Below are 113,332 nucleotides of genomic sequence, written 5' to 3' on the forward strand. Positions count from 1 at the left end.
CCGTCAGGATCAGCTTGTCCAACGTCAGATCGGATACCGCACGTCGCAGTCGCTCATTCTCTTTCTGAAGCCGTTTCAGTTCTTTCAACTGATCTACGCCCATTCCGCCGTACTTCTTGCGCCAGCGGTAATAGGTTTGTTCAACAACGCCGATCTGCCTGATCGCATCAAGACGGGACATGCCTTGCCCCATCAGAACTTCAACCTGCCGTAACTTCGAGACAATCTCTTCGGGCTTCGGTCGCTTGTTTGCCATTCGTGGTCCTCCGTTTCCTAAACATAGCGGTGGACCAGTTCAGTTGGGGAGGCTCAGTTGCCGTTGCAGGGTGTGGTGAACACACCATTCTTTGCGGCAGATGGCACTCTTGTGACGGAGAACGGGTATCACGCTGCGTCTGAGGTCTATCTGGATAGCGATTTGGTTCTGGACCGCGTGAGCGGTGAACCGACCGTGGAAGAGGCACAGGAAGCTGCCCGCTTTATTGTGGAAGAATGCCTAGCAGATTTCCCGCTGGGCGGTTTGACACGTCAGGAAATCATGGATCAGGCCTTCACGCCGTCAGGCGTCCCAGCCGTCGCCAATACCTTGGCCCTCATCCTGTTGCACTTTGCGCGCAATATGATTTCCGGCAACACGCCAGGACACATAGTCAACAAACCAGCACCGGGCACAGGGGCAGGCTATCTGGTGGACGTCTGCACGACGATCCGCAGCGGCGCGTCAGCGCCCGCACTCGCTATGCCCAAGAACAAAGATGAATTGTCGAAGACGCTCGTCGCTGTATTGATGGACGGTGAACCGGCAATCTTTTTTGACAATATCAATCACGAGATGGACTCGGGCGAGTTGGCATCAGCGATGACCGCCCCACCAGAAAGGGGATACATGGCACGTGTTCTTGGCAGGAGCCAAACGGTTTCGGTGCGTATTCGGTCTTCATGGATTTTTGCGGCAAACACATTGACCATGAGTCCCGAACTTCTGCGTCGCTGCATTCTCATTGATCTAGACCGCAAGACCACGGACCCCGGCAAATGGACGCCTAAGGACGGATGGCGGCACGATGATGTGAGGGCGTGGACGCGAGACAATAGGGCAAAGCTTGTCCATGCCTGCCTGACAATCATACAGCGGTGGGTGTGTGGCGGCATGAAGAAGAGCAACGACACGCTTGCCAGTTTCGAAAACTGGGCGGGTGTCATGGGTGGCATTCTTGAGTCCTGCGGTATCGGCGGACTCATGGGCAATCAGTCCGAATTGGCGGAGCTTTCCGATGGGCGGGACGATGAAGTGACGACTGTCATTCAGGCCATTGCGGATGTCATGCACAATGTAGACGGCGCTCGCCTATATGTCGGAACGAAGTCTGACAAGGAAGTGGCGCGGGGTAGGTTCGGATTGTTCGACATCCTGCACGACATGCCGGACACGCCCCGGCTGGATAAGTGGGGTTATCGGGATGTATTTGTCGGTGATGACGTGGACGTTCAGTATTACAACACCCGTAGCGCCGGGGCGAGGTTCAAGGCGGCGGCTAAGAGGACGTACCGCGTTCGCCTGAATGACATGGATTACGATGCTCGGTTTGAATGTGAAACCGACACGTCAACCAATTCGAACTGTTATGCCCTGTTGTTGGATGCCCGCTAACGCGGGCACAAAAATGTAAGCTATATCTGCAAAACTCGAATACGCGCGAAAATGCACGGCATATCTGTGGTTTCACCGGGAGTTCCGAAAACTCCCGGCAAACTCCCGGAAGTGTGCCCGCATTAATGTGTAAGTAAAAACAATCACTTAAATAAGTTCGCCGGGAGTCCGGGAGTCCGGGAGTTGTTTTCGCTCTTTTCTATATATTTTATTATTTCTGCGAATGAGGGCGCAGATGGGCCTCAAATAATTAATTAGTTTTCCCCCTTTAAAGATTGGAAAAAACTCCCGGACTCCCGGAAATATCAGGTAAGTATCAGTAATATAATGAGAAAATATGGCCGGGAGTTTGTTTTCAACTCCCGGCAACTCCCGGAACTCCCGGCGCGGCAGTCAGTCCCCGCCGTGCCTGTTGGCAAGTTCGTTCCTTTCACGCTCATCAGCACAAGCTTTGATAACAGGGGCTATGACACGGTCGTACAGAACACGTTGTTTCGGCGACAGGCTGTCATCGCCTAGATCAATGACCCGGCGCGCTACACCGATAGCGGCACGGTCTTCTTCTTCGTCCAAAAGGTTGCCGTCAATCGCCTCTTGTAGAAGCTCGCACAGCACTTCGTCATAGTTGGTATTTGCCATGGTATACTCGTTCAGAGATGGAAGGTGGACGATAACCCGCGTTAGCGTGCCGATACCTAGGACAGCTCGACGTGCCCCTTTATTCCGTTGCTGAGCTTGTAATTCACCCGAGAAAAGAACTCGCCCTGCGGCACGACGGTTCCTACGGCGGATTTTACCCAGCCCCGGCAGTCCATATTGAAGTTCTGGGCGACCAGTTTACCCTCCGGAAACTTGACGCGACCGGCGCAGGTCCACGCATTTCCCTGCACGGTGATGCGGATGATTCCATATCCCGGATTCTGTTTGTCTGGTAGAACGTATGCAAAGGCCCGTGGGTTTATGAATGCGTTTGCGGGTGCAGCGATAAATGCGGCTAACACTAAGATCGAAAATAGTTTTTTCATAAATTTTCCCCTTCTACAAATAAGGAAGTGCAAGGCATGTATGGCGCTAATGCGCAACCAATGAGGCAACATTTTGATTAAAAGTTCGCCCCATTGGTGAACCGTATGTTGTGCCCGCTAGGGGGGCGGTTTACCCCCGAGCGGCACTGACTAACGAGAACAAAAAATTCAAGGAAGGCAAATCAATGAAACTATCCGGTGGACTAATTTATACAGAGTCCGGCGAGCGCGAGATGAGAGATTTTCTAAAGTCTCAAGGGCTTACTGACGAGCAGGTCGTCGCCGTTCAAGCATTTTCTCGCAGCAAAATCAGTAATGCTGTTAATCTCTGGAGTCCCGTTACTGCTATTGCAGGCGCTGCCTGCGGTATTTGGTTGGCGACAACCTTTGGCAGCAACTGTGTGCTGTTCTAGCCCGGATCGGATTACAACTTGAGACAAGTTCGGGGGCATTAGCTCCCGAACTCAGAAACGGCATACGTGGCCTATGTCGCCTCGGTGTTCTCCTTACTGGCAAGGTTCTTTTCCCGGTTTTGGTGAACGTCGTAGCTGACTATGCGCCATGATTTGTGCGCCATTCCGCGATGGCGAAGCACTTCCCAGTTGGCAACCCCGATATAGTCTAATCTGCAAAGAACTAGTTGACCGACTGGTCCGCTGTCCCGAGCTATCATAAAGGTACCGTTTGCAGTGTGGAATATTGAACCTAGATCATTGGCGGTGTCTTCGCCATTTGACAAACGACCACTCGTTGAAAGTGTCCAATCAGTTCCATAGCTAAGGACGTCCATTCCGTGCTGAAGATCATTCAGAAGGTACTTACTTTCCTCGTCATCACTGTCCACGTTCAGTACGCTTCTGCGATCATCTTCTTCGAGAATGCAAATTCCAACATGGGTTTGCTTTTTCAAGACGTATTGAAAGATTTCACCATGTACGCAATCGGAAAAATTCTTAACTTCTGTTTTCGGGAATAGCTGCACAGTTTGCCTCTTTTGCATTGGTCTAAATGGAGCCAAAATGGTCCAGTGACTCACTTACACAACAAGTCATGCCCAGTGCCAGTAGGTTTTAGGTCCATGATCAAATTTTTCTTTCAAATATACATCTTAACTGCAACTACTCCCAACAGCCGCCGCTGACGCGGCGCACACCAACTTCCTCGTTTAGTATATGCAATGTATATACATATGTGAAATCAGCATGACTAACAACCTCCCCGCTAACGCGGGGACGGGGATATCTAGAAAATAAGGATAATTGTCCAATATCAACGAGTTATGCAGTAGACCGTTGGGTAATAAAATTACGCGGAATTCTCAAAAGTCTGGAAAGAATCACATCCCTTATTGGAGTGAAGATAAGGTATTGAAAATAAACGATTAAAAGTAATTCCGAGAGCAATTTGCCAAAAATCGAATTTAACATAATGGTCATTATGAAGCGTTTGTGCCGCGCATCCGGCGGATCAGCGTAGCATGTGCAGGGGCAAAACACGACATTGAAGCCATTTTGTCGTTGTCCATCGTCGCCGCGTTAGTGGCGAGTTTGCAGAAAAGTGTTTAAAAACAAAGCATTAAGGGGACCCAGTAGGGGGTATCTGGGTACCCCAAGTGGGCGCGCAGGTACTGTCTGCGGCTGGTTGTACAACCTTAATACAACCACCTGCAACTTTCGACGAAATAGCGCAACTTTCCCTGTCTTTTGTACAACTCGACGGAGGGACCCAGCCGAAAGAGGCTACCCCCTGTTTCGATTCAATTCGGGCTTCAGTTAGATTCCAAAATTTGACCAAAAAGGTTGCATTCGACAGCAACTTTTCAGTTGAGAACCGTTCCGCCAGATCGCTTCGGATAACCCGCCGTCTGTGGTAAAATCGGGTTATCCAAAGTCAGAGCGCGCGGTTTTTCTTCCTTTGGCCGCGCGCAACTTAGGCGAGGGTCAGGGCGTCATGTCTGCCCCTGTCCCCTGACCCTCGCCACCTCCTTTCCGAGCAGACAAGAAAGAACCAGAATGGCTGAGAACCATACCCTACGTCTCGACATAGACGCCTCTTCCGCAAAACGCGGCGGTCGCGAATTCACCGCTGCTGTCAATGCGGTAAAGCAGGCTGTTCGCGATCTTGAGCGGGACAGCGCAGGCGCATTTGCCAAATTGAGCAAAGTCAATCCTCAGGTTGACGTGAAACCGCTAACGCGGGCACGTGCCGAAACCGAAAAGCTAGGCAACGCGACAGACCGCGCAACCGAACGTATTCGCACCCTAGCTATCCAGTCCAGCAATGCCTTGCGGGTTTCGACCGATCAGGCATCCCGACTCCGAGACCGCTTGTTGAGCGTCGGCGATACCGCTGGCCTTGCCCAGCTTGAGCGGGGCCTCGTTTCACTCAAAGCGTCCTTGACCAATGCCACGACCGGACTCGACGTCAGGGAAGCACGCGCCGGATACGCGTCGCTTGCCAGCGAGTTGAACCGAACAGCACGGGAAGCGGAACGTCTGCGCGCCGAAACCATCGCGTCAGCGAACGCTCAAGAGACAGCCGCTAACGCGGCTGCACGCCGTGCTGCCAGCCTTGAATCTCTCCGGGCTAAGCACGACAGCCTGTTCGCCACTTCTCGCGCATACGAGCATTCACTAGCCGAAGTACAGCAACTAGAAGACGCCGGTGTGCTGAGTGCGCAACGGGCGGCTCAGGCGCGTGAACAAGCCGCCGCAAGCCTCATGGCGGCAAGCAACGCGGCAGACGTGTATTCCGGAAAGGCCCGCGTCAGCGGGCATGAAACGGCTTATATGGCGGCGCAGTTCAACGATATCGGCGTCATGTTGGCGCATCAATCACCACTCGTGCTGGCCCTCCAACAAGGTACTCAGATATCGCAAATGCTCAATCAGTTGGGCGACAGAGCGTCTATCCTTGCGACCCTGCGTTCTGGCTTCATGAGCATGATTAACCCGGTTTCCTTGGCGACGATTGGCATCATTGCGGGCGGTGCCGCGCTGACGCAGTGGGCAATGAGCGCATTGGACGCCGGGGAAGAAACCAAATCGTTTGAAGACCGGCTAACCGATCTTTCAACGGCTGTTTCCACCTATCGTGGATACGCCGACGCTGCATCGCAAACTACCAGTGAGCTAAGCGCTAAGTTCGGGGTATTCGGTTCTCAGGCGGGTACAGCCAGCGCCGCCTTGGCTACTATCGGTCGACTCGACGCGATCAGGGCGGCGGACTCGGCTGTTGACGATCTGACTAAGCGTTTCGGCGGGCTGTCCCGCACAACCCTGACCTATGCCGACGCCGTGGTACCTCAGATCGAAGCTACGTTCCTGAACCTCAAGGACTCGTTGGCGCTGACCGACGTGCAGGCCGCTACCGTGGTCAAGTCTCTCGAAGGCTTGGCGACTGCTGACACCATGCAGGAGAAGGTCGCAGCGGCGAATTCGCTGAACGAAGCGTTCGTTAGTGTGTTTGGATCAGTGGAAAAGATTCTTGATGAACTTCTGAACGTCCAGAGAGAGGCGCTTCTAGTCGCTCTTCAAGTGGCAGAAATCGGCACCCAGACCGACAAGGCTGCTGAGAAAATTTCCCGTATGCACGAGGGCTATGCGCGGTCCCGGATCGAATCCGAGAAGGCTATTGCGTCCGCGCAGGAATTGCTGACTGGCCTGCGTCAGCAGGCGGAATTGAATAAGCTCATTGCCACCCACGGACGCGACTCTGTTGAGGTGGCTGAAGCCCGTATCCGGGCTGAACGCGCCGCGTTTGAAGAAACGACCCGTGCCCTTGATGTATCGGAGTCGATGAAGTCCGAGCTTATGAAAGCGTGGGAAGCCGCCAATGGAGTGGCATCGTCCAACATGACCGGGACGATTTCAAGCGCGTCGCAGGCCGCTGCTACCCTTGCGCGAAATCTGGGAATTGCTGTCGAGGCAGCCGCCTCACTGAATAACGCTCGGGCCTCCAAGGAATACGGCGGCAGAGGTCAGGACCCGCGCTTGTTTGGAGACGGCGGGCGGCTGTCTAGCTCTTCGTATCAGGCTGATCTCAACTACGAGTCAGTGAACGACCAGATTAAGCAGTTGACCAAGTCCAGCAGTGGTGGCGGAAGAAGCGCAGCACTGTCCGAAGAGCAGAAGGCCGTTGAAAACCTGAACAAGAGTCTCAAAGATCGTCTGACCAGCTTGCAGGCCGAAAAGCTGGAACTCGAACTCGTGGCATCCGGGCAGTTTCAGACCGTCGAAGCCGCTCGACTGATGGCTGAGGCTCAGGCCTCCATGGGCTCTTCGGTGGACAAGACCACTGAGGCGCTCATTCGCCAGATTGACGCAGCGCAAAAGTCAGCAAACGAAATGCGGAACGCCGCCAACAGCGGCGCTGCTGGCTGGATGAACGCAGTACCTAGCTACAAGGAAGCTGCGGACAAGATTCAAACCGATGTATTGGACAGCCTCAGCAGTGAAATCGCGAGTTTCGCAAAGACAGGCGAATTCAATTTTGAGCGCCTTGCTGACTCGATACTGTCCACGATGATTCAGCTTGCTGCCAAGCTAGCCGTGAAAGAGTTGTTTGGCGGGCTTCTCGGGGGCGGTGAAGGCGGCGGAGGAGGAATTCTAGGTAGCCTCCTCGGAGCCGCAGTCGGATCGTTGGCCGAAGGCGGCTACAGCACCGACGCGCCTGCGCAGACGGTCGCACCCATCTCAGCATTTCGGCACGCGCCTCATTTTGCCGAAGGCGGATTGACCAGCGGGATTCCGGCAGCTCTGCACCCGAACGAGGCGGTGATTCCGCTCAGCAAAGGGCGAAAGATTCCAGTTGATCTGGGCGGCACGAACGGTGCGGCAGGCGGTACAGTCATCAACCAGCCGCAGACATTCAACATCACAACGCCTGATGCTGACAGCTTCCGCAAATCACAGAAACAGATTCAGAACGACGCATTCCGCGCAGGGCAGCGAGCTGCAGCGTCAAATAGCTAAATGGAGGCAATGAATGGCATACGAAATGAAGAGTCCGGGGCATCCGACCGGCATGCATTACCCAAAGGTTCTCAAGCGGCGTCAGGAACTCGGGTTGGATGAAAAAGGTTTCCCGATCCCGCGTGATGATCAAGATGCAGACGAAGAAAACGACGACTCCGATGCCCGCTAACGCGGGCAACGATTCGACGTGCCACTTTGCACAAAACTAGGTCTGACTTTGCACAATTCTAAAAATCTGCGTTCCGGAAATACATGTAAATCATTGTAAAATAATGTAAATATTTTTGTGCGGTGGAATAAACCGACAATCGAGTCTTCCCGAGCGCACCAAATCTTTTCGCATCCTGTGAAGCGCGATCAGCTTTCGCGAAGCTGACTTTGCCGTTCTAGTCTGTTCTCTTGCATTGCAAATCCGTGGCCCGTAACTAAGCCAGGTGTCGGGAAGCGCGCCATACCTCTGCAATGATGCGATTTTTCCCTTCGTCCTGAATTTGCGGGCCGTAATTGCGGGTAGGTGCGATGAGACTTGTCATATCAACGATGAAAGACGAGGGGCCGTTCATCCTTGAATGGATCGCCTATTACCTTTCGATCGGGTTCACACATTTCATCGTTAACTCGAATGACTGTTCTGACGGCACCGACGCGATCCTGAAAAGATGCGAGGAGCTGGGTTTTCTGGCGCATATCGATAACCCCGGTCCCTGGAAGCATGGGCCGCAGGCGTCGGCCTATGCGAACGCTATGGAACATCCCTGGTACGCTGAAGCCGAGTGGATTCTGGTTTGTGATGTGGATGAGTTCTTAGACATCCGTGTTGGGGACGGCACGTTGGACGATCTGTTTCGTGCTTTTCCTTATGCCCATGGGTTTGTCGCCCTTTGGCAGTTGTTCGGACATAATGGTATCGTTGATTTCGAAGATCGCTTTGTGACCGAACAATTCACGCGAGCTGCCGAGCTTGGCGTCGTAACCCCGCATAACTTGCGAGCGTTTAAATCACTTTACAATAACAACGGTTCCTATCGAATGATCGACACGCACCGACCGCGCTGGCCTGTAAAGGGGAAAGCCGATCGTTTTGTCTGGCTGGATGGGGATGGTGATCCCTTGCCTCCAGCCGTGCGACGGCATGGATGGGCGCATTGGACAACCGGCGCCGCTTTTGGGCGACAGTTTTTCAGGATGAACCACTACGCGGTCAGGTCTATCGAGAGCTATCTGATGAAGCGTTTGCGTGGAGATGTGAGGACGACAAAGTTTCACCCGAAAATGGAAGGGACGGGGCAGGCGTATTGGCACATGCACTGCTTCAACGTGGTTGAGGAAACCTCGATTCTGTCCAAGATTGAACGCCTTTCCCAGACGTATGTAGGATTGTGTGCAGATCCTGTTTTGCTAGATTTGCACGAAAAAGCAGTAACTTATCATAAAACACGCATTGCGGATATCCGAGAAACTGAGGCTGCTCAGAAGTTCATAAAACGCTATAGGAACTTTGGTGGGGGGCGGTATGTAAAGGCGCTGGATCTAGGCGTGATGGAAGAGGCCGATCTGTCTTTTGATGCATCTACATACGAAGACCCCGAAGTTACGTTCGCGCAGGTCGCGAAATGGACGCGCCTTGGTAAAATGTCCAAGGCGACAAACTCAAAACCTAATAGCTTTCCTTGGTTCGTGCGGCTCGATTCTTTGGGAACATCCATGGATCACGAGACAGCAGCAGCGCAGCACGCGAGTATCACCGATGCAAAGCAGGTTGAATTGCCGTTTGACCCCAAAGATCCTGCTTTCCTGCCCGCGGTGTCTCCGGAAATTGAAAGAACAAAAGTCCAGCGCCAAAGTTTTCTGAGCTCGATCAGTGGCAAGAAGAACTGGGTTTTGATCGGGCATGTTGAAACCGAAATCGTTGAAGAAATACTCGCATTGGATGCAGTCGCGCAATTGACGATCATAGGGCCGTGGGGGCTGTCCTGGGACAGCTTTACCTGTGAGGATGCGACGCAAGATCCTAAACTTCAGGCCCTGGATCGCACGTTCTATGCATTGCTGGAGTACTTCCGAGAACCGATCATCGCGGGGCGTCTGAGGGTCTACCGGGCGCTGCCGCCTTTGATGCTGAAGCTGTTTGAAGATCAAAGCGTTGGCGTTGTGATCATACGCGGGGTTCGGGCCGAGCGTGTCATGTTGCAGCTGTTGAACCGGATCGACAGGGTTCTGGCTCCGGGCGGAAGTATCGCCTTTACATCCTACAGGCGGGGCAAAGGGTCTTATTCCGGCATGTCTTCGGCGATTAACCGTTTTCTCGCGAGCAAAGCGAGTGACTATCGGATTACAAGCCTCGAGCCTCCGTGGCTTGGTATCGACAAGTTGCCACCACTTTCCAAAAACGACACATAGCTTCTGGTTCTTGAAGCAACGACATGTTAGCCATTGCCCAATAAACAAAACGGGTTTCGCGAGAAATCAATACCCGTCTGCAAGTGAGGTCGAGATGTCAAACGAACCCAGAGTGATCGGTGCTGTTCCCGGCAGCCAGAATAAACCGAACGCAGACAAGGCAACCAAACGCAAGAATACAAAAGACGCGATCCGACGTACGTTCCTGACGCGCCTTCCCAAGGGTGGGGTGGCTGTTGAGATCGGTGTCTGGCAGGGCGAGTTTTCTCCGACAATCCTGAAATTGCTTGAACCCAGTCAGTTGTTTCTGATCGACCCTTGGAAACATATTGGCGAGGAATCGCATACAACGGCGTTTGTCGGCAGGACCGAAGACGAAAAGATGGAAGCCATCTTCCAGAAGGTCGTCACGTCCTTCGAAAAAGAGATCGAGGAGGGCAAGGTTGGCATTATTCGCGATTTCTCGGTGCCAGCATTAAAGCTTTTTGACGATGAGAGCATTTCATTTGCCTATGTCGATGGGGATCATTCTTACGAAGGTGTTACTGCTGACCTGGAGGCGTTGTTTCCCAAGATCAAATCGGGTGGGATCATGGCGTTTGATGATTACCACCGCCGGGGGTGGTGGGGCGACGGAGTGATCCGGGCTGTCAACGAGTTTCTGGGCAAACACCCTCGTGAATTGCGTATCCGGGCAATTGCCGGTGCGCAGATCGCCATAGAAAAAATCACTCCACAAGATGACAGCAAGAAACAGGACGACTAAGCGTCTGGGGTGAATGGCAGTGACGAACAAGCCTGAAAAAATCCTCATCTCTGCGATGAAAAATGAGGGCCCGTATATTCTGGAATGGGTGGCTCATCATAAGGTGCTGGGCTTCGACAGGATCATTGTTTACACTAACGATTGCACGGACGGTACGAACGGAATTTTACGCCGCCTTGAGGCCCTGGGGCATGTTGAATTTCACAGGAACCGCGTGGGCACGGGCGGTATTCACAGATCTGCGCTGCGACAGGCCCGCCGTCTACCCGTCGTGAAAGAGGCCAAATGGGTCTATGTCTGCGATGCAGACGAGTTTCTGAATATTCACGTCGGAAACCACAAGGTGGACGACCTGATCGAGGCGACACCCGGCGTGGACGTCATTTCGATTCCCTGGAAGATATTCTCGAACAGCGGTCGCCATGTGTTGCGCGACGCGCCTGTGTCGCATCGGTTTTTCGATGGTGAGTTGGATTATGAGCAGGGCGGGGCGGGGCGCCGGTTTGTCAAATCTCTGTTCCGGCAGGATGACATTTATCTCCGCTATGGTTTGCATAACCCGCATCCCAGGTCAGAATTTCAGGCGGGTGTGTTCCGGTCGGTTTCCGGCGGGCACGCAAAAGAACCCGCGCCCTTTGGGAACCATGTTGCACCGCCTTTTGGATTTGAGATTGCCCAGATCAACCACTACGCGGTTCGGTCGACGCAGGCCTATCTGGTCAAGCGCAGCCGAGGGCGGGCCAACCACTCTTCCCAGACGCTGGGAACGGAATACTGGGACCGCTGGAACCGGGGTGGCGCGAAGGATGAGACGATCCTCAGGTACAAGGACGAAGTTGACGCGCTGATAGCAGAGTTTCAGTCCGACGGACGGCTTGCACGGCTGCACCGAAAAGCATTCCTGTGGCACAAGGCGTTGATCGAAGACCTTCTCAAACAGCCAGAGTACAATGCGCTTTACCAGACGCTTCTTAATAAGCCGGCTGTTGAATTTGTTGCAAAAGACCGCGGATTGCACGCGCGCCTTTCGGCGGACACTCAACCGTCCTCTAACGAAAATCTGCCCGAGTCCTGAAAGACTTGCCTTCGGAGAAACAGCATATGGCTGCGGAAAGCACTCTTCCTACAATCGGAATGCTCTGGTTGGAAGGTCCTCTCAGTTTTCTGGAACAGATGTGCCTTTTGTCCTTTGTTGCGAACGGACACAGGGTCGTGCTGTTCCACTATGGCGAGGTCGAAAACGTACCCGAAGGTATCGAACTGGTTTCGGCGAACGAGATTCACGAACCGCAGCAGTTCATCATGAACAACCAGTTCAAAACACCGGTCCCGCAGTCTGACATTTTCAGGCTGCAACTGATGCAAAAAACCGATTTCCTCTGGTGCGACACGGATGTCGTTGCTTTGAAGCCTATCCCGAAAGCGGATCACGTGTTTGGTTTTTTCAATCGCAGCACAATCTGCAACGCGATCATGCGGTTGCCATCCGATAGCCCTGCTTTGAAAGCATATACGGAATACAGCCTTGATCCATTCCCGATCCGTCCGTGGGTAGAAGGTGAGGAACGCGAAAAGCTGGAAAGCCTGAAAAAGGCTGGTGAGTTGCCTCATGCCTCGGATCAGGCGCACAGTGTTTATGGACCCGAGGTCATGACATGGTTTTTACAGCATCATGGCGAGATAGAGCATGCCAGCCCACCTCCGGTCTTTTACCCTTTGCCGTTTCGGCAAACGGGTCAGGCAAACGACATTCATGCACGGGAATTTCGCGATAAGTACCTCAAGGATGAAACGCTGGCCGTCCATCTATGGGGGCGGCGGATGCGTTGGTGGATTGCAAAAGGTGTAAAACGTTATTCATTCCTGGACCGCAGGCTGCGCAGCTTGGGGATCCGACCCACCGACGCACCACTGCCACGCGGCGGCAGAAGGGCGCCGAAACCTGTTAGTTTCCCAGATGCGCTTCCTGAATTACCGACGACGAAAGAAGAGATCAGTGCAGCGTCTGGCGGATTAATGTCCATTGCGTTGTTATCCGGGCGGGAAGAGTACCTCAAATTCGCGCAACTCGAGTTGGACAGAATTCAAGATCGTGGTCTTTACGGAGTGCAGGATCAGTCGCGCGACGGCTTTCTGCGAGGGTGGGATCACTTTGCCAACAACCCGGCGCGTCTGAATGCGCTGATGCTATCAATCTTTGGGTTTTCTGAAACGCACCGCTGTTTGCCAGACTTGACGGCGCCGAAGACGTTTACAGAAAAACTCCTGGTCATGAAGATGTTTGGCGAGATGCCTGAAGTGTCGATGGCAGACAGTTTCACAGCGCAGAATTACATCCCAGAACCAGCCAGGAACCTTGTTACACCGGTGAAGCGCTATTGGGTTTCATCGTCGCCTGAGTTGCCGGAAGACCTTGATCTCGAGCCCGGCAGCTATTGGCTCAAATGCAATAACGGGCAGGGGCAAAACCACAGGATCACCTGGCCAATGAATGCAGAAGACCGAAACCTGGCCCAGGAAAAGCTTGCCAACTGGAGCAATGGATCCATTCCCCACGGGTTTTGGACGGCAGAATGGTGGTATTCCACGATCGACACGCGCTATTTCCTCGAGGAAGATTTGGCGGTTGAAGGTCAGGACATCATCGACTGGAAATTCTGGGTTGTCGCCGGAAAGGTCCAGATTGTTCAGGTCGACCGGGACCGCTCTCGGGGGCATGTGCAGATGATCCACGACCGGGATTTCAACTTTATCCCGAAAGAGCTGTACTTCCAGACAAGCGATGACACCGAGCCCAAGCCAGAGGTCTTTGACGATATGGTCGCAATAGCCGAAGCGGTTGGGCAACGTGTCGAGTTTGCGCGGGTGGACCTTTATGTAATTGGCGACAAGATATATCTTGGCGAAATTACGCTCTGCCCGTTTGGCGGAAAACGCAAGATGCGTACGCCTGAACTGGATGTGCAGTTGGGTGAGGCCTGGGTCGGCACCCGTCTGTTCCCGAACTGATCAGGTTACTCGACGGCGATTTCCTGACGCAGCTTTCCTGTTGTCTTGTCAAAGATCAGGACGCGGTTGTCGTCGGTCACGACCGCATACCAGTTGGACCCGATGGTCAGGGCCTGTGCCCGGGCACCGTCGGGCAGGTTGATTTGATCTGGCAAGGCGGGTGTGCGGTCCGATAGGCGGATGACAATCAGGGCGAATGTCACTAGAACCCCGCCAATCATCACCGCGGTCAGCAGCATGACCATCCGCCGCAGCAATCGCAGCTGCGGGGTTTCCTGCGGTTCTTGGGGTTCGGAAGGGACAGTCATGGGCACCCGCCAGATTGAGTTTCAGATCGCGGCTGATCCGCCGCTTCGCCTTGATAAGGCGCTTTCCCGCGATGTGCCAGACGGTGAAAACCTGTCGCGCACGCGGTTGGCGCGCCTGATCGAGGACGGCGCGGTTTGGATTGACGGAACCCGGACGCAGGACCCAAAGGCCAAGGTGTCCGAAGGGGCTCAGGTCGCCATAACTGTAGCCGAAGCGGAAGACAGCCATATCGGTGCTGAAGACATCCCGCTTGAGGTTGTTTTCGAAGACGCAGACGTGATCGTCGTCAACAAGCCAGCAGGCATGGTGGTGCATCCCGCGCCGGGCTCGCCCGGGGGTACGCTGGTCAACGCCTTGTTACACCATTGCGGTGACGCTTTGTCAGGTGTTGGGGGGGTGAAACGCCCAGGTATCGTTCACCGGATCGATAAGGAAACCAGCGGTCTTCTGGTGGTCGCCAAATCAGACGCCGCACATCACGGGCTGGCCGAGCAATTCGCAGCACATAGTGTCGAACGCTATTACCGCGCTGTGTGTTACGGGGTTCCGGATGCAAGTGATCCCCGTTTGCGCGGCGTCAAAGGTGTCAGCTTTGAACTGGGAAACATCATGCGTGTGACCACCCAGCTTGCGCGGCACAAGACCGACCGTCAAAGGCAGGCGGTGTTGTTTCATGGCGGGCGCCACGCGGTGACACGCGCGCGGGTTGTTGAAACATTTGGCACGCCTGCTGGCCTAGCTTTGATCGAATGCTGGCTCGAGACCGGGCGAACGCACCAGATCCGCGTTCATATGGCCCATGCCGGGCATGGGCTTGTCGGGGATCCGGTCTATGGTGGAAAGCGGAAACTGGCGACCAAGGCGTTTGCGCCTGCCGCCGCCGAATGCGTGTCCGGCTTTCCCCGGCAGGCGCTTCACGCTGCCGTGTTGGGGTTCGAGCACCCGGTGACGGGCGAAAACCTGCGGTTTGAAGCCGAACTGCCGCAAGACATGGAGAACCTGATTGCCGCGCTTCGCGCACCGCTGACATAATAAGCAAAGTCCTGTGAGTAAGAGTTTCTTATCTTTCCTTCATGAAAGATTAATTTCAGACTGTTAGCAGCACCTCTTGAACAGGATGGGTTCTTTACCCATATCCCATGTTAAAGACTTAAACATTTGTCGGAGGGACATCATAATGGCAAATTACGCAAATCTCCCCGCGCCGACGCCCGAGGGCGGCCTGAACCGCTATATGCAGGAGATTCGCAAGTTTCCCCTGCTTGAGCCGGAAGAAGAATACATGCTGGCCAAGCGCTGGGTTGAAGAGCAGGACACAGAAGCCGCGCATAAGATGGTGACATCGCACCTGCGGCTGGCGGCCAAGATTGCCATGGGATATCGCGGCTACGGTCTGCCGCAAGCCGAAGTGATTTCCGAAGCCAATGTGGGCCTGATGCAGGCGGTCAAACGTTTTGACCCTGAAAAGGGTTTCCGTCTGGCCACCTATGCCATGTGGTGGATTCGCGCCTCGATTCAGGAATATATTCTGCGGTCATGGTCGCTGGTGAAACTGGGCACAACCTCGGCGCAGAAAAAGCTGTTCTTCAACCTGCGCAAAGCCAAGGCGCGCATCGGCGCACTGGAAGAGGGCGACTTGCGCCCCGAAAACGTCGCGCAAATTGCCAATGATCTTGGCGTGACCGAAGAGGAAGTCATCAGCATGAACCGCCGTATGTCCGGCGGGGACGCTTCTCTGAACGCCACGGTCGGGTCCGAAGGCGAAGGCACGATGCAATGGCAGGACTGGCTTGAGGATGAAGACGCCGACCAGGCCGGAGATTATGAGGCGCGCGATGAACTGGAAGCGCGTCGCGAGTTGCTTGCTGCGGCGCTGGACGTGTTGAACGACCGTGAAAAGGACATCCTGACCCAGCGCCGGTTGCTGGATCAACCGGTTACGCTGGAGGACCTCAGCGCCCAATACAATGTCAGCCGCGAGCGGATCCGTCAGATCGAAGTTCGCGCGTTCGAGAAGCTGCAAAAGAAAATGCGGGATCTGGCACGTGAAAAAGGGATGCTGGGTGTCAGCTGACCACAATACCAGCCTGCAATAGCTGCGGGCTGGTTTTTACACTTGTGCGAAGAAACCGCCTCTTCGCGCACATGCCCGGCGCGTCCTGACAGATCATTTCCTGCTGAACGCGTATGACCGCTATCCAGACTGTGAAGCCAAAAGAATGGCCGCAGGGCCAAAGCTATGGTACTGCAATGACGCGTTTCATTTCGATGACGGTGTAACAGGTCGATCCTGCGGACCTCGGAGGGGCACGAACCCTTTGGGGTTCGAACATCTATGGAGAGCGTTATGCAAAAACCGGTTCAGTTTGGCGTGTTAGGTGCCGCGAAATTCGCGCGTGAATACATGGCACCGGCGATACATGCCGCCAACGGGGCGCGACTGGCTGCACTGGCGACGTCAGACGCGGCAAAGGCTGAACCGTTTTCGTCTTTCTGTCCCGATCTGAACGTGTTCAAAAGCTATGATGCGCTGTTGGCGGACCCTGGTATTGATGCGGTCTACATACCACTGCCCAACCATCTTCATGTGGAATGGAGCCTGAAAGCGCTGGATGCCGGCAAGCATGTGCTGTGCGAAAAGCCGATGACAATGAAGGTGGACGAGTTTGACGCATTGATCCAAAAGCGCGACGAAAGCGGCTTGCTTGCCGCCGAGGCGTATATGATCGTGCATCACCCCCAGTGGCAACTGGCACGTAAACTGATTGCGGATGGTGCAATCGGCAATCTGGTGCACGTAACCGGAGCGTTCAGTTTCGACAATCGGGCAGATACCCAGAATATTCGAAACCGCGCTGAAACGGGCGGCGGCGGATTGCGAGACATCGGTGTTTACGTAATTGGCGGAGCCCGGTTTGCAACGGGGCAGGAACCGGTGGCGATACAGTCAGCCATCCGTTGGCAGGATGATATCGACATCTTCACAGAAATTCGCGCGCAGTTCCCCGGTTTTACCTACTCAAGCTACGTGTCCATTCGGATGCATCCCCATCAGGAAATGGTGTTTCACGGGGACAATGGCCTGATCCGCCTGACAACACCGTTTAATGCGCGAGTGTTTGGTGAAGCCCGGGTCGAGTTGCATCGTCCGGGGCTTGAGGTGCTGGTCACCCGGTTCCCCGGCGCAGACCATTACAAGCTTCAGGTCGAGGCCTTTTGCCGCTCGGTCAGGGAAGGGGCAGAATATCCCTGTCCGCTGGAATTCTCTCGGGGGACGCAAGAGGTGATTGACCGCGTGTTCGAGGGCGCAGTTTCGCTGTAACTTGCCCTTTGCGCGCAGGCTCGGCTATCCTTTTGCTTACGTTTAGCAGGAGATGACCCATGGCAGGAGGCTGGGCGCGCGACGGCGCAGTGAGCGAACAGATCGAAGCGTCGATTTCGGATGAGTTGGCGCGGATGCAGGCGCAAAAGCGCCCTGTTGGTGAAAGCCTGACCCATTGCGCCGAATGCGAAGAGCCGATCCCTGAGAAACGCCGCGTTGCTTTGCCGGGCGTGAAGCTGTGCCTTGATTGCCAGCAGGAACGGGATGGTGCGTTCAAGGCACGTGGCGGCGTCAATCGGCGGGGGTCGAAGGACAGCCAGTTGAAGTGATCTCAGGTGCGGCTGCTTTGAGCCCAAAGTTACCTATTGATTTTGGGAAGATTCCCAGTCTTCAGCGTATCTGGCCAGGACAGCATGCTTGTCCAATTCGTCGAGTGAAAGGGTTTCCGAGAAGTGCATCGTAACGATAATCGCATTCGACATAACACAATGCTGAAAGGAGTATTTCTGTGAACCTGCCAGCCTTTGATTTTCATAGAGAAGTTCGCAAACAAAGAAAAAATCAGACGTAACATCCGATAGTGCAACGAGCTTTTCCCTGAAGTTATCGCAACTGTTCAAAAAACTGGAATTCAGCAAAATTTGGAATACCGCTTTAGTTTCTGCGTAAACCGTTTTAATATCCATTGCTTCCAACCTTGCAGATACAGGTTCAAAAAACACATCTCACCAGGAAAGACGAGCAATCTTTTGTAAGTTGGTTTGACAGGCAGCTTTGTCCGCTTAGCGGGCATTCAGGAGCCCCTTGGGCGTGACATTGCCAGGCATGGTAGGTTATTTCAGCAAGGCAGATGTCGCCACCCTCTGTCGAGGGCGTCTCAGCCCTCCATCGCCTCCAGCTCGTCAATGAAGCCTGAGATCATCGACAGGCCTTTGTCCCAGAACTTGGGATCGCTGGCGTCCAGGCCGAACGGGGCCAGCAATTCCTTGTGGTGCATTGAACCACCAGCGCGCAGCATGTCGAAATACTTGTCCTCAAACCCATCCGCGCCGCTTTCGTAAACGGAATAGAGCGCGTTCACCAACCCGTCGCCGAAGGCGTAGGCATAGACGTAGAAGGGCGAGTGGACGAAGTGCGGGATGTAAGCCCAGAAGGTCTCGTACCCGTCCATGAATTCAAATGCGGGGCCAAGGCTTTCGGCCTGAACGCTCATCCACAGGGCGTTGATGTCATCCGGGGTCAGCTCGCCCTCGCGCCGGGCGGTGTGCAGCTTGCATTCAAAGTCGTAGAAGGCAATCTGGCGGACCACCGTGTTGATCATATCTTCGACCTTGCCGGCCAGCAGTACCTTGCGCTGTTCCGGGGTTTCGGCCTGGTCCAGCATCTTGCGGAATGTCAGCATCTCACCAAAGACCGAGGCGGTTTCCGCCAGTGTCAGCGGGGTGGATGACAGCATCTCGCCCTGACCGGCGGCCAGCACCTGATGGACGCCGTGACCCAGTTCATGGGCAAGCGTCATCACATCGCGCGGTTTGCCCAGATAGTTGAGCATCACATAGGGGTGGACATCGGTGACCGTCGGATGGGCGAAGGCCCCCGGCGCTTTGCCCGGTTTCACCGCCGCGTCGATCCATCCTTTTGAGAAGAAAGGCGCCGCGATTTCACCCATCCGGGGGTCAAAGGCATTATACGCGTTCATCACCGTCTTTTGGGCCTCTTCCCAATTCACGATACGCGTGTCTTCCATGGGCAGGGGCGCGTTGCGGTCCCAGACCTGCATGACGTCCAGTCCAAGCCACTTGCGCTTCAGCTCATAATAGCGATGGCTCAGCTTGGGGTAGGCGGCCACGACCGCCTCGCGCAGGGCCTCGACCACCTCGGGCTCGACATCATTCGACAGGTGACGCCCGGTCTGAGCGGTCGGCATCTTGCGCCAGCGGTCGACGATTTCTTTCTCTTTGGCCTGCGTGTTGTGAACGCGGGCAAAGGTTTTGATATTGTCCTGAAAGACCGAAGCCAGTTCACGCGCCGCGGCCTCACGTTTCGCGCGGTCCTGTTCCGTCAGCAGATTCAGGGTGCCTTCGATGTTCAGTTCTTCACCGTCGACATGAAAGGCCAGTCCGGCAATCGTTTCGTCGAACAGACGTTCCCACGCGTCGCCGACAACCCCCAGATCATGAAGGAACTTTTCCAGTTCATCAGACAGCTGATAGGGCTTCATTGCGCGGATGCGACGGAACACAGGTTCGTAGCGGGCGAGATCCGTGTTCGCCGCAAAATGCGCTTTCAGAACAACGTCTTCGATCCGGTTGATCTCGAGCGTGAAGAACACAAGCGGAGTGGTGAAGATCGTGATCTTTTCCTGCATGTCCGACAGGAATTTGGCGCGCTCTGCATCTGTGGTCAGTTGATAATAGCGCAGACCGGCAAAGGACATGATACGCCCGGCGATGGCGTTAATCTTTTCGTTGCGATGCACACAGGTCAGCAGGTCTGCGGCCTCCAGACCGGCCAGCTTGCCTTCGTAATCAGCAGCAAACGCGGCACATTCACCTTCCAGCCAATCCAGATCGCGCGCTAATTCGGGTGCGTCTTCCGAGGTATAGAGATCGCTCAGATCCCATTCCGGAAGATTGCCCAGATTGCCGGAACCACCGGTTGCGTTCGCGTCACGGACAGGGAAGGGAAGGTTGCGCATGGGTCACCTTTAGTAGACTGCTTTTGCAAACATCTAGGGCTGGCGCGCCCGGATCACAAGCGGCCAATCCCAAAGGTGAAAAGGTTTACGAGGAAACCAGCTTGGAAGCGCCATTGGCCTGGTTGGCCAGAAAATGCGCCGCGATCTGGTCCAGAACAGGCCCTCGAACCTCGGGTGCTTCCATCAGCACCTCGTGTTCACCATCCGGAATTTCGATCAGCGTTCCGTTGGGCCAATTGGCCATGCGCGCACGAATTGCCTTGCGGTCCACAATTTGCTCATGGCTGCCCAAAAATGTCAGGCACGGAGTTTTCGGGGCGGGCTGTTCCATCAACCATGCACATTCGTCCAGCGACTCGCGCAGCCACAGGTTTGAAGGGGCACCCAGCGCGAGTTCAGGATGTGCGTTCAACTGATCCTGCATCATCCGGTACATGTCCGGGTCACGGGTCAGCATATTTCCCTCGAAAGGTTGCGACAGAACATAGCTTTTGAGCGTTGTGGTGGGGGGTGTGCGCTCGCCCAGGCCAAGTGCTGTGCCCCAATAGGCTGTCACGCGGCTTAGGGGTTTCATGACCGGAGTGAAGAAAATTCCCCACATAGGGCCCGTGAAGGCACATGCGGCAAAGCAGCCATTCTCGATGACGGCACGCAACCCGATTGCACCGCCCATCGAATGCCCAACCACGTACCACGGTTTCGGCAGGTCCAGCGCGCCTGCAAGTTTCAGGGTGACCTGAACGTCCTGCTGGTAATCGGTGAACTGATCGACATGTCCGACCCGAGCATCGTCCAGCAACCGATCTGCAAGACCCTGACCGCGCCAGTCGACGGCCAGCATGGCGAACCCACGCTCTACGAATTCGCTGGCAGTATTGCCGTATTTTTCAATGTATTCCGTGCGTCCCGGAAACATCATGACAGTGCCATGTGCCTTTCCGTCCGGAAGCCAGTGAGCAACGCGGATGCGTTTTTGATCCGACGTCGTCAACCAGTGGGCCTTACCACCGGCGGGGCCGCCGGCCACGTCTTCAAACAAAGGGGCCGGCGAGAACTCCATCAGGCCAGTACCGATGCCAGCTTCATGGCAACACCCATGTCGCCATCAATGCTCAGCTTGCCGGACATGAACGCACCTGTCGGGTTCAATTCACCGCTGAGGATTTGTTCGAACGTGTCGGCATCCGCGCTTAGGGTGACATCAGCATCATCGTCGCTGACCCGCGCGCCGTTGGAATCCAGGACAATGGCACCCAGATCGGCGATATCAAACTTGGCCGAGGCATCAAACGCGCCGCCTTCCAGTTTTTCATTCAAAGCGGCGGCTGCCTTTTCAAGTGTCTCGCTCATGTTTTTCCTCATATTGTTAGTGCGCCGTGAATGGACATCCCCGGTCGCAACGCTACACTGACTATTGTTATGAGCATTGCAATCCACAATCTCAAAGGTACCGTCGCGGCACTTTTTGTCCTAGTCACGATTTCCTCCACTTGCCTTGCGCAACAGGCGGATTCACGGGACGAGGGCGAATTGCTGCAACAACTTGCCCAATCGACGCCCGAGCAGGCCATTGCCCTGGATCGGCAGTTGCAAGTTCTGTGGGCCCAGTCCGGTTCAGCATCGGCCGATCTGCTACTGGAACGTGGCCGCGAAGCGTTGGATGACGGTGACGTAGGTGCGGCACTGGAACATCTGACCGCCCTGACGGACCATGCGCCCGATTTTGCTGAAGGCTGGCACCTGCGCGCTTCGGCCTTTTTCGGGATCGAACGGTTTGGCATGGCCGCTGCCGATCTGGAACATGCCCTGACCCTGAACCCCAACAATTACGAGGCAATCTATGGTCTGGGCCTGATCTTTGAGATTATCGGACAACCCGACAAAGCCTACGACGCCTATTCACGGGCATTGGCTATACATCCCCACCACGAAGAAGTAACCAATGCGGTGAATCGACTGAAGCCGCAGATCGACGGCGCAGCGCTGTAAGGTCCGGGCAGGGGGCAAAGGTGAGCGGGTCATCCCGAATAGTGGCCGTATTGGGCCCTACGAACACAGGTAAAACCCATTACGCAATCGAACGGATGCTGGGATACCGCACAGGTGTCATCGGTCTGCCGCTGCGTCTGCTTGCGCGTGAGGTCTATGACAAGATCGTCGCCATCCGCGGGCCATCGGTTGTTGCTTTGGTTACCGGCGAAGAGAGGATCGTGCCGCCCCGGACTCAGTATTGGGTCTGCACGGTCGAGGCGATGCCCGAAGGTATGGGTGCGGATTTCGTGGCGATTGATGAAATCCAGCTGTGTGCCGATCCCGAGCGCGGCCATGTCTTTACAGATCGCCTGCTTCGGTCGCGCGGAACAAACGAGACGCTTTTTCTTGGTTCTGACACGATGCGCGGCCCGATTGCAGCGCTGGTGCCCGAGGCGCAGTTTGTCCGACGCGAGCGGATGTCGCAGCTGGTCTATTCCGGTTCGAAGAAACTCAGCCGGATGCCGGCCCGCAGCGCTATTGTCGGGTTTTCGGTCGAGAATGTGTACGCCATCGCGGAGCTTCTGCGCCGCCTGAAAGGTGGTGCGGCGGTGGTCATGGGGGCCCTGAGCCCACGGACGCGGAATGCTCAGGTGGAACTTTATCAAAATGGCGAGGTTGATTATCTGGTTGCCACAGATGCCATCGGCATGGGCTTGAACCTGGATGTAAACCACGTTGCATTTTCATCCCTGACCAAATTCGACGGGCGGCGGATGCGCCCGCTTGCCCCGAATGAACTGGCCCAGATCGCAGGCCGGGCCGGGCGTGGCATGTCGGACGGCACCTTTGGCGTGACCGGAGAGGCGCCGCCGCTGGACGAAGGTGTCGCCCAGGCAATCATGGACAGCCGGTTTACGCCGATGAAAAAGCTGAACTGGCGGAATGCCGCTCTCCGGTTTGGTTCGATTGATGCGCTGATCAGCTCGCTTGAGGTCAGCCCGAGTGACGAACACCTGATCAAAGCCCGCCCTGCTGATGACCTGAATGTGTTGAAATCGCTGTCACAACAAGCCGAGATTGCCGCCCGTGCAAGTGACGGTCCATCCATCCGATTGCTGTGGGATGTGTGCAGAATCCCTGATTTTCGCGGCATCAGCCATGCAGAGCACGCCAGCCTGCTGGAAGTGATCTATGGCCACCTGCACGAACGCGGCAGTATTCCTGATGATTTCATGGCCCGGCAGATACGGCGGATTGACCAAACCCATGGGGATATCGATGCGTTATCCAAAAGGTTGGCATATATTCGCACCTGGACATATGTTGCGCAACGAAACGGTTGGGTGCGTGACGAATCACATTGGCGTGACGAAACGCGCACTGTAGAAGACAGGCTGTCTGACGCACTACATGAGCGACTGACTCAAAGATTTGTGGACCGGCGTACATCGGTTTTGTTGCGGCGGCTCAAACAGAAGGAGGCCCTTTTGGCCGAAGTAAATGACAAGGGTGAAGTGACCGTCGAAGGCGAATTCGTCGGTCGTCTGGAAGGGTTCCGGTTCAGCCCGGACAAAAGCGCGCAAGGAACCGAGGCGAAAGCGCTCAAATCGGCATCCCTGCAAGCACTCGCGCCGCAATTCCATCTGCGTGCCGATCGCTTCTACAATGCGCCCGATACCGAAATTGATTTCACCGATCAGGGTGGCCTGATGTGGGGCGAATATGCCGTTGGCAAATTGGTTGCCGGGGCCGAACCTCTCAAGCCCGTGGTCGAGGTTTTTGTGGACGAAGCCGCCGGTCCGGATGTTGAACAGAAGGTGCGGCGCCGGTTGCAGCACTTCATCGACCGCAAGATCGCTGCGCTGTTCGAGCCATTGCTAAATCTGTCGCGCGATGAGGAACTCAACGGGCTGGCCAAAGGATTTGCCTTCCGCATGGTCGAGGCGCTGGGTGTTCTTCCGCGCGCCGGTGTCGCGCAAGAGGTCAAGGATCTGGATCAGGACGCCCGCGGCGCCTTGCGCAAGCACGGTATCCGGTTTGGCCAGTTCACCATCTTCATGCCGCTCTTGCTGAAGCCCGCACCGACGCGTCTGCGCCTGGTGTTGTGGGCGCTGTATGGCGGTTTGCAGGAATTCCCCGAAGCACCGCCTCCGGGGTTGGTAACAGTGCCGGTCGCCAAGGATGCACCGCAGGGTTACGATACCATGTGCGGCTACCGCGATGCGGGCGACCGATCGATCCGTATCGATATGCTGGAACGTCTGGCGGACATGCTTCGTTCGGAAGATAGCCGTGGCGGGTTCGAAGCCAAACCGGATATGCTGTCGATCACTGGCATGACGCTTGAGCAGTTTGCAGACCTAATGCAGGGGCTCGGCTACAAAGCCGAGCGCGGCGAGCGTGGCAAGGTCAAACCGGCACCGGCAGAGCAGCCTGTGACAGAGGCGGCTGAACAAGCCGTTATCGATGAGACGCCAGCACCTGACGCGGCCTCAGAAGAGGTCGCCGCGCCCGCCGAGGCGACAGCCGAGGCCACCGAAAGCACCGAGGCGGCAGCCGAGGCTGTCGCAGAGGGTCAGGTTGCGGAACCTGCGTCGGATGAACCCGAAGTTGAAGTGTTTTACACCTTCACCTGGGGCCGTCAGCGTCAGCCGAACCGTGGCCCGCGCCGCGAGCCGGGGCAGGGCAAGGGGAAACCACGGGGCAAACCGCAGGACGGCCGTGGCAAACCGCACGGCAAGAAGGGCGGCAAGCCGCAGGGTGCCAAGACCTTCTCGTCACGGCCACCGAAAAAGGAAAAGGCCATTGATCCCGACAACCCGTTCGCCGCAGCGCTTATGGGTCTGAAGGACGGCAATTGACGCAAGATGGCCGAGGCCAAACTGCGAATTGACAAATGGTTGTGGCAGGCGCGGTTCTTCAAGACCCGCAGCCTTGCCGCCAAACAGGTCAGTGGCGGCCATGTCCGGCTGAATGGAAACCGGGTGCTGAAACCGGCCCAAGCCGTGGCCCCCGGTGATGTTTTGACCTTCTCGCAGGGCCGCATTGTCCGCGTCATACGTGTGGAAAAACTGGGGGAACGCCGCGGTCCGGCGCCCGAGGCGCAAACGCTGTACTTTGATATGACCGAAAAGCAGGAAGCGCCTCTTGTAAATCCGGGTTTCGAGGGAAAAGGTCGGCCAACCAAGAAAGATCGACGTGCTATTGATCTTTCTCGCCCGGAAGATCACTGATCCTGTCTTGAAGAGCGGGCCAGACTGAATTAGCTAGTCGCTCAAACCGCAAACAGGAATCCGACCATGACCTATGTAGTCACCGAAAACTGTATCGCCTGCAAATACACCGACTGTGTCGAAGTGTGCCCGGTGGACTGTTTCTACGAAGGTGAAAATACGCTGGTCATCCATCCTGACGAATGCATTGACTGCGGCGTGTGCGAGCCCGAGTGCCCCGCCGACGCGATCCGCCCCGATACCGAGCCGGGCATGGAGGAGTGGGTCGAGTTCAATCGCAAGTATTCCGAACAATGGCCGGTGATCGTCACCAAGAAAGACCCACTGCCAGATGCGGAGGAGCGTGACGGTGAAGAGGGCAAGATGGAGAAGTATTTCTCGGAAGCGCCCGGCGAAGGCGGCTGAGTGATTCGTTCCAAGCGGCCTGTTTTGGCATAAAGACCGCGGCACAACCTGTTGAATGCAGGTTGAATATGATAAATTCCCGTAAGGTAAACTTTCGGGCGTCGTAAATTTGTGATATACTGCACCTACATGATGACCGAGATTGGGATGCGCTCCGTAAGTATGCTCACTTTGGAGTTCTGAATTTGTGACAATATCGCCGCCTGACGGGGCTGAGACAGTCCCCGCATGTGGTGCTTTTGTTGTCCGTGTCCCGTCCGCAAGCAAGGAAGAAACTGAATGACAAAGTCGAAAAAGCTCGAGTTCCGCCCGAACGACTATGTTGTCTACCCCGCCCATGGCGTGGGCCAGATTATCTCGATCGAGGAACAGGATGTCGCGGGATTCTCGCTTGAGCTGTTCGTCATCTCATTTGAGAAAGACAAGATGACGCTGCGCGTGCCGACCAACAAGGTGACCGAATCCGGTCTGCGGTCGCTCAGCTCGCCCGATGTGATCAGTCAGGCGATGAAAACGCTGAAAGGCAAGGCCAAGGTGAAACGCGCCATGTGGTCCCGCCGTGCGCAGGAATATGAACAGAAGATCAACTCGGGTGACCTGATCTCGATCGCCGAAGTGGTCCGTGACCTGCACCGCACCGATGATCAGCGCGAGCAGAGCTATTCCGAGCGCCAGCTGTACGAAGCCGCCTTGGAACGTCTGACCCGTGAGGTCGCAGCTGTTTCAGGCGCTGGCGAGGTGTCAGCTGCCAAGCAGGTTGACGAGGTTCTAACCTCACGCGCTGCCTGATCGAAGGTACTTTGACAAAACGGGCCGCTCCGGATTTGGGGCGGCCTTTTTCGTGGCTTGGTGAATTGTTCAAGTGGCGCTAATTTCACTGTGTATGCAGCAGATTACCGGACGGACATGAAGCAGACAGTGAAATACCTGTATATCGGGCACGATCCAATTTCGGTCTGGTTTAGGTATGCACTGATCCTGTTCGATGTTGCGACAATCATTTTCTTTGTCGGGACGGCGCACATCCCGCATGGGCCGGGCTTAACCGTTGCAAGCCAACTGGTCGGTGTGCTGATTTTTCTGGATTTCTCTGCGCGGCTCTGGATCTCAAAAGACCGCTGGAGATTTTTGCGCCAGATTTACACAGTGGCGGATATCGTGGTCATCCTCTCGCTGGTGCTTGATCCGTTTTTGACAGGCAACCTCGCTTTCCTGCGGATTTTACGTGCCCTGCGTCTGATCCATTCATATCACCTGCTCTGGGATCTGCGGCGCGACAGCCGTTTTTTCCGCACGCACGAGGACGCAGTTATTGCGGCGATCAACCTGCTGGTCTTTGTTTTTGCCACCTCGACGGCCGTTTTGGTATTTTTTATCCCCGAAGACGCGCAAACGCCTTACATAGACGCGCTGTATTTTACCATGGCGACGCTCACCACGACCGGGTTTGGCGACATCACTTTGGTCACACCGGGCGGCAAAATGTTTTCCGTCTTCATTATGGTCGTTGGCGTAGCCTTGTTCGTCCGGCTGGCGCAGGCGATTTTCGCGCCACAGAAGGTCCGCCACAAATGCCCCAGCTGCGGGCTGTACCGGCACGACCCCGACGCCGTGCATTGCAAACATTGCGGCGATACGTTGCGAATTGAAACCGGGGGCGCGTCTTAGATCTGGGCGCTGATGGCAAGCAGAAATGTGATTTCCGCCAATTGTTGTGATGCGCCCAGAATGTCTCCGGTTTGACCGCCGATCTTGGTCTTCGCGACGAGCCCCAAAACAGCGACGATCAAAGCCGCGAAGAGTATCGCGGTAAGCGCCAGACTTCCGCACAAGCTGTAAGCGACCAGAATCGCGATGCCCACAGCGATACAGGCTGATCCTGCGCCGGGGGTGCCAACTGAATGGCTCAGGCCCGACTTTCTGGCGTTTGGAAGAAGAACCATTAGAGCTGGCATCAGGGCGCGGGAAAATACGCAAGCTGCAACAACCATCCAGATCGGACCAACAGCCAGCATGGTGGAAATCGCGGATATTCGTAAAATCTGCGAGATCATCAAGGCAACCACGCCGTACGTTCCAATCTGGCTGTCCTTCATGATCTCCAGCCGACGTTCAGCGGTGAAACCGCCCCAAAGCCCGTCGAACGTGTCGGCCAGACCATCCTCGTGCATAGCGCCCGTCAACAGGATCAGTACCGCGACCAGCAACGAGGCTGCGACAAACGGGGGCAGTTGAAACCCCATCGCCAGCCAACCGGTCAGGCATGCCAGCCCGCCAACGACCAGCCCAACCAGTGGAAATGCCCATACCGATTGTGCCTGCCGGGCAAACACGGCTTTGGGCAAACGGGGCAGGGGCAGGCGGGTCAACAGCACCAGGGCCAGCGGAACATCCCACAGGGAAAACGGTTTGGTGTCGTTTTTTTGCACGCCCGTGCCTTTCGGGGTCTTGTTGGTTTCGATCCTTCGGTTAAACACGCAGGACCACTCTGATGCAATGAGGCTTTCATGCTGCCTGAACTGAATGATTTGAACACGTTCCGTGCTGTCCTGGCGGGGGCTCCGGGCCCGGATGCCGCTGCGGTGCAGGGCGCGGCCGAACGAAATGGACAATTGACCAAACCCCCTGGTGCGCTTGGTCGGCTTGAGGATCTTGCGGTCTGGTATGCAGGATGGCGAGGGGACGCCCGTCCACAGATCAGCGCGCCTCAGGTCATTGTGTTTGCCGGAAATCACGGTGTTACCGCGCAGGGTGTTTCGGCCTTTCCACCGGAAGTGACCGTGCAGATGGTGATGAATTTCGAACATGGCGGGGCGGCGATAAATCAGTTGGCCAGGGCCGCAGGCGCGAAGATGGATGTACACGCGCTGGATCTGGACAAGCCGACCGCGGATTTCACCCAAGCCCCAGCCATGACAGAGGATGAATTGCTAGCCGCGTTGCGCACTGGCTGGCAGGCCGTTGATCCGCAATCTGATCTTTTGGTGGTCGGCGAAATGGGTATTGGCAACACCACCCCGGCTGCGGCTATTGCCTGTGCTCTGTTTGGTGGCGACGCGTCCGATTGGACAGGTCGCGGAACTGGTGTGGATGACGCAGGTCTGGTCAACAAAACCCGTGTCGTGGCCGAGGGTGTCGCCAAACACGCGTCAGATGATGGTCTGGACATCCTGCGCTGTCTGGGTGGACGCGAGATAGTCGCAATGGCGGGTGCAATTGCTGCTGCGCGGGTGTTGCGCATCCCGGTGATCCTGGACGGGTTCATCTGTTCGGCCGCCGCAGCCTGCTTGTGGAAGTTGTCCGATGGCGCGCTGGATCATGCCGTGGCAGGCCACCAAAGTGCCGAAGCGGCCCATGGTGCCGTGCTGGCGAAATTGGGCAAAGAGCCGTTGCTGAGCCTTGGCCTGCGGTTGGGCGAAGGGTCCGGCGGGGCGCTGGCGATCAACATTCTGAAAAGTGCCGTCGCCTGTCATTCCGGCATGGCAACCTTTGCCGAAGCTGGGGTTTCGGACGGCTGAACTCGCATCTGACCCGGGCAAAGGCTTGGGTCAGGCCGATTTCTTGGCGTGCTCTTCAGCCAGTTCCAGCAGCGCGGTTTCCAGATCCTTTTCCAGCGCCTGCGAACGCTCGATGTATTTCTTGTTTTCGGCGATTGGCATTCCGGGGACCCAAAGCTCGGCCAGATCGCGCACCGCCTTCCTGTCATGGTGGTAAAACGTCTGTTCAGCCTGGGCTGCTTCGTATTCACTCAGTCCGATATTCTCCAGAACATAGCGACCTGCGCGCAGCGAACTGTCGAACATTTCCCGCACGATGTCATTGGCACCCGCCTGATACAACTCGTATACATGGGTCCGGTCGCGGGCGCGGGCGATGATGTGAAGGTCAGGACGCTGCCGTCGGGCATAGCTGACAAGCCGTGTGACTTGCTTGTGATCATCCATAACGGCGACAAGAACGGATGCTTTGTCCAATCCCGCCGCGCGCAACAGTTCCGGCCGAGTGGGATCGCCCAGAAAGCCTTTGACGCCAAATCGGCGCATCAGCTGAATCGTTTCAATATTGTGGTCCAGAACGACTGTCTTGAAACCGCTGGCCCGCACCAGCCGGTTGACGATCTGACCAAAGCGACCAATGCCGGCGATGATGACCGGGCCCTTTTCGTCAATCACGTCAGGTTCGGGGCTGGCCGCGGAATCGCCAATCTTCCGCGACAACGCATCGTAGACGATGAAAAGAAGCGGCGTGATCAACATCGTCAGAGCAACGATCATCAGCAGTTTCTGCGACAGGTCGGGCGGAATGACATTCTGTTTCGTCGAAAATGCCAGCAGGACAAAACCGAACTCACCAGCCTGCGCCAACCCAAGGGTGAACAACCAGTGATCACGTCCCCGCAGTTTGAAGGCCTTGCCCACCAGAAATAGGATGATCCCCTTGGCAAGTATCACAAGCAGCGCCAGTCCAATCAGGTCCAGCGGGTCGTTGAAAAAATAACCGAAGTCTATTCCGGCACCGACCGTGATGAAAAACAGCCCCAGAAACAATCCTTTGAACGGCTCAAGGTCGCTTTCCATTTCATGTCTGAATTCAGAACTGGCCAGAACAACGCCTGCCAGGAACGCGCCCAGGGCAGGTGATAGGCCGACCAGTGTCATCAGAAACGAAATGCCCACGACAATCATCAGTGCCAGTGCGGTGTACATCTCGCGCAGACGGGTTGCGTGGATGAAGCGAAACAACGGTCTTGTCAGGTAGACACCGGCCAGAATGACAAACACCACCGCGCCGATTGTGACAAGGGTAACGGCCCAGCCCGGCAGCCCTTCGACCAGCGACAGGCTGTGATCGCCTGCACCATGTGATCCTCCGGCCCCCCGGTCAATCGATCCATCTGCTTGGAAACGCGGCATGGCGGGCAGCGCCAGCAGTGGCAACAAAGCCAGAATTGGGATCACCGCGATGTCCTGCGTCAACAGAACCGAAAATGTCGCGCGGCCGCCGTTTGTCTGCATCAGGCCTTTTTCTGACAGGGTTTGAAGAACGATCGCAGTCGAGGAAAGCGAAAGGGTCAAACCCACCGCTAGGGCAACCGACCATGGATGGTTGGCGTACATAGCCACGGCAGCAATCGCGACTGTTGACAGCAACACCTGCAAACCGCCCAGACCCAATAGCTTGTCGCGCATATCCCATAAGGCGCGTGGCTCCAATTCCAGACCAATGAGAAACAGCATCATCACCACGCCAAATTCGGCCACATGCTGAAGATTTTCGGTTTCCGCTCCGACTAACCCCAGTACGGGTCCGATTATGATCCCGGCTGCAAGATAGCCCAGCACAGATCCCAACCCCAGTCTGGCAGACAGGGGAACGGCAATGACTGCCGCTGCCAGATAGATCGAAGCCTGGTATAGAAAGTCGTCCATGTGTGTCCTCGGAACCTTTTCAGGTGGGAAGGGGGGCGTCGCGTTTAAGTTGATCCATTACGATCTGGCTCTGTACTCGTGCAACGGCAGGATGCGGCAGGATCACCTGATGTAGCAAGCTGTTGAGGGCGGACAGGTCGTCACAGTAGATGTGCAGCAGATAGTCTGCCTCGCCCGTCATCGTCCATGCGCTGGTAATCTCGGGGCGGGTGTCGACCATGCGGGCAAAGCTTGCGGATTGCTCGGGGCCATGGGTGCCCAGATGCACCTGAACGAACCCCTGCACCTGCAGGCCCAGTTTCAGCGGGTCCAGCCGGGCAGCGTACCCGGTGATGTACCCTTCGACTTCAAGCCGCTGTCGGCGGCGTCCCGCTTGGCTGGGCGACAGGTTCAGCATTTCACCCAGTTGATGGGCCGTCAGATGCGCGTCTTTTTGCAGCGCGGAAAGCAGTCGCTTGTCGGTTGCATCCAGCATGTGCGGAAGAATCCTGGTTTTATTAACTTATATGCGCGTTTTGCGCGTCATCTTCCAGTTTATACGAAAACAATGCGCAGAAACAGCGTCAGAAAAGTCGTATTTTTGAATCAGCAAAGAAATTCCTGTTTTCGTAGGAGACGCGCCATGGGTCCTTTCCCGCACAATGCCCCGAAATCCGTGATCAGCGAAGAAAACCCTGCCGGTACAGATGGGTTTGAATTCGTCGAATTCGCCCATCCAGAACCGCAGGAGCTGCGTGACCTGTTCGCAAAGATGGGGTTTGATCTGGTGGCCCGCCACAAGGAAAAACCCTCTGTCGAGCTATGGCAGCAAGGGGATGTGACGTATATCCTGAATGCTGACCCGGACAGTTTTGCGGCTAAGTTCGTGGCCGAACATGGGCCCTGTGCGCCGTCGATGGGCTGGCGGGTCGTGGACGCGCAAAAAGCGTTTGAGCATGCCGTGTCGAAAGGTGCGGAACCTTACGACCACGCTGACAAAACCATGAATGTGCCTGCGATCATGGGTATTGGCGGGTCGCTGATCTATTTATTTGATCAGTACTACGACACATCGCCCTATAATCAGGAATTCAACTGGATCAAGGAATCCAAACCTCGGGGCGAGGGGTTCTTCTATCTCGATCATCTGACGCACAATGTCTACAAGGGCAACATGGACAAGTGGTTCAAGTTCTATGGCGACCTGTTCAATTTCCGCGAAATTCGTTTCTTTGACATTCAGGGAAAATTCACCGGCCTTTACAGCCGCGCGCTGACATCACCCTGCGGTCGTATTCGTATTCCGATCAACGAGGACCGCGGTGAGACCGGGCAGATCGTGTCTTACCTGAAGAAATACAAAGGTGAAGGCATTCAGCATATCGCGGTTGGTAGCGATGACATCTATGCCTCGACCGATGCCATTGCTGAAAACGGCCTGAAGTTCATGCCGGGTCCGAATGAAGCGTATTACGAGATGTCCAGGACCCGCGTGGTCGGCCATGAAGAGCCGCTGGACCGGATGATGAAACACGGCATCCTGATCGACGGTGAAGGTGTCGTTGACGGGGGCGAGACGCGCATTCTGTTGCAGATCTTCTCGAAAACGGTGATTGGCCCGATCTTCTTCGAGTTTATTCAGCGCAAGGGTGATGATGGTTTCGGCGAAGGGAACTTCCAGGCGCTGTTTGAATCCATCGAGCGCGAACAGATCGAAAGCGGCGAGATTTCCGCGGCTTGATCCAAATGAACCAATAAGTCGGGGGCGGTTCTGCTGCCTCTGACGTGCCTGTCTACAGGTGATCGGTCACGGTTTTGAGCGCCTATGTCAGCTGCGTGGCATCGCCAGGGTCACGTTGCGACCTTTCTTTTGATAACGCAGTTCACTGTCACTGATAGCAATGACCTTACCGCCGTCAATACTGTCCCCAACTTTCAGTTTTTTGTAGCGCCCGCTGGGAAGCCGGACCAAGGCGCGCCGATTTGCGGGTGTGCCGTAAACGCCGATCAGATTTAAGCGACGCAAATTGATCGCGTTATCGAGCGTGGCCTGCCGGGCTACAGATGCGGTTGTGGGAATCTTGGGTGCAACCGATTTCGCCTGAAACGATCCTGCGTCGTCTGAACTCTGGTCCAGCGCGGCCGTTGATCCAAGATTGGAGTTACCAGAAGCAGGTGCCTTTGCCGTGTCCAGACCCGCCGGTCGCAACCTGGGGCGCGGGACGCGGACAACGGCCAACGCGGTTGGCGTCTCGTCGACTTCCGTGCGCGCTTGCAGACTGTCTGGGCGTGCTTTTGGTCGCTTGGCCGAAAGCTCTGCCAGCGACCGCCCCCCCAACTGCCCGCGTTCGAAGCTCTCGACCAGATCTGCGGGGCGAGGTTTGGGGCGAAGACCGGCCAGTCTTTCGTCGACCTCGTCAAGTACGGGTTCATCCTCGAAACGCACTGGCGTTGCTGGCGGAACCTTCGACGGTCGGCCCTGATAAACGACAATCCCATCCGGGTTCAGCGTCCCTTCCGGCGTGGGCGTTACCAGCCCGCGATCATCCAGATTGAACCGCGCTCCTGCTATGCCATGTTGCACGTCCCGAACAAAGGGTTCGTCAGTATCGAAACTGGAAGCCGGGGGCAGGGCAACCGCATCGCTGGACAGGTCGGATTTGTCAATCGACGTCAGATACAACTCGTCCGGTTCCGGGGCTTCTGGCACGTCCAAAGCGGCCGGAGGCGTTACATTCACACCGGAGGCAGCGCTGATATCCTCATCTGCCTCGGGGTCCTGAGCCACAGATTCAACAGGGGTCGGGGCCACCTTGAGCGCCTCAAGGATTGCCGCGTCGGTAGGCGTGAGTTCCGGTTGTTCTTCGGCTTCGGCGTCAGTAGGTTCTGGTGTTGGGGGCACGTCCCCGTCCAGAGCAGGCTCAGGCGGCAATTTTTCCGAAGGCGCAATTGCTGCAACTTCGGGCACTGTCGGTGGCAGGGCGTCGATATCCGGCGCGGAAACACCTATCTCGGTTGGAGTTGGGCTCAGTGCGACCTGATCTGTTTCTCCACCGCTGTCCAAGGCCAGCCAAACGCCGAAAACGCCGCCAAGAAGAACCGCCGCGGCAAATGCCGGGATCGCAATGCGCGGTGCCTGCGCTTTCGTATTCGCAAACTTTTTGTCAGGTGTTTCGGGGGTCAGAAACACGTTTGGTGCTGCCGTGCCTGCAATGGGATGCGCTGGTTTCCCAGCGGATTTTGCCGGTTCGGGCTGGTCTGTGTTTTTTACCGGCAGCGGGGGCTCTGTTGGTTGGGTTTTCGATGCGCCCGAACGTTCTGTGAACAATGCCTCTCGGGGGAATGCGTCTGCGTCTTCCTCGGCGCAAAACAAAACCGGTACGAAACCATGGTCCGAGGCAAAGGCCCGCGCCTCGCTCAGCGTTTCCTGCGCGACAGCTGCAACATAGGTGGTGCCGCCTTCGGTCTGATAGTCGTAGCTGAGCTCGGACAAAGCGTAAGGCGTTGCGTCGGCAAGTGCGCTCTCAATACGTTCGACCGTGTCTTCGGGGAGCAAGTCATCGGTTGCAACCTGAAGGTATCGAACCTGTTCGGAAGGCAAAACAAGCTTGCAGCTTAGGTCGTTTTCCAACGCAAAGGCGTTTTCCCGCAAAACCTGCATCTGACCGGACAGGTCCGGCGAATCCAAGGGAATCGAGCCGATAACGAACCATTCGTCATCCGAGTGATGATACAGTGATATTCCGGTCGCAGAAAAAGACAGCGCAAAGGCAGGTTTCATAATCCGCAGGAACCATAATTATCAACGTCAATGCAAACACCATGGCGTTCGCAGACCGACATTAAAGCAGGAACTTGCCGAGGGAAAGAAAAAGGCAAACTCTCCTCTTGTATGGCAATGCATCGCCGACCCATCTTTAACCCAAGCAAATCGGAGTGATAACATTGAAGACATTCGCTTTTCTGGCCGCAATGATGGCCGCAACGACCGCTGGACTTGCCCATGCGGAAGAACGTCGCATCACCGTTGACGCAACCGGAACCATCGATGTTGCCCCCGATATGGCGACGATCACATTGGGTGTGACAAATGAAAATGCCGAGGCTTCGGCAGCGATGCAGGCCACCTCGGACGCAGTTGCGAAGGTTCTTGCGCGCCTGACCGGGATGGGGATTGAAGACCGCGATATTCAGACCCGCGATCTGTCGCTTTCCCCTGTTTGGTCCGGGCGGCACGGGCAGAATGGGGAAACACCGGAAATTTCGGGGTTCGCTGCCTCGAACCGCGTGTTTGTACGTGTGCGTGATCTGTCCAAACTTGGAAGCATCATGGATGCGGTCATTCAGGATGGCGCCAACGATTTTGGCGGATTGAGCTTTGGGGTGCAGGATACCAAACCAATCGAAGCCCAAGCGCGCGCGCAAGCTGTCGGCGAAGCTATGGCCAAGGCCGAGCAGCTGGCACAGGCGGCGGGTGTAACCCTTGGCGCGGTGCAAACGATTTCGGAACAATCGGGGGGCGTGCGCCCGATGCCCGAGATGCGCATGATGAGCATGGCTGACGCAGGGGGTGTTCCTGTGGCAGGTGGCGAGGTTTCGGTGTCTGTCAGCGTCTCGATGGTGTTCGAGATCTCGGAATGAATTCAACCTGTCGCACGGGCCGTCAGCGGTTTTCGTTGCTGGCCCGAAGCGTCGAAATTGTCGGGTGACAACCAGGCCTCGAAAGCATCACGGATGCGTGGCCATTCGGTATCTATGATTGAATACCAGGCTGTGTCGCGGTTGCGCCCTTTGTAGTGGGTTGCTTGGCGAAACACGCCTTCGAAGGTGAACCCAAGCCGCTCTGCCGCACTGCGCGACGGACCATTCAGCGCGTCGCATTTCCATTCGTAACGCCGGTAACCCAGTTCATCGAACACGCGCCGCATCATCAGATACATGACTTCGGTTGATTGTGGTTTGCGCTGAAGCAGGGGTGAAAAGTGGATATGCCCGACCTCAATCGCTCCGGCGGCGGGTGCTATCCTGAGGTATGAAGCCATGCCCAATGGTATGTCATCACCGTCCAGAACAGTATGGAACATCGGGTCCGCATCCATGCAGTTGGCGCGCGCCCAGTCTTCGAACTCAGACTCGCCAGCAAACGGGCCGTAGGGCAGGTAGGTCCAGTTGTGGCCATCCGTGTCCTTTGCAAACGCCCGGAACAATCCGGGCGCATGTCTGTTCACATCAAGGGGCACGACAGAACAATACCGGCCCACCATCGACGTATAGGGTGGCGTCGGGCGTGGAAAGTCACCCGAAACCGGTAAACCGATAGGCTGGCCAAGGTTGTTTGTGTCGTGCTGGGTCATGGTCAGGCGGTTGCTTTGGCCAGGGCTTGATCAAGGTCGGCAATCAGATCGTTCACGTCCTCGATCCCGATGGACACGCGCACCACGCCCGGACCTGCGCCTGCGGCTTCCTGCTGTTCCGGGGTCAACTGACGGTGCGTGGTCGATGCCGAATGAATGATCAGCGAGCGCGCGTCGCCCAGATTGGCTACGTGGCTGAAAATCTCCAGCGCATTGACCAGCTTGATACAGGCGTCATAGCCGCCCTTCACTGCAAAGGTGAACAATGCGCCTGCACCACGTGGATACTGAGCCTTCACCCGATCCTGATAGGGTGAAGAGGGCAGCCCGGCGTAGGTGACGTAGTCCACGCGATCATCCGCTTCCAGCCAGGCCGCGATTTTTTGCGCGTTTTCAACATGACGCTCCATCCGCAGCGATAGGGTTTCGATCCCCATCAGCGTGTAGTGGGCTGCCTGCGGGTTCATGGTCATGCCCAGATCACGCAGACCGATGGCGATGCCATGGAAGGTGAAGGCCAACGGGCCAAAGGTCTCGTGGAACTTCAGTCCATGATAGGCCGGTTCGGGTTGGCTGAGCGAGGGGAACTTGTCATTTGCCGACCAGTCAAACTTGCCCGAATCCACGATGCAACCGCCGGTGACCGTACCGTTGCCGGTCAGGTACTTGGTGGTTGAATGCACGACCAGGGTCGCGCCGTGATCGATCGGGCGGCACAGGTAGGGCGTGGCCGAGGTGTTGTCGACGATCAGCGGAATGCCCGCTGCATCAGCCACGTCCGCCAGCGCGCGGATATCCGTCACATAGCCGCCGGGATTGGCGATGGACTCGCAGAAAATCGCACGGGTATTCTCATCGATTGCGCCCTTCGCCGCGTCCAGATCATCGGTGTCGACAAACTTGGCGGACCAGCCAAAACGTTTGATCGTCTGGCTGAACTGCGTGACCGTGCCGCCATACAGACGGGTCGAGGCGACCACGTTGCAACCCGGACCCATCAGCGGGAACAGCGCCATGATCTGGGCCGCGTGCCCAGACGAACAGCAAACAGCACCAACGCCACCTTCAAGTGTCGCCACGCGTTCCTGAAGAACGGCCACAGTTGGATTGGTCAGGCGGGAATAGATAAAGCCTACCTCTTGCAGGTTGAACAGGGCCGCTGCGTGATCTGCATCGCGAAACACATAGGCTGTGGTTTGATAAATGGGTGTCTGGCGCGCTCCGGTCGCCGGGTCGGGGCGGGCGCCCGCGTGAATTTGCAACGTGTCGAAACCGTAGGTGGGGCCGTCAGACATCTTGAAATCTCCTGTTGGAATTTGTCTTGCGAAATCTGTAGGCCATTGCCCGCCTGCGCACAACGATCCTGTCAGCGCAGCCAGAGGCCCTTGCTTTTGATCGTGTTGCGGATGGCCTGTTCGCGTCGTGGCAGATGATCCCGGTCAAACAGGGCGCGGACTTTTGCGCCTTTCCCCTGCAGAACCATCTTTTTCAGCGGCTCATATTGCTTGAGAACCTTCTTGACCTTGTTTGGAGCGACGACGGTTTCCAAAACATCAATCACATGGTTGCTTTCACGGGCGTAAAGCAAGGGAAACAGGCGATAGTGGCAACTGACGGACCCGTCCAGTAAACCGGGGGGCAAAACATCACGACCACCGCCGAACGAGTGAATGACAAGGGGCAGGGCGGCCTGATCCAGCCAGGGGTCCAGGCTTTGGCCCGTCAACTCCGGAATGTTTTCGTCGCGGATTGTTCTGGCGTAGTCCAGAAAACGCTCACCAAACTTCCGCGGGCATTTGTAGAAGTAATAGCCTGCATTGAAATACAGGTACCGCCGCCAGTGGTCATGGGGTTGATCGGTGTCCAGCGAGCTTTCGAAATCCAACCCGAACCGGGCGTAAAGCGCGCGCCAGATACCGTCAAAGCCGGGGCCATACAGCGTTGGTTTGGGCCATGTCCCTTCAACCTTCAGTGATGCGCTGGGGCGGTCGAAGTCAAAAGGTACAGATGTGATCTCGCCAGTGATCAGCGTGTCGGTGTCAAAGAACACAAAGGGCTCATCTTCCGGCAGAGCCATCAGCGCTTCGATCTTGTTGCCGTAGGGATAGCTTTCACCGAATACATGCGAGTCGAAGGGCAGAATTTCGGCATCCAGTTGTTTCAGGGCTTTCAGAACTTCTTCGTCCTGAATGCGTGGGTCCTGTTTCCAGCGTGGCCCCGGATTGGGCGTGGCGACAAACAGTTTGCCCTCGAATTGCGGTGAAGAATGGCGCAGTGAAGCCGCAAACAACAGGGCTTCGTATTGCAGGCGGTTGTTTTGACCGACGACCGCGATGTTGAATTTCTGTGACGTTGCCTGCATCTATGCCCGTTTCCCGACAGGTGTTTGACCGTGCACCTTGAAGTTCGGATTACAGCAAGCGGCCCAAGGCGTCAAAAGCGGATAATTTGAAATTTCATCACGCGATCCCATTTCTTTCAGGGGTCGCTTCAGAAAGGGATACACATGCGGATCAATGCGGATTTCACCAAACGGGTCGCAGTACACTTTGACGAAAGTGAATGGGTCGCTTCTCCCGCAGCAGGGGTCGAGCGCAAAATGCTGGACCGGATTGGTGATGAGGTGGCCCGCGCAACAACCATTGTCCGCTTTGCGCCCGGCAGCACCTTTTCCGCCCATACCCATGACGGCGGCGAGGAATATCTGGTGCTGGACGGTGTATTTCAGGACGAGACCGGAGATTTTCCCGTCGGCAGCTATGTGCGCAATCCACCGACGTCCTCGCACACTCCGTCTGCAGCGGAAGGCGCGACCATTCTGGTCAAGCTGCACCAGTTTGACCCGCAAGACCGTACCGAGGTGCGCCGCTCGATAAATGGCGATTCTGACGTACAACTGTTCAAAGATGATCATGAGGACGTTTTTGTGCGGACATGGGCGGCGGGGGACGTGGTCGAACTGGACGCGCGCGACGGACTGGAAGTGTTTGTCATAAGCGGCAGTTTCTCTGAATCGGGGGAGGAATTTTCGACATGGGACTGGTTGCGCTTGCCGCCCGGAACGCACTCGCGGGCCGTTGCAGGGCCTGACGGCGCCCGGGTTTGGACCAAGTCCCACCATCTTGGCGAAATGGTCTGAAAGCTTTTCGGCCCTGAAATTAACCAAAATGCCAATGAATCCGGGTTCTACGGCCCGGATTTTCAATTTTTTGACCATTTGGCAAATTTTACCAATTGATAAAAATTTTATTTGTGGCAAGCTGAGGTCATAACAAACATATCTACAGGGAGTAGAGTGATGGCACAGGGCCAGATGGCACCCGGCATCGTCGCCGGGCGGCTTTCAAGCGATGAGCTGACCTCGAATTTCACCGATCTGCATCCGCCATTGGCCCCGCATGAGGCCGCAGTTGCAGCAGACCGTTGTTATTTCTGCTATGACGCACCTTGCGTGACAGCGTGTCCGACAGACATCGATATTCCGCTATTCATCCGTCAGATTCAGGCCGGACAGCCGCAGTCAGCCGGGCGAACGATCTTTCAACAGAACATCTTGGGCGGGATGTGCGCCCGTGTCTGTCCGACGGAAACACTGTGCGAAGAGGCCTGTGTTCGCGAGACGGCAGAAGGCAAGCCGGTCGAAATCGGACGGCTACAGCGCTTTGCGACGGATGATCTTATGTCCGCGGGCGCGCATCCGTTTGAACGTGCGGCATCAACCGGGAAGACGGTTGCTGTCGTGGGGGCAGGGCCTGCCGGTCTGGCCTGCGCGCATCGTCTTGCCATGCTGGGTCATGACGTGGTGATCCACGAAAGCAAGCCCAAACCGGGCGGTCTGAACGAATACGGGATTGCCGCCTATAAATCGACCAACAATTTTGCGCAGGCCGAGGTTGACTGGCTGTTGAAAATCGGTGGTATCACGGTTGAAACCGGGTCGGTTCTGGGTGAAGGCATCTCGCTGGATGGTCTGGTCGAAAACTACGACGCGGTGTTCCTGTCCATCGGACTTGCCGGGGTGAATGCCCTGCGCGCGGATGGTGTTGACAAGGACGGCGTGCGGGATGCCGTCAATTTCATCTCGGACGTGCGGCAGGCTGGTGATCTTGCACAGCTTCCTGTCGGGCGGAACGTCGTCGTTATTGGCGGTGGCATGACTGCCGTGGACGCAGCGGTAAAGTCCAAATTGTTAGGTGCCGAGAATGTCACCATTGCCTATCGCCGGGGCCGCGACGCCATGGGTGCCAGCCGGTACGAGCAGGATCTGGCAGCCTCGCACGGGGTTCAGATCTTGACCAACGTGCAGCCGGTGGCGGTACACGGCAATGGGACTGCCGCCGAGATTGAGCTGGAATATACCTCAAGCCAGAACGGCCAACTCACCGGAACCGGTGAAACGGTCCGGCTGCGGGCAGACCAGATTCTCAAGGCCATCGGTCAGACGCTGGAAGGTGCGCCGGAAGGGCTGAAGCTGGACGGCAACAAGATCGCTGTCAGCGGTGCGGGACGCACTTCTGTGGCCGGTGTCTGGGCAGGCGGAGATTGCGCGGCGGGGGGCGAAGACCTGACCGTTACGGCTGTTGCCGAAGGCCGGGATGCAGCGATGGACATCCACGCGACGCTGGTTTCGTGATAGGATGGGGTATTCACCCCATTCCTTTCGCTGCTGAGGTATTCCCATGTCCCAGATCGAACAAGCCGTAGCGCAACACTACACCACCGGAGCACTGACCGACCGCGTCCGCGCGGCGCTTGAGGCCAGCGGTATCGATCCGGATGCGGCCACGGTCGCAGACCTGAAAGCAGGGGACGAGTTCCATACGGGCGGCGTTCTGGCGACCAACAACCTGTTTGCGCAGTTGTCGCCGACCCATGCGACCCGTGTTCTGGATGTCGGATGCGGTATCGGCGGGACCTCTCGCTATGTCGTGGATCGCTATGACTCGACAGTAACAGGCGTCGATCTGACACCGGAATTCGTTGAAACCGCCAAGGTGCTCAGCGATATGGTCGGGCATTCCTCGAAAACCAGCTTTCATGTGGGCAGCGCATTGGACATGCCGGTGCCGGATGCTGGGTTCGACCTGGCCGTCATGATGCATGTGGGCATGAACATTAAGGACAAGGCCGGGCTCTTCGCCGAAGTGTCGCGGGCGCTGGCCAAGGGCGGTACTTTTGCCCTGTTCGATGTGATGGCCGGAGACGTGGACGAGCCGCTGGCTTTCCCTCTGCCGTGGTCCACTGTTGCGGAAACCTCGTTCGTGGATGTGCCGGATGTTTACAAGTCTGCGGCAAGCGCCGCGGGTTTTGAACTGGTGAAAGAAACGGATCGCACCGAATTCGCGATACAGTTCTTCGAGGACGTCTTTGCAAAGATTGCCGAATCCGGCCCGGCACCGCTGGGCATTCATCTGATGATGGGCGAGACGGCACCCGAAAAGTTCCAGAACTATGTCAAAAACCTCAAGGCCGGGCGCATACGTCCGACCGAAATGATATTCAAAAAATCCGGCTGAGCCGGGAAGGGAGAAGCCATGGCCGATCTGACGACTAACTTTCTGGGCATTTCCAGCCCCAACCCTTACTGGCTGGCCTCTGCGCCGCCGACGGACAAGGAATACAATGTTCGTCGTGCGTTTGAGGCCGGTTGGGGCGGTGTTGTGTGGAAGACACTGGGGTCCGAGGGACCGCCGGTCGTAAATGTGAACGGCCCGCGGTATGGCGCGATCTACGGTGCCGACCGCCGTTTGCTGGGACTGAACAATATCGAACTGATCACCGACCGCCCGCTTGAGGTGAACCTCGAGGAAATGGCGCGGGTCAAGTCCGACTATCCGGATCGCGCCCTGATCGCTTCGATCATGGTGCCCTGCGAAGAAGAGGCCTGGAAAGCCATTCTGCCGCGCGTGGCTGAAACCGGCGCGGACGGAATCGAACTGAACTTCGGTTGCCCGCACGGGATGAGCGAGCGCGGTATGGGGTCCGCCGTAGGGCAGGTTCCGGAATATATCGAAATGGTCACCCGTTGGTGCAAGCAATACTATGACCGTCCGGTCATCGTGAAACTGACACCGAATATCACCGATATCCGGAAACCTGCGGCGGCGGCCAGAAATGGTGGCGCGGATGCGGTGTCGCTTATCAACACGATCAATTCGATCACCAGCGTAAATCTGGACACGTTCAGCCCGGAACCCTCGATTGATGGCAAGGGCAGCCACGGAGGATATTGCGGCCCTGCCGTGAAGCCGATCGCCCTGTCGATGGTGTCCGAAATCGCTCGGGCCGAGGCGACGCATGGCATGCCAATCTCGGGCATCGGGGGTGTCACCACATGGCGTGATGCGGCCGAGTTTATCTCGCTGGGATGTGGCACGGTGCAGGTCTGTACCGCTGCGATGACCTATGGGTTCAAGATCATTGATGAATTGACTGCAGGTCTGTCGGAATGGATGGATGAAAAGGGGTATACCAGCATTGATGAGGTGATCGGACGCGCGGTGCCCAATGTCACCGATTGGCAATACCTGAACCTGAACTACATCGCCAAAGCCAAGATTGATCAGGACCAGTGCATCAAATGCGGCCGATGCTATGCCGCCTGTGAAGATACCAGCCATCAGGCGATTTCAATGTCGGATGAGCGTGTGTTCGAGGTGATGGATGACGAATGCGTCGCCTGTAACCTCTGCGTTGATGTCTGCCCGGTGGAAGGCTGTATTTCGATGGTGCCGATGGCGGCAGGTGAAATCGATCCGCGCACCGGGAAAGAGGTTCAGCCGACCTACGCGAACTGGACCACGCACCCGAACAATCCGATGGCCAAAGCAGCGGAATGATCGAGACAGGGAATATCCCCGAGGGGCCGCTGACGCGGCCCCTGCATTCATGGCGTCAGGAGCTTTCGGTACAACGTCTCTACAAAGGGTTCCGCACCTTCAAACGGGTTTTCGTCACCCAGAATAGCCCGCACCTGAACGTCGAAATCGGCATAATGCTGTGTCAGCGCCCAGATCGAAAACATCAAATGATAAGGGTGCAACCGCGCGATTTTGCCTTGATCCATCCAATTGGTGAGAATGGTGACCTTTTCGTCAACCAGTTGTTTGAGATCATGGGACAAAGCGTCGTGAATGCGGGGCGCGCCTTGCACAAGCTCATTGGCAAAAAGGCGGCTTTCCCGTGGTAGCACCTGACTCATTTGCAGTTTCCGGCGAATATAGGCCAGCATTTCCTCCATCGGATCACCGGTCTCATCCAGATCGTGCAGGGGCGCCAGCCAGGTTTCCAGCAAGCCCGAAAGCAATTCGGTGTGGATCGCCTCTTTCGACGCGAAATAGTAGAGGAGATTGGGTTTGCTCAACCCCGCCTCGGCAGCAATCTGATCGACGGTTGCCCCACGAAACCCGTATGCGGAAAACACATTCAGGGCAGCCTCGAGAATCGCGGCTCGGTTCTTCTTCTGGATTCGAGTCGGTGCGCGGTCATTCGGCATGATTTCAGTGTGTCTCTTTTTTCGTCGGATAGGCGCGGATTACACTGAAATATCAGGCTTTGCCGCGCAATTTCTTGACTGATACCGAACCCGTGATAGCGTGAGTTTGACCAGTTGGTCAAATCAAGACACCAATAGCGAGCAAAATCGCAAGCAAACAGGGAATAAGACAATGGCAGCTCCGGCGCAGAATCTCAGGATCAATGGCGACAGGTTGTGGGACAGCCTGATGGAGATGGCCAAGATCGGTCCCGGTGTTGCGGGGGGGAACAACCGGCAAACTCTGACTGACGAGGATGCCGAAGGCCGCGCCTTGTTCCAGAAATGGTGTGAAGAGGCCGGATGCACCATGGGCCTTGACCAGATGGGCAACATGTTTGCGCATCGTGAGGGCACCGACCCGGACGCTTTGCCGGTCTACGTGGGATCGCATCTGGATACGCAGCCGACTGGCGGAAAATATGACGGCGTTCTGGGCGTTCTGGGCGGGCTGGAGATTATCCGCACGCTCAATGACCTCGGGATCAAGACAAAACATCCCATAGTGGCGACCAACTGGACCAACGAGGAAGGGACGCGATATGCGCCTGCCATGCTGTCGTCTGGTGTCTTTGCGGGAATGCACACGCAGGACTGGGCGTATGACCGTGAAGATGCCGATGGTAAGAAATTCGGGGATGAACTGAACCGGATCGGTTGGCGCGGTGAAGAAAAAGTTGGCGCGCGCAAGATGCGCGCTTTCTTTGAGTTGCATATCGAACAAGGCCCGATCCTTGAAGCCGAAGGAAAGGATATCGGCGTCGTCACCCACGGTCAGGGTCTGAGCTGGACACAGGTCACGGTGACCGGCAAGGATGCTCATACCGGTTCAACCCCGATGCCGATGCGCAAGAATGCCGGGCTTGCGATGGCGCGCATTCTTGAGAAAGTGGACGAAATCGCCTGGTCTCACGCACCGCATGCGGTCGGTGCCGCGGGGCATATCGACGTTTTCCCGAATTCTCGCAACGTAATCCCGGGCAAGGTGGTGTTCACGGTCGATTTCCGCTCGCCCGAGCTGGAGGTGATCACCGATATGGAAAACCGCCTGCGGGTGGCGGCGGAAGATATTGTCGAAGAAATGGGCCTGCAGGTCGAATTCGAGAAAGTCGGCGGTTTCGATCCGGTGAAGTTCGACGACGATTGCGTGTCTGCCGTGCGCGATGCGGCTGAAAGGCTGGGCTATTCGCATACCAACATCATCTCGGGCGCGGGGCATGATGCCTGCTGGATCAACCGTGTTGCCCCGACCGCCATGGTCATGTGCCCCTGTGTGGACGGGCTGAGCCATAATGAGGCTGAAGAGATCAGCAAGGATTGGGCGGCAGCCGGGGCAGATGTCCTGCTGCATGCCGTGGTCGAGACTGCCGAAATCGTGGAATAGGGGGCGCTGCCCCCGTCGCCCAAGGGCGACCCCCCGGGATATTTTTGGCCAGATGAAGCAAGCGGCGCAGACCGCATCAGGGAGTTTAAAATGAGTACTGTTATTAAAAACGGAACCGTTGTCACCGCGGATTTGTCATACAAGGCGGATGTATTGGTCGAAGGCGGTGTCATCACCGGGATCGGGATGGGTCTGAAAGGGGATAGCGAGCTGGACGCGTCAGGCTGTTATGTGATGCCCGGTGGGATTGATCCGCATACCCATTTGGAAATGCCGTTCATGGGCACCTATTCCAGTGATGATTTCGAAAGCGGTACACGGGCGGCCCTGGCAGGGGGCACGACGATGGTTGTTGACTTCGCGCTGCCCAATCCGGGCGAAAGCCTGCTGGATGCCCTGAAGCGCTGGGACAACAAATCGACACGGGCGAATTGCGATTATTCGTTCCACATGGCGGTGACATGGTGGGGGGAACAGGTATTTGATGACCTCAAGACCGTGATTGAGACGCGCGGCATCAACACCTTCAAACATTTCATGGCCTATAAAGGCGCGCTGATGGTGAATGATGATGAGCTTTATGCCTCGTTCAGGCGTTTGGCCGAACTGGGCGGCATCGCAATGGTGCATGCCGAGAACGGAGACGTCGTTGCCGAACTGAGCGCCAAGCTGCTGGCCGAGGGGAACTCTGGCCCCGAAGCGCATGCCTATTCCCGACCGCCGCAAGTAGAGGGTGAGGCCACCAACCGGGCCATCATGATCGCTGATATGGCGGGGGTGCCGCTATATGTTGTTCATACATCCTGCGAAGAATCTCATGAAGCCATTCGTCGGGCCCGAATGCAGGGCAAGAGAGTGTGGGGCGAACCGTTGATTCAGCATCTGACTCTGGATGAAAGCGAATATTTCAATCAGGATTGGGACCACGCCGCGCGGCGGGTCATGAGCCCCCCGTTCCGCAATAAGCAGCATCAGGACAGCTTGTGGAATGGCCTGCAATCAGGATCGCTGAGTGTTGTGGCAACCGACCATTGCGCCTTTACGACCGAACAGAAACGCTTTGGAGTTGGGGATTTCACCAAGATCCCGAACGGGACCGGCGGTCTGGAAGATCGGATGCCGATGCTGTGGACGCATGGTGTGAATACCGGACGCCTGACGCCCAATGAATTTGTTGCGGTGACTTCAACAAACATCGCCAAGATACTGAATTGCTATCCGAAAAAAGGCGCGATCCTTGTTGGAGCGGATGCAGATATCGTCGTGTGGGATCCTGAAAAAACGAAAACGATCAGAGCCAGTACGCAGCAATCTTCGATCGACTACAACGTGTTTGAGGGCAAAGAGGTCAAAGGCCTGCCGCGCTTTACGCTGACCCGCGGACAGGTTGCGGTACATGATGGTGAAATCCGCACGCAGGAAGGCCATGGCGAGTTCGTTGCGCGCGAGGCAAATACGACCGTCAACAAGGCTTTGAGCGCGTGGAAAGAACTAACCGCCCCTCGGCCAGTTGAGCGGACAGGTATCCCGGCGACGGGGGTTTGATCCGTTGGGCCGCTGTCTGGGCGGCCCCGGCACCACTCTTTTCAAGGCAGTAGAATGACCACTGAAAGCACGACCCAGCACGTCATCGAAGCAAGGCAGCTTGACCTCACCTTTCAAACCAATGACGGGCCTGTTCACGCGTTGAAAGACGTGAACCTGACGATCGACAAGGGTGAATTTGTTAGTTTCATTGGCCCCTCGGGCTGTGGGAAAACCACTTTCCTGCGCTGTATTGCGGCCTTGGAGACACCGACCGGCGGGTCGCTGACTGTCAACGGAATGACAGCGGACGAAGCACGGCGGAACAGGGCCTATGGGTATGTCTTTCAGGCAGCGGGCCTTTATCCCTGGCGCACCATAGCAAAGAACATCAAGTTGCCGCTTGAGATCATGGGCTATTCCGCATCCGAGCAGGAGGAAAGGGTGAGAAAAGTCCTGGAACTGGTTGATCTTGAAGGATTTGGAGGAAAGTTTCCCTGGCAGTTATCCGGTGGGATGCAGCAGCGCGCCAGCATCGCCCGGGCTTTGGCCTTTGATGCTGATATCTTGTTGATGGATGAGCCGTTCGGCGCTTTGGATGAGATTGTGCGAGACCACTTGAACGAGCAGCTTCTGGCGCTTTGGGCCAGAACAGAAAAGACCATCGGCTTCGTGACGCATTCGATTCCCGAAGCCGTATATCTGAGCACCAAAATTGTCGTGATGAGCCCGCGGCCGGGGCGGATTACGGATGTGATCGACAGCCCGCTGCCAAAGGAACGGCCGTTGGACATTCGTGACACTCCGGAATTCATCGAAGTGGCCCATCGTGTTCGCGACGGGTTGCGGGCGGGGCATTCTTATGACGACTGATCCGGCGGCAGAAACCATCAGACGGGCTGTGGTAAGTGACGTGCCGGCTTGTGCCCGCGTGATTTACAACTGGGCCTCGCAGACGGAATGGATGCCTGATGAATTGCCGGTGGAGGAATTGGCGACCCTGATCCATGAAGCGTTCGACAGTCGCGAGATCTGGGTCGCGGGTGATCCGGTTGATTGCTACATGTCCTTAGATCCGGCGCAGTGTAAAATCGGTGCGTTGTATTGCAGCCGGACGGGGCAGGGAATTGGCAAGCGTTTCGTTGCCAAGGCGAAGCAGGGTCGGACCCATCTTTGGCTGACAACACACAAACCCAATCAGGCAGCGCAGAGGTTTTACCGCCGTGAAGGGTTCGAGGTAACTGCCGAAGAACCACCCGTACCGCCGGATACAGTGCCCGTCTATCGAATGGAGTGGCACGCATGAAGCAGATCATAGCCGTTTTCACCGTCGTCGCCGTGATCGTTCTGTTCTGGTATGTCGCTTGCGTTCCGATGAACATCAAAGGGGTTTTGACCGAGCTTGAACGTGGCGGTGCCGAGGTTCAGCCACCCACCGCAAGTGCGCGCCGGGATCTGGGAGAGTTCGGTCTGGTTCTGAATAATTCGTTCGCGATTCCAGCAACTTGGGAGCAAGGCAAGCCCCGTTTGCCATCACCTCATCAGGTGGCGATTGAACTGTGGGATACAACTGTTCTGAAGAAAATCAACTCGAAAAGATCGCTGATCTTTCATGGGTGGGTGACACTCAGCGCTACGATGCTGGGCTTTGTCATCGGGACCGGGCTGGGTGTCCTGTTGGCCGTTGGGATCGTGCATAGCCGCGTGATGGATTTGTCGGTCATGCCATGGGCTATCGTTAGCCAGACGATCCCGATTATCGCTCTGGCGCCGATGATTATCGTGGTTCTTTACTCGGTCGGGGTTCAGGGGATCATTCCCAAGGCGATCATATCAGCGTATCTGAGCTTTTTCCCGGTTGTCGTCGGTATGGTCAAAGGGTTGCGCAGCCCTGACGCGATGCAACTTGACCTGTTGCGGACTTATAATGCCAGCCAATCGCAGGGGTTTTGGAAACTGCGCCTGCCGGCGTCGATGCCATACCTGTTCACCTCGTTGAAGATCGGTATCGCGGCGTCGTTGGTCGGCGCAATCGTGGGTGAGCTGCCGACAGGCGCTGTCGCAGGATTGGGTGCTCGGTTGCTGGCAGGCAGTTACTATGGTCAAACCGTGCAGATATGGTCAGCGCTGTTTGCTGCGGCCATTCTGGCTGCCTGCCTGGTCGGTTTGCTGGGATTGATTGAACGGTCGGTTCTGAAGCGGATGGGGATGGCGCAATGATGTTGGTTGTCTTTGCTTTGCTGCTGTGGGCTTTCGGCTGGTGGTTGAACAGCCGATTGGCCAGTGGCCGGCAAGCCGACAGCCAGATGGTACGCTTTCTGGCACCGGTGATTTTTGGTCTGACCATTGTTGGAGCCTGGGAGCTGGTGGTCCGTGGGCTTGAAGTGCCGCTGGTCATTCTGCCGGCACCGTCTGCCATAGCGGTGCGATTTGCAGGTAGCCTTGACATTCTTTGGTCCGACTTTGTTCAGACAATCCTGAAAGGAGCGCTCAGCGGATATGTCATCGGCTGTGGATCGGCCTTCCTTATGGCGATTGCCGTCGATCGGTGGGATTTCCTGCGTTTGGGGCTATTGCCAGTGGGAAATTTCGTCGCGGCTTTGCCCATCGTGGGGACGGCACCCATTCTGGTCATGTGGTTCGGGTTTGATTGGCATTCCAAAGCGGCGGTGGTCGTTGTGATGGTGTTCTTTCCGATGCTGGTCAATACCGTGGCCGGTCTGCGCGAGGCCACCGCAATGCAGCGTGACTTGATGGAAACCTATGCTGCAAGCTATTGGCAGAGCTTTCTGAAGCTGCGGCTGCCCGCAGCGATGCCTTTCATTTTCAACGGGTTGAAGATTTCGACAACTTTGGCTTTGATTGGCGCCATCGTGGCTGAATTCTTCGGTTCGCCAACGCTCGGTATGGGATTTCGGATTTCCACCAGCGTCGGTCAATTGTCGTTGGACATGGTCTGGGCCGAAATCGTTGTTGCCGCTATCGCGGGTACGGCCTTTTATGGCCTGGTGGCGGGAATCGAAAAATTGGTGACGTTCTGGCACCCCTCACAACGCGGATAAGACGAAGAAAATCAACAGACCCTGAAAATCGGGGCGCAACAAGCAACTAGGAGAAATGAAGATGAATAAGCTATTCAGCGGGGCGGTTGCCGCCTTTGGTCTGGCAGCCAGTACGGCGCTGGCGGCGGATGAAGTGACACTGCAACTGAAATGGGTCACGCAAGCACAATTCGCGGGCTACTACGTTGCCAAGGACAAGGGCTTTTACGAGGAAGAAGGCCTGGACGTTACCATTCTGCCCGGTGGGCCTGACATCGCTCCGACACAGGTGATTGCGGGCGGCGGTGCTGATGTGACCGTTGAATGGATGCCTGCCGCTCTGGCCGCACGTGAAAAAGGGTTGCCGTTGGTGAACATCGCCCAGCCGTTCAAAAGCTCGGGCATGATGCTGACCTGCTGGAAAGATGCCGGTATTTCGTCGCCTGAGGACCTGAAGAACCGCACGCTGGGTGTCTGGTTCTTTGGCAATGAGTTCCCGTTCATGAGCTGGATGAGCCAGTTGGGCATCAGCACTGATGGGAAAGGCGACAACGGTGTGGAAGTTCTGAAACAGGGCTTCAACGTCGATCCGCTGCTGCAACGTCAGGCGGATTGCATCAGCACCATGACCTACAATGAATACTGGCAGGTCATCGATGCCGGTGTCAGCCCAGATGAACTGGTGACCTTCAAATACGAAGACCAGGGTGTCGCGACGCTGGAAGACGGTCTTTACGTTCTGGAAGAAAATCTCAGCGATGCGGCCTTCACCGACAAGATGCAGCGGTTTGTTCGCGCCTCGATGAAAGGATGGAAATACGCCGAGGAGAACCCCGACGAAGCAGCGGATATCGTGCTGGAGAACGATGCAACGGGTGCGCAGACGGAAGAACATCAGAAACGCATGATGGGTGAGATCGCCAAGTTGACCGCAGGTTCGAACGGCGCGCTGGACCCGGCGGATTTTGATCGCACCGTTGGTACCCTGCTGGCCGGAGGTTCTGACCCGGTGATCACCAAGACACCTGAAGGGGCCTGGACGCACCAGATTACGGATGCTGCTCTGAACTGACGCTAACCGTTAATTTGAAGGTCAAAAACGCGGTCCCAATCGGGGCCGCGTTTCGCATTCGTGGTGTCGGAATTGTGTCTGTACTTGGCACCGATATAAAGTAGTATTTCCCTGTAAACTTACGAGTATCTATACGAAGGGTGGATTGCAGGGAATAAAATGCAGGAATTTTCAACAGAATTCAGTGCTGCGATTGCCTTGATCCTTGGGGGAGATTCTGAGCTGTGGGCAATTGTGCTGTTGTCTCTGAAAGTGTCCGTTTTTGCGGTGCTGGTTTCTGCTCTGATCGGAATGCCCGTGGGGGCTGCGTTGGCCGTCGCCCGGTTCCCCGGCCGCCGGATGCTGATCGTCCTGATGAATGCACTGATGGGGTTTCCACCGGTTGTCGTGGGCCTGCTGGTCTATCTGATGCTGTCCCGTTCGGGCCCCTTGGGGGTGCTTGACCTTTTATACACTCCGACCGCGATGATCATTGCGCAGGTGGTGTTAGTCACTCCCATTGTCGCGGCTCTGACGCGCCAGGTTGTTGAAATGCTGGCTGAAGAATATTCAGAACAGCTGCGGTCCTTGGGAGTGTCACGGCTGGCCTCGGTTCCGGTTTTGTTGTGGGATGCGCGACTGGCACTTGTCACGGCCCTGCTTGCCGGTTTCGGACGCGCCATCGCCGAGGTGGGCGCGGTTATCATCGTTGGCGGAAACATCAATCATGTGACCCGCGTGATGACCACAACCATTGCGCTTGAAACGTCGAAGGGAAATCTGTCGCTGGCACTGGCGTTGGGGGCGATCCTGATCGGGATTGCAATTGCCGTAAACGCGATGGTCAGCGCGGTCAGTTTGCGGGCCGAACAGGAGGGGTTGCGCCATGCGTGACGTGATCTGTGACATGTCGAACTGTCTGACGGTTGAAAACGTGCAAATTCGCAGCAACGGCAAGGTTTTGCTGGATGTTCCTTCATTGGTTCTGGATGGTCCGGGGCCGACGTTGCTTCTTGGCCCTAACGGTGCGGGCAAAAGCCTGTTGCTGCGGTGCTTGCATGGCCTGATTTCGCCGGATCGCGGGCGGGTGGTGCAGGATGGAAACCCTCTGGGCGCTGCGCAGAAAGCGCGCCAAGCCATGGTATTTCAGAGACCGGTTCTGTTGCGACGCTCTGTTGCTGCAAACCTGGGCTTTGTCCTCAAGCGTCAGGGCATGGGGCGAGCGGCGAGAAAGGCACGTATCATCGAGTTGCTGGCCGAAGGCGGGCTGGAGGGGAAGGCCTGGCAATCTGCCCGGTCGCTTTCGGGGGGCGAGGCCCAGAGGCTGGCCATTTTGCGTGCCTTGGCGCTGGAGCCCGAAACACTGTTTCTGGACGAACCGACCAGCGCCCTTGATCCCGGCGCAACACAGATGATCGAACGTATGGTTCTGCGCGCCTCGGCGCGGGGTGTACGGATCGTGATGGTGACACATGATATTGGGCAGGCCCGTCGTTTGGCCTCGGATGTGGTCATGATGCAGGGCGGTCATGTGGTTGAACACGGCCCCGCAAAACAGGTTTTGGATACCCCCGAAAGTGAAGCATCGCGTCGCTATCTCGCGGGTGGATTGGTTACCTAAAAGATAAAACGGAGAAAATGATGTTCCGCGCAATACTTCGGGCGGCAGTGATGGCCCTTGGTCTGTCGGCAAATGCGGCCTTGGCAGAGACACCGTTCATTGTCGTGCAGTCTACGACATCCACCCAGAACTCGGGGCTGTTGGACTATATACTGCCGTGGTTCGAGGCCGAGTCGGGCATTGACGTGCGGGTTGTGGCCGTAGGAACCGGTCAGGCAATCCGCAATGCGGTCAATGGTGACGGGGACGTCCTGCTGGTTCACGCCAAATCCGCCGAAGAGAAATTCGTCGCTGATGGATATGGCGTGGAGCGGAAGGACCTGATGTATAACGATTTTGTATTGGTGGGCCCCAAGGCAGATCCCGCCGGAATTCGCGGTGGTGCCGACATTCTGAGCGCTCTTACAGCGATTGCAAAGGCTGAAGCCCCGTTTGCGTCGCGCGGTGATGACAGCGGAACGCACAAGGCCGAGCTGCGGCATTGGTCGGCTGCGGGGCTGGACCCAACCGGCGCGTCCGGCAGTTGGTATCGGGAAACCGGTTCAGGTATGGGTGCGACTCTGAACGTGGCCAGCGGCATGGACGCGTACACTCTGACAGATCGGGCGACGTGGCTGTCCTTTGGTAACAGAGGCAATCTTGAGATCCTGGTCGAAGGCGACCCGCGTCTGTTCAACCAATATGGTGTGATCCTCGTAAATCCTGAAAAGCATCCGCATGTACGGGCGGCCGCTGGTCAGCGTTTCATCGACTGGTTGACCGGGCCGGACGGGCAGGAGGCGATCGCCTCTTTCCGGCTGGACGGTCAGCAGGTGTTTTTCCCCAATGCGCAATAAGCTGGCCTGCGGCCAGCCCCTGCGGGGCGAGTATTTTTGAAAAGATGAAGGCGCAGGTGGATTTTCACCCGCTGGCCCCATTGTGGTGGATCGTGCCAAGACCAGACAGGTCATAGCCGCCGAACTCGCGTGCCCGCTGGGCGAACTGACCCGAGCGCAACAGGGTTAGCAGTTTCTGTATCGGCGGATCGAAAAAGGCCCGACGCCAGATGGCAAGATCCAGCCGCTCGGAATGAGTGGGGACAAAACCCAAGTTGTAGAGACCGGCTAGTGCGCCAAGCCCAAAACCGGCCTCGGCCTTCCGGTCATGCAGGGCGATCGCCAGCTCTTCTTCTGTACGTGCGCAGCCGGGTCGAATGTCCAGATCATCCCGGCGCAGGCCGTGGGCGTCCAGTTGGGCGTCAAACAGGCGCTGGCTTGCCGCACTGTCCTGACGCAGTATGACGGTGCGTGACTTGAGGTCGTCAAAAGAATTGATGTCGGATATGCCCGGGGCAAGAAGCAATCCACGCTCACGTCGGGCGACTTCGTATAGGATCACCGGGGCTTCGCCCAAAGTGTCTTGCAGGGATTCCTTGTTGAATCCGCCATTTTCGTGGATGTGTAACACAGCGCCCTGCGCGCTGCGTTCACTGAGCCTGATCAGGCCATCAAAAGAACCGTCGTAATAGGTGGCCAGCCCCGACCCACTTTCACGCAGCGCCCAGTCCAGCAAGGGATCGTGGCTGCCTGCTATGATCGGGGGCAGGGGCGGTTCTGCGACCTGAGGGCCGGATCGCGACGCGTTGAGCCAGGCAATGATCTCGGCCCGCGGAAATAACAGCTTGCCCATGGCGCGCACACACGGCACCTCGCCTGACGAGGCAAGGTCATAGGCCTTCCGCTCGCCAATGCGCAGCAGATCGGCCAGTTCACGGGTGGTCAGATATTGCGCCATTCAGTCGAGGCGCACGGCGATGCCGGACGTAGTGTCAGCGGTGCTGAACCCGATCTGTTCCAGCACAAGCGGGGCTGCGCCTGCAATAACGACCATCGCGGCGACGGCGGCAAGAAAGGCTTTCATGGGCTCCTCCGGTTCAGTTCCGGTCAGTTGTTGCGCGACGCAAAAAAGCAATAAGATCCTGGCGATCCTGTGCTTTGGCAATTCGCTGCATCGGCATTTTCGACCCCGGAATGTAGTGGTCTGGCCCCTCGTCGAAAAGGGCATTTATTGTCTCGTCATTCCAAATGATATCAGAGCCTTGCAATGTATCCGAGTACAAATATCCACGAACCGTGCCGGCCTGACGTCCAAATACACCGTGCAGGGTTGGGCCTGCACGTCGCGCGTTATCGGAGGACAGGCTGTGACAGATCGAACATTTGCGCGCAAACTGGCGTTCCCCGTTGTCCATCTCATCAGGATTTTTCAGGAAACTCGGTTCTGCCGAGGCCATCTGGTGTTGGTCGGACAGAGCGTCCACAGGCCAGCTGTACATCGCCTCGTCAAGTCCGCCCGCATGGATGTTTTTACCGTCTTTGGAAAATGCCAAAGCCCAGACCGGACCGCGCAACGTGGCGCGAAAATCCTGTGCAATGCGCCAATCGACGGTGTCGATGACCATAATATACCCTTCGCCATCGCCTACGGCCAAAAGTTTCCGATCCGGGCTGAGCGCAAGGGCAAGGATCGGGCGGCGGTCCAGAGTGAAATCGCGCTCTTCACCGTTGGAAAGGTCAAGGATACGTGTGACACCGTCTACCGCACCATAAGCGAGCCAGTTGTCCTGTGCATTCAAGGCCAGTTCATTGATGCCGAACCCGTGCTCGACCAGACGCCTTGTTTCTTGCCCGCTGGACACATCCCATAGACGCAAAGCGCCGTCGACGCCCGCCGAAAATAGCTGCGTGCCGTCAGGTGAGAATGCGACCGCGTTTACGCCACTGCCGGTCGGTCCAAGCCGCGCGGGTTCTGTGCCATCGACAGGCCACAGGCCGATTGTTCCATCCCAGCTGGCCGTGGCAATAAGGGTTTCTGACGCGGCAAGGCCAACAATCTTGCCCTTGTGTCGGCCAATGATTTCACCGCTGGGCCATTTGCGCAGGGTGAAATCGTCCCCGGCAGAATAGAAAGCGGAGCCGTTGAACGCGACTGCGTTCACGGCGGCTTCGTGCCCTTCGAACCAATTTGGCGTTTGCCCGGTCCAAAGACCCACAGAGTTATCGAAACTGGCTGTTGCGATGCGACCGTCTGGCGCGGTGGCGATGCCCATGATGGGGCCGCCATGCCCTTTCAGCGTGAAGAATTCTGCCACGGCGGGCAGGGGCACCATCGCCAGCGCCAGAACCAGCCCACGCATCTATTCAGCGGGTGAGGCGGCTGCTTTGCCAGCCTCTTTTTCCTGCACCTCTTCCAGCCAGAGCGAGTGATGCTCGCGCGCCCATTGTTCTTCGACCTCTCCGGTTCCCATGGCGTCAAACGCGCCCTCCATCCCGACCGAGCCGAGATAGATATGCGCGACGATGATCGCGATGAACACATAGGCAATCATGACATGCCAGACTTGGGCGAATTGCATCTCTTCCTGCGGTGACATCTGCACTGGCAAGGTCAGACCCAGCGCCTGCGGAATGCCCGTGGCGTTTGCGACCGAGAAGGTCTTGGCGAACAGGGGCATCTCGAACGGGAACAGCAGTGACAAGCCGGACAGGCTGATCGACACGCCCAGCAGGATGCAGGCCCAGAAGATGATCTTTTGCCCCGCATTAAATTTCCGGGCGGGCGGGTGGTTGCCCTTGGTGAACAGGCCCCCGCCGGCGGCCAGCCATTTCAGGTCAGTGCGGTTGGGGATGTTATGAGCAATCCAGTTCACCGTGACAATGATCAGACCCAGCATGAAAGCCCAGGCCAGATTATTATGCAGCCACTTGCAACCCTGTGCGATGGTGGCGAAACCTTCCTTGCCGAAGATCGGGATCAGGAAGTCGCGGCCATAGAGCGTGAGCAAACCAGTAATGGCGAGGATCAGGAACGATCCAGCAAACAGCCAATGGCCAAAACGTTCAATCCCGTTGAAACGGGTGACCGTGCGGCCTGTTTTCTCTCCATCGATGCGGATTTTCCCACGGATCAGGAAGAACAGCAGAATGATGCCCAGCATCCCGGCGATGATGTAAGTGCCATATTCGCGCAGCGGTCCGCTGCGGAAGTTCAGCCACCACATGCCGCCATCCTGTATCAACACGCTTGCAGCGGGGCCGTTTGATGATACGGTCACATTGGCCGAGCCATAGCGCAACGCACGATATACATCACTGTCCGACGCGACACCACGGGTGCCAAGCTGACCCATCAGACCCTCGACATTGCTCTGGCCGGTATTGCCGGAGCGATATCCGTTATCCACCTGCTCACCACGTTGCCGGGCGAGAATATCTTCAAGGGTCGTCGCTCCGCCGGTTCCCGCCCTTTCAGGCGTGGCGTTGCTGTCATCGGTCGTTTGGGCGGCTGCCGAAAAGGTCAGCCCAAGGGTGAACAGAAAAGCGATGAGAAAGCGGAGCATCTGAACCTCGGTCAAATTCCAAGATCGGACAACCCGCGCCGAGCGGGTTGTCCATTGCTTTGTGCAGACAGCGGCTTAGCCGTCTTTCTGGTCGTAGGCAGTACCCCAACCCCAGGCGCCCGAGCCGAAACCGCGCGCCACGACGCGTTCACGGTAAACAGCCGACACCACGTCGCCGTCACCGGCAAGCAGGGCCTTGGTGGAGCACATCTCGGCGCAGATGGGCAGTTTGCCCTCGGCGATCCGGTTGCGACCGTATTTGGCGAACTCTGCGGTCGAGTGGTTTTCTTCGGGACCACCGGCGCAGAAGGTGCATTTGTCCATCTTGCCGCGTGAACCGAAATTGCCTGCCTGCGGGTATTGCGGCGCGCCAAACGGGCACGCGTAAAAGCAATAACCGCAACCGATGCACAGGTCCTTGGAGTGCAGGACAACACCTTCTTCGTTCTGATAGAAGCAGTCGACCGGGCACACCGCCATGCAGGGCGCATCCGAACAATGCATACAGGCCACCGAGATCGAGCGTTCGCCCGGATTGCCGTCATTGATCGTCACCACCCTGCGGCGGTTGATACCCCAGGGTACCTCATGCTCGTTCTTGCACGCGGTTACGCAGGCGTTGCATTCGATGCAGCGTTCAGCGTCGCAGAGAAACTTTGCTCTAGCCATTAATCGTCCTCCTTACGCTGCCGAGATCTTGCAGAGAGTACACTTGGTCTCCTGCATCTGGGTCACTGAATCATAGCCATAAGTCTGGGCGGTGTTGGAACTTTCGCCCAGAACATAGGGGTCAGCGCCTGCGGGGTATTTGTGCCGCAGATCCTCGCCCTGGAAATGGCCGCCAAAGTGGAAAGGCATGAAGGCGACACCGGCACCGACCCGATTGGTCAGCATCGCCATCACCTTGACCTTACCGCCTTCCGGACCTTCGACCCAGACCTGTTGACCGTCCCGAATGCCAAGGTTGTTGGCATCGCGCGGATTGATCTCGACGAACATATCCTGCTGAAGTTCAGCAAGCCATGGGTTAGACCGGCTTTCCTCGCCGCCGCCTTCATATTCGACCAGACGACCTGACGTCAGGATTATCGGGTAATCCTTTGAAAAGTCGTTCTTCTGGATCGAAGCATAAAGGGTGGGCAGGCGATATGCGTGCCGGTCCTCGTAGGTTGGATAGTCCGCCACCAGATCGCGCCGGTTCGTATAAAGCGGCTCGCGGTGCAGTGGGATCGGATCCGGGAAGGTCCAGACAACCGCGCGGGCTTTGGCGTTCCCGAAGGGCGCACAGCCATGAGCGATCGCGACCCGCTGGATACCACCTGAAAGGTCGGTTTTCCAGTTGGTCTCGGGGCCTGCAACGGCATCGATTGCGGCGCGTTCTTCAGCCGTCAGGTCACCATCCCAGCCAAGGTCCATCAGCATCTGCATCGTGAATTCAGGGTATCCGTCCTGAATTTCTGATCCAACGCTATAGACCCCTTCGGCCAGCAGGTTGTCGCCATCGCGTTCCACTCCGAACCTGGCGCGGAAGGTCAGGCCGCCTTCGGCCACCGGTTTGGACATGTCATAGAGGTTCGGAGTCCCCGTATGACCCATCTCAGCGGTTCCCCAGCACGGCCAGGGCAGACCATAATATTCGCCGTCGTTTGGTCCACCAATGGCTTGCAGCGTGGTTCGGTCGAACGTGTGCTGATTGGCCATATGGCTTTTCAAGCGTTCCGGCGACTGCCCGGTATATCCAATGGTCCAGAGGCCTGAGTTGAATTCACGCGTGATGCTTTCAACATTCGGGGTCTCGGGGTCTTCCATCTCGATATTGCGGAACAGGCGATCCGCCCAACCGAACTTATTGGCGAACTTGGCCATGATGACCTCGTCCGGCAGGCTTTCGAACAGCGGATCAACCACCTTGTCACGCCACTGCAACGAGCGGTTTGACGCGGTGACCGAGCCACGGGTTTCGAACTGCGTACAGGCGGGCAAAAGGTAGACGCCATCGGTGCGGTCATGCAGAACGGCCGAGACAGTGGGATACGGGTCGATCACGACCAGCATGTCCAGCTTTTCCATTGCCGTTTTCATTTCCGGACCCCGCGTTTGCGAGTTCGGCGCGTGACCCCACAGAACCATGGCACGGACATTGTTGTCCTGATCCATGTTCGCAGGATCTTCCAGAACACCGTCGATCCAGCGAGAGACCGGGATACCGCTTTCATTCATCAGCGGTTTGTCCTTGCCGTCTTTGCCCTTGATCGTGGCGAACTGGCCCTTCAGCCAATCCAGGTCTTCACCCCAGACGCGGCTCCAGTGACCCCATGCGCCCGCAGACAGGCCGTAATAGCCGGGCAGGGTGTGGGACAACACACCAAGGTCTGTCGCGCCCTGCACGTTGTCGTGGCCGCGGAAGATATTGGTGCCACCACCCGAGGTACCCATGTTGCCCAGCGCAAGCTGAAGCACGCAATAGGCGCGGGTGTTGTTGTTGCCGTTGGTGTGCTGCGTGCCGCCCATGCACCAGATGACCGTGCCGGGGCGGTTGTTGGCCATTGTTCGGGCAACACGTTTCAGTTGCGAGCCAGGCACGCCAGTGACGCGTTCTGTTTCTTCAGGCGTCCATTTGGCCACCTCATCCTGAATCTGGTCCATACCCCAGACACGGGTGCGGATGAACTCTTTATCCTCCCAACCGTTGTCGAAGATGTGCCACAGGATACCCCAGATCAGCGCAACGTCTGTACCCGGGCGGAAACGGACATATTCATCCGCATGGGCCGCGGTGCGCGTAAATCGCGGGTCGCAGACGATCAGCGGTGCGTTGTTCTGCTCTTTCGCGCGCAGAACGTGCAGCAGAGAGACAGGGTGCGCCTCGGCCGGGTTGCCGCCGATGATGAAGATGGCGCGCGAGTTGTGGATGTCGTTATACGAATTGGTCATGGCGCCGTAGCCCCATGTATTCGCAACACCCGCAACAGTGGTCGAGTGACAGATACGGGCCTGATGATCCACGTTGTTCGTGCCCCAGTAGGCAGCGAATTTGCGGAACAGATAGGCCTGTTCGTTATTGTGTTTTGCTGAGCCCAGCCAATACACGCTGTCGGGCCCGGATTCTTCGCGGATCGACATCATGCCGTCGCCGATCTCGTTGATCGCCTCTTCCCAGCTGATGCGCTTCCACTCGCCGCCTTCCTTTTTCATCGGATATTTCAGGCGGCGCTCGCCATGGGCGTGCTCGCGAACCGAAGCCCCCTTGGCACAATGTGCACCCAGGTTGAACGGGCTGTCCCAGCCGGGTTCCTGCCCGACCCAGACACCGTTCTGTACTTCGGCAACGACGGTACAGCCGACCGAACAGTGGGTGCATACGGATTTGATGTTTTCGACGGCCTGATTGGCCGCTGTCTGGGCACTGGCTGGCGTCACGGTTCCACCTGTGGCGCTGATCGCGGCAAGGCCGCCGATCGTCAGGCCCGAGCCACGCAGGAATGCGCGGCGATCGACGGTTTTCTCGCCGACCTGGGACAGGATACTTGTCCGCTGGGGGCGTCTCGCAACCCCGTTGGTCTTTTTCCTAAGCATGTCTTTCCTCCCTTGCGCGCCGTGTCAGCCACGGCTGGCTTGGTACTGCTGAAACCGACGTCAGGGCCAATCGCAACCGTCTGCCGGGTGTGAAAGCGTCCGGTCCTAGAACCGGGTGCTCTCGATGTAGGCGCGTGTATGCGCAGTATCCTGAATGCGGGTTTCGTCGGTCGGCAGCGCGGCGGCTTCGGCCTTCCCGGTCAGGCTGGCGGCGGCAACGGCAGCAGGTGCTGCGGTTCCGGCCAGTTTGAGGAAGTCACGGCGGGTGGCGCCTTCTTCCTTGGTCTTGCTCATGGGAACCTCCTTTCCCAATTGCAGTGTAACGCCCGTTTGGGCGCTGGCGAATGACAGCGGTTCACGCTGTCGTCATCCGGAACGCTTCGCGCTCGATCTCCATGAACACCCGACCGGCAGTGCCGACGGATGCATAAAGAACCGAGTTCTCGGCTGCTTCCAAATCCGAATAGAAATGCGTGGCCCACGGGCCGATATGCTTGCTCCAGAATGCCTTTTGGTCATCCAGGGATGCCGGGCTGCCAAAACGCCCGACGATCATTCCGGCCATCATCTCCATCAATGAGGCGATGTTATCTTCGGGCTCGAATACGTTCTGGGCACGTGTGATCCCGCGAACCGCCATGTCATTGCGCAGCTGAGCCAAGGGTTTCTCGTTCAGGAAGCCCGTCAGGTAGAAACTGGCGTAAGGCAGCAACTCACCCCGGCCCAATCCGATGAACAACGCATTGAATTCCCGTTCGGCAGCGGCTGGCTTGGTCACCTTGGCAACCCGCGCCATGGATTGAATGGCCTTGCCAAGATCCGTGTCATCTCCGACCAGACCAGCCATTTGGTTCAGCAACATCTGGTCTGGAGGACCTGCCAGTAACAGACCCAGAAAGTTATAGAAATCCGCGCGCAGGCGATCCTCGGCTGAAACATCCAGAGTGTGCGCGTCACTTGCGGTCATTCGGTCATCCTTCAAATTCAAATGTCATTCGACGTGGCGACGGGGAACGTTCGAGTTCTTCGGGCTCTTCTACCTGAACCACTGAAACCGGATCTGGGGCAGGGTCGGGGTCAACTGATACGACCTCTGGTTCTGTGAGCGTCTCAGCTTCGATTTCGTCTACTTCTGATTCTTGCGCGCCGGCGGCCAGTGCTTCGACATGCGCCAGCATGCCTTTTCCAACCTGATAGGCGGTTTGGATGTTTTCGATCACGCAGGCGGCATCGGTGTAGTCCTCGCCGTAATCAACCAGCCCGTCGACATTGGCCAGAACAGGGTTCAGCCGCCACAACCGCCGCAGGGCGCGGCGCCGCAGGCGATCAGGCACTGCCTTGGACATAAAGCCCGAAACATCATCGCCGGGTCCGAGGGTATCGGGATCGGGAAGGTTGAATTCAGCCAAAATCTCAGCGTCACTCTTTTCTTCAAGTTCGGCGTGATGGGCTGCGATCACCTGTTCTTCAAGGGCCAGCGCCTCGGCTTCAGCTTCGGCTTGAACGGCAACCTTTCGGCGCGACCAGAAATCACGCCGCTCTGTCATTGCAGCACCCGTCTCGGGGCGCGGAAAACATCCGATGCCTGCCGGATACGCGCGTCGCCCTTACCATCCTCCACCAAATCGGTTCGCTTTCTGTCGCGACGGCGCTTGACGAACACTTCGTGCTGGTGATGTTTCAGGGTGAAATCCCGTACCCAGGCGATCAACCCTTCGGTCATTGGGATTTTCTCGACAATCTCTTCGCCGGTGTCCGCGTAATCCTGTCCCTGGAACGGAGAAGCGGTGATCAGAACTGCATTCAGGGGCGTGTCGCCCTTCAGCTCATTCCGCAGTACAAGATAGATCGAGGGCTGCCCGTCCGACAGGTTGACCAGGTAGGCTTCGGTCTCGTCCGCCCAGAGGGTCAGGGGAAGGGTGGCAGCGTGGTATTCGACAGCCTCGCCTTCGCGGCGCAGTTCCTGCCAATCGGCTGGCCCTGCACCGGGCAACACGGCGACCGCGCGCCAGTTCCAGCGGGCCCAACGTGTGACCCCGGGTGTTTTGCGCACAATGACGCCAACCGGCATGTCGATCTGGCTTGCGGCCTTGGCCACTGGATCCTCCCCGAAAGGCTCTCCCCTGCCTTTCCATGTCCACTATGGTACACAAAATAGCCACGTGCCAAGCCTGCGCTTTAATACTTTGGTCGTAATCCCGGTAGCGTCTTCGTGATCAAAGCCTGAGAAGGCTTTTGTTTTATGGGATTTTGCCGCGAAACTCTGCCGGGCGCGCTGTGCACTTCGCAGGGTTGAAGTTGCCTCATCGGGAATGCAGCCTAAAGTGCAAAGGATCGGGACTGCTTCCCGAGGGAGGGGACATGGGCACGAAACTTTTGCTCTGCGATTGCGCGGGAACTCAGGCGCTGGATTCGGTCAGGATCGCAAGCGCCTGCGGAATTACCTGTTCAAAGGTTCATACCGCGCTTTGTACAAAAGAACTGCAATCCGCTGCGGCGTTGATGCAAGAGGGCGATATCGTCATCGCCTGTCTGCAGGAACAAGAGGTATTCCGGTCGCTTGCCGAAGATATGAATGTCGAAATCCCCGGCTTTGTCGACCTGCGGGATCGCGCCGGTTGGTCCGATCAGGGCGCGGATGCGGCGGCCAAAATGGCTGCCTTAGCTGCCGAAGCGTTCCTGCCGCAACCGGTGACGCCCAGCGTTGATGTTATCAGCGAAGGCACGTGTTTCATCATTGGTCCTGGTACCGTTGCCTTTGGACTGGCGGAAAGGTTGGCCCGAACACTGGCTGTAACCGTTCTGGTCACGGATCAGGCTGAGCCAGACTCTCGGGCCTTCGATGTCATTCGGGGACAATTGCGGTCTGTTTCGGGTGCTCTGGGTGGGTTTTCCTTGCGTCTGAACAATGTGCAGCAAGTGGTTCCCGCAGGCAGGGGTGCTTTCAATTGGACGGAACCAAGAGATGGGGCGCAATCGGCCTGTGATATCATCGTTGACCTGACGGGGGGCACGCCCTTTGTGCAGGCTCCGGCCAAGCGCGAGGGGTACCTGAGGGCTGATCCCAAGGATGCGGTGTCTGTAGAACGTCTGGCTTTTGACGCCGCCCAACTGGTCGGAACATTCGAAAAACCCCTGTACGTGCGACTGGAGGAAACACTTTGCGCCCATTCGCGGGCGGAACAGGTCGGATGCTCAAACTGTCTGGATATTTGCCCAACCGGTGCAATCACACCCTCGGGCGAGCATGTGGCGATTGATCCGATGGTCTGCGCCGGGTGTGGCGAATGCGCGGCGGTCTGCCCGTCAACGGCGATAACCTATGAAGATCCACCTGTTTCGGCCCTGTTGTCACGGATGCATATTCTGGCACGCACGTACCGAAGGGCAGGCGGTATCGCACCCCGGTTGCTTGTGCACGACGCCTACGGGGCCGAAATGATAAGGCTTACAGCAAGGTTCGGCCGGGGATTGCCTGCGGATGTTATCCCGCTGGAATTGAAAGTGATATCCGGGTTCGGCCATTCGGAAATGCTGGCCGCGCTGGCACATGGATTTGCGCGTGTGGATGTGTTGCTGGCCCCGAAGACCGAACGGGATGCGCTGGATCGCGAAATTGAACTGGCACGTGCCATAACCAGTTCGGATGCGATCGGGCTGATCGAGGAGGTGGACCCTGATGCGATGGCAGACTTGCTGTATGCGCAAAATGTCCCCGAACCGTTGGCAAATCCGGTCTTGCCACTTGGCAACCGCCGACAAATCGCGCGGCTGGCAGCACAGGCCCTGAACCCGCAGGCCAAAGCCCCGCTGCCATTGCCTGAAGGTGCGCCTTACGGTGCCGTTGCTGTGAATACAGACAGTTGCACGCTCTGTCTTAGTTGCGTGTCGCTGTGCCCGTCCGGAGCTTTGATGGATAACCCTGACAAGCCCCAGTTGAACTTTCAGCAGGATGCGTGCCTGCAATGCGGAATGTGCAAGACGATCTGCCCCGAAGACGCGATCACCTTGGTGCCGCAACTGGATCTGAGCGATGCCGCTCTGTCTCAGCAGGTGTTGAACGAGGAAGAGCCATTTGCCTGCATCGAATGCGGGGCTTTGTTTGGGGTTAAATCAACCGTTGAACGGATCATGGAAAAGCTTTCGGGCACGCACCCGATGTTTGCCACTACGGATCAGGCACGAATGATCCAGATGTGTGACAATTGTCGGGTGAATGCTCATTTCCAGCAGCAGGACAATCCGTTCCAGTCAAAACCCAAGCCTCGGGTCGTTACCACCGAGGATTACTATTCGGACAGAAAGGATCACTGAAGCTTTAGCGGCGCGCCCAGATCTGCGGCGTCAATGCGCGAAACAAATGCCAGGATGGCTTCAAGATCGTCCAATGTCATCTTGACCGGGTAAATTGGGGATGGACGTTCGGGATCAAAGGGGGGTGTCAACCCGTCGATCTGCGTGAATGCGGGGTGAGGGTTAAGGGCAAAGAACGCCTCGAACCGTTCCGACCAATCAGGCATCGCGCGCAGAACCGCGAAAGAGGGGGTTGATCCAAGCCCGCTCATCCGGTTGCGGGGGCCAATCACGTGACATCGACCACAATGGGTCACCGATAGTTCTTCACCCAACACGGTGTTGCCGTCCAGGGTATCGTCCGACTGGGTGATCTTGGGATCAAAACTGGCGCTGAACGGTTCACCCACCGCAGGAAGAAAACCTTCGACAGTGCGCTTGCCGATATCTGATTGCAGCCATTCAAGAAAACGGCCCTGGCGGTCGTTGTCTTCGATCCGCAGGTGATAGATCACGTCGTCGCGGGCAAAGACAGGATCGCCGGGCGGCGCGGTTTCCAGCACCATGACACCGGCATCATCTGCGACAACGCGTATCCCGGTCTTGAGAGAGAAGCGAGGAAGGATATGTTGCAACAGACCGGAGTCGTTAACCTCTGCCGGGGCCGCAAGGCCGATTGCCTCCTGCGACAAGGAGGGGGTGGCGGTGAGCGTCAGGCTCAGGCACAACAAGACAAGGCGCATGGTTTAGCCTAACTATGAAGGCCATTACGCGTCAAATGAACAGAAAGAGACGGAGACACATGCAATGAGCGGCGACCAATACATGTCGGCACGCACGCCCCTGTCGGCGGGGCAGATAAAGGAGAGAACAGCATGAGTGTTCGTGACGCGGTTCTGGCGAACCTGAAAAAGATCACTGATCCGGTATCCGGGCAGGACATTGTAAGCGCGGGCATCGTGCGTGCGCTGAACGTCGAGGGCGATACGGTTCGCTTTGTCCTTGAGATCGACCCGAAGCATGCCGAAAAGATGGAACCTGTGCGCGCAACAGCCGAAAAGGCCGCACAGATGGTTGAGGGCGTCGTAAATGTTTCGGCCCTGATGACTGCGCATTCCGATAAGGCGCCGCCGGACCTGAAGCCGAAACCCAAGCCTTCGCAAACTGGACCGCAGGCCGTTCCCGGTGTTGACCGGATCATCGCGGTTGCGTCTGGCAAGGGGGGGGTGGGCAAATCCACCGTGTCGGCCAATCTGGCCTGTGCACTGGCCGCAGAAGGGCGGCGCGTGGGTCTGCTGGACGCGGATGTTTACGGGCCGTCGCAGCCTCGGATGTTGGGTGTCTCGGGCCGTCCGGCCAGCCCTGATGGCAAGACTATCCTGCCGCTGCGCAACCACGGCGTCACCATGATGTCGATGGGTTTGATGACCAACGAAGGGCAGGCGGTTGTCTGGCGGGGTCCGATGCTGATGGGCGCGTTGCAACAGATGATGAGCCAGGTGCAATGGGGTGCCTTGGACGTGCTGATCGTCGACCTGCCGCCCGGCACCGGTGACGTGCAACTGACGCTGAGCCAGAAGTTCCAAGTGGACGGCGCAATTGTCGTCTCGACGCCGCAGGATGTGGCGCTGATTGATGCCCGCAAGGGAATCGACATGTTCAATCAGCTCAAGACGCCTATCGTTGGGATGATCGAAAACATGTCCACGCATATCTGCTCGAACTGTGGGCATGAAGAACACGTCTTTGGTCACGGTGGTGTCAAGTCCGAGGCCGAGGCGATGGGCGTGCCGCTGCTGGGTGAAATCCCGTTACATCTGGACATTCGTGTCGCCGCAGACGGTGGCGCGCCTATTGTGGTCAGCAAGCCAGACAGCCCTCAGGCCGAGGCTTTCCGCAAGATCGCCCGCGACATGATCGCCACAGGCACCGCATGAGCCAACCGGTCTTTCCCCCTTTGTTGACGGGCCACCCGGTTCAGGGTGGCGAAGACCCGTTTGAACGCGCCCAGGCTATGGCGGCTTTGGGCTGCGATGCGGGGGCGGTTATTTATAACATTCAGGCTGATTACCTGCGCGTTGCGATCGTATTTGCGCCCGAGGTGCCGCTTCGGGACGCGATGGCGATGCTGCCGCTTTGTGCTGTTGGGTTTCAGAATGCGCTGGGCGCTCTGGCCCCACCCGAAGTGGCGGTGCATTTGGGGTGGGACGGTCTGATCTGTGTGAATGGCGCGAAATGCGGTGTGTTCCGTGTTTCGGCCTCCGGTGAAAACGCGGAAGAAGAACCGGATTGGTTGATTGTCGGCTGGGAGCTCGCATTGATGCAAACCAGCACCGCGCCCGGCGAAACGCCGGATGTCACAGCCCTTTATGATGAAGGCTGTGCCGAGGTTTCGGCCACGCAACTGGTCGAAAGCTGGTCACGCCATATGCTGACCTGGCTCAACCGCTGGCAGGAGGATGGCAACGCGCCCCTGCATGCCGAATGGATGGGCCTGCTGCGTGGCGTAGGTGAGCCACTGGTCGATGGCGGTGTATTCCTTGGTACGGATGAGCGGTTTGGAATGCTGATCCGCGACGGGGTCAACACCCGTCTGCGCCCGCTGACGGAACTATTGGAGAACGGACGATGAAACTGGCCCGCGCGATCCATTTCGATGAAAGCGACATGAACGTGTTCCATTCTCCGGCACGTACCGGCGAATGGTGCGTTTCGGGCGGATTCGAGTTTTCGAACTGGAGCGGCGCAGATCTGGAAGGCAAGGCGCGTCAGGCTTTTGCGAATGGCTGGCTGGGGCTGGAAACCTTTGGCCGAGTGACGTTTGTGGCGGTAACCCAGATCGAAGCGGCTGAAAGGGATCAGATCACCCGCAATCTGGCAGAACATTTCGTGCAGTATTACGGAGCGCCCTCGGTCGAAGCTGCATTGATCGTGGCACAGAACGAAATCGATCACATGTCAGAGCTGTGTGAAGACCATGCCGCCAACACGCTGCTGACCGTCGCCAGAGAATTGTCTGAGACAGGAGTGCACGAAGCCTTTCGTGTGATCACTCCGCAAGACGCACAGCTAGAGGTTCTGGCGGTGCATGGGTCGCTGGACGACTAGAAAGGGTCGACAAACCCGCCGAACTGACCACGCTTGAAGATCAGACCCTTGCCGGTGCGGTACATGACCTGATCCACATGACCGACAATGATCAGATGATCTCCGGCTTCGTGCCGGGCATGCAACCGGCAGTCAAACCGTGCCAGACAATTGGCCAGCTGTGGGCGATCAGCCTCGTCCGCCGTCCACTCGGCATGGGTGAAATCCACACCGTCGCGGGCAAATCTAAGCGCCTGGTCCTGTTGATCCTGAGCCATCACGTGGATCGAGTAATGCGTGCAGGTGCTGAACGTGTCGAAGCGGTTTGACTCTCTGGCCAGACACCAGAGCACCAGCGGCGGGTCCAGGGACACCGACGCGAACGAGTTTACGGTGATTGCACGCGGTCCGTCTTCGGTTTGCGCAGTTATCACGGTGACTCCCGTTCCGAAACATCCCAGCGCCTCACGAAAGGCGTGGCTTTGATCCGGGGTCGGTGTGAAAATCTTTTCCGTCATATCGCGCGCGTGTTCCTTGGCCGCGCATCAGGTGCCATGCGTGGCCCGGATTGTCCACGAAAAGCTGAACGGCGTTTGCAAATTTCAGCGTTAATTCAGGTCTTCCAGAAGACGCCCGTGTTTGCGGGTCTGGACGATGACTTCGCCAAAGGTGTTCAACCCGCGGGCCTGCAGGATGGGCAGCATCTTGACCAGTGCCTCGGCTGTTGCCACTGCGTCACCCAATGCCGTATGGCGCAGCGCCTCGGGGATCGTGATGTCCAGCCGTTCACAAAGTGCGTCCAGTGTATGTGTATCGCTCGCACCGAACAAAACAGCCGACAACAGAACAGTGTCGAGTATCGGGTGATCCCATTCGACTTCCATACGCATGGCATGGCGGCGCAGGAACGCCATGTCGAACGGGGCGTTATGGGCCACGATCACCGCATCGCGTGAGAATTGGTGAAACACACGCCCGGCTTTGACGATATCCGGTGCGCCCTGAACCATGCGATCACTGATCTTGTGCACGCGGGTCGAGGCGGCAGGGATCGGAATGCCCGGATCAACAAGCATGTCCAGATGCTCGCCCGCGACGATCTTGCCTTTCACAACGCGGACCGCGCCGATTTGAACAATCTCATCCTTGTGTGGCAGCAAGCCGGTTGTTTCCGTGTCGAAGACCACAAAACACAGATCCAGCAAAGAGCGGTTTTCGAACGCGCCGTCACCCGGCGTGTCCAGCAACTCGAAATCATAGACCAGCGGGCGGGCCTCATCTGGCGACATACGGGCAACGCTGTCTTCGAACACCAGCATGTAACCGGGTGCGTCCCCCAGTGGCTTCATGCGGGCCGAATAGGTTTGTCGGCCGTCCACGCTGGTCAGGGTGCAGAAGACATCCTTACCAGATTTGCACAACTTCCCATACGCGTCCGTCAACCCGGTCGATTCGATGTATTCGAAGAGCGAGGCGTTCAGGCGGGGATGCGCGATCTGGGCCAGCACCTCGGCCGCCTGTCCGTCATACAAAACGATCTGGTGTTTCGGACTGGCCAGCAACATGGCGACCGGGATTTCGGTCAGAAGGGCAGTAAGGCGCTGTTTTTCCGCCGCCAGATGAGCGGTTTCGGCGGCCACCGCCTCGGCTGTGTGCATGGCATTTGCGGCAAGTTGCTCGGCCAGGCCAGCCGCTGCTGGGGCCAGATCGCCCAGGTATCGCGCGGCTTGCATGTCCAGATCGGTGCTGACACCGGCATGAGCGCGGGCCCGCAGTTGTGCTGAAAGCCGTTCGATCGGTTTGGCGACATTGTCGTCAAACAACAGCCAGATACCGGCGATCAAAGCCAGTAATCCAAACCCGATCAGAACCTCGGCAAAGATGAAGTCATCAAACAGGTCAGGTTGCGCTGCCCGGGCATAGGTGATCCACAGGGCGGCGGAACTGATTGATATCCCGCCGAGCGCGAGCAGACAGAAAAACAGAAATATCCTGAACCTCAGGCTTAACCCTGTGAGCATGGTCAAACCCCGCAGGTGGCGTCGATGATGGGGTCGGCAGGCCCGGCAGATATCCAGTCTGCATTCAGCAGACGTCCGTCATCGGAAAACTCAGCACCGTCCGCCAGATTGGCGCGACGATTCTCGGCACAGTTTACGGCTACGGGCAGTTTTGAAACCGGGGCCCAGCGGCCGAAGAAGTAAAGATCGACAAGCCGCTGGTCGGGCACGTTTTCGTTTGTGCGCACCGACACGGTGTCGATGGCGGCAAAGCGGTCGACGAAGGGCATGGCGTAGGTCCACGGGCGGTAGAGGGCGCGGCTTTCAACCTCTTTTACGATTGCCATTTCCTCGGGAAGCTGTTCGCGCGTGCGGTCATACCAGGAATACTCGCTGGAAATTGTCACAGCGATCATCCCCAAACCCGCCGCGACCGGAGTAACCCATTTGGGCAACCGCCCTCCGGTCAGCTTGTTCAGCACAAGTACGATGCCCGCAAACGCGAAGCCCGCAAAAACAGTGCCGATCAATTCCAGAAACATCGTGTCACTCCGTTCTTCAGATACGTGTCAGCCCAGCATTCCCTTGCCGTGGCCGACCGCCGATTGCATCGTTTTTACCACAACGAAGGCGTCACGAAGATGACTTCGCTCAAAGTCCGAAAGATCGGAAGGTGGCAGATAATTGTCTGGTTTCTTGCCTGATTTGACCAGTTGGACCTGATGTTCCAGCCGGGTTTCGGCGATCAGATCATAGGCGTCCAGTAAATCGCGTGCACCCGACGCGCTGAGAACGCTATTGGCCTCAGCCGCTTTAAGGCGGGCGCGGGTATTGGCCTCGGGCAGTTCGCCTTGCAAGGCGTAGATCCGCGCCAGATCCACGACCGGAACAACACCATTGTGTTTCAGATCCAGCGTATTGCGGTGTTCGCCCGACCGGATGGTTGCAAACCCACGCAGCAACCCCAGCGGCGGGGTGTGTTTCAACGAGTTCGAGATCATATGTGCGACGAAGATCGAATTGGACCTGGCCGCCGCCAATGTGTCGGCCTGCAGGTCGGCGAACAGGTCGAACGCGCCGCCAATCGGACGCAAGTCAAACATGACCGAGGCCAGCATCTGCGCTTCGGGGTTCGGTTTGGCGATCCATCCCTTGAAATAGTCGCGCCAGACACGCACCGGCTGACACCAGCGCGGATTGGTCGCCATCATGTCGCCGGGACAATAGAAATAACCACAGGTATCCAGCCCGTCCGACACGAACCTGGCCAGCTTTGTAAAGTATTCCATATCCGCATCGGTCACTCTGTCATCCAGCATCAGGCAGTTGTCCTGATCCGACACGCCTGTCTGCTCTTGCCGCCCTTGCGAGCCGCAGGCCAGCCACAGATACGGCACCGGGGGCGGGCCCAGTTTCTGTTCAGCAAGGGCCAGAAGGCGCCGGGTAACCGTGTCGGCAATGTCGGTGATCAGGCGCGTGACGATTTCGTGCCGGTTCCCGCCTGCAACCAGTTGCACCAGCAGCTGTGGGATTTCCGCCGTTACCCGCGCCATTTCTTCGGCGGTATGTGCCTGTGCGATGCGTCGCACCAGTTCGGCCGAGTTCACGGCCTGGTAGTGTGTCAGGTCGGTTTGTGTGACAATACCGACCAGCCGACCGCCCTCGCAAATCGGGACGTGGCCGATGCCGCGTTCCATCATGATGTGCAGAACGTCGGAACCGATGTCGCCGGGTGATAGGGTGACGGGGTTCGCGGTCATGATCTCGGAAATTGGCGTGGAAGGAGGCAGGCCGTCCGCAACGTATTTGCCCGAGATATCCCGCAGCGTCGCGATGCCCTGCAACGTGTCGCCGTCCGTGATGCACAGCGACGAGATGTGCTTGTCGCGCATGATCTGCGCCGCTTTCTGAACTGGCGTATCCGCGGGGCAGGTGGCCGGGTTATGTGCCATCAGAATATCAATGGAACTGGTCGCAAGGCTTTGCGGGCCACTTCTGTCGCCACGTGTCCGGTCGAAGAATTTGGCGACCACATCGTGACCATCGATCAACTCGCGCACCAGATCCGGTGGCAAAACAATCAGGACTGACGGAGTGTGCGCACGCGCCTTGGTGGCTGCCTTGCCGTCTTTCAGCAGCCCGCGCTCTCCAAAAGAATTGCGCAAGCCCAGTTGAGAGACAACGGCACCATTTTCATCGGTGATTTCAACCTGTCCTTCATAGATCACGAACACACCGGGAAGCGCATGGCCCAGTTCATAGACTGAGGTGTCTTCCTCGACTTCCCAGACCTCGATCTGTTTTACGATCTGATCCAGGGCATCAGCCGGTAACGCGTCATAGGGATGAACGGATTTCAGAAACCGGGCGATTTCATCGTGGGACAGGGGCATCTGATGTCTCCGATGTTTTGGTGAAAAAATCCCGCCCAGTGGTATGCCGGGCGGGAGTAGTGGATCGAAAGACGCGGGCGAAGGCAAGAGCCAACGACCGCATCATGCTCACTTGTTCTGAGCTGCACCCGCACCACGGGGAATGCGAACGCTTTCGACCAGTTCCTTGATCTCCTGCGGAGTTTCCTTGGTCATGCCAGCCACAACATAGGCGACAGCGAAGTTGACCATGGCACCGACAGCGCCGAACGAGGTCGACTGGATCGGACCCAGCAACGGATCAGCATCGGTGAACGAGTTGGTGTCCGGAATGAACAGCCATCCCTTGTGCAGGAAGATGTAGACCAGTGTAACGACCAGACCTGCCAGCATACCGGCAACAGCACCGGTGTTGTTGATGCGGGTCGAGAAGATCCCCATCATCAGTGCCGGGAAGATCGAGGCTGCCGCCAGACCAAAGGCCAGAGCAACAGTCTGTGCCGCAAAGCCCGGAGGATTCAGACCCAGCCAGGTCGCTACAGCAATCGCCACAGCCATCGCAATCCGTGCCGACAGAAGCTCGCCTTTTTCCGAGATCTGCGGATTGATTGCGCCCTTGATCAGGTCGTGAGACACGGCCGACGAAATCGCCAGCAGCAAGCCGGCAGCAGTCGACAGAGCAGCCGCAAGACCACCAGCAGCGACCAGACCGATCACCCAACCGGGCAGGTTGGCAATCTCGGGGTTGGCCAGAACCAGGATGTCGCGGTTGAACTTGGTCAGCTCGTTACCGACCCAGCCTTTTTGTTCCGCAATCGCCTGCATCGATTCAGACTTGTCATTGTAGTACTGAATCTTGCCGTCGCCGTTCTTGTCTTCCCAATCCAGCAGACCGGTTTTCTGCCATGTGGCCATCCAGTCGTACCGAGCATCATTGTCGATCTGTTCGACTGTAACGGCACCACCTTCGATGCCACCATTGGGCCACATCATGTCGGTGATATTCAGGCGGGCCATTGCGCCAACAGCCGGAGCGGTCAGATACAGCAGCGCGATGAAAACCAACGCCCAGCCAGCCGACCAGCGTGCATCAGCAACTTTGGGAACGGTGAAGAAGCGCATGATAACGTGCGGCAGACCGGCGGTACCGATCATCAGCGACAGGGTGAACAGCACCATGTTCAGCGTGTTCGAGTGATGGGCCGTGTATTCGTTGAAGCCCAGCTCTGTCACGATGCTGTCCAGCTTAGTCAGCAGCGGTACACCGCTTGCAGTGTCGCCAAACAGACCCAGCGCCGGAATCGGAGTGCCGGTCAGCTGAAGCGAGATAAAGATGGCAGGGATGGTGTAGGCGGTGATCAGCACGCAGTACTGAGCGACCTGTGTATAGGTCACGCCCTTCATCCCTCCGAACACCGCGTAGGCAAACACAACGCCTGCACCGATCAACAGCCCGGTGGTGTTCGACACTTCCAAGAAGCGGCCAAAGGCAACCCCAACACCGGTCATCTGACCGATAACGTAGGTCACCGATGCAACAATCAGACAGATCACCGCAACGATGCGTGCTGTCTGGCTGTAGAAGCGGTCGCCGATGAACTCCGATACGGTGAACTTGCCGAACTTCCGCAGGTAAGGCGCAAGCAGCAGGGCCAACAGCACGTAGCCACCCGTCCATCCCATCAGGAAGGTCGAGTTGTCATAGCCGGTAAAGGCAATCAGGCCCGCCATCGAGATGAACGAGGCCGCAGACATCCAGTCTGCCGCTGTCGCCATACCGTTGGTGACCGGGTGTACGCCGCGACCGGCGGCGTAGAACTCTGATGTGGAACCCGCGCGGGCCCAGATCGCGATGCCGATGTACAGCGCAAAGGATGCGCCGACAAACAGCAGGTTGATGGTAAACTGATCCATTATCCCCGCTCTCCCTTACTCTTCATCCACGCCGTGTTCGGCGTCCAGCTTGTTCATGCGCCAGGCGTAGTTGAAGATCAGCACCAGAAAGACCAGGATCGATCCTTGCTGAGCGAACCAAAAGCCCAGATCAGTACCACCGACGGCGATGCCCGACAGCAGCGGACGCAGCAGGATGCCGAATCCAAATGACACCAGCGCCCAGATCACGAGGCTGATGTAGATGAGGCGCAGGTTGGCCTGCCAATAGCCCTTATCGGCTTCGGCTGCCTGCGCGGAGTTTGTAGATTGATCCGCCATTGCGGGTTCCTCCTTCGCTTCCTCGTTTGGCGGCCCGGTGCCCAACTCCTCCAGTGCGTCGGTCCGCTTCTCGACAATGCCCAACACCGTGTGGTGTCAGGCAAAACTCCACCAGTCCGCCAAAGCGGTCTTTTGAAGTATTCTTTTTAGGATCAAAGCCTTGCGGCTTATCTCCTCCCCTTAACTCATTACGTCGCCGACGATCCCTTCGAGATCGCCCGCGATATCCTCGATCCTGCCCATGGCATTGATGCGTTTCAGAACACCGTGACCGTCGTAATAGGTGATCAGCGGCGCGGTCTGCGCATGATAAGCTGCCAGACGCGAAGCCACGGTTTCAGCGTTGTCATCCGCGCGGCGCTTGAATTCGGTGCTGCCGCACTTGTCGCACTTACCGTCTTCGGCAGGCTTCTTAAACTGGTCGTGGTACCCTTCACCGCAGCCCGCGCAGGTGTAGCGGCCCGAGATGCGGATCACCATTTCTGCATCTTCCACTTCCAGGCTGATTGCTGCGTTGATCTTTTGGTCATTGGACGCAAGCAAACCGTCCAGTGCCTCGGCCTGAACCGTTGTGCGGGGGAACCCATCCAGAATGACACCTTTGGCGCAATCTGGTTGCGCCATACGGTCGCGCAGGATCGCAATGACGATCTCGTCACTGACCAGATCACCGGCTTCCATCACGGCTTTGGCGGTTTTGCCTGCTTCGGTACCTGCGGCAACGGCTTCGCGCAGCAGGTCACCCGTGCTGAGTTGAACAAGTCCGAATTTTTCTTCCAGCATCCGGGCCTGCGTGCCCTTCCCGGCGCCCGGAGGGCCGAGAAGGATAAGAACTGCGGGTGTGGTGATTGTGGCAGCCTCCATCACATCCTCACTTGTTCGCGCGGTTTTCGATCAGGTCTTCGACCACAGATGGGTCGGCCAGCGTCGAAGTGTCACCCAGCGAACCGAAATCGTTTTCGGCGATCTTGCGCAGGATGCGACGCATGATCTTGCCCGAACGTGTTTTGGGCAGGCCCGGGGCCCACTGGATCACATCGGGGCTGGCGATCGGTCCGATCTCGGTCCGGACCCAGGTGCGCAACTCCTTGCGGAGCTCTTCGCTTGGTTCACGGTCGTTCATCAAAGTGACATAGCAATAGATGCCTTGCCCCTTGATTTCATGAGGATATCCGACAACAGCGGCTTCTGCGACGGCGGCGTGTGCTACCAGTGCGCTTTCCACCTCGGCCGTTCCCATGCGGTGGCCGGACACGTTGATCACATCGTCCACGCGGCCGGTGATCCAGTAGTCGCCATCTTCATCGCGGCGGCAGCCATCACCAGTGAAGTAGTAGCCTTTGTAATCCGAGAAATAGGTCTTTTCGAACCGCTCATGATCGCCCCAGACGGTGCGCATCTGGCCCGGCCAGCTGTCTTTGATGCAGAGCACACCCTCGACACCATTGCCTTCGATCTCGACGCCGGACTGCGGGTCCAACACCACCGGTTCGATGCCAAAGAACGGCTTCATTGCCGATCCGGGCTTCATTGCATGGGCACCGGGCAGGGGGGTCATCAGGTGACCGCCGGTTTCCGTTTGCCACCATGTATCCACGATGGGACATTTGCCCTTGCCGACGACATCGTTGTACCAGTTCCAGGCTTCGGGGTTGATCGGCTCACCCACGGTTCCCAAAGTGCGCAGATCGCTGAGGTCGCATTTCTCGACAAACTCTTTGCCCTGACCCATCAGGGCGCGGATCGCTGTAGGCGCGGTGTAGAATTGGTTCACCTTGTGCTTTTCGCAGACCTGCCAGAAACGCGAGGCGTCCGGGAAGGTTGGTACACCTTCAAACATCAGCGTGGTCGCACCGTTGGCCAGCGGGCCATAGACGATATAGCTGTGGCCGGTGACCCAGCCCACATCCGCAGTACACCAATACACGTCGCCTTCATGATAATCGAAGGTGATCTCATGCGTCATTGCGGCGTAAACCAGATAGCCGCCGGTTGTGTGAACAACGCCTTTTGGCTGACCGGTCGAGCCAGAGGTGTATAGGATGAACAGCGGATCTTCAGCGCTCATTTCGGCTGGTGCGCAGTAGTCGTCCGCCTCAAGGGCCATTTCGTTGTAATCAAAGTCACGACCGTCGATCCAGGTGGTCTGACCACCGGTGCGTTTCACGACAAGGCACTTGACGGTATCCTTGCAGTGCAGCAGCGCCGCGTCGGCATTGGATTTCAGGGGCGTTTTACGACCACCGCGCGGAGCCTCGTCCGCAGTTATGACGACCTTGGCGTCACAGCCATTGATCCGGGCCGCCAACGCGTCCGGCGAGAAGCCTGCAAAAACGATAGAGTGAATTGCGCCGATCCGCGCACAGGCCAGCATGGCATATGCAGCCTCGGGGATCATCGGCAGATAAATGACAACGCGGTCGCCTTTGCGCACACCCAAAGATTCAAGGACATTTGCCATGCGGCAAGTGCGGCGGTGCAACTCCGCGTAAGAGATATGCTGAGCCGGATCATTTGGATCGTCCGGCTCCCAGATGATTGCCGTTTGATCACCGCGGGTTTTCAGGTGGCGATCCAGACAGTTGGCCGAAACATTCAAGGTGCCATCGGCATACCAGTTTATCTTAACCGAACCGAAATCGTAGTTAACGTCTTTGACCTGGGTGAAGGGTTTGATCCAGTCAACGCGCTTGCCTTGCTCGCCCCAGAATGCGTCGGGGTCACTGATCGAAGCGGCGTACATGTCGGCATATTTTTCGGCATCAACATGCGCACGGGCGACGGTTTCTGCGGATGGCGGATAGGTCTTGGCATCTGCCTGGGCAGCGGTGGTCATTTTTGAGGCTCCTCCCTCTGGACTGGATTGCGTTGGGACATTTTTTGCCACTTGGTCCGGCAATGTCGATCCCGTTCCTCCCCGAGTTCGAATATTACCGAGTTCTGAAAATAAATAAATAAATTGCCGGAATCCCTGAATTTATTTGTAAAGAAATTTCTTACTGCGACCATTTCTAGTAAAGAAAACGCACTAATTCCGTAAAAATTCATTTAAAATATATGGATAGGTGTAACACATGTCCTACTTGCAGTTCCTAACACAAGCAGGTGTCAGTCCACGGATGTCGGGTTTTTCTACATGCGCAATCCAAGCGGGAACTGCTTCTGATACCAGCGGAAAACCAAGGCAGGGTTGGCACAGTAGAATGTTGGCGCTAGCTTGATCCTCAAGCGCCTCGGGAGGAGGCGCATCAATGGGAGATCAAATGATGAAAAAGATGTTGAGCGGCGCCGCTGTCGCCGCCCTGAGCTTTGCCTTTGTCGGTGAAGCTTTTGCTACTGAGTGGAACGCATCGGTCTGGGGCAAGCGTCGAGCCTTCACCGAACATGTTGAAAAACTGGCCGAACTTGTTAGCGAAAAAACCGGTGGTGAATTCACCATCAATGTCAGCTATGGCGGGTTGTCCAAGCCGCGCGAAAATCTGGACGGCATTGAAATCGGCGCCTTCGAGATGGCTCAGTTCTGTGCAGGTTACCACCGCGACAAAAACCGCGCGATTACCGTTCTGGAGCTGCCTTTTCTCGGCGTGAACAACCTGCAGGAGGAGGTGGCGGTCAGTCATGCGGTTTATGACCACCCCGCAGTCAAAGATGAGATGGCGCAATGGAACGCCCGCATCATCATGACCTCACCGATGCCGCAGTATAATCTGGTCGGCACTGGCGAGCCGCGCGATGAACTGGCCGATTTTGATGGAATGCGGGTCCGCGCCACTGGTGGTCTGGGGCAAGCCTTCGAGGCGGTCGGAGGTGTTCCGACATCAGTTCCCGCAACCGAGGCTTTCAACGCCATGGAATCCGGTGTCGTCGACACAGTGGCCTTTGCCCAGCACGCACATCTGTCTTTCGGGACAATCAACGAAGCCGACTGGTGGACGGCAAACCTGAACCCGGGAACGGTAAATTGCCCGGTCGTGGTCAACATTGACGCCTATGAGGCCCTGCCAGCCGCGCATCGCGAGGCGCTGGATAGCTCGATTGATGAGGCGATTGACCACTACCTGACTAATTACGACGGATTGCTCGAGCAATGGGACAGCGTTCTGCAAGAAAAGGGTGTCCAGAAAGTCATGATTGATGATGCCGTGATTGCAGATTTCCGCACCAAAGCAGCCGACCCGATCCGTGAAAAGTGGATCGCGGAAATGACGGAACAGGGGCTGCCAGCGCAGGATCTTTATGATCTCGTGCAGATGACGCTGACGCAACAGCGCGGCGGCAACTGATCCTGAGCCCGGGTGCCTGCTAGGCACCCGGTACACCAATATTGGGGAAAACTGGAATGGCAGGACAGGCCACAGTGCTGGTGGACGGAAGTCGTCTGAGCCAGCTGGATCAGCAGTTGTTGAAACTGGAGCGTTTTCTAGCGCTCATCAGCGGTTTGGCAGTATTTGGCCTGATGGTCCTGGCCGTTATCTCGGTCAGTGGGCGCAATGCCCTGAATGCCCCATTGCCAGGATATGTTGACTGGATCGAACAGGCGATGCCATTGATCGCATTTCTTGGCATTTCTTATGTTCAACGCGACGGTGGCCACATCCGCATGGACATCGTTCTGTCGCGCCTTCACGGCAGAGGGTTGTGGTTGTTCGAACTGATCTCGGTGGTTTTGATCCTGCTTCTGATGCTTGCACTGGTTTGGGGCAGCTGGTCTCACTTCGACCGCTCCTTTGATTTCGGTGCACCATTGTGGAGCCGCGACAGTTCCATTGATATCGGGATTCCATTGTGGCCCGCCAAACTACTGGCCCCCGTTGCGTTTTCCGTACTGTGCCTGCGGCTTGCCTTGCAGGCTTGGGGCTATGGCCGCGCATTATGGCTGGGATTGGAAACTCCGGTGGCCGTTCCGTTGATACAGAACGCGGCAGCACAAGCAGCGGCTGAGGCCGAACAGTTCGAAGGGCAGGACTGATTTATGGACACGATAGAAATTGGCCTCTGGGTCACGGGCGGGCTTCTGGTCTTTGTCGTGGTCGGCATGCGCGTGGCCTTCGCTGCGGGCTTGGCCGGGCTAATTGGACTTGTTTGGATTTTTTGGGCCAAGTTTGGGTATGATCCGGCGCGGTTCGGTAAAGCGCTGACTGTTGCGGTCAAAACCGCCGGGCAAGTGCCGCATTCCAAAGTTGCCTCTCATACTCTTAGCCTGATCCCGACCTTTATCCTGATCGGGTATCTGGCTTACTACGCAGGTCTCACGCGGGCATTGTTTGAGGCTGCAAAACGCTGGGTCGCATGGGTTCCCGGAGGGTTGGCGGTTTCAACCGTATTCGCCACCGCTGGTTTCGCCGCGGTATCGGGTGCCTCGGTTGCCACCTCTGCCGTCTTCGCCCGCATCGCGATCCCGGAAATGCTGAAGGTCGGCTACAACAAGCGCTTTGCTGCTGGTGTGGTGGCCGCCGGAGGAACGCTGGCATCACTGATTCCACCATCGGCTATTCTGGTGATCTACGCGATCATCGTCGAGCAGGATGTCGGGAAGCTGCTGTTGGCGGGGTTCATTCCGGGCGCGTTTTCAGCGATCATCTATGCCGTGCTGATAGTCGGGATCGCTGTGATCTTTAAATCCGTCGGTCCTCCGGTCACAGGCTTTACATGGAAACAGCGCTTTTCGGCCCTTCCCGGAGCCATTCCTATTGTCGCCGTCATCCTGATCATCATCTGCTTTGTCTATAACCCGTTTGGTGAAAAAGCGTGGGGCACACCGACGGAAGGCGGCGCAATCGGCGCCTTTATTGTCTTCTGCTTCGCGCTGTTTCACGGCATGCGTTGGAGCGAGTTCAAATCCGCGTTGCTAGAGACGGCCAAGCTTACTGCGATGATCTTTTCGATCATCTGGGGCGTTCTGATCTATGTGCGGTTTCTGGGGTTCGCAGACCTTCCCGGCGCCTTTTCTGACTGGATAACTGGGCTCGAGATGGCGCCCATGTTGATCCTGATCTGTATTCTTCTTGCCTACGCCGTGTTGGGCATGTTCATGGATGCGATTGGAATGCTGCTCTTGACCTTACCAGTTGTTTATCCGGCGGTCATGGCGCTGAACGGTGGTGAATCTGTCAGTGCCGCAGACAGTGCGTTTGGCATGTCTGGCCCTATGTGCGCGATCTGGTTCGGAATTCTGGTAGTCAAAATGGCCGAATTCTGCCTGATCACACCGCCCATCGGACTCAACTGCTTTGTCGTCGCCGGGGTGCGCCCGGATTTGAGTGTTCAGGATGTCTTCAGGGGTGTGACACCCTTTTTCGTGGCCGACGCCCTGACCATAGCAATGCTTGTGGCATTTCCTGGTATTGTACTCTACCTGCCATCTCTTGCGGGGTAGGTAGGATGCGAGGCTCTGCCTCGCGCTCCGGGATATTTAGAGCCAGATGAAGAACGGATCCCCTGCTTCATCTGGCCAATAAATATCCCGGGGGAGGCGCCCGGCACGGGTGGCGGGGGCAGAGCCCCCTTAGGCGCGCCTAACCGGCCCGCATCAGCATTCCGAACAGGTCACGCGGATCGTCCGGGTCGGCCAACATGTCCAGAGGCTCAAAGAATGCAGTGCCTTTGATCGCCTGCTTGACATAGCGTAGGGCTGAGAAATCTTCGATTGCGAAGCCAACACTGTCGAACAGGGTGATTTGGCGGTCGTCTGTGCGCCCTTTGGCGGCACCGGTCATAACCTGCCACATCTCGGTCACGGGATGATCAGCATCCAGCGCTTGAATTTCGCCCTCGATCCGGGTTTGCTCGGGGTATTCGACGAAGATGTCAGAGCGCAGCAGGATATCGCGATGCAATTCTGTCTTGCCGGGACAATCACCACCGATGGCGTTGATGTGGACGCCGGGACCGACCATGTTGTCGGTGAGGATGGTGGCGTATTTCTTGTCGGCCGTGCAAGTAGTGATGATCTGAGCACCTTCAATAGCGTCTTCCGGTGTCTTGCATGGGATGACCGTCAGGCCTTTGCCTTGCAGGTTTGCGGTGCATTTCGCTGTTGCACCGGGATCGGTATCGTAAAGCCGGACAGTGTCGATCCCGCACATTGCCTTGAAAGCGAGGCATTGGAATTCGGACTGCGCCCCATTGCCGATCATGGCCATGGTCGTGGCATTCTTTGGGGCAAGATAGCGCCCGACCAGAGCCGACGTTGCCGCTGTGCGCAATGCAGTCAGCATCGTCATTTCGGTCAGCAGAGTGGGATACCCGGTGTAAACATCCGCCAGCAATCCGAATGCGGTCACAGTTTGCAGACCCTCGGAGGTGTTTTTGGGATGTCCATTCACGTATTTGAATCCATATGCCTCCCCATCCGAGGTGGGCATCAGTTCAATCACTCCGTGGGGTGAATGTGCCGGAATGCGCGGGGTCTTGTCAAAGCTTTCCCACCGTTTGAAATCGGATTCGATCTGATCGGCGATCTGTACGATCATCTGTTCGACTCCTATGTGGTGAATCAGCCGCATCATGTTGTCGACGGACACAAAAGGCACGAGCGCCTTTTCAGAAGGTTGGGTCATCAGAAACTCCGGGTGGGGCGGTCAAAGATGCGACGGCCCATAAGTGAGGCGGCCAGATCGACCATCAGTTTTGCGGTGCGGCCACGTTCATCCAGGAACGGGTTCAGTTCGACAAGATCCAGCGAACTGACCAGTCCGCTTTCATGCAGCAGTTCCATGACCAGATGAGCCTCGCGCTCGGTCGCACCGCCGGGAACAGTGGTGCCGACGGCAGGGGCAATGGCCGGATCCAGGAAATCAACATCCAACGAGACGTGAAGAATAGCGTTTTCGGCTTTCACGCGATCCAGGAACGCCAGCAACGGCGCCTTGATCCCATGTTCGTCAATGCTGCGCATGTCGGCCAGCATGGCGCGGTCCTGTTCCAGCGCCAAACGTTCCGCCGGGTCGACAGAGCGCAGGCCAATCATGCCGACTCGATCGGTTGGCACGACAGCGGGTAAGGGCGGAAGCGCCTCGAATCCCGACCTTCCTGTGAAATAGGCGACAGGTGTGCCATGCAGGTTGCCGCTGTCTGTACTGTCGGGGGTGTGAAAATCACTATGCGCATCCAGCCACAGAACGAATAGCGGGCGGTCGACCTTAGCAGCATAGGCGGCCATCCCGGTCACGGTTCCCATGGACAATGCGTGATCGCCGCCCATGAAGATTGGAATGCCCTGTTTAGCTGCTGTCAGTGCGGTCTTGCTCAGCGCTTGCGTCCATCCGACGCATTCGGGCAGCGCGAACAGGTGCGGATGCTCGGGCAGGTCCGTTTTTTCAGGTTGCACGTCGCCCCAATCGCAAACGGAGTGACCAAGATCGGCCAAGGCCTGATCCAGCCCGGCCACGCGATATGCGTCAGGACCCATTCGGCAACCCTGACGCCGTTTCCCGGCGTCCATCGGCGCGCCGACTAAAATGATGTTTTTGCGTTCCATGTGGTCCATTTAGGCCGTCACTGTGTCTTGCGTGAAGAGCACAAAATGCTCAAAATGGATCAGGAAACTCCTTAATGAGAAGGTAATATGGACGAATTGGATAGTCGTCTGCTGGGCGCCTTGCAACGTGACGCGCGCGCCAGCCTGTCAGAGCTGTCAGAAACACTTGGTGTGACCCGCACTACGGTGCGCAGCCGTTTGCAACGGCTCAAGCAATCCGGAGAGATCGTTGGTTTTACCGTGTTGACGCGTCGGGATCTGGCGCAAAGCCCGGTACGTGGGCTGATGATGCTGGAAATCGAGGGGCGCGGCACCGAGCGCGTGATGTCCCGGATCGGAGCCATGCGGCAGGTCACGGCGGTCCATTCGACCAACGGCAGTTGGGATTTGATTGCCGAAATCAGTACTGAAACTCTGGCCGAACTGGACGAGGTTCTGTTTCATATTCGCAGGATCGACGGCGTTACACGTTCGGAAACGAACCTGCTGCTGTCAACACGCAAGGGGCGGCTCTAGTGCTTTGAGATGAATGCGACTTGTGCCAGAGTTTGTGAGTAGACAGGGTGCGACTTACCCTTAGGTAGGCCGCTTGCTGACTAAGGGTTCAGTATTTCCGGAAGGCTTGCGGCATGACCACATCTGAAAATGGTGACGAACCTTTGGCCGGTCAGTGGGCGGAACGACTTGCTGATCTGCTGGAAAAACCCTGGCTGCGCATCGCGATACCTGTCGTTATTACCGGGATTGCCCTTTCGGTTTTGCACGATCTGTCGGCCCATGTGAAATGGTCGGATGTCCAGACCGATATTTCGGCGACATCATGGAAATTGATGGTTTTTGCGATGTGCTGGACAGCGTTCAGCTTTTTGTCGCTGTCGCTCTATGATGTGTTCGCGGTACAGAGCGTGGCAGATGGCAAGGTGCCGTTACCTGTGGCGGGGATGGCCGGAGCCAGCGGATACGCGGTGTCGAACTGCCTTGGGTTTTCCTACATCACGGGAACCGCGATCCGGTATCGGATATACGCGTCGCTTGGCTTGGACCTTGGCCGGGTGGCTGGTGTAATCGCGACCTCGTGGGTGGCGTTCTGGATGGGTCTGATCCTGATTTTGGGCTTATTGCTGACCCTGCACCCGGATGGAATATCCAAGGTGATGCCCGTCAGCGAAACGGTCGAAACCACCATAGGGTTGTGCTTGCTGGCTGCATTTGTTGCGATGTTCATTTGGCTGTCCAGCGGTGGCCGGCGGTTGGCCGTTGCAGGCGTCGGTTTCGATCTGCCCGGAGGGAAACTGGCGGGCCTGCTGACGTTGGCTGCTATTGGCGACCTGTTTGGCGCATCCATGGCGCTTTACGTACTGATGCCGGATGATCTGGGTGTCGGGTACCCGTATTTCTTCACGATCTATATCGCTGCCATTGCCGTTGGAATCCTGAGCCATGCGCCGGGTGGGATCGGCGTGTTTGAGGCGACATTGATTGCCGGTCTGGGGGCGTCAGGCCGTTCGGATGTGATTGCTGCGTTGCTGCTTTATCGGGTGGTTTACACTTTTCTGCCATTTGCAGTCGCCAGCCTTTCCATTGCCGTTGCATCTGCCTTGACCCAAAGACACATGATCGGCGGTGCCGCCATCTGGGTCTATCGCGTGATCCGTCCCATGGTTCCGATGGTCGCGGCCGGGGTTGCCGCGGTGGCCGGGGTAATCTTGCTGGTGTCGGGCGCGCTGCCAGCGGGGGCGCAAAAGCTCAGCACACTGAAAGATATGCTGCCGCTTTCGTTTGTCGAGGCTTCGCATCTTGCAGGCAGTGTCGTTGGGGTGTTGCTATTGCTGGTGTCGCGCGGGTTGTTCCGCAAGCTCTACCGGGCATGGGTCGTTGCGATGGTGTTGATGGGGGTGGGGTTCTTTGCGTCGCTTGCAAAGGGGCTCGACATCCACGAGGCGTTTTCGATGCTGGGAACGATTGGGCTGCTGGCTATGTTTCGTGGCGCGTTCTACCGGGTCAGTGGTGCGTCGATATTTCGGCTGAACATCCCATGGCTGATCAGTGTCGTGGTTCTGTTGGCGGTGATATTCTGGATCGGGCTGTTTGCATATTCGCATGTCGAATACCAAAACGATCTGTGGTGGCAGTTTGCCTGGAACGGTGACGCCTCGCGCTTTCTGCGGTCCAGCCTTGTTGTAGCCGTGATCGTGGGCATTGTTGCCGTGAACTCTCTGTTCGGGCGTGAGATTCCGACACCACAGCGGGTTGAAATCCCAGAGGTTGTCGAGCGGCTGGTGATGGAGAGTGAGGATACGGAGTCGCAAATCTCGCTCACCGGTGACAAGCAATTCCTGATCTCACCGGATGAGACCGCATTCTTAGCGTATGCAGACACGGGCAATGCGCTGATTTCAAAAGGAGAACCGGTTGGTGACGAGAGGGCCGGGCAGCAACTGATCTGGCAACTTCGGGAAATGGCGGATCGCGAAGGTAAACTTTGCGCGTTCTACAGTGTCTCGACCAAATATCTGCCGACTTTTCTGGATCTTGGACTGTCGATCCTGAAGATTGGTGAGGTTGCGCGGGTGTCATTGCACGACTTCTCGCTGGACGGAAAGTCGCGCAAGCGGTTCCGGCAGGCCAAGAACCGTGCTCAACGCGAAGGATATGTGTTCGAGATCATTCCGAAAGAAGAACTGGCGCCTCTGTTGCCAGACTTGCGTGGGATTTCAGACCGCTGGCTTGCGCAAAAGGCCGGTGCAGAAAAGGGCTTTGCGCTGGGTGGATTTGATGATCAATACCTGTCCTATTTCGATCATGCGATCCTGCGTGATGGCAACACCGGCAAGATCATGGCCTTTGCCAACCTGTTCCAAGGGGGAAATAAATCCGAGTTATCACTGGACCTTATGCGCTATGAACCCGATAGCCCAAGTTTCGTCATGGACGCTCTTTTCGCCGACATGATGGATTGGGGTGCGCAGCAGGGTTTTCACTGGTTTTCACTGGGTGCCGCACCGTTCTCAGGGATTGAGAACCGTCAGCTTGCCTCGCTTTGGAACCGGATTGGAGGGTTCGTTTACGAACATGGCGAACAGTTCTACCATTTTGAGGGTCTTCGTGCGTTCAAGCAGAAGTTCGATCCGGAATGGAGCCCGAATTATCTGGCCAGCCCCGGCGGGCTGGCCGCGCCCCGCATCCTCTATGAGGTCAATATCCTGATCTCGGGCGGGTTGCGCGGGTTAACCAAATAGCACCTAATTCAGGCTCGCGCGGGTTGGGGTTTTCTGCAGCAGATCGCCCCAATCCGTGCGATAGGCCATCTCGGCCAGAACGGTTTCAGGCAGGAATTCCTGATTTTGACGGATTTGCCATCCGCCGCCCAGGCCCTTGTAAACCGCCACCAGGTTGCTGGATACTTGCTGCCGCGCCTCGATCAGGTTGGCCTGTGATCGCAATAGCGCGGTCTGGGTGTTCAGAACACGCGAATAATCGGCAATGCCGTCTGTATACTGGTTGACGGCGATTTCGGCAGCTTTGCGTGAGGCCTCGACACTTTGCTGATAGAACCCGACCTGCTTACGTGCCTGCGCATAAGCGACCATGGCACTTTCAACTTCGGAATAAGCGGTCAGCACAGTGTTCTGATAATTCGCAATCAGCGCCTGGTAAGCGGCGTCTTGCGCGCGAACATTGTTCTTGATGCGGCCATAGTTCAGCACATTCCAGACCACACCAGCACTGGCCAATCCGGTTGTGCTGCCACCGCCGAACAGATCGCGCCCGCCGGATGCCTGCAGACCGATCGCGCCCGACAGGATAAATTGGGGATACAGATCCGCCATCGCGATGCCCACCTGTGCTGATTGCGTGGCTGCCGCCAGTTCAGCCGCGCGCACATCCGGGCGGCGGCGCAGCAATTCAGCGGGAACGCCCACAGCCACATTTGCTCGGGCCGATGGAATGCGTCCGGTATTGCCCAACAGACCGGTCATGCGTGAAGGTGTCGTGCCCAACAACACCGCAAGCGCGTTCTTGGTCTGTTGCAGGTCGCTTTCCAGTTCCGGTACCAGCGCTTTAGTGTTGTTCAGTAGGGCGGTGGATTCTTGCACATCCAGTTCCGTGGTGACGCCATTGTTGAACCGCAGCTGAGTCAGGTCTGCCGAGTCCTGCTGCAATTTGATGTTCTCGCGCGCAATTGCCAGCGTCTCCTGCAACGCCCGGATATTGACGTAAAGCGCGGCGACATCCCCGGTCAGCGTCACCAGCGCGTCGTCGTAGTTTGCTACTTGCAGGGCCAGATTGGATCGCGCGGCCTGAACGCCGCGCCGCTGCGCGCCCCAGACGTCCAACTCCCACTGGGCATCGAAGCCGACTTGCGAGGTCGAGAACTCGGTATCCAGCGGGATGACGCGATTGACATCCGAAATTGGCCCTAGATTGTCGCTGATCTGGCGCCGTTCAAGCGAGCCGCCTATGGCCTGCGACTGTGGATAAAGCTCGCCAAAGGCGATACCCAGTTGTGCGCGGGCCTGCAAAACCCGCGCGCCAGCGACCTGAAGTGTCAGGTTCTGGGCGTAGGCCTCGGCAATCAGTTTGTTGAGGGTCGGATCATTGAATGTCTGCCACCATTTCACGACAGGCGCACTGCGCGAGGTCAGCCCGCTTTGACCAGTGCTGGGGTTGTTGACCTCGATCCACTGTTTCACGACCGGTGATTTGGGGCGCACGAAATCCGGCCCAACGGGTGTGCAGGCCGCAAGAGTGGCGGCACAAATGGCGGTTCCCAGCAATCTGCGGAGTGTCATGGCGTGCATCCTCAGATATCCAGAGGTCGGATGAAGTTGGCGAAAGAATAGAGGCGGATGTTGATGCGCCTCAGAAACTCAAAACTCTTGCCTTGACCTGTATAGATCGCCACAGCGGCATGGCCGCCCGCTGGGAAAATGTGGTCTTCTGGCACATCGACGGTGATTTGAACCGCAATCCGACCGGGCAGTTTGGGCAGCTCGAAACCGGGCAGGCGGCCCGACGGGATGAGTTGCCCTTGCCGGGTCGCCCACCAGATCGCTTCGACCTTGCCCGTCAGGATTTCACCGGGATAAAGATCAAGCGCGACTTCGACCTCTTGTCCCGGTTCGACAAATTTCAGGTTTTGCTGGCGGAAAGTTGCCAGAATATAAGGGCTTTCTTCGGTCACGAAGCTGGCAATCGCACCCAACCGGACGTCACCGACTACCAATCCGGGGCGGGCCTGCTGTGAGACGATCATGCCATTTTCAGGCGCATAGATTGTTGTGTTTTCCAGAAAATACTCGGCTTCGGCCAATTGCGCCTGCGCCTGAAGGATGCCCGTGTTCACGCCGTCAATCTGCGATTCCAGCGCCAGTTGAGCCTTGGTCAGGTTGGCCCCAGCCTGTTTGACGGCGGCCTGATCTTCCGTCACCTGTTCGTTCCATCGATCCAGATCGTCCTGACGGGCGCCTCCGGCCGGAACAAGATTCTCATACCGCGCCTGTTGGGTTTGCGCATAGGCCAATTGCGCATTGGCCCGTTCGACAGCTTCGGTCGACGCAATGACATCCTGTTCAAGGATTTTGGCGTTCTGCTGTGCCGCCACCAACTGGGCCTGCGCATTATCGACCGCCAGCGAAAACACCGTATCATCGAACCGATACAGCGGATCTCCCTTTGTTACCGGTGTGTTCGGTTCGACAAGTACCTCGGACAGGATCGTCGGCTGTGTCAGCTTGGGGATGATCTGTATGGTCGAACGTACCACGTGGCTGTCTGCTGAAAACGGCTGAAAGAAGCGCAATGCCACAAGGAAGATCAACAGCAGATGTGCACCCACCCAGAACGAAACAATGCCCCAGGCAATGTTGAACTTCAGCCATTCCAGCTTGAAAAAAATGAGCCAGACGAAAATGATGTAGAACAGCGTGATGCCGAGGGCGACGAACATAGGAATTAGGGTCCTTCGGTCTTAACTGGGTTGTGTGTCATCTGTGTCCAGACGATCCTGGTATTCGGGTTTGACCTTGCCGCCCAGGCGTTTGATTTCATCGCGAATGGCATCTTTTTCCTCGTCCGGGCCCCGGCGAATATCGACCGTGACGCCATCGTGAAAAGCCCACATGAAGGCGTGAACCCAAGGCACGACAGCCAAAAACCCCATCCATCCCATGATCTTTACGGCTTCGGCATGGGGATGATTACGTTTGATCGCGATCCGCCCCGGAAGGCCCATAATGAACAGGAACAGCGCCATAACTGCTGCAAGCAGCAGGATCAGCGCGACTAATGTCAGATAGTCATAATAGCCCAGCGGCTGGCCCAATAGTCCCATGTGTGTGCCTCCATCAGGGGAAGGTTAGGGTATCCTCAGTCATTCGTTTTCAGTTCGTCAATCAACTTGTAGTCCGTTGGCGGGTCATCACAAATGCCCGGTCCGCATTCCAGCAGAGTTGAACCAGCGTTCAGTACGGCAAGTGCCAGCATGACAAAGAAGGCGGTTTTGGCCAGCTTGTTTCCCCCAAAATGTACCTCGCTGGCCGCGCCCGAGTCATATTGGCGATCAAACAGCAGCATGAACGACGTACCCAGCAGGACAAGGAAAAAGGCGATGCCCGCCCAAGTGTAATAATGCAGCCCCAGAACGGGCGATCCGTAATGGCCGGTTCCAGGCACAATGTGCAACAGGATTTGCCGGATCGAAACACTGCCGCCATACAAAGCGGCAATGAGCATGATGGCATAGTGCTGCGGTCGCGCGCCATAAAGCAGGTTCAGGCCCAGCCCGACGCCGACGGCTACAAAGCCGACACGCTGCAACAGGCAAAGCGGACAGGGCAGTTCGTAAAGGACAAGTTGATAGAAGAACGCCAGCGCCAGAACGAGACTGACGGCCAGCATTCCGATCGCGTTTAGTGTACGTGACAGTTCGGGTGTCATGATGAGGCCCTCAAAGCTGAATTGTCAGCTGACTGGTGGCGTGGAATTTCAACCAGTAGATACTCAGGGCAATCGTAAGGAAGAACAGCGCATTGCCTGCCTTTGTCATGTTGAAATAGTTGAGCCCCATCGTGGCAGTAAGTAATGCAAATAAAAACGCAATCATGGCCCGGTGCTCCCCTCCCGTGCACATATCTTTATGCAAACGATAGTGTCAGGCCGGGTGGCATCTGGCAAGCGGCGCGGTAAATTGGAGACTATTCTTAATGTCCGCTAGTTACACAGGACGATGTCCGTTTGCCATTCCTGACCGCGCAGGTGCAGATCGCCAGGTAACGGCGCATCCGTGTAAATCGCATCGATTTCAGCCAAAGAAGCGATGCGCGCCGGGGCCGAGCGGTGAAACTTGGAATAGTCGGCAACCAGAAATGTGCGGCGTGCCTGCGCAATGATGGTCTGGCTGACTTGTACCTCCTGAAAGTCGAAGTCCAGAAGATCTCCGTCAGTGTCCAAAGCTGAACAGCCGATTACGGCAAGGTCAAATTTGAATTGCCGAATGGTCGAAACAGTCAGGTTCCCGATCAACCCGCCGTCGGTGCGCCGCAGGACGCCACCGGCCATGACGACCTCACAATCCGGGTTCTCAATCAGAATGTTTGCGACATTGATGTTGTTGGTCACAACCATCAGATTCTTGTGGTTCAGCAATTGCCGCGCCACGGCCTCGGTCGAGGTTCCGATGTTCATGAAGATCGATGCGCCGTCGGGGATATCGGTGGCGCAAGCCTGCGCAATACGGGTCTTGGCGTCGGCGTTCAGGGCACGGCGGTCTTCATATCCGATGTTTGACACGCCCGAGCGCAGCACCGCGCCGCCATGCACCCGATCCAGTTTACCTGCCTCGGCCAACTCGGTCAGGTCGCGCCGGATCGTCTGGACCGTGACACCAAATCTTTCGGCCAACCCGTCAACGGTGACGCGGCCTTCGGCCCCGGCAATGTCCAGAATGTCAGATTGGCGAAAAGACAGGGACATGGTGTTTCCAAACTTGAAGTGTTTCTTTCGTTTTTGTTCTTTTTGGCCGATTTTGCAAGAACGGTATTAGGAGATTTCAGGTTAGTGTTGCAAAGCGAAAAAATTCGAACATAAACATTGACCATACGAAGGATGTTCTGGCAAATGCCTGTCATCCATCCTGACAAGGAATCATTGGCATGCAGTCAGCGGACGTTCAGACAACGGACCTTTTTATCATCGGGGGCGGGATCAATGGTTGCGGCATCGCTCGGGATGCTGCTGGTCGCGGGCTGTCAGTTGCTTTGGCAGAGATGAATGATCTGGCCTCGGCCACGTCATCAGCCTCGACGAAATTGTTTCATGGCGGTTTGCGCTATCTGGAGTATTTCGAAATCCGTCTAGTCCGTGAGGCCCTGATCGAGCGTGAAACCCTGTTGCGTGCGATGCCGCATATCAGCTGGCCGATGCGCTTTGTGCTGCCCTACCACAAGGACATGCGGTTTGACTCGGAAACGCCGACCTCACGGCTGCTCAGCACGGTCATGCCGTGGATGCGGGGGCGGCGTCCGGCCTGGCTGATCCGGTTGGGTTTGTTCATGTATGACAATCTGGGTGGCCGCAAAATTCTGCCGGGCACCACATCACTGAACCTGCGATCGGCTCCGGAAGGCGTCCCGTTACAGGACAAGTTCGAAACGGCTTATGAATACTCTGATTGCTGGATCGAAGATTCACGGTTGGTGGTCCTGAATGCCCGCGACGCCGAGGCGCGCGGTGCGCAGATCATGGTGCGAACCGAGGTGATTTCGGCCGAGCGGGTGGACGACCTTTGGCAGATATCCATTCGTAATCGCAACAGCGGCGAAACCCGTCTTGTCCGGGCCAGAATGCTGATCAACGCGGGTGGCCCTTGGGTCGGTGACATCATCCAGACCAAGATCCGTGTCAACTCACGCGAGGGTGTTCGGCTTGTTCGGGGCAGCCATATTGTGACGCCCCGGCTGTATGACCACGACAAGTGCTATTTTTTTCAAGGCGAAGACGGCCGCATCATTTTCGCCATACCATACGAGCAGGATTTTACCCTGATCGGCACAACGGATCAGGATCACCCAGACCCTGACACGAAACCCGTCTGTACCGAGGCCGAGCAGGAGTATCTGTGCGCTTTCGCATCGAAGTATTTCAAGCGCGCTGTGACCCGCGAAGATGTTGTGTGGACCTATTCCGGTGTGCGGCCGCTTTATGACGACGGTGCCAGCAGTGCCACCGCAGCAACGCGAGATTACACGCTGAAAGTCGATGCGCAGGGTGGGGCGCCTGTATTGAACGTGTTTGGCGGCAAGATCACCACCTATCGCAGGCTTGCGGAAAGTGCTTTGGAGAAGGTTGGTGAATTCTTTCCGAATATGCCGGGCCCCTGGACCGCTGGTGTGGCGCTGCCGGGCGGTGACTTTCCGGTTGACGCTGTTGAAGCCCTGACTGATCAGCTTCAGGCCGCGTATCCTTTTCTGGGTGCCGCCTGGGCTGCACGCCTGATCAGGGCCTATGGAACCGAAGCAACAGATGTCCTTGGGGATGCGCAACAACTGACTGATCTGGGCGAGGATTTTGGCGCAACCCTGACCGCGCGGGAAGTCGCGTGGCTGATCGACAAGGAATATGCACGGACCGCCGAAGATGTCGTCTGGCGGCGCAACAAGCTGGGCCTGCGACTGAATGCCGAGCAGATCGCGCGGATCGACGGCTGGATGGCTGAACGGCTGGCCCCCGGCTCGACCTGATCCATCTTTCTATCCTCTTGGCGGGTGATGAGTGTTGTGCTAGCCGTTGGATACGGTCGGCAGACACCGAGGCGTCGCTGCTCTTACCCAGAGTGCTAAACCTGCCAGTGTATGTGAAACTATCGCAACCATCAGGGCGTTGTTTCGTCAAGTCAGCGACCAACGATCGCGCAAAACGCCCGATATGGATTTGTGATGAGCAAAACTCCTGTACCCTTGCACGCCGATGATCTGACCGGATTCGTGCGTATCCTGTCCCAACAACTTGGCGACTCCAGCCCGTCGCACCTGAACCTGATGAACATGGTCGCCCGTGCCGCCGGGTTTCAGAACGTGCAACATATGCGCGCCACCAGCGCTGCTGCCAGGCGGATCAAGGCCCGTCCGAAACAACCGGCAGCTGACATGCGCACGGTTGAGCGCACATTGCACCTGTTCGACGCACAAGGCAGACTTCGGCAATGGCCGTCAAAACGATCGGTGCAGACTTTGTCCTTGTGGGGGCTCTGGTCTGCGGTACCGGCAGCCGCGGTGCTGCAAGAGGGTGAGGTCAACGCGTGCCTCAATGCCGAACATTGTTTTGATGACCCTGCAACCCTGCGCCGGACCATGATCTCCTGTGGGCTGCTGACACGGAACCGGGATGGATCGGATTATCGCCGGGTCGAGCAGGCACCGACACCAGAGGCAAAGGTGGTGATCCGCGAACTCTCTGAACGGCGGTGCGGAAGACCAGACTGACGCCAGAAAAAAGCCCCGCTGATGGGCGGGGCTTTGATCGGATCAGGCCGCTTCTTCTGAAGGGCCGGGATCGTTTTTACTGCCTTTCAGCCACTCACGCATGCTTTGCATCAGGGCGTAGAGGACAGGCACCACGATCACGCCAACCAGCGTCGCGGCCAACATGCCACCGAACACGGCGACACCGATGGCTTTCTGGCTGGCCGCACCCGCACCATTGGCAGCCAGCAGCGGTACGACGCCTAGCAGGAAAGACAGGGCAGTCATCATAACAGCGCGGAACCGCTGATGAGCGGCCTCGACGGCAGCTTCCTTGATCGAAAGACCCTTGGCGCGCTGTTCCATTGCAAACTCGACGATCAGAATGCCGTTCTTCGAGGCCAGACCCACCAGCATGATCATACCGATCTGTGTATAAAGGTTAATATCACTGCCAACGATGGCAACTGCCGCCACCGCCCCGAACAGGGCCACGACCACTGACAGCAGGATCGAGACCGGCATAGTCCAGCTTTCATACTGTCCAACCAGAAACAGGTAACCGAATAGGATAGCCAGCCCCAGAATGACGATCACCAGGCTGCCTGACGCCAACTGTTGTTGTGCCGTTCCTGTCCATTCGAACGAGTATCCCGGCGGCAGAGCCGAAGCAGAGACCTCTGTCATCGCGGTGATCGCATCGCCGCTGGACAGGCCCGGTGCTGGCACCGCTGTCACCGTTGCCGACCGGAACAGGTTATGCCGTTTCAGCAGAACCGGCCCCAAAACGTTTTCCACGTCAATCAGGGTACCCAGTGGCACCATGTCGCCCTTCTGTGAACGCACATAGAGGCTGGCAATGTCATCGACATTGTCGCGATAGCTGCCTTCCGCCTGGATCATTACGCGATAGACGCGACCAAACAGGTTGAAGTCGTTGACATAATACGACCCCAGCTGGGCCTGCATGGTTTGGAAGATTTCAGCCACCGAGACGTCCAGTGTCTTGGCTTTCTCGCGGTCCAGATCCACGAACAGCTGCGGAACGTTAGCACGGAATGTCGTATAGGCTTGCCCGATCTCGGGTCGTTGGTTGGCCGAATAGACAAACGACCCCACAGCCGATGCCAGATCCTGCGGTGAACCGCCACCGGTTTGCTGCACCTCCATCTCAACCCCGGCAGACATGCCGAGACCCTGAATTGGTGGCGGGTTGAAGGCAACGGTCGAGGCTGCGGTCTCGTTATTCGCGATGGCCAGCACCTTGGCCAAAATGGCCTTGGCGCTCAGGTCTTCCTCCTGCCGTTCGCTCCAGTTGTCGAGGTTCACGAAGATGGCAGCGCCGTTGGTGATTGTGCCGTTCAGCAATGAAAAGCCATTGATCAGAACGGTGCTGGACACACCCGGGATCTCGCGTATTTGGTCATCGAGGCGCTTTGTCACGGCCTCGGTCCGTTCCAGTGTCGCGGCGTCAGGCAGTTGCACGTCGACAAAGAGATAGCCATTGTCTTCCAGTGGGATGAACCCGGCGGACGTGTTCGACATGATTGCCCCTGTTCCCATACCGAGCCCAACCACGATGGCCAGCGCGATAGCCGGAAAGACAAGCAGTTTGCGAACAATGGCGACATAGCCGTTGCGAACGCCACCAATGAAGTTTTCGAACAGTGCAAGCAGCCCTTTGGGCGGCCCTGAGCGGGCCTTAAGGACCAGCCCACACAGCGCGGGCGACAGTGTCAGCGCGTTGATGGACGAGATCACAACAGCGGTCGAGATCGTGACAGCGAACTGAGAGTACAGCCGCCCTGAGATGCCCGGCATGAAGGTCACGGGCACGAATACCGCCAGCAATACCAGCGTGGTCGCGATGACCGGGCCTGTGATCTGCCCCATCGCCTTACGGGTGGCTTCGGCTGGGGGCAGCCCCTCATCAGCGATGATGCGCTCGACGTTTTCGACCACGACGATGGCGTCATCAACCACGATCCCAATGGCCAATACCAGCGCGAACAGCGAGATCGTGTTCAACGACATGCCGAAGGCCAGCAAGAAAGCAAACGTGCCGATCAGTGAGACCGGGATGGCAACCGCGGGGATGATCGTCGCGCGCCAACTTCCCAGGAACACAAAAACGACCGAGATCACAAGTGTGAAGGTCAGGATCAGTGTGGAAACAACGTCATTCAACGAGGCTTCGACAAAGTCGGTCGTGTTGAAGGGGACATCATATTCGACATCCGACGGGAATGCGCGGGACAGCCGCTCCAGTTCCGCCTGCACGCGCTCTGAAACGGCGAGGGCGTTTGCGCCGGGGGCTTGATAGATGCCGATGACGGTGGCAGGCACGGCCTGAAAATAGCCGGATGCCGAGTAGAACTGTGCGCCAAGCTCAACTCGGGCGATGTCCCTTACGCGGACAATTGCGCCAGCATCTCCGGTACGGATCACGATATCGCCAAATTCTTCGGCGGATGTCAGTCGACCTTTGGATTTGATCGTGTATTGAAAGGTCTGCCCTTCGGGCACAGGCGGTGCACCGATCGAGCCTGCAGACACTTCGATATTCTGTTCGCGGATCGCGTTGATCACATCACCTGGTGTGATGGACAGGGCGGCCATCTTGTCAGGGTCCATCCAGACCCGCATGGCGTATTCAAGGTTGGTCAGAACATCAGCCTTACCCACGCCTTGCACACGCGCCAGCGCATCGCGCAGGTTGATCGAGGCATAGTTGGAAAGAAACACGCTGTCATAGGTGCCATTGGGCGAGGTCAGCGTGACCAGCATCAGCATATTGGTCGACGATTTTTGTGTGACAACGCCCGAAGATGTCACTTCGGCGGGCAACGACGACATTGCCTGCGCCACCCGGTTCTGCACGTTGACCGAGGCGATATCGGGGTCGGTGCCAACTTCGAAGGTTACGTCCAACGAATACGAGCCGTTGTCAGACGATCTGGATGTCATGTAGATCATGTCGTCCACACCGTTGACCTGCGCCTCGATCGGTGCGGCAACGGTGTTCTCCACTGTTTCCGCATTTGCGCCGGTGTATTTGGTGGAGACGTTGACCACGGGCGGGGTAATGTCCGGGAACTGCGCGACCGGCAGCACCAGATAGCCGATGCCACCCATGATGGTCAGCACCAGCGAGATGACAAACGCCAGCTTTGGCCGGCTGATGAACAGGGCTGAGAACATCGATTACTCTCCCGGCTGTTCAGAGGCGACGACCGCGTCAACAGCCACGCCGGGGCGGACCCGTTGCAGGCCCTCGACAATCACGCTTTCGCCCTCACGCAAGCCTTCCGTAACGATGATGGCAGTACCTTCCGTGTTGCCTGTGGTGATGTATCGCTGCTCCACCATCTGTTTGTCGTTTACTACAAGAACAAAGTCACCACGCTGGTCGCGTTGCAGTGCAGCTTGCGGCACCAGAACTTGCAGGGTTGGTTGCAGCGCTTCAATCTGCACGTTCACGAATGCACCATCCAGGATCAAACGGTCGGCATTTTCGAACTGGGCGCGCATTGTGATCGCACCGGTCAACGGGTCGATACGATTGTCAACGAATACGATCCTGCCCGTTTCATCCAACTTGGTTCCATTTGGCAGCGTGATATGCACATTGGGGCTTTGCGGGCTGTCAGCAAGAGAGGCGGAATTTGCGCCAACGGTCTGAAGAACCGAAGTGAAGATTTTTTCGTTGAGCGAGAAATTCACATAGATCGGCGTCTCGCTGACAATGTTCACCAGCGGGGGGTTGGTCGGGCCTACCACATCGCCGACACTGGTGGTGATGCTGCCGATACGCCCATCAAAAGGCGCGTGGATCTGTGTATAGCTGAGGTCCAGTTCGGCCTGCTGGATCGCTGCATTTGCGGCCTTGACCTGAGCCTCGGCGACCAGTTCGTTTGCCCGCGCGATGTCACGTTCGGATTCAGGTGTCGCGTCGCGCTTGTAAAGCTCTTCCTTACGCGCCAGGTCAACCTTGGCCAACTCAAGATTTGCCTCGGCCCGGTTCAGATCAGCTTTTCGGGCCTCCAATGTCGCTTCGTAAAGGTCCGGTTCGATGGTGAACAACAGGTCGCCTTCTTTGACCGTTGCCCCATCCTCGACATTTCGGCTGTTGAGAAAACCGTTCACGCGGGCGACGATGTCGACCTTATTGATCGCCTGAGCGCGCCCTATGAAGGAAGCCTCGTCGGTGATTTCTTCGGTGTAGGCGGCCGCAATCGTAACTTTCGGTGCCGCTCCTTCGTCCTGTGCAGTTGCAGGTTGGGCCAGTCCCAGGGATATCAGCAATAATGCGGTGGCAATTGGATTGCGGGCCTGAGTTGGAAAAGGGAAAACTTGGGACATGGCGAAAGCCTCGTGCATTTCAGAAACAATTGGTGTCCATCCCGGCGGTCACAATCGCGCGAGTCGACAAAACTTGTTTGCAGGATGGCTTGTTTACCACGATTTCTCAAGCGCGATGAATCCCGAGGTGGTTCGCGATGACGCCAAAAATTTGAGCAAGTAAGCTGGTTTAGGTGTCGGCCCGTTCCGAGGTGCCGAACGAAAACAGGGGCCAACGGCCCCCGTTTGAGTATCCGAATATCAGGGTGGTCAGCCGCGTTTACCAGCGAATTTTGCCTGCCATTCTTCGCGCTGTTCGTCTGTGATCTTGGCGAACAGAACGTCTGGCACGGTAAGGTCGTGACCCGCGGGTAGCGCGTTCAACGCTGCGGCTACGTCTTCCGGCCAGCTGGTATCAAGCGTGTTCATGGCGCTTAGCATCTTGGCCGAGGTATCAGGGATGAACGGCGCGCTGAGCACCGCATAGAACCGGATCAGGTTCAGGCCCAGACGCACCTGCGCAGCGGCCCCTTCGGGGTCTTCCTTAAAGGTTGACCACGGCGCCGCAGCTTGCAGGTATTCATTGCCAGCCACCCAGATGGCCCGCAGTTCCTGAGCCGACTTGCGGACGTCCATTGCTTCCATATGCGCCTCATAAGCACGGACGCGTTTGGTAAGTTCATTGATCAGAGCGTTCTCACGCTCGCCAAACTCACCGCCTTCTGGCACCACCTCACCAAATTTCGAGCGACAGAACTTGGTGATGCGGCTGACGAAGTTGCCCAGAACATCGGCCAGATCCTTATTCACGGATTGTTGGAAGTTCTCCCACGTGAACTCGCTGTCGCTGCTTTCCGGCGCATGGCTCAGCAGCCACCACCGCCAGTAGTCGGCTGGCAGAATCTTGAGCGCCTGATCCATGAAAACGCCACGCCCCTGCGAGGTCGAGAACTGGCCGCCGTCGTAATTCAGGTAGTTGAAGGATTTCAGGTGGTCGACCATTTTCCACGGCTCGCCCGACCCTAGAATAGTGGCGGGGAAAGAAAGCGTGTGAAACGGCACGTTGTCCTTGCCCATGAACTGGACATATCGCACATCGTCCGCACCCTTATCGGTGCGCCACCAGCGTTCCCACTCGGAATCGGGTTTCCCGGTCGAATCCGCCCATTCCTTGGCACAGGCGATGTATTCAATCGGCGCATCGAACCAGACATAGAAGACCTTTCCTTCCATACCGGGCCAGTCCTGATCGCCTTTCTTGACCGGAACGCCCCAGTCCAGATCGCGGGTGATCCCCCGGTCTTGCAGCCCGTCGCCATCATGCAGCCATTTCTTGGCAATGGATGTGGTCAGGATCGGCCAGTCAGTTTTGCTGTCGATCCAGGCATCCAGCTGATCCTTCATTCCCGACTGGCGCAGATAGAGGTGCTTGGTCTCACGCACTTCCAGATCGGTCGAGCCCGAAATGGCCGAGCGCGGTTCAATCAGGTCGGTCGGATCCAACTGCTTGGTGCAGTTTTCACACTGGTCGCCACGTGCGTTCTCGTATCCGCAATTGGGGCAGGTGCCCTCGATATAGCGGTCGGGAAGAAAGCGACCATCTGCGTTGGAATAGATTTGCTTTTCCGTGACCTCGCGGATCAACCCGGCCTCATCCAGCTTTCCGGCAAAATGTTGGGTCAGCTTTTTATTCTGCTCGCTGGATGAGCGGCCAAAGTGATCAAAGCTCATCCCAAAACGTTTGGCGATGTCGGCCTGAATTTCGTACATGTCCGCGCAATACTCGGCCACCGGCTTTCCAGCTTTGGCAGCGGCCAGTTCGGCCGGGGTGCCGTGTTCGTCTGTGGCGCACAGGAACATGACCTCGTTCCCCCGGCCACGCTGGTAGCGTGCATACAAGTCGGCAGGCAGTTGCGAGCCGATCAGATTGCCGAGATGCTTGATCCCATTGATGTAAGGGATCGCCGAAGTGATGAGAATCCGAGCCATATTCCGTTTCCGCATATCTAACTGCGCGTTCGTCTAACCTAAGTCACCGCTCAGCAAAAGCCCGGTTTCGTAGATGACTGGAATAACTCTGATTTGTAACGCGCGCCTGATGGGACGACCAAGCCGCCGATGGCCGTTGTAATACTGTCAGACTGTGGTCAGCCAATACGCAGACTCTGCGCAATGCAGGGCTGCGGGTCCGCTTTTCATTCCTCGCGGGCGCGTTTCAGCAACCTTCCGACCGTAAAGGATGTACGTGGTGCGTAGACGTAATTGGTTCTTTCCGCGGGTGTCGGACGCGACCGCATCCGGGCCAGGCCGAAGCCGATCAGGAATACGTGGCCGACCGCAACAAATGCAAACAGCGCGCTGGGGCCGAAATCCTGGATCAGTGTTGACGTGATATAGGGTGACGCAATAGCCCCCAGCGCGTACCAGAACATCAAGGCGGCAGACAACTCGACCCTTTGTTCGGTTGTCGCAAAATCGTTGGCATGTGCGGATGATACTGAAAAGATCGGGAATGTCGTGAACCCAAAAAGCGCCGCTGCAAGCATGACACCGACGGTTCCCGTGTCGCTTGCCGCCATTGTGACCCCGCAGCTTAGTACCGCCGCGACCGAAAGCCAGATCAAGACCCAGCGCCGGTCGTATTTGTCCGCGAGCCATCCCATCGGATACTGCGCCAGTGCGCCGCCCAGAACGAAAGAAGCTAGGAAGAAGGCGATTTGATCCACTCCCAGCCCGACTTCCTGACCGTAGACGGGCCCGACCATTCGGAAAGATGCTGAGCTGAGTGCAGAAACAATGACGCCTGCAACGGCCAATGGCGAACTGTGCCAAGCCAGTTTCGGGCGCAGCCGAGGTGCGTCAGGCGTCCTCGGTTGACTTGCGCGTGTCAGCGTCAGCGGCAGCAACGAGGCGCAGCACAGGATCGCCAGGAGGTTATAGGAAACATACGAGGCGGGTGGCAGGACGGCGATGATCAACTGAGCACTCAGCGAGGCACCCATATCGACGATGCGATAGGTGCCCATGGCTCGTCCACGTGTCTCATTGGTCACTTTTGCATTCAGCCAGGCTTCGATGACGGTGTAACTACCTGCCACACATGTGCCCGAGGCGATGCGCAACGCCGCCCATACATAAGGATTGTCTGTCAGGGTGTGCCCGATCAATCCCATCGCGCCCAGCGCCGTGCATACAGCAAATGCGCGGGAATGCCCGACGCTGCCCATCAGTCGCGGCGCCCACCAGCAACCTATGAAAAAGCCGAGGAAATGTGCCGAACCCAGCATACCGATCTGTTCGGTCGAGAAGTTCAGTGTGATTCCGGAAATGGCATCAAGTGGCCCGACGCCGCCCGTTGAAAGCTGAAGCAGAATGACCGAAAGAAACAGAGCGGCAAATGAAATGATCGTGCGCATGGTTTTCTCAGATAGGCGGCGTCACCGGACAATGCGCGCATCTATTCGACTTTATCCAGTCATTTTTTGCTTTTTGTGGTTTAGGTTGCGCGAATGATCTCGGCATGGATGTTCAGTCCGACGTTTTTTCCGACCAGATCATGATAGCCCGAAGCGTCGAAGTCGTGCCGGTTCAAAGTCCCCGTCAAACCTATGGACAGGCGGTTCAGGTCGTTCGCGGCTGTTCCGGGCTGGCGGTAGAGGTTGGCCTCCAAGGTGACCGGGCGCGTGATACCGCGAACTGTCAGTTCCCCCGTGATACGAGCACCATTCGATATGCGCCCATCCGCGCCCAGTTGAATGTCAGTCGATACGAACTGAATTGTCGGAAAGGTTTTGGTGTCCAATACACTGGGACCGAGCATTGGCATGCGGGCAAAGGGCAAGCGAGTCTTGGCCATGTTAACATCCAGAACCACTGTGACCTGGCTGTTTTGCAGGCGGTGCATGTCAATCTGTACGTCAGCCTGCCGGATCGGCATTGAACCGGTCTGGGGAATGCCAGACAGATCAAAGGTAAAACCAACCACGGTGGTTTTCGTTGACAAAATGTATGGCTGCAACCCGGCTTGCACGGTACGGGCCAAAGGCAGAGCCACCATCCCTGCAAGCACCAAGCGGCGGGACAGGTGTGTCATGCCATGACCGTGTCCCGTCTGGGGCGGGATCTTTTGATCAACATCAGAACGATGGCAATGTTCAAACCGTTCCAAAGAATTCCGTTGACGAAGGCCAGTTGGTAACTTCCGGTGACATCGTAAATCCAGCCTGACATCCATCCGCCAAGCGCCATGCCAAGGATGGTCATCATCAGGACGAATCCGACTCGCGCACCGGCTTCTTGCGGCGGCATGTATTCGCGGACAACCAAAGCGTAGCTGGGCACGATGCCACCCTGCGCCAGACCGAATAGCAAGCTGATCACGTAAAGTGAGACCATCCCGTCATATGGCAGGAACAGGAACAGCGCGATGCACTGCAAGACTGAGCCGATCAAGAGCGTCATGACGCCGCCCAGACGGTCGGCCAACAGGCCCGAGAGAATACGGCTGGCGACGCCACCTAGCAGCATCAGCGATAGCATTTCAGCCCCCACTGCGGGGCCATATCCCAGCCCGACGCAATACGACACGATATGGACCTGTGGCATGGACATTGCGACACAACATCCAATGCCGGCCAGACCAAGAATGTACTGCAACACGCGTGGTGAAACGCCGACAGTGCGCGCGTTGATCTGGGCTGTGGCCGCGGCTGTGCTGTGTGCTTCGACCGGGACCTGACGACGCAACAGCAAGGACAGGGGGATGACAATCAGCAGCGTCAATAGCGCCAATGTCAGGTAGACCTGTTGCCAGCCATCCCGTAACAGAATGCCGGACAGCAGGGTGGGCCAGATTGCGCCAGAGATATAGTTTCCGCTGGCCACCAATGCGACGGCGAACCCACGCCGCTTCATGAACCAGTGCGAGATATCGGCGATCAAGGGGCCAAACCCGATCGATGTTCCCAGCCCGACCAGCAGATGCGCCGCAGATAGTAGTGTTATATTCGGGGCCAGCGTTGCCAATAGATAGCTGAAGGCGCTTAATACAGCGGCACCGATCAGGGCGCGTGTCACGCCCAGCCGGTCCACCAGTTGTCCTAGCCACATATTGCCCAGCGCAAATCCGATCATCGTAAGCGTATATGGCATCGAGGCTTCGGCGCGACTGGCGTCGAATTCTGCTTCGACAGTAGGCATGACCACGATGACCGCCCACATCCCTACATTCGCCACAGTTGCGATGGCGAGCGTGATCAGAAGGCGAATCCAGGAATAGCGGCTGTCATGGATCGGATGGCTCATGCGGCGACGCTAGGGTGCGATCCGGAGTTTGGCGAGTCACATCTTGCGTGATCCTTGCGGCTTCACGTCAGAATGTCCTCTGTTTCAATGCGTTTCAGGTGCAGACCGGTGCGGGCAGCAGTCTGAGTGGCCTGCCAGCTGACCGGGGGCAGGGCGCGGGCGCGGCGGCGGGTCAGGGTCCAGTGTCTGGTATCTCCCTGATGGGCGGCGGCCATGTGCCAGCGTGTCTCAACCCCTTGTGCGCCGCCATCACCGGGCGTCAGCAGCAAGCCAAGCGGGGCTTGGCCCATCGTACCGCCTTGTTCTGCGGCCAGATGCATCCGCCGCACCGGCGTCAGCCCCGGCGCGCCGGGCAGGTCGCCTATGACCAGCGGGATGGCCCCGCTGCGCAGCGCCTCTTCAATACACCATAGCAGATCTTCGGCGCGGGTGGGGTGGACGAACAGAAAACGCGCCGGATCAGCAAAGGCCATAATTCCGTCGGGGTTCAGTTGAGCGGGCTCCCACGCGGGGGAAATCCACAGCACGGGACCCTGTGTCTGACCGGCCAGCCAGATGGCAAAGCTGCGTCGGGCAGGTCCGCAAGCCTCGTGCACGCGACCCGGTTGCAGGGTGATCTGCGAATGGAGATTTATCCCCGGGATCTGACGTGCAGGTTTGGGACCAAGAAGCTGAGCAGACATGCCCGCAAGCTATCATGTTCCACTTTTGTTCTCAAGAGGTGAGGAGCATCAACGGGACAGGATCAGCTTGCCATCCGCAAACTGAATGCTTGAAAAACGGTGCAGATATTCCATCCCCAAAAGAGACTTATCCAGTTCGCCCTCGTTGACCCAGGCCGAAACGTTCTGATCCGTAATGGGTCCTATCGTCAGGGTCTCAAGCCGCACCGGCGCGGTACGCACCTCACCGTTTGCAGTCAAGGCGCGCCCGAAATAGTTCAGCTGATCGGGATCAATGCCTGCCCGTTTGGCATCCCGCGCGTTCAACACGATCTGGCTGGCACCGGTGTCGACAAGAAAGGTGATCAGCTCACCATTCACCAGAACCGGAAGGTAATAATGGCCATCATAAGCGCGGGGAACCTCAACCGAGTTACCGGTGACACTCATCCGCGGCGCGGGAGCGACCGAGGAACGAATATCCTCCCACAGACCGACCAGTGCAATGACCCCGACAAAAATGAACACCCATGCCATGACCTGCTGAAACGTCTTGCCAAGCGACTGCCGATTATGCGTGACAAACCACATCAGCAGCGCCGCCCCCAGCAGGGCCAGATAGATCAGGCGTCCAATATCGAAACTGTCCATGCGGTTCCCGGAAATCCCCTTAACCTTGTTAATATGGGGGCTTAAGATGCGAATCCAAAGGCCTTGAGGCCATCAAGAATAAACTGAACAGACAATGCAGCCAGCAGCATCCCAAGAAGCCGGGTCAACACATTCAGCCCGGTTTTCCCCAAAAGCCGTGCCACGGCCCCTGATGAAAGATACATCACAAAAACCATTGCCAGAACGACCAGCATAACGCCGATGACAACCGCCAGACCCTGAATGCCGGGATGTTGACCGGCCAGCAGGATCATGGTGGCAATCGCACCGGGCCCTGCAATCAGTGGGATGCCCAGCGGAAACACTGACGGGTCTGGATGTTCTTCTTCTTCGGCACTGTTTTCACGACGTTTGGTCCGGCGTTCAAACAGCATGTCGAGCGCGGTCAGAAACAGAAGAACACCTCCCGCAACGCGAAACGCCTCCATCGAGATGCCGACAAAACCCAGCAACGCTTCGCCAAAGGCCGCGAACATGGCCAGAATGCCGCCTGCCGTCAGGCACGCGCGTATCGCGACAGAGCGGCGCGTGTGCCAATCCATGTTCTGGGTCAGGGCCACAAAAATCGGGGTTTGCGCCGGTGGATCAAGAACCACGAAAAGCGTTGTGAACGCAGTGATCAGAAATGCGGTGTCAATCACTCTTTGCTACTCTGTTGCAGATGTTTCAAAATTTTTAGGGCGTCTTCGGCCCGTCCGGAGGGAACATAAACATGATCGTGGTGATAGCCCGCAACCATGTTCGCCGGAATTCCGGCCTGTGCCAACACCCCCGAGACCGCAGCGGTCAGACCCACGCCTTCCAGCGAGGAGTGCACCTGAAGCGTGATACAACGCATAGCAACCGCCTCTTTTGATGCGCAACGGATCGGAACGATTAAAGACAGCCCTTCGGCCTCGACATAACTGGCGCGTGTCCCGTCGGGCCAGTCGATATCTTCGGGCCAGACCACAAATGCGAATTCGTCGGGTTGAATTTCGGGGTGCATTCCCGCGATCATCGCTTTGGTTTCAACTACGGGATCGCTCATACCGTTTCTGCCTGTTCCAGTCGCTCGGCAGCGGCGATCCAAAGCGCTTCTGCTTTTTGCATGGCCTCGACCACCTCGGCGAATTTGCGGTTCCAGGTTTCCAGATCGTTGATCTTGTCGTCTTCGTAAAGCGCCGGGTCGGCCAGTTTTGCCGCGAGCTTGTCGTGCATCTCTGTCAGTTTCTCGACCCGGTCCTCGCATTTGCGCAGGTCCGCCCGCAGTGCCTGCATGGTATCGCGCGAGGCACGTTTGGGCTTCTCTGTTTGCGGCTTTTCTTTCACCGGCTTGTCACGCGCCAGCAAAAGGGCCCGGTAGGATTCAAGGTCACCGTCATAAGATTTGACCGTACCGTCCGAGACCAGCCACAACCGATCGGCAACAAGCGACAGAAGGTGCATGTCGTGGCTGACCAGCACGACAGCGCCGGAATAGGCGGTCAGTGCTTCGACCAGCGCCTCACGGCTTTCGATATCCAGATGGTTCGTCGGTTCATCGAGGATCAGCATATGCGGTGCGTCGATGGTGGCCAGCAGCAGCGACAGGCGTGCTTTTTGCCCACCCGACAGGCGGCCAACCTCGGTTTCCGCCTGTGCTGCGTTCAGGCCGAACCCCGCCAAACGCGAGCGCCACTTGCCCGGCGCCTCGTCCGGGCGCAGGCGGCGCAGGTGGTCCAGTGGCGTTTCGTTCACATAAAGCTCGTCCACCTGATGCTGAGCGAAATACCCGATGCGCAGCTTGTTGCTGCGGGTCATCTTGCCTGCCATCAGGGGCAGGCGGTCTGACAGCAGTTTGGACAGGGTCGATTTACCCTGACCGTTCTTGCCCAGCAGCGCGATGCGGTCATCCTGATCGATGCGCAGGTTCAGGCGGCGCAGTACTTCGGTTTCGCCATAACCCGTCACACCGCCTTCAATCTGGATGATCGGTGGCGACAGTTCCTCGGGCTCGGGGAAGGAAAACGCACGCAGCGCGGCCTCTTGCGGGGTTGAGACCAACTGGATGCGTTCAATCATCTTCAGGCGCGATTGGGCCTGTACGGCTTTTGACGCCTTGTAGCGGAAGCGATCCACAAAGCTTTGCAGGTGTGCGATGCGGGCCTTGGCCTTTGCATTCTCGGATTCCGCCTGCGCTAGACGTTCCGCCCGCCGTTCGGCGAATTTGTCATAAGGCACGGCGTAATAGGTGAGTTTGCGATCCTCCAGATGCAGGATCGACCCTACGGCGCGGTTCAGCAAGCCCCGGTCATGGCTGATGATTATGACCGTGTGCGGATATTTCGCCAGATAGCTTTCCAGCCACAGCGCGCCTTCGAGGTCCAGATAGTTGGTCGGTTCGTCCAACAGCAACAAATCCGGCTGCGAGAACAAAACCGCCGCCAAGGCCACTCGCATCCGCCAACCGCCCGAGAAATCCGAGCAGGGGCGCAACTGGTCTGCGTCGTCAAACCCCAACCCCTTGAGGATCGAGGCCGCGCGGGCCTCGGCCGACCAGGCGTCGATATCGGCCAGCCGCGTCTGGATTTCGGCAATTCGCGTGGGATCTGTTGCGTTGCCAGCCTCGGCCATCAGGGCGCTGCGTTCGGTATCAGCGGCCAGAACAGTGTCGATCAGCGAAACGTTGGACGAGGGGACCTCTTGCGCGACCCCGCCAATGCGGGCGCGCTTGGGGACCGAAATATTGCCCGATTCCAGCGCCAGTTCCCCGCGGATCAGGCGAAAAAGCGTGGTCTTTCCCGTGCCATTCCGGCCCACAAGGCCAACCTTGTGACCGTCTGGTATGGTTGCGCTGGCGCCATCAAACAATGGGCGGCCTTCAACGGCATAGGTGATGTCTTCGATCCGTAACATGGAGCGCTCTTAGCAGAGGTGTGATGCCGCCGCCAGCGGCTTGGCATTTTCAAGTGTCAAGCAATGTGTTAGCGCTGTCTCGTTTGCTTTTTGAAACGGGTTTCCACATGCGCGCGGCCCGGACGCCTCCATCCCTGATCGCGTTGATCTTTGCTACGGCGCTGTCTGTACTGACGCTCAACATGTTCCTGCCGTCGCTGGCACATATGAGTGAAGATTTCGCTGTGGATTACGGTCTGATGAACCTGTCGGTCGCGGGGTATCTGGCGGTTTCGGCAGTATTGCAACTGATTATGGGCCCTTTATCGGATCGCTTTGGTCGCAGACCTATCCTTTTGATTTGTATATCAATATTTGTCCTTGCGTCGATCGGATGCACATTGGCTGGATCGATCTGGGTTTTTCTTGGCTTCCGTCTGCTTCAGGCTGCTGTTGTCGCGGGCTCGGTCCTGTCCAGCGCGTCGATCAGAGACCGTTACGCACCGAATGAGGCGGCAAGCAAACTCGGTTACGTCGCGATGGCCATGGCTTTGGCCCCGATGCTTGGGCCGATGTTGGGTGGGGCGCTGGATATGCTTTTCGGTTGGCGCTCGGGGTTTGTCCTGTACTCATTGCTTGGGGCAGGGTTGCTGGTGCTGCTTTGGTTCGACATGGGCGAGACCAACACCAACCGCTCGTCCACATTTGGTGCCCAACTGCGCGAGTATCCCCATCTGTTCCGTGCCCGCAGGTTCTGGGGCTATGCCTTATGCGCAGCGTTTTCGATTGGAGGGTTCTACAGCTTTATCACCGGTGCGCCGCTGGTTGCTGCAGCGTGGTTCGACCTGAGCCCTGCAATGCTGGGGCTGGGGATTGGCATCATCACCGGCGGGTTCATGGTTGGCAATTTTGTCACCGGTCAGATTGCGGCCCGGACGCGCCTGACGACAATGATCTTGTCAGGGCGGATCGTGGCCTCGACCGGGCCGTTTTGTGGATTGATGCTGTTTCTCGCTGATCTGGGATCGGTCTGGGTCTTCTTCGGCTCGGCAATCTGTGTCGGCTTTGGCAACGGTTTGACCAATGCCAATGCCGCGGCTGGCGTCATGTCAGTACGCCCCGGACTGGCAGGAAGCGCGGCAGGGCTGTCGGGGGCAATGATCGTGGCTTTGGGCGCTGTTCTGACCTCAATGACCGGCGCGTTCGTTTGCCCCGAAAATGGGCCGTATCTGGTACTGGGCATGATGTGGGCGTGTAGCTTTGCTGGCTTACTGGCGGTGCTTTACGTCCGTCGACTGGACCGCGTCGACCCTTTGCCGGACACAATCTGAATTGCAAAGCCACGGGCAAGGCATCATTACACTTTTCATGGGCCAAAGTCCGTGATACCCGGCGCGCGATGGATTTCGGCGCGGGTCCCGCGTCACATTATAAGGAGAGGCCGACATGGCACTGGAACGCACATTCTCGATCATCAAACCCGATGCAACCCGCCGCAACCTGACCGGCAAAATCAACGCCAAGTTCGAAGAAGCTGGCCTGCGCATTGTGGCGCAAAAGCGCATTCACATGACCAAAGCTCAGGCTGGCAAGTTCTATGACGTTCATGCCGAACGTCCGTTCTATGACGAACTGTGCGAATTCATGTCGTCGGCTCCGGTTGTTGTTCAGGTTCTGGAAGGCGAAGGCGCCATTGCAAAGAACCGTGAAGTCATGGGCGCAACCAACCCTGCAGACGCAGCACCCGGCACCATCCGCGCCGAGTTCGCGGAATCGGTCGGTGAAAACTCGGTCCACGGTTCGGACGCTCCGGAAACCGCAGCGGTTGAAATCGCATATTTCTTCTCGGGCATTGAGCTGGTCGGCTAAGCCACAGCCATTGCTGACAGATTGGGGCCGCATCCTTGGTTGGGTGCGGCCTTGTTCGTTCAGACCTGCTTTAGGTCCTTTTGTGCAACACGAACTCCGATAGCGTCCAGATCTGCAATCATCTGGTTTTCGGGGGCAGCCGCGTTACCGGCTTTGATTGCGTCGAACCTTTCGCGCAGGGCTTTTTTCTCGTCGCCCTTGCAGTCGTTCCACGGCCGGCCCTGCAATCCCATCACCAGAACGTAATATCCGATGAAATGCGCCCTGGTGCCGGCGCGCAACAGGCGAGCATAGGCTTCGTCCGGCCCCAGTTCACGCAGCGCCTCGGCCGAATGAATACCAGCACGGGCGCAGGCCTGTTCAAAGGCGGGGCCAAGGTTTCGGATTGAAGATACTGGTTCGCTCATAGCGGTGTCTTACTTCGGCGCCCGGGGCCTGTCACCCCGTGAATACACTCGGTCGCAGTCATAATGCCTTGATGTCCTTTCGGGTTCCGCCGAGACTGAACAAGAAAACCCAGAATGGCGTTGGGGCAGCCCACCAAACAAAGGGGCGGGCGCGCAAATGACCGTTGAGAAACCTGTAAAGGGGTTTCTGAGTTTGAACTGGAAAGGCCTATCATGACCAGATCGTCAGGCGATCAGTTCATTTTCCCAGCGAAGATTGACGAAACGGCACTGGCACATGCCATTGCCGGGTTTTCCCCAAAAGCTTCACCCGATAGTTCCGTCGCAGCTTTCGCATTGCTCGATTGTCACGATCAGTCATTGCGCGCCTCCGGTCGTGCTTTGATCCATACTGGCGGGATGTTGCACCTGCTGCGGAAGGATCATGGCCCTTTGTCTCAGCAATACTCGGGGTATCTGCGGTTTGCGCGGGACTTGCCAGAAGGGCCGGTTCAGAAGGCGCTGAACGACTTTCCTGAACTGCGGGCGCTGACGCAGATCGGTGTTGGGGAGATCAAGGTTCAGACCTTTGCCGTACTAGATGATCTGCAAAAGACAAAAGTCAGGGGAACTTTAACGTACATGTCGACGCCATCAGGGCAGGCGACTATTGTACGAATTCAGAAGTTGCGCGGGTACAAGAAGGCTTATCAGTCGGTCTGTTCCTCTATCGCCAGCATTACGGGCGGTGTTCATGATATTGAAACGCTCTATTCCAGCCTGGTTCCAGACATGGTTCCCTATCAGGCCAAGCCTGAATTGAAGATTGGTCAAGCAGAACCTTCCTGCGAAGTCGCTGCAAAAATCATTCAAACATATCTGCGGGTTGCGCGGCAAAACGAAGAGGGCGTGATCGCTGATATCGACACTGAGTTTTTGCACGATTACCGGGTATCGTTGCGCAAGATCAGGTCAGTGATCAGCCTGTTCAAGAGTGTGTTGTCCGTAGCCCAGACGGCCGAGCTGAAGCGGGTCTTTTCCGACCTCATGACCCGTACTGGACCTCTGCGTGATTTGGATGTCTACCTTCTGGAAAAAGACAAGTATTTCAATCTTATCCCGCCGAATCTTCACTCAGGACTGTCCGAGATGTTTGATCAGTTTCAAACGGAACGTACACAAGAGCAACTGCGCCTGTCACGCTGGTTGCGCAGCGCCGACTACACGACGTCCATGACCGACCTGACCGCAATGTTCGCAGGTTCAGATCACTTGGACCTTGGGCCAAACGCGCATCTCGGTGCGTATGACTATGCCTGCGCGCTAATCTGGAAGCGCTATCGCAAGGTGTGCAAACTGGCGCGCGGCATAAGCGACGATAAACCAGACAGGACGGTGCATGACCTTCGTATCGAATGCAAAAAACTAAGATATCTGATGGAATTGTTTGCCCCATTATTCGATTGGAATGGTTTGAAAATGATCCTTAAGCCATTGAAAAAACTTCAGGATAGTCTTGGTTTGTTCAACGACTATTCTGTTCAGCAAGATGCGTTGATGACCTTTGTTGCGTCTCGCGCCGATACGCAAGGCCGCGTGGACGCGCAGATCGGTTTGTCCGTGGGCGGCCTAATCGCTGTGCTTGATCAACACCAAAAGACGGAAAGAAAGCGCGTTGTCGCAAGTTTCCATCAGTTTGACGGGCAAGAAATCCGGCACATGTTCCGCAGTCTGTTTCACCACAAAAAGGAGTAAGGAATGAAAATCATTGCCTTTTACTGCAATAAGGGCGGTGTTGGACAAACCGAGACTTCCGTGAACCTTGCCTATGTCTGTGTGCAAACCGGTCGGCAGGTTTTGCTGTGCAATCGCGATTCTGGGGGTGCGTCTGGGGTCCTTTCTCGAGCCGCCGATGAAATCCTTTTTCCTGCCATTCCCACAACCCTGTTCGAGCGGTTATTTGGTCAACCGGTTAGCATTTTCGACAAACACAATATGCATCAGATAAGCTGCGGGCGTTCTTTTCAATGGCGCAGCATCGGGCCTTTGCCAATACTTACGCAGGTCGCGGCGCGGCTGGCAAGCATACCGGGCGCAGTTCGATGAGCTGGAAGAAAGAGTGGGGGCGCTCCGATGAGCACAGAAATAGAGCGCAAGTTTCTGGTGGCAAATTTACCGGACTTGAGCCGCGCAGAAAAAGCAGTGGTGCGTCAGGGTTATCTTACCTCTCCGGAGGATTCGACCGAATTGCGCCTGCGACAAAGGAACGATGTGTTTTTCCTGACCTTGAAAGGGGGAGGTGATCTTGTACGTGTTGAGCGTGAGACAGAGATAACCCGGGACCAGTTTGAAACCTTCTGGCCGGAAACTCGAGGACGCCGGGTCGAGAAGGTACGTTACACGGATCAAATGCCGGACGGCCACCAGTTCGAGCTGGATGTTTTCTCAGGCGGCCTGGAACCCCTGTGTTTGGTTGAAGTTGAATTCCATACCAGTGAAGCCGCAAATGCCTATGTCCCACCGGATTGGTTCGGTGCGGATGTCACCGAGGATAAACGTTATAAAAACATGATATTGGCGGTAAACGGACTGCCGGGTTAACTCTGAATTGCCAGATTGATCGTGGTTTCCAAACCTGGGTTGCAGTTTCGGGCTGCGAATGTCCCGCCATGCATATGAGAAATCGCGGCAACCAGCGCGAGCCCCAATCCCGCATTGCGTTCCGTGCGCGCCGGATCAAGCGTGACGAACGGAAGCTGAAGGCGATCCAACTCTCCGGGCGGAACACCCGGACCACGGTCCCGAACCCGCAATTTTGCAAATCCGCCTTGGGTACCGATTGAGATCGTGATTGCGGTATCTGCCGGTGCATAGCGCATAGCGTTTTCCAGCAGATTGGAAAGAGCCTGCGAGAGGAGGGGCCGGTGCCCCTGAATGGCTGGGGCAGAGCCCGTAACCTCAAGACGGATGTCCTGATCCGCGGCCACCGGATCGTAAAGCTCTACGACATCGCCAACCAGTTGCTGCAAGTCAATGTCTTCGAATTGCTCGCGACCCAGACCAGCCTCGGCCCGCGAAATTTCGGTAAGCTGCCCCAAGACCCGCAAAACATGGTCGATTTCTCCCGTTGCCCGCGCAATGTCGATTTCGCGGTCCAGATCGCTTTTGCCGGGCTCGGAAAGGGATTCGACCCGTTGACGAAGGCGGGACAAAGGAGAGCGCAAATCATGTGCGATAGAGTTTGAGGTGGTGCGCAGATTACTGACCAGCTCTTCGATCCTGTCGAGCATGTTGTTCAGCGTTCCAGAGACCTGATCGAACTCGTCCCCGGTTCCGCGCAGGGGCATCCTTTTGGAAAGATCGCCGGAAACGATGTTTTCGGCTGTGCTTGCAATGTCCGACAGGCGTGAAAACACCAGGCGTGTGAACAGCCAGCCGGTGATCACGCTCAGAACAAATGCTATCCCTAGCGCCAGTGCCAGAGATCGGAACAATACACGGTCGAATTGTTGACGGGCCGCCGCATCCCGTCCCACCAGAAGGCGTTCGCCACCGGGCAGGCGGATCGATGCCGCCGAGATAGGCACCAGTTGGTCATTGTCAGCCCTGCGCAGCTCAAGGTCGACCCAACCGCTTCCGGCGGTCACATTGACCGGCCATGTTTTCAGGTTACCCACAAGCTTGACGCCTTGCCGATC

General features: G+C 57.0%; 108 protein-coding genes (1 of these 108 cut by a window edge). 51 read left to right on the forward strand and 57 right to left on the reverse strand.

The features are described 5' to 3' along the window. Positions 1–256, reverse strand: a 256-nt coding sequence (locus tag ACR0BZ_RS12640; protein ID WP_159090135.1) for a transposase, incomplete at its 3' end; no start/stop codon positions are given. Positions 257–313: 57 nt separating this feature from the next. Here ACR0BZ_RS12640 and ACR0BZ_RS12645 point away from each other — a divergent pair. Next, positions 314–1,651, forward strand: a complete 1,338-nt coding sequence (locus ACR0BZ_RS12645; protein ID WP_480920366.1) for a hypothetical protein — start codon at positions 314–316, stop codon at positions 1,649–1,651. Between the two features lie 393 nt (positions 1,652–2,044). On the opposite strand, the gene ACR0BZ_RS12650 is transcribed toward ACR0BZ_RS12645, so the two are convergent. Together ACR0BZ_RS12650 and ACR0BZ_RS12655 are read right to left on the reverse strand one after the other, a co-directional pair. Continuing rightward, complete coding sequence (locus ACR0BZ_RS12650; RefSeq protein WP_480920367.1) at positions 2,045–2,290, reverse strand: hypothetical protein; 246 nt, start codon at positions 2,288–2,290, stop codon at positions 2,045–2,047. Positions 2,291–2,346: 56 nt separating this feature from the next. Continuing rightward, a complete protein-coding gene (locus ACR0BZ_RS12655) occupies positions 2,347–2,676 on the reverse strand; it encodes a hypothetical protein (RefSeq protein ID WP_480920368.1) in 330 nt (109 codons plus the stop codon). Positions 2,677–2,861: 185 nt separating this feature from the next. On the opposite strand from ACR0BZ_RS12655, the gene ACR0BZ_RS12660 reads away from it, so the two are divergent. Then, positions 2,862–3,089: a hypothetical protein gene (locus tag ACR0BZ_RS12660; RefSeq protein WP_480920369.1), complete on the forward strand. Its 228-nt coding sequence runs from the start codon at positions 2,862–2,864 to the stop codon at positions 3,087–3,089. 71 nt (positions 3,090–3,160) lie between these two features. Here the strand turns inward: ACR0BZ_RS12660 and ACR0BZ_RS12665 are convergent, their stop codons facing one another. Beyond that, positions 3,161–3,658 carry a hypothetical protein gene (locus ACR0BZ_RS12665; RefSeq protein WP_480920370.1) on the reverse strand — a complete coding sequence of 166 codons (498 nt, stop codon included), beginning with the start codon at positions 3,656–3,658 and terminating at the stop codon, positions 3,161–3,163. 1,030 nt (positions 3,659–4,688) lie between these two features. On the opposite strand from ACR0BZ_RS12665, the gene ACR0BZ_RS12670 reads away from it, so the two are divergent. From ACR0BZ_RS12670 to ACR0BZ_RS12695, 6 genes are all read left to right on the forward strand, one after another. Beyond that, positions 4,689–7,649, forward strand: a complete 2,961-nt coding sequence (locus tag ACR0BZ_RS12670) for a phage tail tape measure C-terminal domain-containing protein (RefSeq protein ID WP_480920371.1) — start codon at positions 4,689–4,691, stop codon at positions 7,647–7,649. A gap of 13 nt (positions 7,650–7,662) precedes the next feature. After that, a complete protein-coding gene (locus ACR0BZ_RS12675; RefSeq protein ID WP_480920372.1) occupies positions 7,663–7,821 on the forward strand; it encodes a hypothetical protein in 159 nt (52 codons plus the stop codon). 371 nt (positions 7,822–8,192) lie between these two features. After that, on the forward strand, positions 8,193–10,052 hold the full coding sequence (locus ACR0BZ_RS12680) for a glycosyltransferase family 2 protein (RefSeq protein WP_480920373.1): 1,860 nt from the start codon (positions 8,193–8,195) through the stop codon (positions 10,050–10,052). 94 nt (positions 10,053–10,146) lie between these two features. After that, the gene (locus ACR0BZ_RS12685; protein WP_480920374.1) at positions 10,147–10,818 is read left to right on the forward strand and encodes a class I SAM-dependent methyltransferase; all 672 of its coding nucleotides are present in this window, start codon (positions 10,147–10,149) and stop codon (positions 10,816–10,818) included. 55 nt (positions 10,819–10,873) lie between these two features. Further along, a complete protein-coding gene (locus tag ACR0BZ_RS12690; RefSeq protein WP_480920375.1) occupies positions 10,874–11,893 on the forward strand; it encodes a glycosyltransferase family 2 protein in 1,020 nt (339 codons plus the stop codon). A 26-nt stretch (positions 11,894–11,919) separates the two neighbouring features. Next, positions 11,920–13,827, forward strand: a complete 1,908-nt coding sequence (locus ACR0BZ_RS12695) for an ATP-grasp fold amidoligase family protein (protein WP_480920376.1) — start codon at positions 11,920–11,922, stop codon at positions 13,825–13,827. Between the two features lie 5 nt (positions 13,828–13,832). On the opposite strand, the gene ACR0BZ_RS12700 is transcribed toward ACR0BZ_RS12695, so the two are convergent. Beyond that, positions 13,833–14,135, reverse strand: coding sequence for a DUF6476 family protein (locus ACR0BZ_RS12700; RefSeq protein ID WP_480565221.1), 303 nt, complete (start codon positions 14,133–14,135; stop codon positions 13,833–13,835). Here ACR0BZ_RS12700 and ACR0BZ_RS12705 point away from each other — a divergent pair. The 4 genes from ACR0BZ_RS12705 to ACR0BZ_RS12720 all read left to right on the forward strand — a co-directional run bounded on the left by ACR0BZ_RS12705 (position 14,134) and on the right by ACR0BZ_RS12720 (position 17,787). Next, complete coding sequence (locus ACR0BZ_RS12705) at positions 14,134–15,168, forward strand: RluA family pseudouridine synthase (RefSeq protein WP_480920377.1); 1,035 nt, start codon at positions 14,134–14,136, stop codon at positions 15,166–15,168. The genes ACR0BZ_RS12700 and ACR0BZ_RS12705 overlap by 2 nt on opposite strands. Positions 15,169–15,313: 145 nt before the next feature. Beyond that, positions 15,314–16,210: an RNA polymerase sigma factor RpoH gene (gene rpoH, locus ACR0BZ_RS12710; protein WP_267366971.1), complete on the forward strand. Its 897-nt coding sequence runs from the start codon at positions 15,314–15,316 to the stop codon at positions 16,208–16,210. Positions 16,211–16,483: 273 nt separating this feature from the next. Next, on the forward strand, positions 16,484–17,458 hold the full coding sequence (locus ACR0BZ_RS12715; RefSeq protein ID WP_480920378.1) for a Gfo/Idh/MocA family protein: 975 nt from the start codon (positions 16,484–16,486) through the stop codon (positions 17,456–17,458). A gap of 59 nt (positions 17,459–17,517) precedes the next feature. Beyond that, positions 17,518–17,787 carry a DksA/TraR family C4-type zinc finger protein gene (locus tag ACR0BZ_RS12720; protein WP_480481378.1) on the forward strand — a complete coding sequence of 90 codons (270 nt, stop codon included), beginning with the start codon at positions 17,518–17,520 and terminating at the stop codon, positions 17,785–17,787. Positions 17,788–17,820: 33 nt separating this feature from the next. On the opposite strand, the gene ACR0BZ_RS12725 is transcribed toward ACR0BZ_RS12720, so the two are convergent. The 4 genes from ACR0BZ_RS12725 to ACR0BZ_RS12740 all read right to left on the reverse strand — a co-directional run bounded on the left by ACR0BZ_RS12725 (position 17,821) and on the right by ACR0BZ_RS12740 (position 21,506). Next, complete coding sequence (locus ACR0BZ_RS12725; protein ID WP_480920379.1) at positions 17,821–18,144, reverse strand: hypothetical protein; 324 nt, start codon at positions 18,142–18,144, stop codon at positions 17,821–17,823. A gap of 191 nt (positions 18,145–18,335) precedes the next feature. Continuing rightward, a complete protein-coding gene (locus ACR0BZ_RS12730) occupies positions 18,336–20,156 on the reverse strand; it encodes a M3 family oligoendopeptidase (RefSeq protein WP_480772583.1) in 1,821 nt (606 codons plus the stop codon). An 85-nt stretch (positions 20,157–20,241) separates the two neighbouring features. Then, a complete protein-coding gene (locus ACR0BZ_RS12735) occupies positions 20,242–21,216 on the reverse strand; it encodes an alpha/beta hydrolase (RefSeq protein WP_267364481.1) in 975 nt (324 codons plus the stop codon). After that, positions 21,216–21,506, reverse strand: a complete 291-nt coding sequence (locus tag ACR0BZ_RS12740; RefSeq protein ID WP_209504212.1) for an SCP2 sterol-binding domain-containing protein — start codon at positions 21,504–21,506, stop codon at positions 21,216–21,218. Before ACR0BZ_RS12740 ends, ACR0BZ_RS12735 begins: the two co-directional genes overlap by 1 nt. A 69-nt stretch (positions 21,507–21,575) precedes the next feature. Between ACR0BZ_RS12740 and ACR0BZ_RS12745 the strand changes: the two genes are divergently transcribed. The 6 genes from ACR0BZ_RS12745 (at position 21,576) to ACR0BZ_RS12770 (ending at position 27,436) form a co-directional block, all read left to right on the forward strand. After that, a complete protein-coding gene (locus ACR0BZ_RS12745) occupies positions 21,576–22,145 on the forward strand; it encodes a tetratricopeptide repeat protein (protein ID WP_480565207.1) in 570 nt (189 codons plus the stop codon). Between the two features lie 20 nt (positions 22,146–22,165). Beyond that, positions 22,166–24,991, forward strand: a complete 2,826-nt coding sequence (locus ACR0BZ_RS12750; RefSeq protein WP_480920380.1) for a helicase-related protein — start codon at positions 22,166–22,168, stop codon at positions 24,989–24,991. Between the two features lie 6 nt (positions 24,992–24,997). After that, positions 24,998–25,363 carry an RNA-binding S4 domain-containing protein gene (locus tag ACR0BZ_RS12755; protein ID WP_209504209.1) on the forward strand — a complete coding sequence of 122 codons (366 nt, stop codon included), beginning with the start codon at positions 24,998–25,000 and terminating at the stop codon, positions 25,361–25,363. Between the two features lie 66 nt (positions 25,364–25,429). Beyond that, complete coding sequence (gene fdxA / locus ACR0BZ_RS12760) at positions 25,430–25,768, forward strand: ferredoxin FdxA (RefSeq protein WP_170616129.1); 339 nt, start codon at positions 25,430–25,432, stop codon at positions 25,766–25,768. Between the two features lie 279 nt (positions 25,769–26,047). Next, a complete protein-coding gene (locus ACR0BZ_RS12765; RefSeq protein WP_209504207.1) occupies positions 26,048–26,557 on the forward strand; it encodes a CarD family transcriptional regulator in 510 nt (169 codons plus the stop codon). Positions 26,558–26,674: 117 nt separating this feature from the next. After that, positions 26,675–27,436, forward strand: a complete 762-nt coding sequence (locus ACR0BZ_RS12770; protein ID WP_480920381.1) for a potassium channel family protein — start codon at positions 26,675–26,677, stop codon at positions 27,434–27,436. On the opposite strand, the gene cobS is transcribed toward ACR0BZ_RS12770, so the two are convergent. Next, positions 27,433–28,197 (reverse strand): adenosylcobinamide-GDP ribazoletransferase, encoded by a 765-nt coding sequence (gene cobS, locus ACR0BZ_RS12775; RefSeq protein ID WP_480920382.1) that lies wholly within the window; start codon positions 28,195–28,197, stop codon positions 27,433–27,435. The two genes, ACR0BZ_RS12770 and cobS, sit on opposite strands and share 4 nt — an antisense overlap. Positions 28,198–28,275: 78 nt before the next feature. On the opposite strand from cobS, the gene cobT reads away from it, so the two are divergent. After that, a complete protein-coding gene (gene cobT, locus ACR0BZ_RS12780; RefSeq protein ID WP_480537630.1) occupies positions 28,276–29,286 on the forward strand; it encodes a nicotinate-nucleotide--dimethylbenzimidazole phosphoribosyltransferase in 1,011 nt (336 codons plus the stop codon). 30 nt (positions 29,287–29,316) lie between these two features. On the opposite strand, the gene ACR0BZ_RS12785 is transcribed toward cobT, so the two are convergent. After that, the gene (locus ACR0BZ_RS12785; RefSeq protein WP_480565201.1) at positions 29,317–31,197 is read right to left on the reverse strand and encodes a monovalent cation:proton antiporter-2 (CPA2) family protein; all 1,881 of its coding nucleotides are present in this window, start codon (positions 31,195–31,197) and stop codon (positions 29,317–29,319) included. Positions 31,198–31,216: 19 nt separating this feature from the next. Then, positions 31,217–31,672, reverse strand: a complete 456-nt coding sequence (locus tag ACR0BZ_RS12790; protein ID WP_267364492.1) for an Lrp/AsnC family transcriptional regulator — start codon at positions 31,670–31,672, stop codon at positions 31,217–31,219. 147 nt (positions 31,673–31,819) lie between these two features. Here ACR0BZ_RS12790 and hppD point away from each other — a divergent pair, with 147 nt between their 5' ends. After that, entirely contained in the window at positions 31,820–32,917 is a 1,098-nt protein-coding gene (gene hppD / locus ACR0BZ_RS12795; RefSeq protein ID WP_480920383.1) for a 4-hydroxyphenylpyruvate dioxygenase, read from the forward strand. Positions 32,918–33,004: 87 nt separating this feature from the next. Here the strand turns inward: hppD and ACR0BZ_RS12800 are convergent, their stop codons facing one another. Then, positions 33,005–34,957 carry a hypothetical protein gene (locus tag ACR0BZ_RS12800; RefSeq protein ID WP_480920384.1) on the reverse strand — a complete coding sequence of 651 codons (1,953 nt, stop codon included), beginning with the start codon at positions 34,955–34,957 and terminating at the stop codon, positions 33,005–33,007. Positions 34,958–35,112: 155 nt separating this feature from the next. Here ACR0BZ_RS12800 and ACR0BZ_RS12805 point away from each other — a divergent pair, with 155 nt between their 5' ends. Further along, on the forward strand, positions 35,113–35,817 hold the full coding sequence (locus ACR0BZ_RS12805; protein WP_480920385.1) for an SIMPL domain-containing protein: 705 nt from the start codon (positions 35,113–35,115) through the stop codon (positions 35,815–35,817). 2 nt (positions 35,818–35,819) lie between these two features. Here ACR0BZ_RS12805 and ACR0BZ_RS12810 read toward each other — a convergent pair whose 3' ends face one another. The 3 genes from ACR0BZ_RS12810 to ACR0BZ_RS12820 all read right to left on the reverse strand — a co-directional run bounded on the left by ACR0BZ_RS12810 (position 35,820) and on the right by ACR0BZ_RS12820 (position 38,892). Continuing rightward, on the reverse strand, positions 35,820–36,530 hold the full coding sequence (locus tag ACR0BZ_RS12810) for a GNAT family N-acetyltransferase (RefSeq protein WP_480920386.1): 711 nt from the start codon (positions 36,528–36,530) through the stop codon (positions 35,820–35,822). Positions 36,531–36,532: 2 nt separating this feature from the next. Continuing rightward, complete coding sequence (locus ACR0BZ_RS12815) at positions 36,533–37,825, reverse strand: O-acetylhomoserine aminocarboxypropyltransferase/cysteine synthase family protein (RefSeq protein WP_480920387.1); 1,293 nt, start codon at positions 37,823–37,825, stop codon at positions 36,533–36,535. Positions 37,826–37,896: 71 nt separating this feature from the next. Continuing rightward, a complete protein-coding gene (locus ACR0BZ_RS12820; protein WP_480920388.1) occupies positions 37,897–38,892 on the reverse strand; it encodes a hypothetical protein in 996 nt (331 codons plus the stop codon). A 144-nt stretch (positions 38,893–39,036) separates the two neighbouring features. On the opposite strand from ACR0BZ_RS12820, the gene ACR0BZ_RS12825 reads away from it, so the two are divergent. The 4 genes from ACR0BZ_RS12825 (at position 39,037) to preA (ending at position 43,369) form a co-directional block, all read left to right on the forward strand. Beyond that, positions 39,037–39,669 carry a cupin domain-containing protein gene (locus tag ACR0BZ_RS12825; protein ID WP_480772589.1) on the forward strand — a complete coding sequence of 211 codons (633 nt, stop codon included), beginning with the start codon at positions 39,037–39,039 and terminating at the stop codon, positions 39,667–39,669. A gap of 159 nt (positions 39,670–39,828) precedes the next feature. Beyond that, positions 39,829–41,163, forward strand: a complete 1,335-nt coding sequence (locus ACR0BZ_RS12830; RefSeq protein WP_480920389.1) for an NAD(P)-dependent oxidoreductase — start codon at positions 39,829–39,831, stop codon at positions 41,161–41,163. Between the two features lie 46 nt (positions 41,164–41,209). Next, positions 41,210–42,046: a class I SAM-dependent methyltransferase gene (locus tag ACR0BZ_RS12835; protein WP_480920390.1), complete on the forward strand. Its 837-nt coding sequence runs from the start codon at positions 41,210–41,212 to the stop codon at positions 42,044–42,046. Between the two features lie 18 nt (positions 42,047–42,064). Then, positions 42,065–43,369: an NAD-dependent dihydropyrimidine dehydrogenase subunit PreA gene (preA, locus tag ACR0BZ_RS12840; protein WP_480485924.1), complete on the forward strand. Its 1,305-nt coding sequence runs from the start codon at positions 42,065–42,067 to the stop codon at positions 43,367–43,369. A gap of 47 nt (positions 43,370–43,416) precedes the next feature. On the opposite strand, the gene ACR0BZ_RS12845 is transcribed toward preA, so the two are convergent. Then, a complete protein-coding gene (locus ACR0BZ_RS12845; RefSeq protein WP_480920391.1) occupies positions 43,417–44,025 on the reverse strand; it encodes a TetR family transcriptional regulator C-terminal domain-containing protein in 609 nt (202 codons plus the stop codon). Positions 44,026–44,197: 172 nt separating this feature from the next. Here ACR0BZ_RS12845 and ACR0BZ_RS12850 point away from each other — a divergent pair, with 172 nt between their 5' ends. The 10 genes from ACR0BZ_RS12850 (at position 44,198) to ACR0BZ_RS12895 (ending at position 53,521) form a co-directional block, all read left to right on the forward strand. Next, positions 44,198–45,448 carry a Zn-dependent hydrolase gene (locus tag ACR0BZ_RS12850; RefSeq protein ID WP_480920392.1) on the forward strand — a complete coding sequence of 417 codons (1,251 nt, stop codon included), beginning with the start codon at positions 44,198–44,200 and terminating at the stop codon, positions 45,446–45,448. Between the two features lie 90 nt (positions 45,449–45,538). Continuing rightward, positions 45,539–46,993 (forward strand): dihydropyrimidinase, encoded by a 1,455-nt coding sequence (gene hydA, locus ACR0BZ_RS12855; protein ID WP_480558638.1) that lies wholly within the window; start codon positions 45,539–45,541, stop codon positions 46,991–46,993. Positions 46,994–47,047: 54 nt separating this feature from the next. After that, positions 47,048–47,845, forward strand: coding sequence for an ABC transporter ATP-binding protein (locus tag ACR0BZ_RS12860; RefSeq protein WP_209595940.1), 798 nt, complete (start codon positions 47,048–47,050; stop codon positions 47,843–47,845). After that, positions 47,835–48,278: an N-acetyltransferase family protein gene (locus tag ACR0BZ_RS12865; protein WP_480920393.1), complete on the forward strand. Its 444-nt coding sequence runs from the start codon at positions 47,835–47,837 to the stop codon at positions 48,276–48,278. The genes ACR0BZ_RS12860 and ACR0BZ_RS12865 overlap by 11 nt, the downstream gene beginning before the upstream one ends. Then, positions 48,275–49,192, forward strand: coding sequence for an ABC transporter permease (locus tag ACR0BZ_RS12870; protein ID WP_480565157.1), 918 nt, complete (start codon positions 48,275–48,277; stop codon positions 49,190–49,192). Before ACR0BZ_RS12865 ends, ACR0BZ_RS12870 begins: the two co-directional genes overlap by 4 nt. Next, positions 49,189–50,034 (forward strand): ABC transporter permease, encoded by an 846-nt coding sequence (locus tag ACR0BZ_RS12875; protein ID WP_480920394.1) that lies wholly within the window; start codon positions 49,189–49,191, stop codon positions 50,032–50,034. The genes ACR0BZ_RS12870 and ACR0BZ_RS12875 overlap by 4 nt, the downstream gene beginning before the upstream one ends. 61 nt (positions 50,035–50,095) lie before the next feature. Continuing rightward, positions 50,096–51,085 carry an ABC transporter substrate-binding protein gene (locus tag ACR0BZ_RS12880; protein ID WP_480476654.1) on the forward strand — a complete coding sequence of 330 codons (990 nt, stop codon included), beginning with the start codon at positions 50,096–50,098 and terminating at the stop codon, positions 51,083–51,085. Positions 51,086–51,244: 159 nt separating this feature from the next. Further along, positions 51,245–51,958 (forward strand): ABC transporter permease, encoded by a 714-nt coding sequence (locus ACR0BZ_RS12885; protein ID WP_480920395.1) that lies wholly within the window; start codon positions 51,245–51,247, stop codon positions 51,956–51,958. Next, on the forward strand, positions 51,951–52,685 hold the full coding sequence (locus ACR0BZ_RS12890; RefSeq protein ID WP_480505515.1) for an ATP-binding cassette domain-containing protein: 735 nt from the start codon (positions 51,951–51,953) through the stop codon (positions 52,683–52,685). The genes ACR0BZ_RS12885 and ACR0BZ_RS12890 overlap by 8 nt, the downstream gene beginning before the upstream one ends. Before the next feature lie 20 nt (positions 52,686–52,705). Continuing rightward, positions 52,706–53,521: an ABC transporter substrate-binding protein gene (locus tag ACR0BZ_RS12895; protein ID WP_480920396.1), complete on the forward strand. Its 816-nt coding sequence runs from the start codon at positions 52,706–52,708 to the stop codon at positions 53,519–53,521. A gap of 64 nt (positions 53,522–53,585) precedes the next feature. On the opposite strand, the gene ACR0BZ_RS12900 is transcribed toward ACR0BZ_RS12895, so the two are convergent. The 10 genes from ACR0BZ_RS12900 to ACR0BZ_RS12945 form a co-directional block, all read right to left on the reverse strand. Next, positions 53,586–54,458, reverse strand: a complete 873-nt coding sequence (locus tag ACR0BZ_RS12900; protein ID WP_267365570.1) for a helix-turn-helix transcriptional regulator — start codon at positions 54,456–54,458, stop codon at positions 53,586–53,588. After that, positions 54,459–54,584, reverse strand: a complete 126-nt coding sequence (locus tag ACR0BZ_RS12905) for a hypothetical protein (RefSeq protein WP_480485904.1) — start codon at positions 54,582–54,584, stop codon at positions 54,459–54,461. Between the two features lie 13 nt (positions 54,585–54,597). Continuing rightward, positions 54,598–55,860 carry a c-type cytochrome gene (locus ACR0BZ_RS12910; protein WP_480920397.1) on the reverse strand — a complete coding sequence of 421 codons (1,263 nt, stop codon included), beginning with the start codon at positions 55,858–55,860 and terminating at the stop codon, positions 54,598–54,600. Further along, the gene (locus tag ACR0BZ_RS12915; RefSeq protein ID WP_267365567.1) at positions 55,861–57,063 is read right to left on the reverse strand and encodes a formate dehydrogenase subunit gamma; all 1,203 of its coding nucleotides are present in this window, start codon (positions 57,061–57,063) and stop codon (positions 55,861–55,863) included. It abuts the gene before it with no gap. Positions 57,064–57,138: 75 nt separating this feature from the next. Beyond that, complete coding sequence (fdh3B, locus tag ACR0BZ_RS12920; protein WP_209504177.1) at positions 57,139–57,732, reverse strand: formate dehydrogenase FDH3 subunit beta; 594 nt, start codon at positions 57,730–57,732, stop codon at positions 57,139–57,141. A 12-nt stretch (positions 57,733–57,744) separates the two neighbouring features. Further along, a complete protein-coding gene (locus ACR0BZ_RS12925) occupies positions 57,745–60,639 on the reverse strand; it encodes a formate dehydrogenase subunit alpha (RefSeq protein WP_480505504.1) in 2,895 nt (964 codons plus the stop codon). Between the two features lie 105 nt (positions 60,640–60,744). Beyond that, positions 60,745–60,933: a ubiquinol-cytochrome c reductase iron-sulfur subunit N-terminal domain-containing protein gene (locus tag ACR0BZ_RS12930; protein ID WP_209504175.1), complete on the reverse strand. Its 189-nt coding sequence runs from the start codon at positions 60,931–60,933 to the stop codon at positions 60,745–60,747. A gap of 61 nt (positions 60,934–60,994) precedes the next feature. Then, a complete protein-coding gene (locus ACR0BZ_RS12935; protein ID WP_267365564.1) occupies positions 60,995–61,606 on the reverse strand; it encodes a TorD/DmsD family molecular chaperone in 612 nt (203 codons plus the stop codon). A gap of 4 nt (positions 61,607–61,610) precedes the next feature. After that, positions 61,611–62,186, reverse strand: a complete 576-nt coding sequence (locus ACR0BZ_RS12940; RefSeq protein ID WP_480920398.1) for a DUF3306 domain-containing protein — start codon at positions 62,184–62,186, stop codon at positions 61,611–61,613. Next, the gene (locus tag ACR0BZ_RS12945; RefSeq protein ID WP_267365561.1) at positions 62,183–62,737 is read right to left on the reverse strand and encodes a DUF3305 domain-containing protein; all 555 of its coding nucleotides are present in this window, start codon (positions 62,735–62,737) and stop codon (positions 62,183–62,185) included. Before ACR0BZ_RS12945 ends, ACR0BZ_RS12940 begins: the two co-directional genes overlap by 4 nt. A gap of 263 nt (positions 62,738–63,000) precedes the next feature. On the opposite strand from ACR0BZ_RS12945, the gene ACR0BZ_RS12950 reads away from it, so the two are divergent. Further along, positions 63,001–64,953 carry a 4Fe-4S binding protein gene (locus ACR0BZ_RS12950; RefSeq protein WP_480920399.1) on the forward strand — a complete coding sequence of 651 codons (1,953 nt, stop codon included), beginning with the start codon at positions 63,001–63,003 and terminating at the stop codon, positions 64,951–64,953. Here ACR0BZ_RS12950 and ACR0BZ_RS12955 read toward each other — a convergent pair. Continuing rightward, on the reverse strand, positions 64,947–65,675 hold the full coding sequence (locus tag ACR0BZ_RS12955; protein ID WP_480920400.1) for a hypothetical protein: 729 nt from the start codon (positions 65,673–65,675) through the stop codon (positions 64,947–64,949). The genes ACR0BZ_RS12950 and ACR0BZ_RS12955 overlap by 7 nt on opposite strands. A gap of 132 nt (positions 65,676–65,807) precedes the next feature. On the opposite strand from ACR0BZ_RS12955, the gene ACR0BZ_RS12960 reads away from it, so the two are divergent. From ACR0BZ_RS12960 to ACR0BZ_RS12970, 3 genes are read left to right on the forward strand one after another with little or no spacing between them, the layout of a single operon-like run. Further along, entirely contained in the window at positions 65,808–66,869 is a 1,062-nt protein-coding gene (locus ACR0BZ_RS12960; protein WP_480920401.1) for an Mrp/NBP35 family ATP-binding protein, read from the forward strand. Further along, a complete protein-coding gene (locus ACR0BZ_RS12965; RefSeq protein ID WP_480920402.1) occupies positions 66,866–67,564 on the forward strand; it encodes a biotin/lipoate--protein ligase family protein in 699 nt (232 codons plus the stop codon). Before ACR0BZ_RS12960 ends, ACR0BZ_RS12965 begins: the two co-directional genes overlap by 4 nt. Continuing rightward, positions 67,561–68,040 (forward strand): DUF6505 family protein, encoded by a 480-nt coding sequence (locus ACR0BZ_RS12970; protein ID WP_480920403.1) that lies wholly within the window; start codon positions 67,561–67,563, stop codon positions 68,038–68,040. Before ACR0BZ_RS12965 ends, ACR0BZ_RS12970 begins: the two co-directional genes overlap by 4 nt. On the opposite strand, the gene ACR0BZ_RS12975 is transcribed toward ACR0BZ_RS12970, so the two are convergent. The 8 genes from ACR0BZ_RS12975 to acs all read right to left on the reverse strand — a co-directional run bounded on the left by ACR0BZ_RS12975 (position 68,037) and on the right by acs (position 77,441). Beyond that, positions 68,037–68,537 carry a flavin reductase family protein gene (locus ACR0BZ_RS12975; protein ID WP_209504166.1) on the reverse strand — a complete coding sequence of 167 codons (501 nt, stop codon included), beginning with the start codon at positions 68,535–68,537 and terminating at the stop codon, positions 68,037–68,039. The genes ACR0BZ_RS12970 and ACR0BZ_RS12975 overlap by 4 nt on opposite strands. A 90-nt stretch (positions 68,538–68,627) precedes the next feature. Then, the gene (locus ACR0BZ_RS12980; protein WP_480920404.1) at positions 68,628–70,040 is read right to left on the reverse strand and encodes a 3'-5' exonuclease; all 1,413 of its coding nucleotides are present in this window, start codon (positions 70,038–70,040) and stop codon (positions 68,628–68,630) included. Positions 70,041–70,042: 2 nt separating this feature from the next. Continuing rightward, positions 70,043–70,561: a hypothetical protein gene (locus ACR0BZ_RS12985; RefSeq protein ID WP_480920405.1), complete on the reverse strand. Its 519-nt coding sequence runs from the start codon at positions 70,559–70,561 to the stop codon at positions 70,043–70,045. 27 nt (positions 70,562–70,588) lie between these two features. Beyond that, a complete protein-coding gene (locus ACR0BZ_RS12990) occupies positions 70,589–72,412 on the reverse strand; it encodes a DUF294 nucleotidyltransferase-like domain-containing protein (protein ID WP_480920406.1) in 1,824 nt (607 codons plus the stop codon). A 108-nt stretch (positions 72,413–72,520) separates the two neighbouring features. Beyond that, on the reverse strand, positions 72,521–74,305 hold the full coding sequence (locus ACR0BZ_RS12995; RefSeq protein WP_480920407.1) for a sodium:solute symporter family protein: 1,785 nt from the start codon (positions 74,303–74,305) through the stop codon (positions 72,521–72,523). Positions 74,306–74,320: 15 nt separating this feature from the next. Further along, positions 74,321–74,605 (reverse strand): DUF4212 domain-containing protein, encoded by a 285-nt coding sequence (locus tag ACR0BZ_RS13000; RefSeq protein ID WP_209504901.1) that lies wholly within the window; start codon positions 74,603–74,605, stop codon positions 74,321–74,323. A 180-nt stretch (positions 74,606–74,785) separates the two neighbouring features. After that, positions 74,786–75,469 (reverse strand): adenylate kinase, encoded by a 684-nt coding sequence (locus ACR0BZ_RS13005; protein WP_480920408.1) that lies wholly within the window; start codon positions 75,467–75,469, stop codon positions 74,786–74,788. Between the two features lie 7 nt (positions 75,470–75,476). Beyond that, positions 75,477–77,441, reverse strand: a complete 1,965-nt coding sequence (gene acs, locus ACR0BZ_RS13010; RefSeq protein ID WP_480920409.1) for an acetate--CoA ligase — start codon at positions 77,439–77,441, stop codon at positions 75,477–75,479. A 430-nt stretch (positions 77,442–77,871) separates the two neighbouring features. Between acs and ACR0BZ_RS13015 the strand changes: the two genes are divergently transcribed. Genes ACR0BZ_RS13015 through ACR0BZ_RS13025 form a run of 3 tightly spaced genes read left to right on the forward strand, consistent with a single transcriptional unit; the run spans position 77,872 to position 80,981 of the window. Then, a complete protein-coding gene (locus tag ACR0BZ_RS13015) occupies positions 77,872–78,888 on the forward strand; it encodes a C4-dicarboxylate TRAP transporter substrate-binding protein (protein ID WP_480920439.1) in 1,017 nt (338 codons plus the stop codon). A 56-nt stretch (positions 78,889–78,944) separates the two neighbouring features. Beyond that, positions 78,945–79,574, forward strand: coding sequence for a TRAP transporter small permease (locus ACR0BZ_RS13020; protein ID WP_480558598.1), 630 nt, complete (start codon positions 78,945–78,947; stop codon positions 79,572–79,574). A gap of 3 nt (positions 79,575–79,577) precedes the next feature. After that, complete coding sequence (locus ACR0BZ_RS13025; RefSeq protein ID WP_480920410.1) at positions 79,578–80,981, forward strand: TRAP transporter large permease; 1,404 nt, start codon at positions 79,578–79,580, stop codon at positions 80,979–80,981. Between the two features lie 139 nt (positions 80,982–81,120). Here the strand turns inward: ACR0BZ_RS13025 and ACR0BZ_RS13030 are convergent, their stop codons facing one another. Beyond that, a complete protein-coding gene (locus ACR0BZ_RS13030) occupies positions 81,121–82,164 on the reverse strand; it encodes an ornithine cyclodeaminase (protein WP_480565115.1) in 1,044 nt (347 codons plus the stop codon). Beyond that, positions 82,164–83,084 carry an arginase gene (gene rocF, locus ACR0BZ_RS13035; RefSeq protein WP_480565112.1) on the reverse strand — a complete coding sequence of 307 codons (921 nt, stop codon included), beginning with the start codon at positions 83,082–83,084 and terminating at the stop codon, positions 82,164–82,166. Before rocF ends, ACR0BZ_RS13030 begins: the two co-directional genes overlap by 1 nt. 87 nt (positions 83,085–83,171) lie before the next feature. Here rocF and ACR0BZ_RS13040 point away from each other — a divergent pair, with 87 nt between their 5' ends. Then, positions 83,172–83,600: an Lrp/AsnC family transcriptional regulator gene (locus ACR0BZ_RS13040; protein ID WP_480472343.1), complete on the forward strand. Its 429-nt coding sequence runs from the start codon at positions 83,172–83,174 to the stop codon at positions 83,598–83,600. 113 nt (positions 83,601–83,713) lie between these two features. Continuing rightward, positions 83,714–86,323 (forward strand): bifunctional lysylphosphatidylglycerol flippase/synthetase MprF, encoded by a 2,610-nt coding sequence (gene mprF, locus ACR0BZ_RS13045; RefSeq protein ID WP_480912969.1) that lies wholly within the window; start codon positions 83,714–83,716, stop codon positions 86,321–86,323. A gap of 3 nt (positions 86,324–86,326) precedes the next feature. Here the strand turns inward: mprF and ACR0BZ_RS13050 are convergent, their stop codons facing one another. The 6 genes from ACR0BZ_RS13050 to ACR0BZ_RS13075 form a co-directional block, all read right to left on the reverse strand. After that, on the reverse strand, positions 86,327–87,877 hold the full coding sequence (locus ACR0BZ_RS13050; RefSeq protein WP_480920411.1) for an efflux transporter outer membrane subunit: 1,551 nt from the start codon (positions 87,875–87,877) through the stop codon (positions 86,327–86,329). Positions 87,878–87,888: 11 nt separating this feature from the next. After that, the gene (locus tag ACR0BZ_RS13055; protein WP_480920412.1) at positions 87,889–89,034 is read right to left on the reverse strand and encodes an HlyD family secretion protein; all 1,146 of its coding nucleotides are present in this window, start codon (positions 89,032–89,034) and stop codon (positions 87,889–87,891) included. Between the two features lie 21 nt (positions 89,035–89,055). Further along, positions 89,056–89,418, reverse strand: a complete 363-nt coding sequence (locus ACR0BZ_RS13060; RefSeq protein WP_480485873.1) for a DUF3302 domain-containing protein — start codon at positions 89,416–89,418, stop codon at positions 89,056–89,058. 35 nt (positions 89,419–89,453) lie between these two features. After that, positions 89,454–90,023 (reverse strand): disulfide bond formation protein B, encoded by a 570-nt coding sequence (locus ACR0BZ_RS13065; RefSeq protein WP_480485871.1) that lies wholly within the window; start codon positions 90,021–90,023, stop codon positions 89,454–89,456. A 10-nt stretch (positions 90,024–90,033) separates the two neighbouring features. Then, positions 90,034–90,189 (reverse strand): DUF5993 family protein, encoded by a 156-nt coding sequence (locus ACR0BZ_RS13070; RefSeq protein ID WP_480920413.1) that lies wholly within the window; start codon positions 90,187–90,189, stop codon positions 90,034–90,036. A 107-nt stretch (positions 90,190–90,296) separates the two neighbouring features. Beyond that, on the reverse strand, positions 90,297–91,058 hold the full coding sequence (locus ACR0BZ_RS13075) for a DeoR/GlpR family DNA-binding transcription regulator (RefSeq protein WP_480558590.1): 762 nt from the start codon (positions 91,056–91,058) through the stop codon (positions 90,297–90,299). A 179-nt stretch (positions 91,059–91,237) separates the two neighbouring features. On the opposite strand from ACR0BZ_RS13075, the gene glpD reads away from it, so the two are divergent. Together glpD and ACR0BZ_RS13085 are read left to right on the forward strand one after the other, a co-directional pair. Next, positions 91,238–92,824, forward strand: coding sequence for a glycerol-3-phosphate dehydrogenase (gene glpD, locus ACR0BZ_RS13080; RefSeq protein WP_480920414.1), 1,587 nt, complete (start codon positions 91,238–91,240; stop codon positions 92,822–92,824). A 195-nt stretch (positions 92,825–93,019) separates the two neighbouring features. Beyond that, positions 93,020–93,565, forward strand: coding sequence for a DUF2087 domain-containing protein (locus ACR0BZ_RS13085; RefSeq protein ID WP_480920415.1), 546 nt, complete (start codon positions 93,020–93,022; stop codon positions 93,563–93,565). A gap of 42 nt (positions 93,566–93,607) precedes the next feature. Here ACR0BZ_RS13085 and ACR0BZ_RS13090 read toward each other — a convergent pair whose 3' ends face one another. The 11 genes from ACR0BZ_RS13090 to ACR0BZ_RS13140 all read right to left on the reverse strand — a co-directional run bounded on the left by ACR0BZ_RS13090 (position 93,608) and on the right by ACR0BZ_RS13140 (position 107,400). Beyond that, complete coding sequence (locus ACR0BZ_RS13090; protein WP_480920416.1) at positions 93,608–96,745, reverse strand: efflux RND transporter permease subunit; 3,138 nt, start codon at positions 96,743–96,745, stop codon at positions 93,608–93,610. 3 nt (positions 96,746–96,748) lie between these two features. Then, positions 96,749–97,906, reverse strand: coding sequence for an efflux RND transporter periplasmic adaptor subunit (locus tag ACR0BZ_RS13095; RefSeq protein WP_480516752.1), 1,158 nt, complete (start codon positions 97,904–97,906; stop codon positions 96,749–96,751). A 249-nt stretch (positions 97,907–98,155) separates the two neighbouring features. Next, positions 98,156–99,874: a methionine--tRNA ligase gene (gene metG / locus ACR0BZ_RS13100; RefSeq protein ID WP_480920417.1), complete on the reverse strand. Its 1,719-nt coding sequence runs from the start codon at positions 99,872–99,874 to the stop codon at positions 98,156–98,158. Between the two features lie 206 nt (positions 99,875–100,080). After that, positions 100,081–101,301 (reverse strand): MFS transporter, encoded by a 1,221-nt coding sequence (locus tag ACR0BZ_RS13105; RefSeq protein WP_480920418.1) that lies wholly within the window; start codon positions 101,299–101,301, stop codon positions 100,081–100,083. An 80-nt stretch (positions 101,302–101,381) separates the two neighbouring features. Then, positions 101,382–101,978 (reverse strand): YceI family protein, encoded by a 597-nt coding sequence (locus tag ACR0BZ_RS13110; protein WP_480920419.1) that lies wholly within the window; start codon positions 101,976–101,978, stop codon positions 101,382–101,384. After that, on the reverse strand, positions 101,975–103,189 hold the full coding sequence (locus tag ACR0BZ_RS13115; protein WP_480920420.1) for an MFS transporter: 1,215 nt from the start codon (positions 103,187–103,189) through the stop codon (positions 101,975–101,977). Before ACR0BZ_RS13115 ends, ACR0BZ_RS13110 begins: the two co-directional genes overlap by 4 nt. 62 nt (positions 103,190–103,251) lie before the next feature. Continuing rightward, a complete protein-coding gene (locus ACR0BZ_RS13120) occupies positions 103,252–103,872 on the reverse strand; it encodes an ImuA family protein (RefSeq protein WP_480920421.1) in 621 nt (206 codons plus the stop codon). 48 nt (positions 103,873–103,920) lie between these two features. Further along, positions 103,921–104,502, reverse strand: coding sequence for a retropepsin-like aspartic protease family protein (locus ACR0BZ_RS13125; protein WP_480920422.1), 582 nt, complete (start codon positions 104,500–104,502; stop codon positions 103,921–103,923). A 41-nt stretch (positions 104,503–104,543) separates the two neighbouring features. After that, positions 104,544–105,164, reverse strand: coding sequence for a MarC family protein (locus ACR0BZ_RS13130; protein WP_209504138.1), 621 nt, complete (start codon positions 105,162–105,164; stop codon positions 104,544–104,546). Continuing rightward, positions 105,161–105,553: an ACT domain-containing protein gene (locus ACR0BZ_RS13135; RefSeq protein WP_480920423.1), complete on the reverse strand. Its 393-nt coding sequence runs from the start codon at positions 105,551–105,553 to the stop codon at positions 105,161–105,163. The genes ACR0BZ_RS13130 and ACR0BZ_RS13135 overlap by 4 nt, the downstream gene beginning before the upstream one ends. After that, entirely contained in the window at positions 105,550–107,400 is a 1,851-nt protein-coding gene (locus ACR0BZ_RS13140; protein WP_480920424.1) for an ABC-F family ATP-binding cassette domain-containing protein, read from the reverse strand. Before ACR0BZ_RS13140 ends, ACR0BZ_RS13135 begins: the two co-directional genes overlap by 4 nt. Before the next feature lie 107 nt (positions 107,401–107,507). On the opposite strand from ACR0BZ_RS13140, the gene ACR0BZ_RS13145 reads away from it, so the two are divergent. Next, a complete protein-coding gene (locus tag ACR0BZ_RS13145; RefSeq protein ID WP_480920425.1) occupies positions 107,508–108,710 on the forward strand; it encodes a multidrug effflux MFS transporter in 1,203 nt (400 codons plus the stop codon). Between the two features lie 115 nt (positions 108,711–108,825). Beyond that, a complete protein-coding gene (gene ndk, locus ACR0BZ_RS13150; protein ID WP_008757405.1) occupies positions 108,826–109,248 on the forward strand; it encodes a nucleoside-diphosphate kinase in 423 nt (140 codons plus the stop codon). 59 nt (positions 109,249–109,307) lie between these two features. Here the strand turns inward: ndk and ACR0BZ_RS13155 are convergent, their stop codons facing one another. Next, positions 109,308–109,655, reverse strand: a complete 348-nt coding sequence (locus ACR0BZ_RS13155; protein ID WP_267364152.1) for a TfoX/Sxy family protein — start codon at positions 109,653–109,655, stop codon at positions 109,308–109,310. 474 nt (positions 109,656–110,129) lie between these two features. On the opposite strand from ACR0BZ_RS13155, the gene ACR0BZ_RS13160 reads away from it, so the two are divergent. The 3 genes from ACR0BZ_RS13160 to ACR0BZ_RS13170 are packed head-to-tail and all read left to right on the forward strand — an operon-like array spanning position 110,130 to position 112,235. Beyond that, complete coding sequence (locus ACR0BZ_RS13160; protein ID WP_480920426.1) at positions 110,130–111,389, forward strand: CHAD domain-containing protein; 1,260 nt, start codon at positions 110,130–110,132, stop codon at positions 111,387–111,389. A gap of 3 nt (positions 111,390–111,392) precedes the next feature. Next, the gene (locus ACR0BZ_RS13165; protein ID WP_480920427.1) at positions 111,393–111,740 is read left to right on the forward strand and encodes an AAA family ATPase; all 348 of its coding nucleotides are present in this window, start codon (positions 111,393–111,395) and stop codon (positions 111,738–111,740) included. 27 nt (positions 111,741–111,767) lie between these two features. Next, positions 111,768–112,235: a CYTH domain-containing protein gene (locus tag ACR0BZ_RS13170; protein ID WP_480920428.1), complete on the forward strand. Its 468-nt coding sequence runs from the start codon at positions 111,768–111,770 to the stop codon at positions 112,233–112,235. Here ACR0BZ_RS13170 and ACR0BZ_RS13175 read toward each other — a convergent pair. Continuing rightward, positions 112,232–113,332: the 3' portion of a sensor histidine kinase gene (locus ACR0BZ_RS13175; protein WP_480920429.1), read on the reverse strand. 213 nt of this gene lie beyond the right edge of the window; the window shows 1,101 of its 1,314 coding nt (coding positions 214–1,314); its start codon lies beyond the right edge, outside the window; it ends in the stop codon at positions 112,232–112,234. The two genes, ACR0BZ_RS13170 and ACR0BZ_RS13175, sit on opposite strands and share 4 nt — an antisense overlap.

This window comes from Ruegeria sp. P8, from assembly GCF_056534665.1.

Excerpts from the sequence above, each read along its gene's own strand:
- ACR0BZ_RS12650 (WP_480920367.1), bottom strand. The coding sequence starts at position 2,290 with ATGGCAAATACCAACTATGACGAAGTGCTGTGCGAGCTTCTACAAGAG.
- ACR0BZ_RS12655 (WP_480920368.1), bottom strand. The coding sequence starts at position 2,676 with ATGAAAAAACTATTTTCGATCTTAGTGTTAGCCGCATTTATCGCTGCA.
- ACR0BZ_RS12660 (WP_480920369.1), top strand. The coding sequence starts at position 2,862 with ATGAAACTATCCGGTGGACTAATTTATACAGAGTCCGGCGAGCGCGAG.
- ACR0BZ_RS12670 (WP_480920371.1), top strand. The coding sequence starts at position 4,689 with ATGGCTGAGAACCATACCCTACGTCTCGACATAGACGCCTCTTCCGCA.
- ACR0BZ_RS12675 (WP_480920372.1), top strand. The coding sequence starts at position 7,663 with ATGGCATACGAAATGAAGAGTCCGGGGCATCCGACCGGCATGCATTAC.
- ACR0BZ_RS12680 (WP_480920373.1), top strand. The coding sequence starts at position 8,193 with ATGAAAGACGAGGGGCCGTTCATCCTTGAATGGATCGCCTATTACCTT.
- ACR0BZ_RS12685 (WP_480920374.1), top strand. The coding sequence starts at position 10,147 with ATGTCAAACGAACCCAGAGTGATCGGTGCTGTTCCCGGCAGCCAGAAT.
- ACR0BZ_RS12690 (WP_480920375.1), top strand. The coding sequence starts at position 10,874 with ATGAAAAATGAGGGCCCGTATATTCTGGAATGGGTGGCTCATCATAAG.
- ACR0BZ_RS12695 (WP_480920376.1), top strand. The coding sequence starts at position 11,920 with ATGGCTGCGGAAAGCACTCTTCCTACAATCGGAATGCTCTGGTTGGAA.
- ACR0BZ_RS12705 (WP_480920377.1), top strand. The coding sequence starts at position 14,134 with ATGGGCACCCGCCAGATTGAGTTTCAGATCGCGGCTGATCCGCCGCTT.
- ACR0BZ_RS12700 (WP_480565221.1), bottom strand. The coding sequence starts at position 14,135 with ATGACTGTCCCTTCCGAACCCCAAGAACCGCAGGAAACCCCGCAGCTG.
- rpoH (WP_267366971.1), top strand. The coding sequence starts at position 15,314 with ATGGCAAATTACGCAAATCTCCCCGCGCCGACGCCCGAGGGCGGCCTG.
- ACR0BZ_RS12715 (WP_480920378.1), top strand. The coding sequence starts at position 16,484 with ATGCAAAAACCGGTTCAGTTTGGCGTGTTAGGTGCCGCGAAATTCGCG.
- ACR0BZ_RS12720 (WP_480481378.1), top strand. The coding sequence starts at position 17,518 with ATGGCAGGAGGCTGGGCGCGCGACGGCGCAGTGAGCGAACAGATCGAA.
- ACR0BZ_RS12725 (WP_480920379.1), bottom strand. The coding sequence starts at position 18,144 with ATGGATATTAAAACGGTTTACGCAGAAACTAAAGCGGTATTCCAAATT.
- ACR0BZ_RS12730 (WP_480772583.1), bottom strand. The coding sequence starts at position 20,156 with ATGCGCAACCTTCCCTTCCCTGTCCGTGACGCGAACGCAACCGGTGGT.
- ACR0BZ_RS12735 (WP_267364481.1), bottom strand. The coding sequence starts at position 21,216 with ATGGAGTTCTCGCCGGCCCCTTTGTTTGAAGACGTGGCCGGCGGCCCC.
- ACR0BZ_RS12740 (WP_209504212.1), bottom strand. The coding sequence starts at position 21,506 with ATGAGCGAGACACTTGAAAAGGCAGCCGCCGCTTTGAATGAAAAACTG.
- ACR0BZ_RS12745 (WP_480565207.1), top strand. The coding sequence starts at position 21,576 with ATGAGCATTGCAATCCACAATCTCAAAGGTACCGTCGCGGCACTTTTT.
- ACR0BZ_RS12755 (WP_209504209.1), top strand. The coding sequence starts at position 24,998 with ATGGCCGAGGCCAAACTGCGAATTGACAAATGGTTGTGGCAGGCGCGG.
- fdxA (WP_170616129.1), top strand. The coding sequence starts at position 25,430 with ATGACCTATGTAGTCACCGAAAACTGTATCGCCTGCAAATACACCGAC.
- ACR0BZ_RS12765 (WP_209504207.1), top strand. The coding sequence starts at position 26,048 with ATGACAAAGTCGAAAAAGCTCGAGTTCCGCCCGAACGACTATGTTGTC.
- ACR0BZ_RS12770 (WP_480920381.1), top strand. The coding sequence starts at position 26,675 with ATGAAGCAGACAGTGAAATACCTGTATATCGGGCACGATCCAATTTCG.
- cobT (WP_480537630.1), top strand. The coding sequence starts at position 28,276 with ATGCTGCCTGAACTGAATGATTTGAACACGTTCCGTGCTGTCCTGGCG.
- ACR0BZ_RS12785 (WP_480565201.1), bottom strand. The coding sequence starts at position 31,197 with ATGGACGACTTTCTATACCAGGCTTCGATCTATCTGGCAGCGGCAGTC.
- ACR0BZ_RS12790 (WP_267364492.1), bottom strand. The coding sequence starts at position 31,672 with ATGCTGGATGCAACCGACAAGCGACTGCTTTCCGCGCTGCAAAAAGAC.
- hppD (WP_480920383.1), top strand. The coding sequence starts at position 31,820 with ATGGGTCCTTTCCCGCACAATGCCCCGAAATCCGTGATCAGCGAAGAA.
- ACR0BZ_RS12800 (WP_480920384.1), bottom strand. The coding sequence starts at position 34,957 with ATGAAACCTGCCTTTGCGCTGTCTTTTTCTGCGACCGGAATATCACTG.
- ACR0BZ_RS12810 (WP_480920386.1), bottom strand. The coding sequence starts at position 36,530 with ATGACCCAGCACGACACAAACAACCTTGGCCAGCCTATCGGTTTACCG.
- ACR0BZ_RS12815 (WP_480920387.1), bottom strand. The coding sequence starts at position 37,825 with ATGTCTGACGGCCCCACCTACGGTTTCGACACGTTGCAAATTCACGCG.
- ACR0BZ_RS12820 (WP_480920388.1), bottom strand. The coding sequence starts at position 38,892 with ATGCAGGCAACGTCACAGAAATTCAACATCGCGGTCGTCGGTCAAAAC.
- ACR0BZ_RS12825 (WP_480772589.1), top strand. The coding sequence starts at position 39,037 with ATGCGGATCAATGCGGATTTCACCAAACGGGTCGCAGTACACTTTGAC.
- ACR0BZ_RS12830 (WP_480920389.1), top strand. The coding sequence starts at position 39,829 with ATGGCACAGGGCCAGATGGCACCCGGCATCGTCGCCGGGCGGCTTTCA.
- ACR0BZ_RS12835 (WP_480920390.1), top strand. The coding sequence starts at position 41,210 with ATGTCCCAGATCGAACAAGCCGTAGCGCAACACTACACCACCGGAGCA.
- preA (WP_480485924.1), top strand. The coding sequence starts at position 42,065 with ATGGCCGATCTGACGACTAACTTTCTGGGCATTTCCAGCCCCAACCCT.
- ACR0BZ_RS12845 (WP_480920391.1), bottom strand. The coding sequence starts at position 44,025 with ATGCCGAATGACCGCGCACCGACTCGAATCCAGAAGAAGAACCGAGCC.
- ACR0BZ_RS12850 (WP_480920392.1), top strand. The coding sequence starts at position 44,198 with ATGGCAGCTCCGGCGCAGAATCTCAGGATCAATGGCGACAGGTTGTGG.
- hydA (WP_480558638.1), top strand. The coding sequence starts at position 45,539 with ATGAGTACTGTTATTAAAAACGGAACCGTTGTCACCGCGGATTTGTCA.
- ACR0BZ_RS12860 (WP_209595940.1), top strand. The coding sequence starts at position 47,048 with ATGACCACTGAAAGCACGACCCAGCACGTCATCGAAGCAAGGCAGCTT.
- ACR0BZ_RS12865 (WP_480920393.1), top strand. The coding sequence starts at position 47,835 with ATGACGACTGATCCGGCGGCAGAAACCATCAGACGGGCTGTGGTAAGT.
- ACR0BZ_RS12870 (WP_480565157.1), top strand. The coding sequence starts at position 48,275 with ATGAAGCAGATCATAGCCGTTTTCACCGTCGTCGCCGTGATCGTTCTG.
- ACR0BZ_RS12875 (WP_480920394.1), top strand. The coding sequence starts at position 49,189 with ATGATGTTGGTTGTCTTTGCTTTGCTGCTGTGGGCTTTCGGCTGGTGG.
- ACR0BZ_RS12880 (WP_480476654.1), top strand. The coding sequence starts at position 50,096 with ATGAATAAGCTATTCAGCGGGGCGGTTGCCGCCTTTGGTCTGGCAGCC.
- ACR0BZ_RS12885 (WP_480920395.1), top strand. The coding sequence starts at position 51,245 with ATGCAGGAATTTTCAACAGAATTCAGTGCTGCGATTGCCTTGATCCTT.
- ACR0BZ_RS12890 (WP_480505515.1), top strand. The coding sequence starts at position 51,951 with ATGCGTGACGTGATCTGTGACATGTCGAACTGTCTGACGGTTGAAAAC.
- ACR0BZ_RS12895 (WP_480920396.1), top strand. The coding sequence starts at position 52,706 with ATGTTCCGCGCAATACTTCGGGCGGCAGTGATGGCCCTTGGTCTGTCG.
- ACR0BZ_RS12900 (WP_267365570.1), bottom strand. The coding sequence starts at position 54,458 with ATGGCGCAATATCTGACCACCCGTGAACTGGCCGATCTGCTGCGCATT.
- ACR0BZ_RS12905 (WP_480485904.1), bottom strand. The coding sequence starts at position 54,584 with ATGAAAGCCTTTCTTGCCGCCGTCGCCGCGATGGTCGTTATTGCAGGC.
- ACR0BZ_RS12910 (WP_480920397.1), bottom strand. The coding sequence starts at position 55,860 with ATGCGTGGGCTGGTTCTGGCGCTGGCGATGGTGCCCCTGCCCGCCGTG.
- ACR0BZ_RS12915 (WP_267365567.1), bottom strand. The coding sequence starts at position 57,063 with ATGCTCCGCTTTCTCATCGCTTTTCTGTTCACCCTTGGGCTGACCTTT.
- fdh3B (WP_209504177.1), bottom strand. The coding sequence starts at position 57,732 with ATGGCTAGAGCAAAGTTTCTCTGCGACGCTGAACGCTGCATCGAATGC.
- ACR0BZ_RS12925 (WP_480505504.1), bottom strand. The coding sequence starts at position 60,639 with ATGCTTAGGAAAAAGACCAACGGGGTTGCGAGACGCCCCCAGCGGACA.
- ACR0BZ_RS12930 (WP_209504175.1), bottom strand. The coding sequence starts at position 60,933 with ATGAGCAAGACCAAGGAAGAAGGCGCCACCCGCCGTGACTTCCTCAAA.
- ACR0BZ_RS12935 (WP_267365564.1), bottom strand. The coding sequence starts at position 61,606 with ATGACCGCAAGTGACGCGCACACTCTGGATGTTTCAGCCGAGGATCGC.
- ACR0BZ_RS12940 (WP_480920398.1), bottom strand. The coding sequence starts at position 62,186 with ATGACAGAGCGGCGTGATTTCTGGTCGCGCCGAAAGGTTGCCGTTCAA.
- ACR0BZ_RS12950 (WP_480920399.1), top strand. The coding sequence starts at position 63,001 with ATGGGCACGAAACTTTTGCTCTGCGATTGCGCGGGAACTCAGGCGCTG.
- ACR0BZ_RS12955 (WP_480920400.1), bottom strand. The coding sequence starts at position 65,675 with ATGCGCCTTGTCTTGTTGTGCCTGAGCCTGACGCTCACCGCCACCCCC.
- ACR0BZ_RS12960 (WP_480920401.1), top strand. The coding sequence starts at position 65,808 with ATGAGTGTTCGTGACGCGGTTCTGGCGAACCTGAAAAAGATCACTGAT.
- ACR0BZ_RS12965 (WP_480920402.1), top strand. The coding sequence starts at position 66,866 with ATGAGCCAACCGGTCTTTCCCCCTTTGTTGACGGGCCACCCGGTTCAG.
- ACR0BZ_RS12970 (WP_480920403.1), top strand. The coding sequence starts at position 67,561 with ATGAAACTGGCCCGCGCGATCCATTTCGATGAAAGCGACATGAACGTG.
- ACR0BZ_RS12975 (WP_209504166.1), bottom strand. The coding sequence starts at position 68,537 with ATGACGGAAAAGATTTTCACACCGACCCCGGATCAAAGCCACGCCTTT.
- ACR0BZ_RS12980 (WP_480920404.1), bottom strand. The coding sequence starts at position 70,040 with ATGCTCACAGGGTTAAGCCTGAGGTTCAGGATATTTCTGTTTTTCTGT.
- ACR0BZ_RS12985 (WP_480920405.1), bottom strand. The coding sequence starts at position 70,561 with ATGTTTCTGGAATTGATCGGCACTGTTTTTGCGGGCTTCGCGTTTGCG.
- ACR0BZ_RS12990 (WP_480920406.1), bottom strand. The coding sequence starts at position 72,412 with ATGCCCCTGTCCCACGATGAAATCGCCCGGTTTCTGAAATCCGTTCAT.
- ACR0BZ_RS12995 (WP_480920407.1), bottom strand. The coding sequence starts at position 74,305 with ATGGATCAGTTTACCATCAACCTGCTGTTTGTCGGCGCATCCTTTGCG.
- ACR0BZ_RS13000 (WP_209504901.1), bottom strand. The coding sequence starts at position 74,605 with ATGGCGGATCAATCTACAAACTCCGCGCAGGCAGCCGAAGCCGATAAG.
- ACR0BZ_RS13005 (WP_480920408.1), bottom strand. The coding sequence starts at position 75,469 with ATGGAGGCTGCCACAATCACCACACCCGCAGTTCTTATCCTTCTCGGC.
- acs (WP_480920409.1), bottom strand. The coding sequence starts at position 77,441 with ATGACCACCGCTGCCCAGGCAGATGCCAAGACCTATCCGCCATCCGCA.
- ACR0BZ_RS13015 (WP_480920439.1), top strand. The coding sequence starts at position 77,872 with ATGAAAAAGATGTTGAGCGGCGCCGCTGTCGCCGCCCTGAGCTTTGCC.
- ACR0BZ_RS13020 (WP_480558598.1), top strand. The coding sequence starts at position 78,945 with ATGGCAGGACAGGCCACAGTGCTGGTGGACGGAAGTCGTCTGAGCCAG.
- ACR0BZ_RS13025 (WP_480920410.1), top strand. The coding sequence starts at position 79,578 with ATGGACACGATAGAAATTGGCCTCTGGGTCACGGGCGGGCTTCTGGTC.
- ACR0BZ_RS13030 (WP_480565115.1), bottom strand. The coding sequence starts at position 82,164 with ATGACCCAACCTTCTGAAAAGGCGCTCGTGCCTTTTGTGTCCGTCGAC.
- rocF (WP_480565112.1), bottom strand. The coding sequence starts at position 83,084 with ATGGAACGCAAAAACATCATTTTAGTCGGCGCGCCGATGGACGCCGGG.
- ACR0BZ_RS13040 (WP_480472343.1), top strand. The coding sequence starts at position 83,172 with ATGGACGAATTGGATAGTCGTCTGCTGGGCGCCTTGCAACGTGACGCG.
- mprF (WP_480912969.1), top strand. The coding sequence starts at position 83,714 with ATGACCACATCTGAAAATGGTGACGAACCTTTGGCCGGTCAGTGGGCG.
- ACR0BZ_RS13050 (WP_480920411.1), bottom strand. The coding sequence starts at position 87,877 with ATGACACTCCGCAGATTGCTGGGAACCGCCATTTGTGCCGCCACTCTT.
- ACR0BZ_RS13055 (WP_480920412.1), bottom strand. The coding sequence starts at position 89,034 with ATGTTCGTCGCCCTCGGCATCACGCTGTTCTACATCATTTTCGTCTGG.
- ACR0BZ_RS13060 (WP_480485873.1), bottom strand. The coding sequence starts at position 89,418 with ATGGGACTATTGGGCCAGCCGCTGGGCTATTATGACTATCTGACATTA.
- ACR0BZ_RS13065 (WP_480485871.1), bottom strand. The coding sequence starts at position 90,023 with ATGACACCCGAACTGTCACGTACACTAAACGCGATCGGAATGCTGGCC.
- ACR0BZ_RS13070 (WP_480920413.1), bottom strand. The coding sequence starts at position 90,189 with ATGATTGCGTTTTTATTTGCATTACTTACTGCCACGATGGGGCTCAAC.
- ACR0BZ_RS13075 (WP_480558590.1), bottom strand. The coding sequence starts at position 91,058 with ATGTCCCTGTCTTTTCGCCAATCTGACATTCTGGACATTGCCGGGGCC.
- glpD (WP_480920414.1), top strand. The coding sequence starts at position 91,238 with ATGCAGTCAGCGGACGTTCAGACAACGGACCTTTTTATCATCGGGGGC.
- ACR0BZ_RS13085 (WP_480920415.1), top strand. The coding sequence starts at position 93,020 with ATGAGCAAAACTCCTGTACCCTTGCACGCCGATGATCTGACCGGATTC.
- ACR0BZ_RS13090 (WP_480920416.1), bottom strand. The coding sequence starts at position 96,745 with ATGTTCTCAGCCCTGTTCATCAGCCGGCCAAAGCTGGCGTTTGTCATC.
- ACR0BZ_RS13095 (WP_480516752.1), bottom strand. The coding sequence starts at position 97,906 with ATGTCCCAAGTTTTCCCTTTTCCAACTCAGGCCCGCAATCCAATTGCC.
- metG (WP_480920417.1), bottom strand. The coding sequence starts at position 99,874 with ATGGCTCGGATTCTCATCACTTCGGCGATCCCTTACATCAATGGGATC.
- ACR0BZ_RS13105 (WP_480920418.1), bottom strand. The coding sequence starts at position 101,301 with ATGCGCACGATCATTTCATTTGCCGCTCTGTTTCTTTCGGTCATTCTG.
- ACR0BZ_RS13110 (WP_480920419.1), bottom strand. The coding sequence starts at position 101,978 with ATGACACACCTGTCCCGCCGCTTGGTGCTTGCAGGGATGGTGGCTCTG.
- ACR0BZ_RS13115 (WP_480920420.1), bottom strand. The coding sequence starts at position 103,189 with ATGAGCCATCCGATCCATGACAGCCGCTATTCCTGGATTCGCCTTCTG.
- ACR0BZ_RS13120 (WP_480920421.1), bottom strand. The coding sequence starts at position 103,872 with ATGTCTGCTCAGCTTCTTGGTCCCAAACCTGCACGTCAGATCCCGGGG.
- ACR0BZ_RS13125 (WP_480920422.1), bottom strand. The coding sequence starts at position 104,502 with ATGGACAGTTTCGATATTGGACGCCTGATCTATCTGGCCCTGCTGGGG.
- ACR0BZ_RS13135 (WP_480920423.1), bottom strand. The coding sequence starts at position 105,553 with ATGAGCGATCCCGTAGTTGAAACCAAAGCGATGATCGCGGGAATGCAC.
- ACR0BZ_RS13140 (WP_480920424.1), bottom strand. The coding sequence starts at position 107,400 with ATGTTACGGATCGAAGACATCACCTATGCCGTTGAAGGCCGCCCATTG.
- ACR0BZ_RS13145 (WP_480920425.1), top strand. The coding sequence starts at position 107,508 with ATGCGCGCGGCCCGGACGCCTCCATCCCTGATCGCGTTGATCTTTGCT.
- ndk (WP_008757405.1), top strand. The coding sequence starts at position 108,826 with ATGGCACTGGAACGCACATTCTCGATCATCAAACCCGATGCAACCCGC.
- ACR0BZ_RS13155 (WP_267364152.1), bottom strand. The coding sequence starts at position 109,655 with ATGAGCGAACCAGTATCTTCAATCCGAAACCTTGGCCCCGCCTTTGAA.
- ACR0BZ_RS13165 (WP_480920427.1), top strand. The coding sequence starts at position 111,393 with ATGAAAATCATTGCCTTTTACTGCAATAAGGGCGGTGTTGGACAAACC.
- ACR0BZ_RS13170 (WP_480920428.1), top strand. The coding sequence starts at position 111,768 with ATGAGCACAGAAATAGAGCGCAAGTTTCTGGTGGCAAATTTACCGGAC.